This window comes from Arthrobacter sp. NPDC080073, assembly GCF_040686575.1.
In the GTDB taxonomy this organism is placed as follows: Bacteria; Actinomycetota; Actinomycetes; order Actinomycetales; family Micrococcaceae; genus Arthrobacter.
The window spans coordinates 1-115343 of sequence record NZ_JBFBKR010000001.1 but is presented as its reverse complement, the minus strand read 5'-3'; the positions used below and the strand labels follow the sequence as shown (position 1 = coordinate 115343).

The 115343-nt window shown below is 65.0% G+C and carries 109 protein-coding genes (1 of these 109 running past the window's edge); 83 read left to right on the top strand and 26 right to left on the bottom strand.

From position 1 onward, the window contains the following. Positions 1–401 carry the start of a lipase maturation factor family protein gene (locus AB0O52_RS00545; protein ID WP_364531832.1) on the bottom strand. The gene continues 1060 nt to the left of window position 1, outside the view, so the window shows 401 of its 1461 coding nt (coding positions 1–401); the start codon lies at positions 399–401; the stop codon falls past the left edge of the window. A gap of 38 nt (positions 402–439) precedes the next feature. Here AB0O52_RS00545 and dxr point away from each other — a divergent pair, with 38 nt between their 5' ends. The 5 genes from dxr to AB0O52_RS00520 all read left to right on the top strand — a co-directional run bounded on the left by dxr (position 440) and on the right by AB0O52_RS00520 (position 5396). Beyond that, positions 440–1624: a 1-deoxy-D-xylulose-5-phosphate reductoisomerase gene (gene dxr / locus AB0O52_RS00540; protein WP_364531829.1), complete on the top strand. Its 1185-nt coding sequence runs from the start codon at positions 440–442 to the stop codon at positions 1622–1624. 17 nt (positions 1625–1641) lie between these two features. Beyond that, the gene (locus AB0O52_RS00535) at positions 1642–2973 is read left to right on the top strand and encodes a site-2 protease family protein (RefSeq protein ID WP_364531826.1); all 1332 of its coding nucleotides are present in this window, start codon (positions 1642–1644) and stop codon (positions 2971–2973) included. 32 nt (positions 2974–3005) lie between these two features. Then, positions 3006–3299, top strand: a complete 294-nt coding sequence (locus AB0O52_RS00530) for a YciI family protein (protein ID WP_364531823.1) — start codon at positions 3006–3008, stop codon at positions 3297–3299. Positions 3300–3379: 80 nt separating this feature from the next. Further along, positions 3380–4546, top strand: a complete 1167-nt coding sequence (gene ispG, locus AB0O52_RS00525) for a flavodoxin-dependent (E)-4-hydroxy-3-methylbut-2-enyl-diphosphate synthase (RefSeq protein ID WP_364531820.1) — start codon at positions 3380–3382, stop codon at positions 4544–4546. Then, on the top strand, positions 4509–5396 hold the full coding sequence (locus AB0O52_RS00520; RefSeq protein ID WP_364532670.1) for a GNAT family N-acetyltransferase: 888 nt from the start codon (positions 4509–4511) through the stop codon (positions 5394–5396). Before ispG ends, AB0O52_RS00520 begins: the two co-directional genes overlap by 38 nt. Before the next feature lie 4 nt (positions 5397–5400). On the opposite strand, the gene AB0O52_RS00515 is transcribed toward AB0O52_RS00520, so the two are convergent. The 3 genes from AB0O52_RS00515 to AB0O52_RS00505 are packed head-to-tail and all read right to left on the bottom strand — an operon-like array spanning position 5401 to position 7531. Next, a complete protein-coding gene (locus AB0O52_RS00515; protein ID WP_364531818.1) occupies positions 5401–6018 on the bottom strand; it encodes a TetR family transcriptional regulator in 618 nt (205 codons plus the stop codon). Beyond that, positions 6015–6758 (bottom strand): ABC transporter permease, encoded by a 744-nt coding sequence (locus tag AB0O52_RS00510; protein ID WP_364531815.1) that lies wholly within the window; start codon positions 6756–6758, stop codon positions 6015–6017. The genes AB0O52_RS00515 and AB0O52_RS00510 overlap by 4 nt, the downstream gene beginning before the upstream one ends. Before the next feature lie 8 nt (positions 6759–6766). Beyond that, on the bottom strand, positions 6767–7531 hold the full coding sequence (locus AB0O52_RS00505; RefSeq protein ID WP_364532667.1) for an ABC transporter ATP-binding protein: 765 nt from the start codon (positions 7529–7531) through the stop codon (positions 6767–6769). 614 nt (positions 7532–8145) lie between these two features. On the opposite strand from AB0O52_RS00505, the gene AB0O52_RS00500 reads away from it, so the two are divergent. The 3 genes from AB0O52_RS00500 to AB0O52_RS00490 are packed head-to-tail and all read left to right on the top strand — an operon-like array spanning position 8146 to position 12193. Continuing rightward, on the top strand, positions 8146–9957 hold the full coding sequence (locus AB0O52_RS00500; RefSeq protein WP_364531812.1) for a proline--tRNA ligase: 1812 nt from the start codon (positions 8146–8148) through the stop codon (positions 9955–9957). After that, positions 9954–10751 (top strand): TSUP family transporter, encoded by a 798-nt coding sequence (locus AB0O52_RS00495; RefSeq protein ID WP_364531809.1) that lies wholly within the window; start codon positions 9954–9956, stop codon positions 10749–10751. The genes AB0O52_RS00500 and AB0O52_RS00495 overlap by 4 nt, the downstream gene beginning before the upstream one ends. 56 nt (positions 10752–10807) lie before the next feature. Beyond that, complete coding sequence (locus AB0O52_RS00490) at positions 10808–12193, top strand: pyridoxal-dependent decarboxylase (protein ID WP_364531806.1); 1386 nt, start codon at positions 10808–10810, stop codon at positions 12191–12193. Between the two features lie 31 nt (positions 12194–12224). Here AB0O52_RS00490 and AB0O52_RS00485 read toward each other — a convergent pair whose 3' ends face one another. Genes AB0O52_RS00485 through AB0O52_RS00475 form a run of 3 tightly spaced genes read right to left on the bottom strand, consistent with a single transcriptional unit; the run spans position 12225 to position 15130 of the window. Further along, on the bottom strand, positions 12225–13271 hold the full coding sequence (locus AB0O52_RS00485) for an aminoglycoside phosphotransferase family protein (RefSeq protein ID WP_364531804.1): 1047 nt from the start codon (positions 13269–13271) through the stop codon (positions 12225–12227). 35 nt (positions 13272–13306) lie between these two features. Next, complete coding sequence (locus AB0O52_RS00480) at positions 13307–14035, bottom strand: VIT family protein (RefSeq protein WP_364531801.1); 729 nt, start codon at positions 14033–14035, stop codon at positions 13307–13309. Positions 14036–14086: 51 nt separating this feature from the next. Continuing rightward, positions 14087–15130 (bottom strand): DUF4439 domain-containing protein, encoded by a 1044-nt coding sequence (locus tag AB0O52_RS00475; RefSeq protein ID WP_364531798.1) that lies wholly within the window; start codon positions 15128–15130, stop codon positions 14087–14089. A 125-nt stretch (positions 15131–15255) separates the two neighbouring features. Here AB0O52_RS00475 and rimP point away from each other — a divergent pair, with 125 nt between their 5' ends. The 6 genes from rimP (at position 15256) to AB0O52_RS00445 (ending at position 21817) form a co-directional block, all read left to right on the top strand. Further along, positions 15256–15879: a ribosome maturation factor RimP gene (gene rimP, locus AB0O52_RS00470; RefSeq protein ID WP_364531795.1), complete on the top strand. Its 624-nt coding sequence runs from the start codon at positions 15256–15258 to the stop codon at positions 15877–15879. Continuing rightward, complete coding sequence (gene nusA / locus AB0O52_RS00465; RefSeq protein WP_364531792.1) at positions 15879–16859, top strand: transcription termination factor NusA; 981 nt, start codon at positions 15879–15881, stop codon at positions 16857–16859. The genes rimP and nusA overlap by 1 nt, the downstream gene beginning before the upstream one ends. A gap of 224 nt (positions 16860–17083) precedes the next feature. Continuing rightward, entirely contained in the window at positions 17084–17380 is a 297-nt protein-coding gene (locus AB0O52_RS00460; protein WP_364531789.1) for a YlxR family protein, read from the top strand. A gap of 196 nt (positions 17381–17576) precedes the next feature. Beyond that, positions 17577–20417, top strand: a complete 2841-nt coding sequence (infB, locus tag AB0O52_RS00455; protein ID WP_364531786.1) for a translation initiation factor IF-2 — start codon at positions 17577–17579, stop codon at positions 20415–20417. 277 nt (positions 20418–20694) lie between these two features. Beyond that, positions 20695–21204 carry a 30S ribosome-binding factor RbfA gene (gene rbfA, locus AB0O52_RS00450; protein WP_364531783.1) on the top strand — a complete coding sequence of 170 codons (510 nt, stop codon included), beginning with the start codon at positions 20695–20697 and terminating at the stop codon, positions 21202–21204. A 127-nt stretch (positions 21205–21331) separates the two neighbouring features. Further along, complete coding sequence (locus AB0O52_RS00445; RefSeq protein ID WP_364531780.1) at positions 21332–21817, top strand: nucleoside deaminase; 486 nt, start codon at positions 21332–21334, stop codon at positions 21815–21817. Between the two features lie 45 nt (positions 21818–21862). On the opposite strand, the gene AB0O52_RS00440 is transcribed toward AB0O52_RS00445, so the two are convergent. Next, the gene (locus tag AB0O52_RS00440) at positions 21863–23017 is read right to left on the bottom strand and encodes a pyridoxal phosphate-dependent aminotransferase (protein WP_364531777.1); all 1155 of its coding nucleotides are present in this window, start codon (positions 23015–23017) and stop codon (positions 21863–21865) included. 86 nt (positions 23018–23103) lie between these two features. Between AB0O52_RS00440 and truB the strand changes: the two genes are divergently transcribed. The 9 genes from truB to AB0O52_RS00395 all read left to right on the top strand — a co-directional run bounded on the left by truB (position 23104) and on the right by AB0O52_RS00395 (position 32468). Next, complete coding sequence (gene truB, locus AB0O52_RS00435) at positions 23104–24024, top strand: tRNA pseudouridine(55) synthase TruB (RefSeq protein ID WP_364531774.1); 921 nt, start codon at positions 23104–23106, stop codon at positions 24022–24024. Between the two features lie 2 nt (positions 24025–24026). After that, positions 24027–24380, top strand: coding sequence for a hypothetical protein (locus tag AB0O52_RS00430; protein ID WP_234753100.1), 354 nt, complete (start codon positions 24027–24029; stop codon positions 24378–24380). A gap of 20 nt (positions 24381–24400) precedes the next feature. Then, positions 24401–24832 (top strand): hypothetical protein, encoded by a 432-nt coding sequence (locus AB0O52_RS00425; protein ID WP_364531771.1) that lies wholly within the window; start codon positions 24401–24403, stop codon positions 24830–24832. 116 nt (positions 24833–24948) lie between these two features. After that, positions 24949–25932: a bifunctional riboflavin kinase/FAD synthetase gene (locus tag AB0O52_RS00420; protein WP_364531768.1), complete on the top strand. Its 984-nt coding sequence runs from the start codon at positions 24949–24951 to the stop codon at positions 25930–25932. 8 nt (positions 25933–25940) lie between these two features. Further along, complete coding sequence (gene kynA / locus AB0O52_RS00415) at positions 25941–26795, top strand: tryptophan 2,3-dioxygenase (protein WP_364531765.1); 855 nt, start codon at positions 25941–25943, stop codon at positions 26793–26795. A 188-nt stretch (positions 26796–26983) separates the two neighbouring features. Continuing rightward, entirely contained in the window at positions 26984–27253 is a 270-nt protein-coding gene (rpsO, locus tag AB0O52_RS00410) for a 30S ribosomal protein S15 (RefSeq protein ID WP_028266602.1), read from the top strand. Positions 27254–27507: 254 nt separating this feature from the next. Then, positions 27508–29772, top strand: a complete 2265-nt coding sequence (locus AB0O52_RS00405) for a polyribonucleotide nucleotidyltransferase (RefSeq protein ID WP_364531761.1) — start codon at positions 27508–27510, stop codon at positions 29770–29772. A gap of 152 nt (positions 29773–29924) precedes the next feature. After that, complete coding sequence (locus AB0O52_RS00400; RefSeq protein ID WP_364531758.1) at positions 29925–31268, top strand: pitrilysin family protein; 1344 nt, start codon at positions 29925–29927, stop codon at positions 31266–31268. A 738-nt stretch (positions 31269–32006) separates the two neighbouring features. Further along, entirely contained in the window at positions 32007–32468 is a 462-nt protein-coding gene (locus tag AB0O52_RS00395; protein ID WP_364531755.1) for a DUF1579 family protein, read from the top strand. A gap of 38 nt (positions 32469–32506) precedes the next feature. On the opposite strand, the gene AB0O52_RS00390 is transcribed toward AB0O52_RS00395, so the two are convergent. The 3 genes from AB0O52_RS00390 to moaA all read right to left on the bottom strand — a co-directional run bounded on the left by AB0O52_RS00390 (position 32507) and on the right by moaA (position 34282). Beyond that, positions 32507–32800, bottom strand: a complete 294-nt coding sequence (locus AB0O52_RS00390; RefSeq protein WP_364531753.1) for a hypothetical protein — start codon at positions 32798–32800, stop codon at positions 32507–32509. An 80-nt stretch (positions 32801–32880) separates the two neighbouring features. Continuing rightward, positions 32881–33147, bottom strand: a complete 267-nt coding sequence (locus AB0O52_RS00385; RefSeq protein ID WP_234753108.1) for a MoaD/ThiS family protein — start codon at positions 33145–33147, stop codon at positions 32881–32883. A 4-nt stretch (positions 33148–33151) separates the two neighbouring features. Continuing rightward, the gene (gene moaA, locus AB0O52_RS00380; RefSeq protein ID WP_364531749.1) at positions 33152–34282 is read right to left on the bottom strand and encodes a GTP 3',8-cyclase MoaA; all 1131 of its coding nucleotides are present in this window, start codon (positions 34280–34282) and stop codon (positions 33152–33154) included. A gap of 179 nt (positions 34283–34461) precedes the next feature. Here moaA and AB0O52_RS00375 point away from each other — a divergent pair, with 179 nt between their 5' ends. From AB0O52_RS00375 to AB0O52_RS00345, 7 genes are read left to right on the top strand one after another with little or no spacing between them, the layout of a single operon-like run. Next, positions 34462–35193: a response regulator transcription factor gene (locus tag AB0O52_RS00375; RefSeq protein ID WP_364532664.1), complete on the top strand. Its 732-nt coding sequence runs from the start codon at positions 34462–34464 to the stop codon at positions 35191–35193. Next, a complete protein-coding gene (locus AB0O52_RS00370) occupies positions 35180–36448 on the top strand; it encodes a HAMP domain-containing sensor histidine kinase (protein WP_364531746.1) in 1269 nt (422 codons plus the stop codon). The genes AB0O52_RS00375 and AB0O52_RS00370 overlap by 14 nt, the downstream gene beginning before the upstream one ends. Continuing rightward, the gene (locus AB0O52_RS00365; protein ID WP_364531744.1) at positions 36445–38004 is read left to right on the top strand and encodes a molybdopterin-dependent oxidoreductase; all 1560 of its coding nucleotides are present in this window, start codon (positions 36445–36447) and stop codon (positions 38002–38004) included. Before AB0O52_RS00370 ends, AB0O52_RS00365 begins: the two co-directional genes overlap by 4 nt. A gap of 46 nt (positions 38005–38050) precedes the next feature. Continuing rightward, a complete protein-coding gene (gene glp / locus AB0O52_RS00360; RefSeq protein WP_364531741.1) occupies positions 38051–39271 on the top strand; it encodes a gephyrin-like molybdotransferase Glp in 1221 nt (406 codons plus the stop codon). Continuing rightward, positions 39259–39861 (top strand): cyclic pyranopterin monophosphate synthase MoaC, encoded by a 603-nt coding sequence (gene moaC, locus AB0O52_RS00355; protein WP_364531739.1) that lies wholly within the window; start codon positions 39259–39261, stop codon positions 39859–39861. The genes glp and moaC overlap by 13 nt, the downstream gene beginning before the upstream one ends. Beyond that, complete coding sequence (locus AB0O52_RS00350; protein ID WP_364531736.1) at positions 39858–40358, top strand: MogA/MoaB family molybdenum cofactor biosynthesis protein; 501 nt, start codon at positions 39858–39860, stop codon at positions 40356–40358. The genes moaC and AB0O52_RS00350 overlap by 4 nt, the downstream gene beginning before the upstream one ends. Next, positions 40348–40803, top strand: coding sequence for a molybdenum cofactor biosynthesis protein MoaE (locus AB0O52_RS00345; RefSeq protein ID WP_364531733.1), 456 nt, complete (start codon positions 40348–40350; stop codon positions 40801–40803). Before AB0O52_RS00350 ends, AB0O52_RS00345 begins: the two co-directional genes overlap by 11 nt. Before the next feature lie 23 nt (positions 40804–40826). On the opposite strand, the gene AB0O52_RS00340 is transcribed toward AB0O52_RS00345, so the two are convergent. Further along, positions 40827–41486, bottom strand: coding sequence for a response regulator transcription factor (locus AB0O52_RS00340; protein WP_364531730.1), 660 nt, complete (start codon positions 41484–41486; stop codon positions 40827–40829). A 243-nt stretch (positions 41487–41729) separates the two neighbouring features. Between AB0O52_RS00340 and AB0O52_RS00335 the strand changes: the two genes are divergently transcribed. The 14 genes from AB0O52_RS00335 (at position 41730) to AB0O52_RS00270 (ending at position 55850) form a co-directional block, all read left to right on the top strand. Then, complete coding sequence (locus tag AB0O52_RS00335) at positions 41730–42908, top strand: histidine kinase (RefSeq protein ID WP_364531727.1); 1179 nt, start codon at positions 41730–41732, stop codon at positions 42906–42908. 61 nt (positions 42909–42969) lie between these two features. Beyond that, on the top strand, positions 42970–43461 hold the full coding sequence (locus AB0O52_RS00330) for a PH domain-containing protein (protein ID WP_364531724.1): 492 nt from the start codon (positions 42970–42972) through the stop codon (positions 43459–43461). Continuing rightward, positions 43451–44920 (top strand): PH domain-containing protein, encoded by a 1470-nt coding sequence (locus tag AB0O52_RS00325; protein ID WP_364531721.1) that lies wholly within the window; start codon positions 43451–43453, stop codon positions 44918–44920. Before AB0O52_RS00330 ends, AB0O52_RS00325 begins: the two co-directional genes overlap by 11 nt. Further along, complete coding sequence (locus AB0O52_RS00320; protein ID WP_364531718.1) at positions 44917–45816, top strand: ATP-binding cassette domain-containing protein; 900 nt, start codon at positions 44917–44919, stop codon at positions 45814–45816. Before AB0O52_RS00325 ends, AB0O52_RS00320 begins: the two co-directional genes overlap by 4 nt. A 2-nt stretch (positions 45817–45818) precedes the next feature. Continuing rightward, entirely contained in the window at positions 45819–46604 is a 786-nt protein-coding gene (locus AB0O52_RS00315; RefSeq protein WP_364531715.1) for a hypothetical protein, read from the top strand. Positions 46605–46717: 113 nt separating this feature from the next. Continuing rightward, a complete protein-coding gene (dapB, locus tag AB0O52_RS00310; protein WP_364531712.1) occupies positions 46718–47476 on the top strand; it encodes a 4-hydroxy-tetrahydrodipicolinate reductase in 759 nt (252 codons plus the stop codon). A 4-nt stretch (positions 47477–47480) separates the two neighbouring features. Further along, positions 47481–47969: a hypothetical protein gene (locus AB0O52_RS00305; protein WP_364531709.1), complete on the top strand. Its 489-nt coding sequence runs from the start codon at positions 47481–47483 to the stop codon at positions 47967–47969. A gap of 60 nt (positions 47970–48029) precedes the next feature. Then, positions 48030–48392: a hypothetical protein gene (locus tag AB0O52_RS00300; RefSeq protein WP_364531706.1), complete on the top strand. Its 363-nt coding sequence runs from the start codon at positions 48030–48032 to the stop codon at positions 48390–48392. Positions 48393–48478: 86 nt separating this feature from the next. Next, positions 48479–49390, top strand: coding sequence for a 4-hydroxy-tetrahydrodipicolinate synthase (gene dapA / locus AB0O52_RS00295; protein ID WP_364531703.1), 912 nt, complete (start codon positions 48479–48481; stop codon positions 49388–49390). 27 nt (positions 49391–49417) lie between these two features. Beyond that, a complete protein-coding gene (locus AB0O52_RS00290; RefSeq protein ID WP_364531700.1) occupies positions 49418–51109 on the top strand; it encodes a ribonuclease J in 1692 nt (563 codons plus the stop codon). 194 nt (positions 51110–51303) lie between these two features. Continuing rightward, complete coding sequence (locus AB0O52_RS00285; protein ID WP_364531697.1) at positions 51304–54153, top strand: DNA translocase FtsK; 2850 nt, start codon at positions 51304–51306, stop codon at positions 54151–54153. A gap of 9 nt (positions 54154–54162) precedes the next feature. After that, positions 54163–54765 (top strand): CDP-diacylglycerol--glycerol-3-phosphate 3-phosphatidyltransferase, encoded by a 603-nt coding sequence (gene pgsA, locus AB0O52_RS00280; protein WP_364531694.1) that lies wholly within the window; start codon positions 54163–54165, stop codon positions 54763–54765. Beyond that, on the top strand, positions 54762–55265 hold the full coding sequence (locus AB0O52_RS00275) for a CinA family protein (RefSeq protein ID WP_364531691.1): 504 nt from the start codon (positions 54762–54764) through the stop codon (positions 55263–55265). The genes pgsA and AB0O52_RS00275 overlap by 4 nt, the downstream gene beginning before the upstream one ends. 132 nt (positions 55266–55397) lie before the next feature. Further along, complete coding sequence (locus tag AB0O52_RS00270) at positions 55398–55850, top strand: helix-turn-helix transcriptional regulator (protein WP_078105673.1); 453 nt, start codon at positions 55398–55400, stop codon at positions 55848–55850. Between the two features lie 180 nt (positions 55851–56030). Here the strand turns inward: AB0O52_RS00270 and AB0O52_RS00265 are convergent, their stop codons facing one another. After that, positions 56031–56528 (bottom strand): MarR family transcriptional regulator, encoded by a 498-nt coding sequence (locus AB0O52_RS00265; RefSeq protein WP_364531688.1) that lies wholly within the window; start codon positions 56526–56528, stop codon positions 56031–56033. Positions 56529–56569: 41 nt separating this feature from the next. On the opposite strand from AB0O52_RS00265, the gene AB0O52_RS00260 reads away from it, so the two are divergent. The 7 genes from AB0O52_RS00260 (at position 56570) to dapF (ending at position 63632) form a co-directional block, all read left to right on the top strand. Further along, positions 56570–56809, top strand: coding sequence for a DUF3046 domain-containing protein (locus tag AB0O52_RS00260; RefSeq protein WP_306863265.1), 240 nt, complete (start codon positions 56570–56572; stop codon positions 56807–56809). 239 nt (positions 56810–57048) lie between these two features. Then, on the top strand, positions 57049–58098 hold the full coding sequence (recA, locus tag AB0O52_RS00255) for a recombinase RecA (protein WP_364531684.1): 1050 nt from the start codon (positions 57049–57051) through the stop codon (positions 58096–58098). A gap of 46 nt (positions 58099–58144) precedes the next feature. Continuing rightward, complete coding sequence (locus tag AB0O52_RS00250; protein WP_364531681.1) at positions 58145–58705, top strand: regulatory protein RecX; 561 nt, start codon at positions 58145–58147, stop codon at positions 58703–58705. Between the two features lie 128 nt (positions 58706–58833). After that, the gene (locus AB0O52_RS00245; protein WP_364531678.1) at positions 58834–60087 is read left to right on the top strand and encodes a lytic transglycosylase domain-containing protein; all 1254 of its coding nucleotides are present in this window, start codon (positions 58834–58836) and stop codon (positions 60085–60087) included. Further along, entirely contained in the window at positions 60062–61684 is a 1623-nt protein-coding gene (gene miaB, locus AB0O52_RS00240) for a tRNA (N6-isopentenyl adenosine(37)-C2)-methylthiotransferase MiaB (RefSeq protein WP_364531675.1), read from the top strand. The genes AB0O52_RS00245 and miaB overlap by 26 nt, the downstream gene beginning before the upstream one ends. 6 nt (positions 61685–61690) lie before the next feature. Beyond that, the gene (gene miaA / locus AB0O52_RS00235; protein ID WP_364531672.1) at positions 61691–62632 is read left to right on the top strand and encodes a tRNA (adenosine(37)-N6)-dimethylallyltransferase MiaA; all 942 of its coding nucleotides are present in this window, start codon (positions 61691–61693) and stop codon (positions 62630–62632) included. Positions 62633–62663: 31 nt separating this feature from the next. Continuing rightward, complete coding sequence (gene dapF / locus AB0O52_RS00230; protein ID WP_364531669.1) at positions 62664–63632, top strand: diaminopimelate epimerase; 969 nt, start codon at positions 62664–62666, stop codon at positions 63630–63632. On the opposite strand, the gene AB0O52_RS00225 is transcribed toward dapF, so the two are convergent. After that, positions 63613–64227 carry a methyltransferase gene (locus tag AB0O52_RS00225; protein ID WP_364531666.1) on the bottom strand — a complete coding sequence of 205 codons (615 nt, stop codon included), beginning with the start codon at positions 64225–64227 and terminating at the stop codon, positions 63613–63615. The genes dapF and AB0O52_RS00225 overlap by 20 nt on opposite strands. Positions 64228–64632: 405 nt before the next feature. Here AB0O52_RS00225 and hflX point away from each other — a divergent pair, with 405 nt between their 5' ends. Both hflX and AB0O52_RS00215 read left to right on the top strand, forming a co-directional pair. Further along, positions 64633–66195, top strand: a complete 1563-nt coding sequence (hflX, locus tag AB0O52_RS00220) for a GTPase HflX (protein ID WP_364531664.1) — start codon at positions 64633–64635, stop codon at positions 66193–66195. Then, complete coding sequence (locus tag AB0O52_RS00215) at positions 66188–68245, top strand: ATP-dependent DNA helicase (RefSeq protein ID WP_364531661.1); 2058 nt, start codon at positions 66188–66190, stop codon at positions 68243–68245. The genes hflX and AB0O52_RS00215 overlap by 8 nt, the downstream gene beginning before the upstream one ends. 120 nt (positions 68246–68365) lie before the next feature. On the opposite strand, the gene AB0O52_RS00210 is transcribed toward AB0O52_RS00215, so the two are convergent. Then, positions 68366–69238, bottom strand: a complete 873-nt coding sequence (locus AB0O52_RS00210) for a pentapeptide repeat-containing protein (protein WP_364531658.1) — start codon at positions 69236–69238, stop codon at positions 68366–68368. A 281-nt stretch (positions 69239–69519) separates the two neighbouring features. Beyond that, positions 69520–70269, bottom strand: a complete 750-nt coding sequence (lexA, locus tag AB0O52_RS00205; protein ID WP_364531655.1) for a transcriptional repressor LexA — start codon at positions 70267–70269, stop codon at positions 69520–69522. A gap of 366 nt (positions 70270–70635) precedes the next feature. Here lexA and AB0O52_RS00200 point away from each other — a divergent pair, with 366 nt between their 5' ends. The 8 genes from AB0O52_RS00200 to AB0O52_RS00165 all read left to right on the top strand — a co-directional run bounded on the left by AB0O52_RS00200 (position 70636) and on the right by AB0O52_RS00165 (position 76872). Beyond that, positions 70636–70995 carry a LysM peptidoglycan-binding domain-containing protein gene (locus AB0O52_RS00200; RefSeq protein WP_364531652.1) on the top strand — a complete coding sequence of 120 codons (360 nt, stop codon included), beginning with the start codon at positions 70636–70638 and terminating at the stop codon, positions 70993–70995. Positions 70996–71087: 92 nt separating this feature from the next. Then, positions 71088–72206: a histidinol-phosphate transaminase gene (locus AB0O52_RS00195; RefSeq protein WP_284983914.1), complete on the top strand. Its 1119-nt coding sequence runs from the start codon at positions 71088–71090 to the stop codon at positions 72204–72206. A gap of 42 nt (positions 72207–72248) precedes the next feature. Further along, positions 72249–72875, top strand: coding sequence for an imidazoleglycerol-phosphate dehydratase HisB (hisB, locus tag AB0O52_RS00190; protein ID WP_364531648.1), 627 nt, complete (start codon positions 72249–72251; stop codon positions 72873–72875). Further along, positions 72872–73627: an imidazole glycerol phosphate synthase subunit HisH gene (hisH, locus tag AB0O52_RS00185; RefSeq protein ID WP_364531645.1), complete on the top strand. Its 756-nt coding sequence runs from the start codon at positions 72872–72874 to the stop codon at positions 73625–73627. Before hisB ends, hisH begins: the two co-directional genes overlap by 4 nt. A 1-nt stretch (position 73628) precedes the next feature. After that, positions 73629–73787 carry a hypothetical protein gene (locus AB0O52_RS00180; protein ID WP_364531642.1) on the top strand — a complete coding sequence of 53 codons (159 nt, stop codon included), beginning with the start codon at positions 73629–73631 and terminating at the stop codon, positions 73785–73787. A gap of 46 nt (positions 73788–73833) precedes the next feature. Then, on the top strand, positions 73834–74580 hold the full coding sequence (gene priA, locus AB0O52_RS00175; protein WP_364531639.1) for a bifunctional 1-(5-phosphoribosyl)-5-((5-phosphoribosylamino)methylideneamino)imidazole-4-carboxamide isomerase/phosphoribosylanthranilate isomerase PriA: 747 nt from the start codon (positions 73834–73836) through the stop codon (positions 74578–74580). After that, complete coding sequence (locus tag AB0O52_RS00170; protein WP_364531637.1) at positions 74580–75479, top strand: SseB family protein; 900 nt, start codon at positions 74580–74582, stop codon at positions 75477–75479. Before priA ends, AB0O52_RS00170 begins: the two co-directional genes overlap by 1 nt. 58 nt (positions 75480–75537) lie before the next feature. After that, positions 75538–76872, top strand: a complete 1335-nt coding sequence (locus tag AB0O52_RS00165; protein ID WP_364531634.1) for an MFS transporter — start codon at positions 75538–75540, stop codon at positions 76870–76872. A gap of 84 nt (positions 76873–76956) precedes the next feature. Here AB0O52_RS00165 and AB0O52_RS00160 read toward each other — a convergent pair whose 3' ends face one another. Next, on the bottom strand, positions 76957–77343 hold the full coding sequence (locus tag AB0O52_RS00160) for a DUF1844 domain-containing protein (RefSeq protein ID WP_364531631.1): 387 nt from the start codon (positions 77341–77343) through the stop codon (positions 76957–76959). 265 nt (positions 77344–77608) lie between these two features. Here AB0O52_RS00160 and infC point away from each other — a divergent pair, with 265 nt between their 5' ends. The 5 genes from infC (at position 77609) to AB0O52_RS00135 (ending at position 81661) form a co-directional block, all read left to right on the top strand. Continuing rightward, on the top strand, positions 77609–78715 hold the full coding sequence (gene infC, locus AB0O52_RS00155) for a translation initiation factor IF-3 (RefSeq protein ID WP_364532661.1): 1107 nt from the start codon (positions 77609–77611) through the stop codon (positions 78713–78715). A gap of 117 nt (positions 78716–78832) precedes the next feature. Continuing rightward, positions 78833–79027, top strand: a complete 195-nt coding sequence (gene rpmI, locus AB0O52_RS00150) for a 50S ribosomal protein L35 (RefSeq protein ID WP_028266640.1) — start codon at positions 78833–78835, stop codon at positions 79025–79027. Between the two features lie 117 nt (positions 79028–79144). Further along, positions 79145–79675, top strand: coding sequence for a 50S ribosomal protein L20 (rplT, locus tag AB0O52_RS00145; RefSeq protein ID WP_364531628.1), 531 nt, complete (start codon positions 79145–79147; stop codon positions 79673–79675). A gap of 53 nt (positions 79676–79728) precedes the next feature. Further along, the gene (locus AB0O52_RS00140; protein ID WP_364531625.1) at positions 79729–80625 is read left to right on the top strand and encodes an RNA methyltransferase; all 897 of its coding nucleotides are present in this window, start codon (positions 79729–79731) and stop codon (positions 80623–80625) included. 118 nt (positions 80626–80743) lie between these two features. Then, positions 80744–81661 carry a cation diffusion facilitator family transporter gene (locus AB0O52_RS00135; protein ID WP_364531622.1) on the top strand — a complete coding sequence of 306 codons (918 nt, stop codon included), beginning with the start codon at positions 80744–80746 and terminating at the stop codon, positions 81659–81661. 122 nt (positions 81662–81783) lie between these two features. Here AB0O52_RS00135 and AB0O52_RS00130 read toward each other — a convergent pair whose 3' ends face one another. Then, positions 81784–82992, bottom strand: a complete 1209-nt coding sequence (locus AB0O52_RS00130) for an MFS transporter (RefSeq protein WP_364531620.1) — start codon at positions 82990–82992, stop codon at positions 81784–81786. Positions 82993–83138: 146 nt separating this feature from the next. On the opposite strand from AB0O52_RS00130, the gene AB0O52_RS00125 reads away from it, so the two are divergent. Further along, entirely contained in the window at positions 83139–83579 is a 441-nt protein-coding gene (locus AB0O52_RS00125) for a (deoxy)nucleoside triphosphate pyrophosphohydrolase (protein WP_364531617.1), read from the top strand. Positions 83580–83588: 9 nt separating this feature from the next. On the opposite strand, the gene AB0O52_RS00120 is transcribed toward AB0O52_RS00125, so the two are convergent. Continuing rightward, positions 83589–84683 (bottom strand): Rv2578c family radical SAM protein, encoded by a 1095-nt coding sequence (locus tag AB0O52_RS00120; protein ID WP_364531614.1) that lies wholly within the window; start codon positions 84681–84683, stop codon positions 83589–83591. Between the two features lie 112 nt (positions 84684–84795). On the opposite strand from AB0O52_RS00120, the gene pcp reads away from it, so the two are divergent. Beyond that, positions 84796–85443: a pyroglutamyl-peptidase I gene (pcp, locus tag AB0O52_RS00115; protein ID WP_364531611.1), complete on the top strand. Its 648-nt coding sequence runs from the start codon at positions 84796–84798 to the stop codon at positions 85441–85443. On the opposite strand, the gene AB0O52_RS00110 is transcribed toward pcp, so the two are convergent. After that, positions 85440–86096 (bottom strand): SIMPL domain-containing protein, encoded by a 657-nt coding sequence (locus AB0O52_RS00110; protein WP_364531608.1) that lies wholly within the window; start codon positions 86094–86096, stop codon positions 85440–85442. The genes pcp and AB0O52_RS00110 overlap by 4 nt on opposite strands. A 186-nt stretch (positions 86097–86282) precedes the next feature. Between AB0O52_RS00110 and pheS the strand changes: the two genes are divergently transcribed. The 3 genes from pheS to AB0O52_RS00095 all read left to right on the top strand — a co-directional run bounded on the left by pheS (position 86283) and on the right by AB0O52_RS00095 (position 90588). Further along, positions 86283–87344, top strand: a complete 1062-nt coding sequence (gene pheS, locus AB0O52_RS00105) for a phenylalanine--tRNA ligase subunit alpha (protein WP_078105647.1) — start codon at positions 86283–86285, stop codon at positions 87342–87344. Between the two features lie 2 nt (positions 87345–87346). Next, positions 87347–89896, top strand: coding sequence for a phenylalanine--tRNA ligase subunit beta (gene pheT / locus AB0O52_RS00100; protein WP_364531605.1), 2550 nt, complete (start codon positions 87347–87349; stop codon positions 89894–89896). Between the two features lie 80 nt (positions 89897–89976). Continuing rightward, positions 89977–90588, top strand: coding sequence for a 4'-phosphopantetheinyl transferase superfamily protein (locus AB0O52_RS00095; protein WP_364531602.1), 612 nt, complete (start codon positions 89977–89979; stop codon positions 90586–90588). Positions 90589–90597: 9 nt separating this feature from the next. On the opposite strand, the gene AB0O52_RS00090 is transcribed toward AB0O52_RS00095, so the two are convergent. From AB0O52_RS00090 to AB0O52_RS00075, 4 genes are all read right to left on the bottom strand, one after another. Next, positions 90598–91977 carry a M1 family metallopeptidase gene (locus AB0O52_RS00090; RefSeq protein ID WP_364531599.1) on the bottom strand — a complete coding sequence of 460 codons (1380 nt, stop codon included), beginning with the start codon at positions 91975–91977 and terminating at the stop codon, positions 90598–90600. Between the two features lie 81 nt (positions 91978–92058). Next, a complete protein-coding gene (locus tag AB0O52_RS00085) occupies positions 92059–95889 on the bottom strand; it encodes a Pls/PosA family non-ribosomal peptide synthetase (RefSeq protein WP_364532658.1) in 3831 nt (1276 codons plus the stop codon). Between the two features lie 165 nt (positions 95890–96054). Continuing rightward, complete coding sequence (locus AB0O52_RS00080) at positions 96055–97020, bottom strand: quinone oxidoreductase (RefSeq protein WP_364531596.1); 966 nt, start codon at positions 97018–97020, stop codon at positions 96055–96057. 135 nt (positions 97021–97155) lie between these two features. After that, on the bottom strand, positions 97156–98244 hold the full coding sequence (locus tag AB0O52_RS00075) for an acyl-CoA desaturase (protein ID WP_364531594.1): 1089 nt from the start codon (positions 98242–98244) through the stop codon (positions 97156–97158). Positions 98245–98432: 188 nt separating this feature from the next. Here AB0O52_RS00075 and argC point away from each other — a divergent pair, with 188 nt between their 5' ends. The 9 genes from argC (at position 98433) to AB0O52_RS00030 (ending at position 108136) form a co-directional block, all read left to right on the top strand. Further along, entirely contained in the window at positions 98433–99464 is a 1032-nt protein-coding gene (argC, locus tag AB0O52_RS00070) for an N-acetyl-gamma-glutamyl-phosphate reductase (protein ID WP_364531591.1), read from the top strand. Further along, on the top strand, positions 99461–100627 hold the full coding sequence (argJ, locus tag AB0O52_RS00065) for a bifunctional glutamate N-acetyltransferase/amino-acid acetyltransferase ArgJ (RefSeq protein ID WP_364531588.1): 1167 nt from the start codon (positions 99461–99463) through the stop codon (positions 100625–100627). The genes argC and argJ overlap by 4 nt, the downstream gene beginning before the upstream one ends. A gap of 12 nt (positions 100628–100639) precedes the next feature. Continuing rightward, a complete protein-coding gene (gene argB / locus AB0O52_RS00060) occupies positions 100640–101584 on the top strand; it encodes an acetylglutamate kinase (protein ID WP_364531585.1) in 945 nt (314 codons plus the stop codon). 107 nt (positions 101585–101691) lie between these two features. Beyond that, the gene (locus tag AB0O52_RS00055) at positions 101692–102978 is read left to right on the top strand and encodes an acetylornithine transaminase (RefSeq protein WP_364532655.1); all 1287 of its coding nucleotides are present in this window, start codon (positions 101692–101694) and stop codon (positions 102976–102978) included. After that, the gene (gene argF / locus AB0O52_RS00050; protein WP_364531582.1) at positions 102975–103976 is read left to right on the top strand and encodes an ornithine carbamoyltransferase; all 1002 of its coding nucleotides are present in this window, start codon (positions 102975–102977) and stop codon (positions 103974–103976) included. Before AB0O52_RS00055 ends, argF begins: the two co-directional genes overlap by 4 nt. Continuing rightward, on the top strand, positions 103976–104512 hold the full coding sequence (locus AB0O52_RS00045) for an arginine repressor (protein WP_364531579.1): 537 nt from the start codon (positions 103976–103978) through the stop codon (positions 104510–104512). The genes argF and AB0O52_RS00045 overlap by 1 nt, the downstream gene beginning before the upstream one ends. A gap of 76 nt (positions 104513–104588) precedes the next feature. Next, complete coding sequence (locus tag AB0O52_RS00040) at positions 104589–105794, top strand: argininosuccinate synthase (RefSeq protein WP_364531576.1); 1206 nt, start codon at positions 104589–104591, stop codon at positions 105792–105794. Positions 105795–105799: 5 nt separating this feature from the next. After that, positions 105800–107227, top strand: a complete 1428-nt coding sequence (gene argH, locus AB0O52_RS00035; protein ID WP_364531573.1) for an argininosuccinate lyase — start codon at positions 105800–105802, stop codon at positions 107225–107227. 171 nt (positions 107228–107398) lie between these two features. Continuing rightward, on the top strand, positions 107399–108136 hold the full coding sequence (locus AB0O52_RS00030) for a maleylpyruvate isomerase family mycothiol-dependent enzyme (protein ID WP_364531570.1): 738 nt from the start codon (positions 107399–107401) through the stop codon (positions 108134–108136). Here the strand turns inward: AB0O52_RS00030 and AB0O52_RS00025 are convergent. After that, complete coding sequence (locus AB0O52_RS00025) at positions 108042–109607, bottom strand: AlkA N-terminal domain-containing protein (RefSeq protein ID WP_364531567.1); 1566 nt, start codon at positions 109605–109607, stop codon at positions 108042–108044. The genes AB0O52_RS00030 and AB0O52_RS00025 overlap by 95 nt on opposite strands. A 93-nt stretch (positions 109608–109700) precedes the next feature. Here AB0O52_RS00025 and AB0O52_RS00020 point away from each other — a divergent pair, with 93 nt between their 5' ends. Beyond that, positions 109701–110363, top strand: coding sequence for a DNA-3-methyladenine glycosylase (locus AB0O52_RS00020; protein WP_364531564.1), 663 nt, complete (start codon positions 109701–109703; stop codon positions 110361–110363). 42 nt (positions 110364–110405) lie between these two features. Here AB0O52_RS00020 and AB0O52_RS00015 read toward each other — a convergent pair whose 3' ends face one another. Next, entirely contained in the window at positions 110406–111041 is a 636-nt protein-coding gene (locus tag AB0O52_RS00015) for a GNAT family protein (protein WP_364531561.1), read from the bottom strand. Positions 111042–111199: 158 nt separating this feature from the next. Here AB0O52_RS00015 and AB0O52_RS00010 point away from each other — a divergent pair, with 158 nt between their 5' ends. Together AB0O52_RS00010 and tyrS are read left to right on the top strand one after the other, a co-directional pair. Then, positions 111200–113428 carry an AAA family ATPase gene (locus AB0O52_RS00010; protein ID WP_364531558.1) on the top strand — a complete coding sequence of 743 codons (2229 nt, stop codon included), beginning with the start codon at positions 111200–111202 and terminating at the stop codon, positions 113426–113428. Between the two features lie 44 nt (positions 113429–113472). Continuing rightward, positions 113473–114783, top strand: a complete 1311-nt coding sequence (gene tyrS / locus AB0O52_RS00005; RefSeq protein WP_364531555.1) for a tyrosine--tRNA ligase — start codon at positions 113473–113475, stop codon at positions 114781–114783. Positions 114784–115343 lie beyond the last annotated feature (560 nt).

Below are 115343 nucleotides of genomic sequence, written 5' to 3'. Positions count from 1 at the left end.
TCCAGCAGCAGCATCTCCCAGCCGAAGCTGTAGAAGGTCTGGCCGACGTTGACGATGGACATGTAGAGCAACCAGAGCGCCAAGTACGCCAGCATCGGGACCCATGGCGGGCCCAGCTGCGGCAGCCCGCCCACGAGCGCAAGGGAAATGGCAAGCCCGGCAGCGCAAACGGCGCGGAGCAACGTGTCCGAATACTTCCAGCGGAACAGGCTGGGCCTGCGCAACGCCCTGGGGCCGTCCACGTACCTCGCGACAGGCAGGAGCCCGTGTTCGCCAAGGAGCGCGGGAAACTGGTTGAGGCTGGAGAGGAACGCGATGAAATAGAGCGCGGCCGTGCCACGCTGCAGCACCTGCCGGGCGAATTCATAGTCCGGCGCCTCGAACCACGAGACCCAGTCCACAAACCAACGCTACGCCTGGGGTGCGGGATACTTAAGCAATGCAGCCGCGCAAAATCATCCTCCTCGGATCCACTGGTTCCATCGGCACACAGGCGATTGACGTCGTCGACGCCGCTCCCCACCGGTTCGAGGTCGTGGCACTGAGCGCGGGCGGCGGGAATCTGGAACTCCTCGCCCGGCAGGCCGTCCACACCAAGGCCCAGGCAGTCGGCATCGCCTACGGCGACGCCCACGAACTCCAGAAGCTCATCGGCGCCGCCGCCTCTGCCGCCGGTCTCCGGAACTACGATCCGGCGATCATCACGGGACCGGATGCGTCCACCAAGATCGCCGCGATCGAAGCGGACGTCGTGCTCAACGGCATCACGGGGTCGATCGGCCTGGCCCCGACGCTCGCGGCATTGAAGTCCGGCGCCATCCTGGCCTTGGCGAACAAGGAATCCCTGATCGTGGGCGGTGCGCTGGTGAAGGCCGCCGCGGCCGTTGACCAGATCGTGCCTGTTGATTCCGAGCATTCGGCCATTGCCCAATGCCTTCGCGCGGGAACCGACAATGAGGTTGAGAAGCTTATCCTGACGGCTTCCGGCGGACCTTTCCGGGGCCGCAGCCGGGAGCAACTCCGCGACGTCACTCCGGCCGAGGCACTGGCGCACCCCACGTGGGACATGGGCCTGATGGTCACCACCAACTCGGCCAGCCTGGTCAACAAGGGCCTGGAGGTCATCGAAGCGCATCTGCTCTTCGACGTCCCGCTGGACAGGATCGACGTCGTGGTCCATCCGCAATCCGTGGTGCACTCCATGGTGGAGTTCGTGGACGGCTCCATCATTGCCCAGGCTTCTCCGCCGGACATGCGGCTGCCCATCGCGCTGGGACTCGGTTGGCCGGACCGCGTGCCCCGCGCCGCCAAGGCCTGCGACTGGAGCCAGGCCACCAGTTGGACGTTCGAGCCCCTTGACTCGGCGGCTTTCCCGGCCGTGGAGCTGGCCAAGGACGCCGCGAAGCAGGGGAGCACCTTTCCGGCAGTCTTCAACGCGGCCAACGAAGAAGCCGTTGAGGCCTTCCATGCCGGCCGGATCCGCTTCACCGACATCGTGGACACAGTGGAGTCCGTCCTCAGCGAACATTCAGGATCCTTGGAGCTGACAGTGGACTCTGTGTTGGATGCTGAGAGGTGGGCACGCACGCGCACCCACGATCGTTTAGCCAACAGCACCCTTTAGGAAGCAGTACTTAAGGCATGAATCCCGTCATTCTGTTCATTCTCGGAGTCGTCTTCGTCGCGATCGGCGTGGCCGTCTCCATTGCACTGCACGAGGTGGGGCACTTGCTTCCCGCCAAGCTGTTCAAAGTGCGCGTCACGAAATACATGATCGGGTTCGGCCCTACCCTTTGGTCCACGCGGAAAGGCGAGACCGAATACGGCGTCAAGGCCATCCCGCTGGGCGGCTACGTCGCCATGATCGGAATGTACCCGCCCAACAAGGAAGACGGCAGCGTCAGGCCGTCCAGCACCGGCATGTTCCAGACCCTCGCCACCGAGGCCCGGTCCGCTGCGCACGAGGAAGTGGGCCCGGGCGATGAGAACAGGGTCTTCTACAGGCTGCCGGTCTGGAAGAAGGTCATCATCATGCTGGGTGGACCGGCCATGAACCTGCTCATCGGCCTGGTGTTGACCGCGGTGCTGCTCATGGGTTTCGGCGTGTCCACGGCCACCACCACCATTGCCGAGGTGTCCAAGTGCCAGGTCAAGGCCGGCGAAACCGTCGATCCGAACTCGCCGAACTGCCAACTGACCCCGGCCGCAGTGGCCAAGCTCCAGCCCAACGACGTCGTCACCAGCTTTGACGGAAAGCCCGTGACGAGCTGGGCCGAAATGAGCGGCTGGATCCGGGCGTCCGCCGGCAAGGCCGTCCAGATCACCGTGGACCGCGGCGGCAAGATCGTCACCACGCAAGTAACCCCCGTGCTGTCCGCGCGCCCCGTCATCGGCGACAACGGCCTGCAGGCCAAGGGCGCGGACGGCAAGCCGTTGTACGAGGAAGTCGGGTTCCTCGGCATCGGTGCGCAGACCGCCATGGTGCCCCAACCGGCGTCGACCGTTCTTCCGATGGCCGGTGAGAACATCAAGCAGATCGCAGGAGTCATCCTCAACCTTCCCGCCAGGGTGGTCGGCGTGGCGCAAGCGGCTTTCGGCTCCGGACCGCGCGATCCCAACGGGCCCATCAGCGTGGTGGGCGTCGGCCGGGTGGCCGGTGAAGTGGCTGCCATGGATCAGGTTCCGCTGCAATCGCGCCTCAGCGCCCTCGTGGGGCTCCTCGCCGGACTGAATTTCGCCCTCGCCGTGTTCAACCTGGTTCCGCTCCTGCCGCTCGACGGCGGACACGTGGCGGGCGCGCTCTACGAGGGAGCCCGGCGTCGAATCGCCAAGCTGTTCGGCAAGCCGGATCCCGGCGCCTTCGACATCGCCAAGCTCCTGCCGCTCACCTATGTTGTGGCGAGTGTCCTCATGGCCATGAGCGCCTTGCTGATCTATGCGGACATCGTCAAGCCTGTCAACCTTTTCGGCTGATCCGGATTGGGCTGGGGGGATAGGCTATCCATATGACTGTTTTCGCTGTTGAGTACGTGTACGACGCCGAGTCCGCCGAGGTGCGCGACGCGAACCGCCCTGCCCACCGCGCCTGGCTCGCCAGCCTTGCCGAGCAGGGAACCCTGCTGGCGAGCGGCCCTTACACCGACGGCGCGGGTGCGCTGCTGTTGCTCAAGGCCGCCGACGAGTCCGAGCTGAACGCCACGCTGAAGGAGGATCCGTTCGCCGCCGTCCAGGGGATTGCAGGCATCCGGACGTCGGAGTGGAACCCCATTATCGGAATGCTCTCCGCCCACGCCTCCTAGCCCACGCTTCCTAGCAGCGTGACCGGCCGGGGTCCTGACCCCGGCCCTTCGATCCACCCATTTCAACCCAAGGAGTCCATGTGACCTCGGTCAGCCTGGGAATGCCGTCAGCCCCGCCCCCCGTTCTCGCGCCCCGCCGCAAGACCCGCCAGATCAAGGTGGGTTCGGTCGGCGTCGGCTCCGATTCACCCATCAGCGTGCAATCGATGACCACCACGCCCACCACGGACATCAACGCCACCCTGCAGCAGATCGCGGAGCTGACGGCGTCCGGCTGCGACATCGTGCGTGTCGCTTGCCCTTCAGCTGACGACGCCGAGGCGCTGCCGATCATCGCCCGTAAGTCCCAGATTCCCGTCATTGCAGACATCCACTTCCAGCCGAAGTATGTCTTCGCCGCGATCGAGGCCGGTTGCGCCGGGGTGCGCGTCAATCCGGGCAACATCCGCAAGTTCGACGACCAGGTGAAGGAAATCGCCAAGGCCGCCAAGGACCACGGCACCTCCATCAGGATCGGCGTCAACGCAGGCTCCCTGGAGCCCGGCATCCTGAAGAAGTACGGCAAGGCCACGCCGGAAGCGCTCGTCGAGTCGGCTGTGTGGGAAGCTTCGCTGTTCGAGGAACACGGCTTCCACGATTTCAAGATCTCCGTCAAGCACAACGACCCGGTCATCATGGTGGCCGCCTACGAGATGCTTGCAGAAAAGGGCGACTGGCCCCTGCACCTTGGCGTGACCGAGGCCGGACCCGCCTTCCAGGGCACCATCAAGTCCGCAACGGCCTTCGGCGCGCTGCTGTCCCGGGGCATCGGTGACACCATCCGCGTGTCCCTCTCTGCGCCGCCCGTTGAGGAAATCAAGGTCGGCAACCAGATCCTGCAGTCCCTCAACCTGCGCCCCCGCAAGCTCGAAATCGTCTCCTGCCCTTCATGCGGACGCGCCCAGGTGGACGTCTATACGCTCGCCGAGCAGGTCACGGCCGGGCTTGAAGGAATGGAGATCCCGTTGCGCGTCGCCGTCATGGGTTGCGTCGTGAACGGCCCGGGCGAGGCACGTGAAGCCGATCTCGGTGTAGCCTCCGGAAACGGCAAGGGGCAGATCTTCGTGAAGGGCGAAGTCATTAAGACTGTCCCCGAGAGCCAGATTGTTGAGACACTGATCGAAGAGGCCATGCGTATCGCCGAAGAGATGGGGGAGGCCGATGGCGAAGATGCTGTCAAGGGTAGCCCCGTGGTTAGCGTCTCGTAACGAGACTGGCGCCGATGGGATTTCCGTCCGGGTGCTCGGCGCTGCCGATACCCGGGCCCTTCGCGTGCTCGCGATGGAAGACCCGGTAGCGAACGTCTTCATTCTGGCGCACCTCGATTCGTCGGGGAGCGCCGCACCCACTTCCGGGGGCGCGAGCGTCTTTGGAGTATTCGACGGCGACGCGCTGGTAGGTGCCTGCTGGGCCGGCGCCAACCTGGTTCCGGTGCAATTGGACCCCGTACTGGCTTCCCGCGTTGCGGCGGTTGCACACCGGGCCGGACGGCGCTACGCCTCGATCTTCGGGCCCGCGGAGACCGTGCTGGCGCTCCATTCCCGTTTGGAGCAATTGGGGCATTTCGCCCACGAGGTACGGGCCGACCAGCCACTTCTGGCGATCTCGGGGCCACCCGCCGTCGAACCCAATCCGCAGCTCGGCTTCGGAAACATCGCGGATTTCGACCGGATCCTGCCCGCTTGTGCAGCCATGTTCGAAGAGGAAGTGGGTTATTCGCCCTTTCTCGGGAGCGAGGACTTCTACAGCCGCAGGGTGGCCGGACTGATCCGGCAAGGCCATTCCTTGGTGCACATCGACGCAGGCGGGACCGTGAAGTTCAAAGCCGAACTCGGGGCCGTGACGGCGCAGGCCACCCAGGTGCAGGGGGTCTGGATGAACCCGGAGTTCCGCGGCCAGGGCCTCAGCGCCGGGTACATGGCGGGAGTAGTTGTCCTCGCCCAGAAGTTCGCGCCCATCACGAGCCTTTACGTCAACGAATACAACACCAGGGCGCGGGCCACCTACGAGCGGGTCGGCTTCCAACGCCTCGGAACCTTCGCTACTGTTCTGTACTGACCAGTCAGTTGGGCGGAGTGAGTTCGCCCGTGAGGTAGCGCTGGACGTTCGGTGCGACGAGCCGCACTACCTCATCCTGGGAGGCCGAAGCCAGGGGCTCGAGCCGGACCACGTAGCGCATCAGCATGAGCCCCACCATCTGCGTCGCAACAAGGTTGGCGCGCATTTTCGCTTCCTCAGGGGAGCCCGGAAGTCCTGCCGTGATCCGCGAGAGGATGGTCCTCGCCACCATCTCGCGCAGCAGGGCGGTCTTGGCCTTGGAACCGATCGTTCCCCTGACGAACGCGACAAGCCCGTGTTGCGCCGGGCTTTCCCACAGACGGACGACGGCGCGGACGATCGCCTCAGAGCGTTGCGACGGATCCAACGATTCGACGCCGGCAAGGACCTCGTTGGGATCCGCCGGGAGTTCTATGCTCTGGGCGAAGAGTTCGTCCTTGCCCTTGAAGAAGTGGTGGACCATGGCCGGGTCCACTTCGGCTTCGCGCGCCACTTGCCGCAGGCTCGTGCCGTCGAAACCGTGCTCTGCGAAGAGCCGGCGAGCTGTGGCCAGGATCAGTTCGCGGGAGTCACTCCCGCCGCTGCGGCGTCCCCGCCGCAGGGGAGGCAAGGCCCCGGTCATGAGGTCCGCCGGCGGAGTGTGAACGAGGCAAGGACCAATACTCCGACCACGATCGCCGCCATGACCCCGGCATCCTGCCACATGGCCTGCGTCGCCTCGGTGTTGTCGGCGATCTGTTGGAGCGCATCGACCGAAAACGTCAGCGGCAGCACATTGGAAATGCTCTCCAGGAGGCTGTTCATGTGGTCCCGGGCCACGAAGAGTCCGCACAACAGGATCTGCGGAATGACCACTACCGGCATGAACTGCACCGCCTGGAATTCGGTCCGCGCGAAGGCTGAGCACAAGAGGCCGAGCGCGACACCCAGCACCGCGTTGATGACGGCGATCATCACGACGTAACCCGGGCCACCCTTGATATCCAGATTGAAGATCCAGTAGGCCACGGCCGTGGCTACAAGCGATTGCACGGCCGCCATGATCGAGAACGCCAACGCGTAGCCGAAGAGGAGATCCGCTTTGTGGATGGGCGTTGTCAGGAGCCGTTCCAGCGTCCCCGAAGTCCGTTCGCGCAACATCGTGATCGACGTGACCAGGAACATCACCACAAACGGGAAAATGGCCAGCATCATGAGTCCCACTCGGTCAAAGGTGCGCGGGAATCCGGGAGGCAGGGTTTCGTTCTCGAACAGATAGTAGACGCCAGTGAGCAGCAGGGCGGGAACGACCATGATGAGCGCGACGCTGCGGTGGTCGTGCCGCAGTTGTTCCAAAACCCGCCTGGTGGTCGCAATCATCATCCTTGGATTCATGACGCCACCTGGCTCTCATTGGCACCCCTGCGGTTCGAAGTAACGCTCGTTTCCTGGATGATGTGCAGGAAGGCCTGTTCCAAGTCGTGGCTGTGTCCCCGCTCGCTGAGTTCCGCCGGACTGAGCTGCGCCACCAGCAGGCCGTCGCGGAGCAGGAGCAACGAGGAACAATGCGAGGCCTCTTCCATGACGTGGCTGGACACCAGCAGGGTGGTGCCCGAATCGGCCATCGCGGCAAACCGTTCCCACAGCTCGGCACGCAGTACCGGATCCAAGCCGACCGTCGGTTCGTCGAGGACCAGGAGCTTCGGATGCGAGACGAGCGCGCAGGCCAGCGAAACCCGGCTGAATTCACCGCCGGAAAGGTCTGCCGTCTTCCGCCGCGCCAGCGATTCGAGCCCGACGGCGGCAATTGCCTCAGCGGTGTCGGCCGCCGAGACGCCGTGCATGGCTCCGAAATACCTGACGTTCGCCTCGACACTGAGGTCCGTGTAGACGCTCGGTGCCTGGGTGACGTATCCGACGTCGTGCCGCAATGACGGCGTGCCCGCCGGACGGCCCAATACCTCCACGCTGCCGGCTGTAAGGCGCTGGACTCCTACGATGCAGCGCATGAGGGTCGTCTTGCCGCTCCCGGAGGGTCCAAGCAGGCCAGTGATGCGCCCGGGATCCACGGCGAAGTCCAAGCCGCGCAGGATCTTCTTGTGGCCGCGCGTGACGTGCAGGCCCGCCACTGTGACCGCCGGGGGCGCAGGGGACATACCTGCTGCGGGACTTCCCGCTGGGCTGTGGGACATCGCGGCCTCCGATTTATTCATCAGGTGATGAATAAAAGGTAAGTCCGATATGCAGGCCCGTCAACTGTGGGCTTCGGGGACGGATCTGGCCCCTTCGTTCTGCAACGCGGGGTCACTTACGGCCCATGTCGGACCTTCGGATGGGCGCTAAGTGACCCCGCGTTGTTCGTTGCCCATGCACCAACAAAATTTGATAAGTCCAAGCCCTTGAAAAAAGTGTCCACCATCACATAAATTCAGAACCAGCCGTGTCGCTGGGGCGCGGGCGGTTTCAGGGAGGAAACACAAACCAAATGGCTGTAAGCGTTGATCCTTCGAAGGCGTTCGACAGGTCTGACTAAGCCTCCAGGACAGCGCCCGCGGCCGGCCGGCCGCTGAGCCACGCCATGGCAGGATGACCAGCCGCCCAGCGGCCAGGGGCTTCTTCGCACCATGGCGTGGCTCATCTTCGTTTGGTGATGTGACTGCTTTGGGGAGGAACGCGGGGGACGGGCCCCGGCAGGTTCCCCGGCCACAAGCCGGTAGATTGGTACACAGTAGTTTTTGCCAGCTCTTGCCATAGAAACGGATTCTGACCCGTGGTCCTTCGCCTCTCCCAGCTGTTCCTGCGCACCCTGCGTGAAGATCCCGTCGACGCCGAAGTCGCAAGCCACCGACTCCTGGTCCGTGCGGGCTATATCCGCCGTGCCGCCCCGGGCATCTACACGTGGCTGCCTTTGGGTTTGAGCGTCCTGCGCAAGGTCGAGCAGATCATCCGCGAGGAAATGGCCGCCATCGGCGCCCAGGAAGTCCATTTCCCGGCTCTGCTGCCCCGGGAACCCTACGAGGCCACCAACCGCTGGACCGAATACGGCGAGGGGCTGTTCCGCCTCCAGGACCGCAAGGGTGCCGATTACCTTCTCGCACCCACGCACGAGGAAATGTTCACCCTACTGGTCAAGGACCTGTACTCCTCGTACAAGGACCTGCCCGTAAGCCTCTACCAGATCCAGAACAAGTACCGCGACGAAGCACGCCCCCGGGCAGGCCTCCTCCGCGGCCGCGAGTTCATCATGAAGGATTCCTACTCGTTCGATGTCGACGACGCCGGCCTGGACGCGAGCTACGCGGCCCACCGCGCCGCGTACCTGAAAATCTTCGAGCGCCTTGGCCTTGAGGTCATCCCCGTAGCTGCCACGGCAGGCGCCATGGGCGGATCCAAGAGCGAGGAATTCCTGCACCCCACCGAGATCGGCGAGGACACCTTCGTGCGCTCGCCAGGCGGCTACGCGGCCAACGTCGAAGCCGTGACCACCGTGGTCCCGGCCGAGATCGACTTCAGCAACGCCCCTCCCGCACGCGTCCTGGACACCCCGGACACGCCCACCATCGAAACCCTCGTGGCGGCTGCCAACCAGCTCGCTCCCCGCGGCGATTCCGACGGCGGCGCCTGGACGGCCGCCGACACCCTCAAGAATGTGGTCCTCGCCGTCACCCTGCCCACCGGCGAGCGCCAGATCGTGGTCATCGGCGTTCCCGGTGACCGCGCGGTGGACCTCAAGCGCGTCGAAGCAAACATCGGTGCCTTCCTGCCCATTGCCGGGGAGATCGGGCTGGAAGCGGCCAACGAGGAAGACCTCAAGAAGATCCCGGAGCTCGTCAAGGGCTACATCGGCCCCGGCCTGGACCTTGGCGAAGCCGTTCTCGGGCTCGAAGGCACGTCCAAGTTGCTTTTCCTTGTTGACCCCCGGGTTGTTTCGGGTACCAGCTGGGTCACCGGAGCGAACGAAGACGGCAAGCACGTCTTCGGTCTCGTGGCCGGACGCGATTTCGCCTGGGATGGCGTCATTGAATGCACCGAGGTCCGCGCGGGAGACGAATCCCCGGACGGGTCCGGTCCCCTGGAGACAGCCCGCGGCATCGAAATGGGCCACATCTTCCAGCTCGGCCGCAAGTACGCCGAGGCCCTCGACCTGAAGGTCCTTGACCAGAACGGCAAGCAGGTCGTGGTCACCATGGGCTCGTACGGCGTCGGCGTGACCCGTGCCGTGGCCGCCCTGGCCGAGGCCAACAACGACGAGCGCGGCTTGATCTGGCCGCGCTCCGTGGCCCCCGCGGACGTCCACGTGGTCGCCGTCGGACGTGGGGAGGAAATCTTCGCGGCAGCCGAGAAGCTTTCCGCCGAACTCGAGGCCGCCGGCCTCGACGTGATTTACGACGACCGCCCCAAGGTTTCCCCGGGCGTGAAGTTCGGTGACGCCGAGCTCGTGGGCGTCCCCACCATCGTGGCGGTCGGCCGAGGCTTGGTAGACGGCGTTGTGGAGATCAAGGACCGTCGCACCGGTGAGGCCGAAAACGTTGCGGTCGAGAAGGCTGCCGACTTCGTGGTCAACGCCGTACGACAGAAGTGATCTCCGGCTTCGAGTCGGTCCAGCTCACCACGCTCATCATGATCGTGGTGGCTGGATTCGCTGCCGGCTGGATAGACGCTGTGGTGGGCGGCGGGGGACTGATCCAGCTCCCCGCCTTGCTCCTGGTTCCGGGGATCACCCCGGTCCAGGCGCTGGCCACCAACAAAATGGGCTCCATCTTCGGGACAACCACCAGTGCCACCACCTATTACCGCCGGGTCGGCCCTGACCTCAGGACGGCCGTGCCCATGGCCGTGATTGCCCTCGCGGGCAGCTTCGGCGGAGCCGTGCTGGCCGCCAACCTTCCCGCGAGCGTTTTCAAACCCATCATCGTCGTGGCGCTCATCGCCGTCGCGCTCTTCACCGCACTGCGGCCCAATGCGGGCGAGTTGACCGCCTTGCGCCACGACGGCCACACGCACTATGTGGTGGCCTGTGCCATCGGTGCCGTGATCGGGTTCTACGACGGCCTGATAGGTCCCGGCACAGGCTCGTTCCTGGTGATCGCCCTCGTCTCCGCCATGGGCTATGCCTTCCTTGAGGCCAGCGCCAAGGCCAAGATCGTCAACATGGCCACGAACGCCGGTGCCCTGTTGTTCTTCCTGCCGCACGGATCACTGCTGTGGGGCGTCGGCGCCGTGCTCGGCCTGTCCAACATGGCCGGCGGCTACCTGGGCGCGCGGACCGCCGTGAAACAGGGCAGCGGCTTTGTACGGATCGTGTTCCTGATCGTGGTTGCCGCGTTGATCATCAAACTCGGCCTGGACGTCTGGAACGACTACTTCGCCAAGTAGTGTTCCGGTTGTTGCCAGCGATGGCCGGGGGGATCCCGCGGGCGTAGCATGCACTCATGTGGGTCGATTCCGGCGACTATGAGCAGGCACTCGAACGAGCTTGGGAACACACCCGCGACTGGTTGAGGGCCTTGCCTGGGCGGCCGGTACGGCCCAGTACTGCGGCCGATGACATCACGGCGGTCTTCGGCGGCCCCCTCCCGGCCACCGGACTGGACCCGGCCGCAGTCATTGATTTCCTCGCCGAGCACGCCGAGCCCGGGCTGATGGCCATGCAATCGGGGCGTTTCTTCGGCTGGGTCATCGGCGGGACGGTGCCGGCAGGCATGGCCGCGGACTGGATGGTTTCCGCGTGGGACCAGAACTCGGGCCTGCGCTTCGCCACACCGGCAACTGCAGGGATCGAAGAGGCTGCCGGTCGATGGCTCCTTGAGCTTCTCGGCCTGCCTGCCGGCTCCGACGTCGGATTCGCGACCGGCGCCAGCATGGCCAACTTCACGGCCCTCGCGGCGGCCCGATGGCGCCAGCTGGAAAGCGTCGGCTGGGATGTCAACGCCGGGGGACTCCAAGGCGCCCCGGAACTGCGTGTCCTCGTCGGAGCCGAGCGGCACGAGAGCCTTGACATGGCACTGCGTTTCCTGGGGTTCGGGGCACCCGAAGTTGTGGGGGCGGACAAACAAGGCAGGATCGATCCAGCCGCGCTGCGGGCCGCGTTGGAAGCCGGCTCCGGTCCGGCAATCGTGTGTCTCCAGGCCGGGAACCTGCATTCCGGAGCTTTCGATCCGTTCCTCGAGGCGATTCCGGCCGCAAAGGATCACGGCGCGTGGGTCCACGTTGACGGAGCCTTCGGCCTATGGACAGCGGCCGTGCCGGGACTGCGGCATCTGGTCGAAGGCGTCGAGTTGGCCGATTCGTGGGGAACCGATGCCCACAAGACCCTCAACGTTCCGTACGACGCCGGAATCGTGGTGGTACGCGACGTTGCCGCCCTGCGGTCCGCCATCGGCATGCACGCCGAATACTTGATGCAGGATGACCACGGCCCCGGCGACCCTATGGAAAAGGTGCCGGAGTTGTCCCGCCGTGCCAGGGGAGTACCGGTGTGGGCGGCCTTGCGTTCCTTGGGTGGCGACGGCGTGCGGGAGCTCGTCGCAGGACGTGCGGAGTGTGCCGCGGAATTGGCCAGACGGCTTGCCGGAGTGCCCGGCGTCGAGGTCCTCAACGACGTAGTGTTCACGCAGTTGTCCCTGGCCTTCGGTTCAGACGAGAGGACCCGCGCCGTCACGGACTTCATCATGGCCGACGGGAGGGTCTGGATGCCCGGTTCGCGCTGGCAGGGCAGGGACATCCTGCGTGTTTCGGTGACCAACTGGTCAACGGATTCGGCCGACCTGGACATCGCGGTTCAGGCCGTCAAAGACGCTCTGGAGGCCACCGGCTAAGCCGGCGCCTGGACGCCCCGGCGCCACGGAGCTAAGTCGAGGCGGCCAGTCCCGGTTCGGGTAGGTCGTGCGCGGCGGGCAGCCCGTCCAGGGGCCGTCCTGCGAGGGTGCTCGCAACCCACAAGGAGCGTGCCAGATCGCCCTCATGCCGTGGTTTTCCGGCATACCACAGGGCGTTTTCGACCTCGCGGACCAGGCTCCATTCCCGGGCCGCTTCGCCGTCCAGGCCGGCAGCGCTGCTGAAATCCGCGCAGCGCTCCAGGAGCGCAACTTCCGGAGCCGTCGTGGAGAGATCGCGGATGCGGTTCCACAGGATCGGGGCGACGGCGAATTCCGCTTCACCGATCATCGGTTGCGGATCGATCGCCACATATCCGCGTTGTCCGATGGCCTGGGCGCCGTTGCGAGGGCCACGGAGGGCGCCATTGAGGTGGGGGAGGATATTCATGAAATGCAGGTCGCAATGCACCAGGACATCCCTGCCCGCCCGGCGCCCGACAGCGCCCCGCGTTTGGCATACCTCCAACGCGGCTTCGAGGAGCCAGCGGGGGAAAGGGCGGCCAAGTCGCTCCCAGTCGGCAGGCAGTTCATCGCTCCAGCGCTCGGCACGGGCCGCTATGTGCTCGAACTCCTTCCATTCCGGCCGATCGTCCGGCTCGATGCTGAGTTCCCTCATGAGCGATCCCCAGACGTCGCGGGCGTCGTCCATCGGGGCGCTCTGCAGCCAGCTGACGGCGTCGAGCCGCTCCAGGAGCATCGCGCAGGAGGCCGCATCGGCGTCGAGCAGCTTGACGGCCCCGGTACCGCCCCACAGGGCCAGCGCATGCCGTTCGACGAGGGCCTCCCCGTGCGGGAACGCAATCTTGAGTACCGCACGGGCGCCCTTGTGGAGGACCGGAATGACGATCCCGCCGTGGCCGTTCCATGGTTCCGCGCCAGGTTCCAGGTCCACGGACAGCTGCCAGCGTTCCAAGCTGGCGTCGATCAGCCCGGGCAGCCCTGAGAGCCACGCCCGCCCCTCCGCTGTGCGGGAGTAGCGTGCCTGGAGGTCGCCAGGGATGGAAACGAAGGTAGTCATCACTGTCAGCCTACCCAAGCCGGTCCGGGAGCGGTTCAGACCACTCCGGAGGAGCCCAGGAGGCTTCCGATGAAGAACGTCGCGGCAAGCGCAAGGGCTCCGCCGATGACGACGCGCAGGGCGGCCCGGGTCTTCGAGCTGCCGCCGATCCATGCTCCTATCGCTCCGGTGATTGCCAGCGCGAGCAGCACGGAAATGAAGGTCAGCGGTACACGCAGCCCCGGGGGCGGGAGCAGGATCGCGAGCATCGGCAGCACCGCGCCGAGGGTGAAGGCAATGGCGGAGGCGAAGGCCGCATGCCACGGGCTGACGATGTCGTCCTCGTCAATGTTCAATTCGGCGGAAAGGTGTGCGGCCAGGGCGTCGTGCTCGGTCAGCTCCGCGGCCACTTTCCGCGCGGTTTCAGGCCGCAGGCCCTTGGCCTCGTAGATCGCAGTCAATTCGGCCAGCTCTTCTTCGGGTTCCTCGGCAAGCTCCCGGCGTTCCTTCTCGATGAGCGCCTTCTGGCTATCGCTTTGGCTGCTGACGGATACGTACTCGCCGAGTGCCATGGACACCGCGCCGCCCACGAGTCCCGCTGCTCCAGCAGCGAGGATGGCGCCGGTGTTCGTCGTGGCGCCGGCGACGCCCACCACGATGGCGGCAACGGAAACGATTCCGTCATTGGCGCCAAGGACCCCGGCCCGGAGCCAGTTGAGCCTGTGGGCGAGGTCGTTGGCGTGTGGTTCGTTCTCGTGCAGGGCTGCAGTTTCGATGGAAGCCATGCTACAAGCCAAGCACTTGGAAACTGCTGTCGCCAGCAAAGAAAGGCTTTCCTATGGAGCCGGGGTAGCGGTCGGCAGCGGGGGCAGCGCCGTGTTGTCGATTGAAAGTCCGGCGAAGGGGCCAACGGGAGTTCCCCAAGCCTGGGTGCGTTTGGCGGTGTCGACAAGCCCGTCAATCGCCCATTGGCGCGTGCCGCCCTCCGATAACGCCACGAGGTCGGCGTAGGCAGTCAGCGAGCTGGCCTCCATGCTTCCCAGCGCCAGTCCGGGTTTGGCGGCGAAAGTGGCAGGCAGGCGATAGCCGGCCTCCAGAGGAGGCGTGGCGATGCAGTGCAGCCGGCCTTGCGCCTCCGCTCCCCGGAGCAGCTCCTGATGGCGCGCCAACCAGGTGGCCGCCGTCACCGATGCCTTCGGGTCCAGCTTGGTCAGGGCCACTTGGTAGGCATAGATCGCCTCTTGTTCGGAGCTGACGACGGCGGCAAGGGCTGCGGGCAGATCGGCCTTGGTGGGTGCCGTTCCGGGTGCCGGTGCCGTCGGCGTGCCCGCAGAGGCAGGGCAGCCCGGCGGTGGTGTCGGGGCCGTACTCGCCTCAGCCGGAGTCGCCGGCAGCGGCAAGCCCCAGGCCGCGGCCAGCCGCGATGACTCAAGCAGTTGGGCGGTCCCGACGGCGGCAAGCAGCCGTGCCATGCCGCCGTCGGCGTTCGCGGCGTCCGCCAAGCGACGGGAAGCGCTCGAGGCGAGCGCGGAGACAAAGCCGGCCCGCGTCGGCCGGTCCCGGGTGGCGCCGGGACCCGGGGAAGCGGTAGGGGTATTCGAAGCCGAAGGGCTGGAAGGTTGCAGCAGCGCCCGTGCCTGGCTTGTCAGCAACATCACAGTGTCCGTGCTCTCCAGGAGGGATGCGCTGGCGAGGAGTGTCTCGGTCGAGGAGAGCGCTTCGGAACGCGCAGTTTCGGAAAACGGCACCGCCGGGGGCCTTCCGGCGTCCCGCGGGACAAGCACGGCGCCGACGCCGAGGACGAGTACTGCGAGGAAAGCCAGCAGGAGGGCCTTCATCCAGCCATGGCTCCGTGGTTTCTCAACAGTCTCGTGGTTCACAACAGACTATGGTGTCACGCTCACGGACAAGTTGCGTTCCCGCGGAGGGGGCCCTGTGCACCACGCCGCCGCAAATGTCGTTAAGCTAGTAGTCACAACATCATCTATCGGGAGGCGGCTGGCCAGTGAGTCATTCGGAAGCCACGACTTCAACAGACCAGGCTGGAACGGATCCGACGAGTCCAGCACAACACGAGGTCCGCAACCCCGAGGAAAGCAGGCTGAAGGCGCTTCTGGAGCCCGCGGTCCTGGCGAGCCGGCTCTATCTCGAGGATGTTGCTATCCACGTTGCCGGTTCGCACCGGGTAGTCCACGTGGTCATCGACCTGCCCCAGGAGGAAACCGGCGGCGTCAGCCTGGACGTCATCGCGGAAATCTCCCGCGCTCTCTCGGACATCCTGGATAACGATCCAGGCACCGACGGCCGCCCCTACGACCTTGAGGTCTCCTCGCCCGGAGTCGGCCGGCCCCTCACGGAGCCCCGCCACTGGCACCGGGCCCGCGGACGCATGGTCAAGGTCAACGTGATCCAGGGAGAGAACCTGACGGGCCGTATCCAGTCCGTCGACGACGACGGCGTCACACTGGTTCCCGAGCAAGAGGTCAAGAAGGGCATGAAGCCCAAGCAGGGCGAACCCGTGAAAATTCCTTTCGACAGGATCCGCCAAGGAAAAGTCGAGATAGAGTTCAGCCACCTCAACGAGGCCGCGCTGGAAGACGAGTACAACGGACCTTCCGAGGAGGCCTAATGGATATTGACATGAGTGCGCTGAGACTCCTGGAGCGTGAGCGTGAAATCCCGCTGGACCTCCTGATTCCCACCATCGAGCAGGCGCTCCTGGTGGCCTACCACAAGACGCCGGGCGCTTTCGAAAAGGCCCGTGCCGAGCTGGACCGCAAGAGCGGGCACGTGACCATCTGGGCTACGGAAATCGACGACGACGGCGAAGCCATCGGCGAGTTCGAGGACACTCCTGCGGGATTCGGCCGTATCGCGGCGAGCACCGCACGGCAGATCATCCTGCAGCGCCTGCGCGACGTCGAGGACGACAACGTCCTTGGCGAATTCAAGGGCCGTGAAGGTGAACTCGTTGCCGGCCTGATCCAGCAGGGAAACAACCCGCACATGATCCAGGTGAACCTCGGTTCCGTGGAAGCCCTGCTGCCGCCGCCCGAGCAGGTGCCGGGGGAGAAGTACACCCACGGCAACCGCCTGCGCGCGTTCGTGGTGGACGTCCACCGCGGCGCCAAGGGACCCTCCATCACGCTGTCGCGTTCACACCCGGGCCTCGTCCGGAAGCTTTTCGAACTGGAGGTCCCGGAGATCGCGGACCGTTCCGTCGAGATCGTGGCACTGGCACGCGAGGCCGGTCACCGCACCAAGATGGCCGTCAAGGCCAACACTCCCGGCATCAACGCCAAGGGTGCCTGCATTGGTGAAATGGGCTCCCGCGTCCGCGCAGTCATGACCGAACTCAACGACGAAAAGATCGACATTGTCGACTTCAGCGAAGATCCGGCGACCTTCATCGCCAACTCCCTGTCGCCGTCGCGCGTGAATTCGGTCACTATCACCGACGAAGCCACGCGCTCCGCCCGGGTGGTTGTTCCCGATTACCAGCTGTCCCTCGCCATCGGCAAGGAAGGCCAGAACGCGCGCCTCGCAGCCAAGCTGACCGGCTGGCGGATCGACATCGTCTCCGACGCCACTCCGCCCAAGGGCAACTGAACACACCAAACCGTGCCGGGCCCCGGATCCTTGCGCATTGTGGATTCGGTGGCCGGGCCCTCGGGGGCTTAGAATAGATGGAACCGGGCCTATGCCCGGTATCCGTGCGCTTTGGCGTGCTTGCGGCTTGTGGGGCAACAAACTCCAACAAGGCAAGGGCGCGCGCCGAGCAAAGCAGAACCGCAGAAGACAGGTAAAGACACTGAGGCAGGTTGATACACCCAGTGACTGAACTGCTTCACACCAGGCACCAGCCTGTGCGCACCTGCATCGGATGCCGGAAACAAGGCAAGCGGAGCGAGTTGATCCGGCTTGTCGCCGAAGGCGGCGGGTCACCCGTCGTCCTGGTGGATGAACGACGCCGGATGGCTGGCCGGGGTGCGTGGCTGCACCCCAGCACCACATGCCTGATGCTGGCAAGCAAACGGCGTGCTTTCGCAAGGGCCCTAGCGGGCGCAAGTGAAATCACCGCCGTCGAAAGCTACCTGGCGGCAGTCATGCCCCCTGCGGACACCCCGTGAAAGCAGGAAAACCGTCCAAACCTGAAAGCGGGTCAGAAAACTGATGGAAACCCGATGAGTTCCCAGCGATGAGTGCGCAACGATGACAACTTTGTTGCGCTCTGCACAGGGCCTATCCGCCGCATTCGCGGCAGGGGCCCGCAGTAAGAATTAGACGGTTCGTGCCTGGCTCGGTGCGGACCGAGACAGGAGAAATGTGGCCAAGGTCCGCGTACATGAGCTCGCCAAAGAGCTCGGTATTACTTCCAAAGATGCAGTGACAAAACTGCAGGAATTGGGCGAATTCGTTCGCTCCGCCTCATCAACAATCGAGGCACCGGTCGTGAAGAAGCTTCGCGACGCCTACCCGGGTGCCGGCGCTGCAAAGGCGGCTGCCCCGGCAGCACCTCGCATGACAGCCCCCGCGGCACCCGCCGCACCCGCAGCATCCCGCCCGGCTCCGGGCCCCGCTGCGCCCAAGGCTCCGGTTCCCGCCCCCAAGGCTGAGACCCCCGCCCCGGCAGCGCCTGCGGCTCCCGCGGCTGCAGCAAGTCCTGTTTTCGCCAAGCCGGGCGCCCGTCCGGCACCCAAGGCCGAAGCCCCTGCCCCGGCACGTCCGGGCAGCCAGGCACCGCGGCCCGGCGGCCCCCGTCCGGGCAACAACCCGTTCGCGACCTCGCAGGGCATGCCCCGCGGCCGTGGCGACGGCGAGCGTCCTCCCCGTCCGGGCAACAACCCCTTCGCAACATCGCAGGGCATGCCCCGTTCCGGTGGCCGCACTGATGGCGAACGTCCCGGCGGTCCGCGTCCCGCGGCCGGCGCAGGCGGTCCCCGTCCCGCAGCCGGTTCCGGTGGTCCGCGTCCGGGTGCCCCGCGCCCCGGTGCTCCCCGTCCGGGTGCTCCGCGCCCCGCAGGTGGTGCCGCAGGAAACCGTCCCAGCCCCGGCATGATGCCCAACCGCACCGAGCGTCCCGCTCCCGCCGGCGCAGGCCGTCCGGGTGGCGCTGGCCGTCCCGGTGGTGGCGGCCCCGGCCGTCCGGGTGGCGCTCCTGGCGCAGGCACCGGTGGCGGAGCTCCCGCCGGCGGTGGCTTCGGCAAGGGTGGCCGCGGACGCGGCGGTACCCAGGGTGCCTTCGGCAAGGGTGGCGCAGGACGCGGCAAGCAGCGCAAGTCGAAGCGTGCAAAGCGTCAGGAACTGGAGCAGATGAGTGCTCCGTCGCTGGGCGGCGTATCCGTACCCCGCGGCGACGGCAACACCGTGGTCCGGCTCCGTCGTGGCTCGTCCATCACGGACTTCGCCGACAAGATCGAGGCGAACCCCGCCGCACTGGTCACCGTTCTGTTCCACCTCGGTGAAATGGCAACGGCTACGCAGTCGCTGGACGAAGACACCTTCGGCCTGCTGGGTGTTGAACTCGGTTACCAGATCCAGGTAGTTTCGCCGGAAGACGAAGAGCGCGAGCTCCTCGACTCCTTCGACATCGACCTTGATGCCGAACTGGAAGCCGAAGGCGACGACGTCCTCGAACCGCGTCCCCCGGTTGTCACTGTCATGGGTCACGTTGACCACGGTAAGACCCGACTGCTCGACGCCATCCGGAAGACCAATGTGGTTGCCGGCGAACACGGCGGCATCACGCAGCACATCGGTGCCTACCAGATCAGCCACATCCACGAAGGCGTTCCGCGCGACATCACCTTCATTGACACCCCCGGTCACGAGGCGTTCACCGCCATGCGTGCACGTGGTGCCAAGGTCACCGACATCGCCATCCTGGTTGTCGCAGCCGACGACGGTGTCATGCCGCAGACGGTGGAAGCACTCAACCACGCACAGGCGGCCAACGTGCCGATCGTCGTCGCGGTCAACAAGATCGACAAGGAAGGTGCGAACCCGGACAAGGTCAAGGGCCAGCTCACCGAGTACGGTCTGGTTCCCGAAGAATACGGTGGCGACACCATGTTCGTTGAGGTCTCTGCCCGCCAGAACATCAACATCGATGAACTGATCGACGCCGTCCTGCTGACCGCAGACGCCGCTTTGGACCTGCGCGCCAACCCGGACAAGGACGCTCGAGGCATTGCCATCGAAGCGAACCTGGACAAGGGCCGCGGTTCCGTGGCCACCGTCCTGGTCCAGTCCGGTACCCTGGCCGTTGGTGACACGATCGTGGCCGGTACGGCCCACGGCCGCGTCCGTGCCATGTTCGACGAAGACGGCAACGCCCTCGACGTCGCGCTTCCGTCCCGTCCGGTCCAGGTCCTGGGTCTGTCCAACGTGCCGCGTGCAGGTGACACCTTCCTGGTGACCTCCGACGAGCGTACGGCCCGCCAGATCGCTGAAAAGCGTGAAGCAGCCGACCGCAACGCGGCACTGGCCAAGCGTCGCAAGCGCATCAGCCTGGAAGACTTCGACCAGGCAGTTGCCGCGGGCAAGATCGACACCCTCAACCTCATCCTCAAGGGTGACGTTTCCGGTGCCGTCGAAGCCCTCGAAGACGCACTGCTCAAGATCGACGTCGGCGACGAAGACGTTCAGCTGCGGGTCATCCACCGCGGTGTGGGTGCCATCACGCAGAACGACGTCAACCTCGCCACGGTGGACAACGCCATCATCATCGGCTTCAACGTCAAGCCCGCCGAGCGCGTGGCCGACCTTGCCGATCGTGAAGGCGTGGACATGCGCTTCTACTCCGTCATCTACTCGGCAATCGATGACATCGAGCTGGCCCTCAAGGGCATGCTCAAGCCGGAGTACGAGGAAGTCCAGCTCGGTACCGCCGAGGTCCGCGAAGTCTTCCGTTCTTCCAAGTTCGGAAACATCGCCGGTTCCATCGTGCGCTCGGGCGTCATCCGCCGTAACACGAAGGCACGCGTCAGCCGCGATGGCAAGGTTATCGGCGACAACCTCACCGTTGAGACGCTCAAGCGCTTCAAGGACGACGCCACCGAGGTCCGCACGGACTTCGAGTGTGGTATCGGTCTTGGCTCGTACAACGACATCAACGAAGGTGACATCATCGAGACCTTCGAGATGCGCGAAAAGCCGCGCGTCTAAGGACGAAAAATAGAGGGCGGGGCCGTTGGATATTGTCCGGCGGCTCCGGCCCGTTCCGCCGATATGGGGGCCCCGCCCCTTCGCTGGGTGGCAAAGGATCTGCGATCCTTTGCCACCCAGCTTCGGCAGGCCCGATGCCACTCCCGGGCCCCCATATCGGCTCCACGGGCCTCGGTTGGGACCTCGCCTCAGCTTCGGGTCTTTCGCGAGTGGCATTTGTTGAACTTAAGTACGCAAGTTGCTAACGCGCCGTCGTACGCAAATTTTAGGAGTTGTCATGGCTGATCCGGCACGTGCTGCCAAGTTGGCGCAGCGGATTAAGGTTGTTGTTGCTGAGGCACTGGGCCGGCGGATCAAGGATCCGCGGGTTGAGGGCATCACTATTACGGATGCCCGCGTCACCAATGATCTTCAGCACGCCACCGTGTACTACACCGTCTTCGGTGACGAAGCCGCTCATTCGGATGCTGCCCGGGCGTTGGAAAAGGCCAAGGGTGTTTTGCGTCAGGAAGTGGGCCGCAACATCACGGTGCGGCTGACTCCTACCTTGGAATTCGTTGCAGACCTTATTCCGGTCAATGCCTCGAACCTTGAGGAGCTGTTGCGCACCGCCAAGCAGCGCGACGCCGAGGTGGCCGCGCTGGCCGCCGGCGCCAAGCACGCCGGCGATGCAGACCCGTACAAGAGCGATGCCGTGCAAGACGCGGACATCGACGAAGACGACTTTGACGAAGAAGACATCGACCTGCGTGCCGATGAAGCCATCGACGAAGACGGTGGCAAGTAGTCCAGCGCTTCCCGGACGGGACCGGATCAGCAGCCCTTAGGGCTGCAGGATCCGGTCCTTCCTGTTTAAACCCTGTTTAACCGTGAAAAGCCGCGCCAAATTGACGGGCCGTCGCTAAGATCGGAGCATGTCGGCGCACGATGCAGCTCAGAGTCCCGAAGACTACCTCGAACACGCGCTGCGGCTCGCGGTGCAGAACGTCGCCGACGGCGGCGGCCCTTTCGGCGCCGTCGTGGTCACCCCGGACGGACGGCTCCATGACGGCGTCAACCGGGTCACCCGCGACAACGACCCCACAGCGCACGCCGAAGTGGTGGCCATCAGGCGGGCTGCGTCGGAACTTGGAAGCTTCAATCTCAGCGGCTCGGTGCTCTACTCAAGCTGCGAGCCGTGCCCTTTGTGCCTCTCGGCAGCCCTATGGGGCCGCGTGAGCCGGGTCTACTTTGCCGCGGATCGGCATGGGGCTGCAGCCGCCGGCTTCGACGATGCAGTGTTCTACGAATATTTCGACGGCAACAGGCCTGAACTGCTGCCCGTCCAACATACGGAGGTCGCCGCGTCGGAGGCTCCATTCGATGCCTGGCGCGGGCACAAAAACCGGACCAACTACTGAAACCGGCCGCCGCCAGCCAAAACGCCGCCAGCCAAGCGCCGGCCGCTACACGCGTTCCGGAAGCCGCCCCACGCCGTCGAGCAGCTGCTGGTGATCACCGCACAACGCGATCCTGATCCACCCCTCGCCGATGGAACCGAATGCGGTGCCCGGCGCGACGGCCACCCCGGAATCCTTGAGGTACCGGTGCACCCAGCCACGCACGTCCCCGCCGCTCACATGCGAGACGTCCGCCCAGAGATAGAAAGCTCCCTGCGCGCCGAGGAAGGGAATGCCCTTCTCCGCAAGCACCGCCGAGGCGGCGTCGCGGTTGGAACGGTAATGCTCCCGTGCGGTGTCCACATAGTCCTGCGGGCCGGTCAGCGCAGCGACCGCAGCGTATTGGGAAGGCGAAGCCACGCAGGAAACGATCGCTTCCATGACGTTGTTCATCGTCCGTTCCAGGCCGGGCGGGCAAATGAGCGCGCCGATCCGCAGCCCAGTGAGCCCGTACGTTTTGGACAGGGTCAGGGACGTGAAGACGCGTGCCTCTCCGGGAACAGTGCTGTCGAAGCGGGCGGGGCTCGTGTGTGGAACGTCGAAGGTGAATGCTTCGTAGCATTCATCCGAAATGATCCACAGATCGTGTTTGACGGCCAATTCCACGAGCTGGCGCGTCGTTTCCTCGCAGATCACCGCGCCCAAGGGATTGGACGGCGAATTCAGGACCAACACTTTCGTGCGGGGCGTGATCAGCGCCTCGATGTCCTCGATGCGGGGTTGGAACTCGTGCTCGGGATAGAGCGGATACCGCACCGGGACGGCGTTCAGCAAATGGCTCGTCATCGCAAAAGTAGGGTAGCCAGGGTTGGGAATCAGGATCTCGTCCCCGGGGGAAAGGAGCAGGCTCATCGCGAAGTGCAACCCCTGCTGGGCTCCGTCCACGACGTACACGCGCTCCGCCCCTAGATCCACTTTGTTGTGGGCACGGAACCGATCGGCGAAGGCTTCACGCAGCGCCGGGATCCCGGCATTGGGGGTGTAGTTCGTCTCGTCCCTGTCCAGGCATGCAATCCCCGCGTCCAGGATGTGCCGGGGCAGCGCGAAGCCGGGCTCGCCGATGCTGAGGACAATCGCCCCCGGGGTGGCCCACGCGGCCTCGGTGATCTCGCGGATCTGGTTGACGGGCACTTCGCGGACGTGTGCGGCAAGCTCAGGCATGGGAGCCATCTTAGCCGCGGTCCCGGACCGCTCAGGGAAGGGCCGGGCCGCAGGATGCATGCCCCGGCGCGGATATACTGGGAGGCGTGCTTTCTGGACTGGTAATCGTTGACAAGCCGCAAGGATGGACCAGCCACGATGTGGTTGGACGGATGCGGCGACTGGCCGGTACCCGGAAAGTGGGCCATGCGGGGACCCTGGACCCCATGGCCACCGGCGTGCTCGTGCTTGGCATCAACAAGGCGACTCGACTGTTGACGTACATTGTCGGCACCTCCAAGACGTATTCGGCCACCATCCGGCTGGGCGAATCAACCATCACGGACGATGCCGAAGGCGACATCACCGAAAGCCGCAGCGCCGCCGAAGTCACCGAAGAGGCCATCAGGGCCGGCGTCGCGCAGCTCAGCGGCGAGATCCAGCAGGTTCCGAGCAGCGTCAGCGCCATCAAGGTCAACGGCGAACGGTCCTACGCGCGCGTCCGTTCGGGGCAAGAGGTCAAGCTCGCCGCCCGGCCCGTGACCATCCACCGTTTCGAGATCCACGCCATCCGGAGAATCGACGACGGCAGGGTGGTGGACATCGACGTGACCGTCGAGTGCTCCTCAGGCACCTACATCCGCGCGCTGGCACGCGACCTCGGCGAGGCTCTCGGCGTCGGCGGCCATCTCACGGCGCTTCGCCGCACCCAGGTGGGGCCGTATTCGCTGGAGCAGGCCCGCACCCTCGAACAGCTTGCCGAGGAACTCGAAGTCCTCGACATGTCCGCCGCCGCCCGCGCGCTCATGCCCAACCGGGAGTTGAGCGACGCCGAAACCACCGAGATCTCCTTTGGCCGCAGGATCGCCGCGGGGCCCGCTGCCGGCACGGCCGACGCGGCCACCGCCGAGAACCCGGCGGCCGCGTTCTCGCCGGCAGGGGAGCTGGTGGCGTTGTTGGCCGACGCGGGGAGTTTCGCCAAGCCTGTCCTGGTGTTCGCCCCCGACAACGAAAAGCAGGCCAACTAGCCATGGACGGATACTTTTACGCTGTCCTGGTAGTGGGCCTGCTGTCCACGATCATTTGCGTCGTGGCGGGCATCATGAAGAAGGCCCCCAACGACGTCACCATACTGTCCGTCGCCGCCGTCGAACTCGTCCTGCTGGTCTACCTGGTGGGATCGATCATCCGTGTCGCGATGGGTGAAAAGATCGCGGGGGAGCCCTGGGAATTCTGGGGCTACATCATTACGGCACTGATCCTCCCCGTCGTCGCGGTCTACTGGTCCATCCTGGAACGGACCCGTTGGAGCAATTTCGTCATGGGTGCCGTGGGCGTCACCGCGTTGGTCATGGCGGCCCGCATGAACCAGATCTGGTACTGACATTGGAAGAAGCACAAGAAGTGACTGTTGAAACCACCGGCAAGAAGAACCGGGACACCCGCAACACCGGGCCCGGGAGGCTGCTGATTGCGGTCTACGCGGTGTTCGCGATCTCTGCCACGGCCCGTGCCGGCTACCAGATCCTGACCAAGTTCGCGGATGCTCCCTTGGCCCACATCCTCTCGGCCTTCGCCGCCGTGGTGTACATCGTGGCCACAGTTTCCCTCGCGAAGCCGGGCCGCACATGGTTCAAGGTATCGCTCGCGGCGGTCCTCGTGGAGATGGTCGGAGTGGTGGTGGTTGGTGCCATCAGCCTTTTCGATCCTGTGGCTTTCCCGCACGACACCGTGTGGTCCTTGTTCGGACGCGGATACGGCTTTGTGCCGTTGATCCTGCCGGTCCTGGGCCTGTTGTGGCTCTATCGCCGGCGCCCGGCACGGCTCCCGCACTAGGAATCAGGGCCCTCCCGTCCTGGCATGCCAGCCCCGGGATAGCGGGTAACCTTAGAGAATTCCGGCGCCGGACCAGGTCGCCGGGCAGCGAATACCAGCAGTAAAAGGCGAGGTTGATGGTCCACATCTGGAACGATCCCACCGAGGTCCCCGAGGATTTCGGTCCCAGCGTCGTTACCATCGGCAACTTTGACGGCGTCCACCGCGGACACCAGCAGGTGCTGACGCAGTTGTTGCGCACGGCAGGGCAGCACGGTGCGCGGTCCGTCGTCGTGACTTTCGATCCCCACCCGGCCCTGGTCCACCGGCCCGACTCCGCACCGGAGCTCCTCATGGGGCTCCAGGACAAGCTCGATGCCCTGGCCGGCACGGGCGTGGACGCCGTCCTCGTCATGAAATACAACCTCACGCTGGCGGCCATGACACCTGAGGAATTCGTCGTCAACGTCCTGCTGGAAGGGCTTCACGCGGCACACGTTGTGGTGGGCCACGATCTCCGTTTCGGGGTGGGAAATTCCGGCGACGTCGGCACCATGCAGGAATTGGGTGAGAAACTCGGATTCGGCGTCCACGTGGTCAATGAGTTCGGCGCGCAAGGCTTTCCAGTCCACGACGACGGCGGCACGGACCGCCGCTGTTCCTCCACCTGGGTGCGCGAGGCCCTTGCCGAAGGCGACGTCGAGACTGCGGCTGCCGTCCTCGGCCGCCCGCACAGGATGCGCGGCGAAGTGGTCCACGGCGCTGCGCGCGGACGCGCCCTGGGCTTTCCCACGGCGAACCTGGACCACGGCGCAACGGGCTACGTCCCCGCGGATGGAATCTACGCCGGCTGGCTCATCGACGAATCCGGAACCCGCTGGCCCGCCGCAATTTCGGTCGGTTCCAACCCCACGTTCGACGGCGTGAGCCGCCAGGTGGAAGCGCATGTGATCGACCGCCCGGAGGAAGCGGTGGAGGACTTCAACCTCTATGGCCAGACTGTCGTTGTGGAATTTACCGCGCGGCTGCGGGGCATGGTGGCCTACCGCGGGCCCGAGGCCCTGGTGGAGCAGATGCGTCTTGACGTCGTCCAGGCCCACGGTCTCCTGCTGGACAAGTAGCCCCCACCGTGAGCGTTGAGAAGAACACCCGGCCACTGGACGAAGGCATCGTCAAGGATTTCAGCTCGCGCATGAGCTACGGCTCCTACCTTCAGCTGCCCTTGCTGCTCAGCGCCCAGCAACCTGTCAGCCAGCCGGAGCACCATGACGAGCTTTTATTCATCATCCAGCACCAAACCACCGAGCTCTGGCTGAAGCTGGTCCTGCACGAGCTCCGCAGCGCGGCCGCGTGGCTGCGCGAGGGCGATCTTGGTTCCGCGCTCAAAGCCATCGCACGCGTCAAGCACATCCAGAAGACGCTCACCGAGCAATGGTCGGTGCTCGCGACGCTCACCCCTACGGAGTATTCCCAGTTCCGCGGCTTCCTGGGCAATGCCTCCGGGTTCCAGTCGGCCCAGTACCGCGCGGTCGAGTTCATCCTCGGCAACAAGAACGCCAAGATGTTGCCGGTGTTCGACTCGGATCCGGAGTCCAGGTCCATGCTCGAGGAGCTCCTGAACGCCCCGAGCATCTACGACGAATTCCTGGCCTACCTGGCCCGGCACGGCTACGACGTTCCACGGTCGGTCCTGGACCGGGAGGTGACCCGTGCCCACGAGTTTGACCCCGGGCTCTTGCCGCTTTTCAAGCACATCTATGAACATGCCGCAGACAACTGGGCGGCCTACGAAGCCTGCGAAGAACTGGTGGACCTGGAAGACAACTTCCAATTGTGGCGCTTCCGGCACCTCCGCACCGTCCAGCGGACCATCGGCATGAAGACGGGAACCGGAGGCTCAAGCGGTGTTTCCTTCCTGCAGAAGGCGCTTGACTTGACGTTCTTCCCGGAACTTTTCGCGGTCCGGACCGAGATCGGGCAGTGAGCGGCGCTCCTCTTTGAGGAGGGTCACACCGCAGCTTTCGACAAGATTGCCGGGCTGCCGGTAAACTGAGGGATGGATCCGGCTGCAGTCCGTGGCGGCTGGACCTGTTTTGTGTGCGGTCATTGGCACAACACAACCCGGCAGCGAGGCGCTGAATCGGGACGCACGGCACAACTCTAGGAGTTCACGTGGCACTTGAAGCCGCTGTTAAGCAGTCCATCATCGAGGCATACGCAACGTCCAAGGGCGACACTGGTTCGCCTGAGGTCCAGATTGCAGTCCTGACTCAGCGGATCAAGGATCTGACTGAGCACATGAAGGAGCACAAGCACGACTTCCACACCCAGCGCGGTCTGCTGGCTATGGTTGGTCGTCGCAAGCGCATGCTGGGCTACCTCAAGAAGACTGACATTGCCCGCTACCGTGCGCTCATCGAGCGCCTCGGCCTGCGCCGCTAGTTTGACTTCGGGCGGCCCGATCCTCCGTGGACCGGGCCGCCTTTTCTCCATAACTAAATCCAACACTTAACAGGAGTTCAACCGCATCGCGCATTCGCGGTCCTCGGTAGTGATCCCCGGGAACAGTCTTCTGTGATGAAGGCGCAGCCCGTGGGTCTCGATCGATGACCGGGTGTCGTACAGGCCAGGAACAGACGCTGGCCTGGGTCGATGCGGGAGGACTTCCGCTAAACAAGAAACGGAGGTGACTCTCAATGGAGGGTCCCGAAATCCAGTTCTCAGAAGCCATCATCGACAACGGCCGCTTCGGCAAGCGTGTTATCCGCTTCGAAACCGGCCGCCTCGCCAAGCAGGCAGCCGGCGCCGCGATGGTCTACATCGACGAAGACACTGCACTGCTGTCCGCAACCACCGCAGGCAAGTCCCCGCGTGAAGGCTTCGACTTCTTCCCTCTGACTGTCGACGTCGAAGAGCGCATGTACGCCGCCGGCCGCATCCCGGGCTCGTTCTTCCGCCGTGAAGGCCGCCCGTCCACCGAAGCCATCCTGGCTTGCCGCCTCATGGACCGCCCCCTGCGCCCTGCGTTCGTCAAGGGCCTGCGCAACGAGGTCCAGATCGTCGTCACCGTATTGGCGATCAACCCGGACGAGCTCTACGACGTCGTGGCCATCAACGCCTCGTCCATGTCCACCCAGCTCTCCGGACTCCCGTTCTCCGGCCCGATCGGTGGCGTCCGCGTCGCCCTCATCGCCGACGAACAGGGCACCGAATGGGTTGCTTTCCCGAAGCACTCCCAGCTTGAGAACGCCGTCTTCAACATGGTTGTTGCCGGCCGGGTTGTGTCGGGTTCCGACGGTGACGACGTCGCCATCATGATGGTCGAAGCCGAAGCCACGGACAACTCCTGGAACCTCATCAAGGAACAGGGCGCCACCGCTCCCACCGAAGAGGTCGTTTCCGAAGGTCTCGAGGCCGCCAAGCCGTTCATCAAGGCCCTCTGCGAGGCCCAGGCCGACCTGGCCGCCCGCGCTGCCAAGCCGACAGTTGAGTTCCCGGTCTTCCTGGACTACCAGGACGATGTTTACGCCGCTGTTGAAGCTGCCGCTGCGGAGAAGCTTGCTGCTGTCTTCCAGATCGCCGACAAGCAGGACCGCGACAACGCCTCCGACGAGCTCAAGGACGAGGTCCTTGGCGCCCTCGCCGGCGAGTTCGAGGGCCGCGAGAAGGAACTCTCCGCAGCCTTCCGCTCCCTGACCAAGCAGGTTGTCCGCCAGCGTATCCTCAAGGACCAGATCCGCATCGACGGCCGTGGCCTGACGGACATCCGCCAGTTGACTGCCGAGGTAGAGGTCCTGCCGCGCGTTCACGGTTCCGCCATCTTCGAGCGCGGCGAAACCCAGATCATGGGTGTCACCACGCTGAACATGCTCAAGATGGAACAGCAGATCGACTCGCTGTCTCCCGTCACGCGCAAGCGGTACATGCACAACTACAACTTCCCGCCGTACTCCACCGGCGAGACCGGCCGCGTCGGTTCCCCGAAGCGCCGCGAGATCGGCCACGGTGCACTCGCCGAGCGCGCCCTGGTTCCGGTCCTGCCGTCCCGCGAGGAATTCCCGTACGCCATCCGCCAGGTGTCCGAGGCCCTCGGTTCCAACGGTTCGACGTCGATGGGTTCCGTCTGCGCCTCCACGCTGTCCCTGCTCAACGCAGGTGTGCCGCTGAAGGCCGCTGTTGCCGGTATCGCCATGGGCCTGGTTTCCGACCAGGTTGACGGCCAGACCCGCTACGCCGCCCTGACCGACATCCTCGGCGCCGAAGACGCTTTCGGCGACATGGACTTCAAGGTTGCCGGTACTTCCGAGTTCGTCACCGCCATCCAGCTCGACACCAAGCTCGACGGCATCCCGGCGTCGGTCCTGGCTGCAGCCCTGAAGCAGGCCCGCGAAGCCCGCCTGCACATCCTGGACGTCATCAACGCCGCCATCGACACTCCGGACGAGCTCTCCGAGTTCGCACCGCGCGTGATCGCCGTCAACATCCCCGTTGACAAGATTGGTGAAGTCATTGGCCCTAAGGGCAAGATGATCAACCAGATCCAGGAAGACACCGGCGCCGACATCTCCATCGAGGACGACGGCACCGTCTACATCGGCGCTACCAACGGTCCGTCTGCAGAAGCAGCCCGCGCCGCGATCAACGCCATCGCCAACCCGCAGATCCCGGAAATCGGTGAGCGTTACCTGGGCACGGTCGTCAAGACCACCACCTTCGGCGCGTTCGTTTCCCTGACCCCGGGCAAGGACGGCCTGCTGCACATCTCCGAGCTGCGCAAACTCGCCAGCGGCAAGCGCGTGGACAACGTCGACGACGTCGTTTCCGTGGGCCAGAAGATCCAGGTCGAGATCACCAAGATCGATGACCGCGGCAAGCTCTCCCTCTCCCCGGTTGTGGCCGAGGAAGAAGGCGCCGCCTCTGAAGAAGCTCCCGCCGAAGAGGCTGAAGTTTCCGCCGAGTAGCCTGAACCGGCAAACACACGGCAGGACCGGTGGACATGTCCACCGGTCCTGCCCGGTTTAACAACTAATTCCCGTCCCAGGGGCGATGCGCCCGCTGGTACGATTGCAGCCAGATTTGGCCCCATGATTTCCCGCAGAACTGAAAGGTCTTGATGACTGTCGTACCCCTCCCATTGGCGCAGACCGTGCCCGGCGGCGAATTGATCCATGGTGCCGAGGGCGGCCCCGTTGTCCGGCGTTCAGTGCTTCCGGGAGGCGTCCGGGTGCTGACCGAAGCCATGCCCGGGCAGCGTTCGGCAACCATCGGATTCTGGGTGGGAGTCGGCTCCCGCGACGAGGCGGACGGCCAGCACGGCTCCACCCATTTCCTCGAGCACCTCTTGTTCAAAGGCACCAAGAAGCGCACCGCCCTGGAAATCGCGTCTGCTTTCGACGAGGTCGGCGGTGAATCGAATGCGGCCACCGCGAAGGAAAGCACATGCTACTTTGCGCGGGTGCTGGACACGGACCTCCCGATGGCCATCGACGTCATTGCCGACATGATCACCGGCGCCGTCCTGGATCCTGCCGAACTTGAACAGGAACGGGACGTGATCCTTGAGGAAATCGCCATGGACAGCGATGACCCCACCGACGTCGCACATGAAAAGTTCGTGGCCGCCGTACTTGGCGTGCATCCGCTGGGACGCCCGATCGGCGGCACCCCTGCCGCCATCAAGGCGGTGTCCCGGGATTCCGTGTGGGCACACTACCAGCGCTACTACCGGCCGGACGAAATCGTCATCACCGCCGCGGGCGGCCTGGACCACGACGTCGTTTGCCGCCTCGTGCTCGATGCCCTGCGGACGGCCGGGTGGGAGCTGAAGGACACCGCAGCCCCCGTCGAGCGCCGCTCCACCGAACGGGCAGATATCACAGGTACTGCAGGGCTGCATGTGATCAAGCGTCCCGTGGAGCAGGCCAACATCATCATGGGTTGCCCCTCGATCGTGGCTACCGACGATCGTCGCTTCGTGATGAGCGTCCTGAACGCGGTCCTTGGCGGTGGCATGTCTTCACGCCTCTTCCAGGAGATCCGCGAAAAGCGGGGCCTCGTCTACTCCACCTATTCCTTTGCCTCCGCCTATGCGGACGCAGGCTACTTCGGCATGTACGCCGGCTGTACGCCGTCGAAGGTCAAACAGGTTCTCGAACTTTTAGGCGCCGAACTAGACAAGCTCGCTGCCGACGGAATCACGGAGGAGGAACTGCGCAAGGCCGTGGGCCAATTGCGCGGAGGAATCGTCCTGGCCCTTGAAGATACCGGATCCCGGATGTCCCGCCTTGGACGCGCCGAACTCGTTTCCGGCGAATTCCAGGACATCGACGAAACGCTGGCCCGCATCACGGCCGTCACCGCCGGACAAGTCCAGGAACTCGCCCGGGTGCTCGCCGAAGCCCCGCGCACCGTGACCGTCGTCGGGCCCTTCGAAGAAACAGAGACGTTCGGCCTCTAGGGGACATGCCCCCCGTTGGGGTCTGGGAGTGGACATAACCCTGATATGTCCATTCGTGGGTTGGACCAGGGGGCATGTCCGGTGGGGGCGTTGGATTCACCAATGGGACATGCCCTGCGTTTGAGCCTGGGAGTGGACATAACCCTGATATGTCCATTCGTGGGTTGGACCAGGGGGCATGTCCGGCGGTGGGTGTCGGATACAGCAGCGGGACATGCCCCGCGTTGGATACAGCAGTGGGACATGCCCCCCGTTGGAGCCTAGGAGTGGACATAACCCTGATATGTCCATTCGTGGGTTGGGCCAGGGGGCATGTCCGGCGGTGGGTGTTGGATTCACCAGTGGGACATGCCCCCCCTCTGAGCCTGGGAGTGGACATAACCCTGATATGTCCATTCGTGGGTTGGCCCAGGGGGCATGTCCGGTGGGGGCGTTGGATTCACCAATGGGACATGCCCCGCGTTGGATACAGCAGTGGGACATGCCCCCCGTTGGAGCCTAGGAGTGGACATAACCCTGATATGTCCATTCGTGGGTTGGACCAGGGGGGCATGTCCGGCGGTGGGTGTTGGATTCACCAGTGGGACATGCCCTGCGTTTGAGCCTAGGAGTGGACATAACCCTGATATGTCCGTTCGTGGGTTGGAACAGGGGGCATGTCCGGTGGGGAAGGCTGGACGCGCCTGCTCGATCGGGAACATGATGGTGACGTATCCATCGTCTTGCGCAGGAGTCGCCATGAACGAGCCATTGAAGAGTCATGCAAACACTGCGCTCGAGGCGTTCCTGGGGCATTGGCGGGGGAGCACCGAACTCGCTGCCTCGCCGTGGGGACCTGCCCGGACCGCCGACGCCGAGGTCACTTTCTCGCGCGCGGCAGGAGGTTACGCCTTGGTGCAGAGCTACCGGCACATTGAGCCCGACGGCACCCACTTCGAGGGGCACGGTGTCTTTACCGTTGACCCGGACCACGGGGACACCCTGTGGTACTACGTGGACAGCATGGGCCGGCCACCGGAAGCCCCGGCCCGGGGACATTGGCAGGACGGCACACTCAGGCTTGAGAGGCATAGCCCCCGCGGGACCGCGAGGCACACTTTCAAAGTGGACGGCGGCGTACTGACCCACATGGCTGAACTAAGGCTTGGAGATGCCGCGACGTTCAGCCCGTTCATGATCTCCGTCTGCAGGCGCGTCTAACTGCAGGCGCCTGAGGCTCACATCCGGCAGGCGGAAATTCAGAGGGTCCTGGCCTCCATCGACTCAACGATCCGCGCATCGGGCATGCCTTCGAGCGAGGCCGGCCGTCCAGGTCCAGTCCACACCCTTGTCCGCAAGGTGTTCAGCATTGAATCAGCTTGCTCGCGCCCGGCGAAATCAAGCTCGATCAGGACGCGCCCAGAATCGTCCACAGGCCTGGAGACCCTGTAGGAGACGACGCCGGAGCCGGCGCGATCTGCCGGGTCCGAGTCGAACGACCGCTTCCATGCGTCGAAGTCGTTCACAGCGTGTTCGATCAGGAGGGTGTACATGGCTGTTCCTTTGCTGTTGCGCGGATAGGCACAGCGTAGGCCTCTTGGGTCCGGCGAACCACCCTTCGGCTGTGGCCGGCTCAGCCCCCGGCAAACGGCGGGAGGACGTCGACGACGTCGTCCGCACCGAGAGCGGCCGAACGGTCGCGGACTGCCACCTCATTGCGCAGGAAGCTGCTGCGCGAAATGATCCGGGCCAGGGGCGGCGTGCCAGCCGGTGGTTCCGGACGTTCGACGGCGAGCACGGCCGCGATCAGTCCGTCCAGGCCGGTTCCTTCCGGAAGATCGTGGTGTTCCTCTTCGACTCCTGCGGCGGCGCGTGCGGCAGCGAAGTATCTTACGAGCAACGTCTCAGCCTCCGATTGCGCTCATGCTGCGGTCCGGCTGGACGAAGTCGGGTGCGCCGAGCCCGGTGTGGTCCATGCCGTGCGCCTTGGGTTTGATCCACATGGCGTCCTGCCAGCGCTGCGCGAGTTCCTCATCAGACGCTCCGGAGCGAAGTAGTCCCAACAGGTCGAATTCTTCGCGGGAAAACAAGCAGCTCATGATCTTGCCTTCGGCGGTGATCCTTGTGCGCCGGCAATCGGAACAGAACGGTTCGGTGACGGAGGCGATGATGCCGACCGTGCCCAGCAGCGGACCCGCGGCGTCGGCAGATGCCGGGTCCCGGCGTCGTACGTCGAATCGCTCGGCCGGTGCGCCGTCGCGTTCTCGCGGGTCCGGGCTGAGCACGAAGTCCCGGGAGAGCAGTTCGCGGATCTCGGCTGCGGTGATCATCTCCCGCCGGGTCCAGCCGTGATCGGCGTCCAGCGGCATTTGCTCGATAAAGCGCAGTTCATAGCCGCGGTCCAAAGCCCAGGCCAGGAGCTCGGGGGACTCCACGTCGTTGATTCCGCGCATGAGGACCGCGTTGATCTTGACCGGACCCAGGCCTGCAGCCCACGCGGCATCGACGCCGGCCAACACCTTGCCCAGGAAGGGCCGCCTGGTCAGCTTCGTGAACGTTTCTTCGTGCAGGGAGTCGAGGGACACGTTGATGCGCGTGAGACCGGCTTCCTTGAGCGCTGCAGCTATTTTGTCGAGTCCTACGCCGTTGGTGGTCATGGAGATCGGCAGCTCGGGATGCGCATCGCGGAGGGCCGAGATGATTTCCACGAGGTCGGCACGGACCAAGGGCTCGCCTCCCGTGAGGCGGAGTTCGCGGACCCCGAGTTGTTCGACGCCGATCCGCACCAGGCGGACAATCTCGGCGGCGGTCATGACGGCCTGTTTGGACAACCACTCGAGGCCCTCGGCCGGCATGCAATAGGTGCAGCGCAGATTGCATTTGTCGGTCAGGGACAAGCGCATATCGGTGGCCCGGCGTCCGTAACGGTCGAACAGGCCTGGGGGAGTGCCGGCAGGGCGCGGCGGGGGCGCAGACACGCCGTCTCCCGTCGCGTCGCCCGAGGGGGGCAACGGCATGCCTAGCTGAACACTCATGGATTCAGGTTACGCCAGGGAGGGCCAGAGCGTGATATCGCCCACCGGTCATGTTCGTCCGCCGCTCGCCGTGGAAAAAGACGCAAGCCCTGACTTCTTACGGAATGCATACGGTTGGCCCGGCAGTGCCAGGAACACATACCGCGGGCATCATGCGAATCTATGCTGAAGGTGTGAACATGCAGCCCGCCCCGCACGCTGCCGAAGTCGGCAACCGCCGCATTCTGCTGGTCGAAGACGAACAGACCATCGCCGACGTCGTCCGGGACTACCTCGTCCAGGCAGGCTTCCAGGTGGATCTCGCGGGCGACGGCTTCACGGCGCTGAGCCTCGCGGCCGCCAGGCGGCCCGACCTTGTCATCCTGGACCGGATGCTGCCCGGACTCGACGGTGTGGAAGTGTGCCGCAGGCTGCGCCTGGCCATGAGCGTTCCCATCATCATGGTCACCGCCCTTGGCACGGAGGACGACCGGATCCTGGGCCTGGAAACCGGAGCGGACGACTACGTCACCAAGCCCTTCTCGCCCCGCGAGCTGGTCCTCCGGGTGAAGTCCGTGTTGCGCCGGAGCATCCGGGAATTCAGCCCGGAACCTCCCGTGGAGCTCGCCGGGTTCGCACTGGATCCGGCCTCGCGCACGGTGCTCCAGGACGGCAGGCCCCTGACGCTTACGGTGCGTGAGTTCGATCTGCTGGCGTTCCTGCTCCGACGGCCCAACCAAGTTTTCAGCCGCGAGGACCTCATCAAAGCAGTATGGGGCTGGGACTTCGGGGATTTGTCCACCGTGACCGTCCACGTCCGTCGCTTGCGCGAAAAGATCGAGGACAACCCCACCACCCCGGTGCTGCTCAAGACGGTCTGGGGAGTCGGTTATCGCCTTGACGCGAAGGAAGGTGGACATGCAGCCGGCTGAAATGTTCACGATCCTGGGCTGGATGCTGCTGTGGGCCGTCCTCATCGGCGCCTTGACCCTCGCCTTGCTGCGTTTCCTGCGCGGCGCGTCGATCCTCGTGCAGATTTGCCTCGTGGTGGTGGCCACCGTTGCTGTCCTCGTGGCGGGGATGGTGAGCGCCTTCAACGCGATGTTCATTTCCGCCCTGGACCTCGAAGTCATGTGGTACATCCTCGGGGTGGCCTCGGCCGTGGCGATCGCGATTTCCCTGGTCCTCGGGGCCGGGGTGTCCCGCAACGCCATCCGTCTCGTGGCAGCAACGCGACGCCTTGGCAGCGGAGAAGCCCTCGATGGCTCGTTCCTGCCACAATCAGCATCGCGGCGGGCCGTACCGGCGATGAACTCCGAGCTTGCCCAGCTCGCCCAGGAACTCGAAGCGAGCAGTATCAAACTGGAGGAATCCCGGCGGCGGGAGGCTGCCGTCGAGACTGCCCGCCGCGAACTGGTCTCCTGGATCTCGCACGACCTCCGGACCCCCTTGGCCAGCATGCGGGCCATGGCCGAAGCGCTGGAAGACGGCATGGCCTCCGACGTCCCCGCGTACTATCGCAAGATCATCGCCCAGACGGACCAGATGGCAGTCATGGTCAACGACCTCCTGGAATTGTCCAAAATCCAGGCCGGAACGCTCCGGCTGAGCGCAGAATCCCTGGACCTCTACGACCTCGTGAGCGACGCCATCGCGGATCTCGCGCCGCTCGCCGCGCAGCGCGGCATCCGGCTCGACGGCGGCGGCGACCGTGAGTGCATGGCCGTCGCTGACGGCCCGAGCCTGGGAAGGGCCGTCCGGAACGTGCTCCTCAATGCGATTATCTACAGCCGGCCCGACGGCGGGGTGCTGGTTCGCGTCGGACGCGACGGAAGCGACGCCGTCGTCGACGTCGTGGACAGCTGCGGCGGCATCGACGACGAGGACCTCGCCCACGTCTTCGAGACCGGTTGGCAAAAGGACCGTTCCCGGGGAGCGGGAAGCACGGTGGAAGGGGGTCCGCCGCGATATAGCGGCGCAGGCGTGGGACTCAGCATGGTGGCGGGCATCGTGAAGGCGCATGGCGGCACTGTCACGGTGGCGAACACGGGGGAGGGCTGCCGTTTCACGCTCCGTCTCCCCTCGGGTGCAGAGTCAATGCCGTCCCGCAACGAGGCATTTCCGATCCAGAGAGTTCCCGCGGACACCGTTCCGGCGGAGAGCACCAAACAGGCAGGCACATCATGAGCAGCACCACTTCGAAGAAGGCCACTACCAGGACGGCGGCCCGATGGGCGGCGGCGTGCGGAGTGGTGGCCATCGGACTCGGGGTGGCGGCCGGCGAGTTGCTGGCCGGGTTCCTGAGCCCGACCGTCTCGCCGGTCACCGCACTGGGCGGTGTGGTGATCGACGCCGTGCCGGGGTGGGCCAAGGAACTGGCCGTCAACCTCTTCGGCACCGCCGACAAACTTGCCCTGATCGTCAGTATCGCCCTCGTGACCCTGGTCCTCGCCGCGGTCGCCGGCGTCCTGGAGTATCGGCGAAAGGGCGCGGGCCTGGCGCTCGCCTTGCTCGCCGGAGCGGCAGGGCTGGCTGCCGTGCTGACCCGCGCACAAGCCGCGCCTACTGCGGCAATCGCCCCCGTCGTGGCCACCATTATCACCATGCTTTTCCTCCGCCTCCTGATCCAGCGGCTCGAAACCTGGCGTCCCGTGCCCGAGGCGGCCGACATGCCACTGGCCCGCCGAAGCTTTATGCAGTTGCTGGGTGGAAGCGCGATCGCAGCCGTCGTCGTAGGGATCGTGACGACGGTGGTGGGCAGGGCCGGAACAGTGGCATCCGATTTCCGCCGCGGGGTGGCCCTTCCCGCCCCGGTGGGACCTCCGCAAAAAGTTCCCGACGGCGCTGCGCTCAGTTTGGCGGGTCTGCAGCCGCTCGTCACGCCGAACCCCGACTTTTACCGGATCGACACGGCGCTCATCCCGCCAGCCGTGAATCCGCCGGACTGGACCCTCAAGGTGACTGGGCTGGTGGAACGCGAAGTCCAGTTGGATTTCGCCACGCTGCTGACCAAGCCGATGATCGAGCGCTACGTGACGATCGCTTGCGTGTCCAACGAAGTCGGCGGAGACCTGATCGGCAACGCCCTCTGGCTGGGCTGGCCGGTCCGCGAACTCCTCGCCATGGCCGGGCCGAAGCCAGGGGCGGACATGGTGCTGTCCCGCAGCACCGACGGCTGGACAGCCGGAACCCCCCTCGAAGCGCTCACCGACAATCGCGACGCGATCCTCGCCGTCGGAATGAACGGCGAACCGCTGCCGCTGGAGCACGGCTTCCCCGTCCGGATGGTCGTCCCGGGCCTCTATGGATATGTTTCGGCCACCAAATGGCTGACGGAACTGAAGGTCACCCGTTTCGCTGACGACCAGGGCTACTGGGTTCCGCGCGGCTGGAGCGACCACGGTCCCATCAAGACGCAGTCCCGCATCGACGTGCCGCGGGACGGCCGCTCGGTCAAAGCCGGAACGGTCCAGTTCGGTGGTGTCGCCTGGGCTCAACACCGCGGCGTTTCCCGCGTGGAGTTGCGGGTCGACCGCGGCAATTGGCAGGAAGCCAAGCTCGCACCGGGGATCTCCTCGGACACGTGGTACCAATGGCAGCTGGGCCTCGAGTTGGGCTCAGGGAACCATGAAATCCAGGTCCGTGCCACCGACGCCACGGGCACCCCGCAGCCCGAAGCCCGAACTCCTGTAGCACCGGACGGCGCCACGGGGTTCCACACCATCCACGTCTCCGCCAACTGACATTAGGCTGTGTAGGTCTGAGCGAAACAACCCGGGAGGAACCCTCGTGGCAAGATCCGTCGCAGCCCACCGCCAAGCCGTCCAGGAGCTGCTGTCCGGCCTTGCACGCAGAGAGGGCACCGAAGAGCTGCCGTTGATGGGGGCGCTCGGCCGGGTACTCGGCGCCGACGTCCTGGCCCCGCTGAGCCTGCCGCCCTTTGCGAATTCGCAGATGGACGGCTTTGCCGTCCGCGCAGCGGACCTGGCCCCCCACGCAGGAAGCGACGCCGGTGCGGAGCTGACGGTGGTGGATCCCGTCCCGGCCGGCGCGGCACCGGTCCGGCTCATGCCCGGCACAGCGGCCCCGATCATGACCGGCGCCATGATGCCCGAGGGTGCCGACGCCGTCGTCCCTATCGAACAGGCAGTGCCCGATGTCTTTCCCGCCCCCGGTGTGGCAGCAACCGTCCGTCTTCCCACCACCGAGCCGGGCACGTTCGTCCGCGACGCCGGGAGCGACATCACCGCGGGAACCGTTGCCTTGCGCGCTGGGACGACGCTCGGTCCCGGGCAATTGGGGCTGCTCGCCGCCTTGGGGATGACCGCCGTCGCGGTCCGGACGCCCGTGCGCGTGCTTCTGGTGACCACCGGCGATGAGGTCGTGGAACCCGGAACCGTGCTGCCGCAAGGCAAGATCTACGATTCCAACGGAACCCTGCTCGAAGCCGCCATGCTGCAGTCCGGCCTCCACGTCACGCGGACGGGAATCAGTGGCGACGATCCCGCCGATCTGCTGGCGCTCCTCCGCAGCCGGAGCGGAACGATCGACCTCATCGTGAGCACCGGTGGCGTCAGCAAGGGCGCCTACGAAGTGGTCCGGCAGGCCATGAACGGCCAGCCGGTCGAATTCGTGTCGGTGGCCATGCAACCCGGCGGCCCCCAGGGGATCGGAACCTTCGACGGACTGCCTTTCCTGGGATTCCCGGGCAATCCGGTGAGCTGCCTCGTGTCCTTCGAAATGTTCCTTCGCCCGGCGCTCGCCGCCGTCGTGGGAAGCCCTGCATTGCGGCCGAGCCTGCAAGCGCGCCTTGCAGAGCCCCTGACCTCGCCCGCCGGCAAGCACCAGGTCCGCCGGGGCACGCTGCTTCCGGGGGGAACGGTCAGGCTTGAGGGAGGCCCAGGATCCCATCTGATCCATGCGCTCGCCAACTCGAACGTGCTGGTCCAGGTGCCTGCAGCCGTCACGGAACTCGACGCCGGGGCGGAAGTGGAAGTATGGATGTTGTGAATGACACTCCAGACCCCGCAGGCGTCGGCGGCGCTACCCACTCGCGCCAGGACGGCGGCGCGCTCACGCATTTGCGCCAGGATGGTACAGCCCAGATGGTCGATGTTTCCAAGAAGGCCGTGACCACTCGGGAAGCGACCGCCACCGCCACCGTCCACAGCACGTCCGAGGTGCTCACCCTGCTCGGCGCCGGTGAGCTACCGAAAGGCGATGCCCTCGCAGTGGCCCGCGTTGCCGGCATCATGGCAGCAAAGAAGACGCCAGAACTCATCCCGCTGTGCCATCCGCTGCCGATCTCGAAGGTCACGGTGGACTTCGAACTCGGCCAGGACACGGTATTTGTCCTGGCAACGGTGAAGACCAAGGGCGTCACGGGCGTGGAGATGGAAGCTTTGACTGCCGCCTCCGTGGCTGCCTTGAGCGTCTACGACATGATCAAGGCAGTGGATAAGCACGCCGTCATCAGCGACATCCAGGTGCTGGCCAAGAGCGGCGGCAAGAGCGGCGACTGGGTCCTTCCCGCGTCGTCCGGCGTGCCCGGCTCGGATGCGCCCGGCTCTGATGTGCCCGGCGACGGAGCGCGGGCATGAACGCGTGCGAACCCCGCCGTGGCCCGCGGAAGGCCGGCGTCGTCATCGCGTCCAACCGCGCCGCGGCAGGAATCTACGAGGACAAGAGCGGCCCCGTGATCCTGGACTGGTTGGTCGAACACGGCTACGAGACCTTCCCCGTCATGGTGGTCCCGGATGGCGAGCCCGTCGGTGCCGCCATCCGTGCGCTGTTGACCCAGGAACCCGCCGTCGTCATTACCAGCGGCGGTACCGGGCTGAGCCCCGATGACCGCACTCCCGAAGTCACCCTGCCTTTGCTGGATCGCGAAATACCAGGGCTCATGGAAGGTATCCGCCGCGCCGGAGCGGCCAAGACCCCCATGGCGATGCTGAGCCGGGGGCATGCCGGTACGGCCGGCAAGACGTTCATTGTGAACCTGCCGGGTTCGCCGAAGGGCGTGATGGACGGCCTTGCCGTCCTTGATCCCGTCATCGCCCACCTTTGCGATCAATTGGAGGGAAACCATGACCACTGAAACCGACTTCGAAGTCGTCAGCGCGATCCTCAGCGCGGAGCCGATTTCCGTGGACCAGGCCATAGCAGCCGTGGAATCGGACACCGCGGGAGCCGTGGTGAGCTTCAGCGGTGTGGTCCGGAACCACGACGGCGGCAAACCGGTCGACAGGCTCAGCTACAGCGCCCACCCCACGGCACACCAGGTCATGGCCGACGTGGTTGCGACGCTCGTGGCGGAGCACTCGGGGGAGGCCGCGCAACCTGTCCGTATCTGGGCCGCCCACAGGATCGGCATGCTTGAGGTTGGCGACCCTGCGCTCGTGTGCGCCGTTGCCGCTGCACACCGCGGGCAAGCCTTCGCGGTGTGCTCGGAGCTTGTGGACAGGATCAAAGCCCAGGTGCCCATCTGGAAGGAACAGTTCTTCAGCGACGGCACGGTCGAGTGGGTCGGGGCCGGGGAGTAGCTGAGCGCATCGAATCGCGGGGGCTATAACGTCACGAGATTCATGCGCACAGCATGGATCAGTACTTGGACGCGGTCGCGCACGTCCCATTTGTTCATGATGCGGCCGAGGTTCGACTTGACCGTCGCCTCTGAGAGGTGGAGAGCCTGTGCTATCTCGGCGTTTGACATGCCCTGCGCGAGAAACTCCACAATCGACAGTTCGCGTTCCGTAAGCGCTTGGGCGGGGGAGAGCGAAACGTGACCATGGGGTTTGGCCGTGTCACGGACGGATGCGATGAGTCCACGGGTTATGCGCGGCGAGAGCACTGACATGTCGGCGTGCACGTCCAAGATGGCCCTGACGATCTCGTCCGGATGTGTGTCCTTCACGAGATAACCGGAGGCTCCGGCCCTGAGCGCGGAGATGACGTGGCTTTCGGAGGAGAAGGTGGTCACCGCAAGCACCCGGGCGTCCGGGTTTTCGGCCGTGATCATCTCTGTCGCCTCAATGCCGTTCATCACCGGCATCTGGATGTCCATCAGCACGACGTCGGGTTGCAACCTGCGGTACTGCCCGACGGCTTCCGTTCCATTAACGGCTTCTCCTGCCACAACTGTGGCCGGCGCCGACTCCAGGAAGATGCGCAGTGCGTGGCGCACGAGGGCTTCGTCATCGACGATCAGAACACGCACGCCTCCCATTCCTACAGTTTAGGCGGCGGGAGTCGACTCTCAGATCAGACGAAAGTCGCGCAGGGAGTCGACCTTCGTCGGTAGACCTTGCGCCTGCAGGCTGCGACGATCAGGTTGTTGCTACTTTCAGGCAGAAGGGGACTTGATCATGTTCGTAGCGAGCGCAGCGGGCGGCCTCGGGTTCCGTCCGGAACCCGCCCTCTCCGGCTGGCCTGCCTGAGCGTCGGAGCGCTTCATCTGGATAATTGGGGGATGAAGCGAAGCGGTCCGCCAGTGGCTACCCGCAATGCCCACGGGTTTTCCGGTTTGCGTGGCTTCTGGGCGTTCACTGCCTTGCCGACCGGCGCTCGTCTCGCATTGGCGGCGGTTGTCGCGGTGCTGCTGCTCGTGGATGGTGTGCTGGCGTTGCTTGCCCGGACGCCGATGCCCACCTCGATCGTTTACGTCGGCGCGCTGATCGCAATCGGTGCTTTCGCGTGGCGGCCTCCCGTGGCGGCGACGGTGCTCGTGGCATGCGGCCTCGTCGCGACGTTGCTTGGTGCGGGAGGGCCTTACTCCCTGGCTCTTGCCGTCTCGGCCGGCTTGGTCACGAGTACGTGCGGTCAGTGGCTGAGCATCTCATACTGCGTCGTCACAGTGGCCTTGGCGATGGTTGCCGAAGGTGTTGGCCAAGGGCTTGTCCAAGGCGGTGGGGTCGGGAGCGTTGCCCTTGGCCTCGCTTCAGGACTGATCGGTTGTGGGTTCCGCGAAGGTCGGGCGAGGGAACATCAGCTTTCTGCTCACATTGATCGGCTCAGAAGAGAATCGGCGGCCGCCGTACAAATGGAGCGGGATCGAATCGCCGACGAGCTGCACAACGTCATTGCCCACGACATTACAACCGTTGTTATGCAGGCCCGGGCCCTCGAACTGGTGGACGACCCCCTGACGAGAGATACATCGAGGCGTGCGATCACCGATGCCGCCACACAAGCGCTCACAGACATCCGTCGGATGCTGCGTTTGGTCCAGGGGACGGACGAAACCGTCGGAGGAGCAGGTGCCGCGTCCTTGGCAGCAACGTTGGAATCCTTACGGCTTGGACTCGGCTCGACGGGAGCCTCGGTGGAGCTCTCCTTCCCCGGCAATGAGATTTCAATGTCGAACAGCATCGAGACCACCCTGGTGCACATCGCACGCGAGGCAGCCACCAACGTGATGAAGCACGCTCGCCGGACCCCGTCGATTCGTTTGGCGGTCACCTCTGATCGTGAATGCATCACCTTACAGGTTTGGAATGCCCCGTCCACCGGCAAGTCGGACGGGACCGCTGATGCGACGGGGTACGGGCTGAAGCGGATGAATGATCGCGTGATGTTACTGGGCGGAACGTTCGAGGCGGGCGGTGATGAAAAGGGGTGGACCGTGACGGCGACCCTGCCCAGGTTCTAGAGGACCAGTCATACGAAAGCAGCTATGCCGACCCGCAATGATCGTGAGGGGGATGGTAAAGGTGACGGAAGCAGATGATGCTGGCGGGACGTTTTCGGCAGCCGTGAGTCGTCACGCGGTGACAGTGTGGAACATCGCCTCCGTCTGCACCGGATTGATCGCTTGCTTCGTGCTGTTCGGCTTGCGCCTGGTGTTTCAAGAAGGCTGGCTTGCGATCAGCCTCGTTGTCTTGGTGGGGCTAACCGTTGTCTCGACGGCCGCTGAGTGCCTGATCGTCAATGCTCGACGAGCCCTTGCCTTCCGTTATGGAGTGGAGCCGCTGGGCCTGACGATCGGTCAGGGCCGGTGGATTCGACGTGAGACGTTCGTGCCGAGGGCGCAGATTCTCTATGTCCGGATTCGACGCGGTCCCGTGCTGCGCAATTTTCGACTTGCAAGTGTGCACGTAGGCGTACTCGGCAGGGAGTTCATGGTTCCCTGTCTCGACGACCAGGATGCTGAGCGGCTGCGGAGTGCGTTGAAAAACGTCGATAGGGGGCCGAATGATGCGTAACTCACCACTGTTGATGCTTGGCAGATTGCTGAAGACGCTGCCCCAATCCGTGCTCATCGTCATCGGGCTCGTCGTTGCGATCTCCGCTTTCCAAGGCGGGATTGCCGTGGCGTTGTGGGTGCTCCTTGCATACTTCGTCTACACGCGCATCTATCTGATCATCTACGATTATTTGGCGACCACGTGGGATGTCCGGCCAGAGGGCTTCCACTATCGACGAGGCCTCTTCTCGCGGGAGACCTTGACCATAGCTCGCGGTGATATCACTGGAGTCCATCTCTCGCAGGGCGGCCTGGACCGGTTGTGGAAGCTGTTCGAAGTGCGGGTGCAGAGTACTGCGGGAGGACGCGCCAGCCCGGTTCTCCACGCGGTCACACGTGACCAAGTCGATGAGATCGCGCGCGTCTACGGTGTTCGTCCGACCCTGAAGGCAAAGGATGTCCATACTGCCGCAGGATCCGCGCGGCAAGGCGCATCTGCGGACGGCGTTATCGAAACGTCCTCCGGGGTGGCGAACGCGGTTTCGCTTCGGAACGCGGACTGTTGGCTTATCTCCGTCACCTACGGCAAGTATCTACTTCTTGTTCCGGTGCTTTGGTCGTTGATCACCCGGATCACGGGCAACAGCGGCTTTGCTCAGCTCGAGTGGGTTGTAGACCAGTGGCGAGCGCATCCGGCCCTTGTGCTGGCTGCGATGCCCTTGCTGCTCGCCGCGAGCGTCGCTTACGGGGCCTTCGTGGCTTATCTGAAATACGCGAAGATGCTTGTGCGCGTCGAACCCGACTCCGACGGCACGCTGAAGATGAGGGTAGCGCACGGGCTGATATCGACCACCGACCAATCCATTCGCGTCGACCGAATCGACGCACTCGAAATGCGGCAGAACGTGGTGATGCGGGTGTTCGGGCGGCACTCGCTGAGAGTAATCCTTCGGGCGCAGGGGGCCGGCAGCGCGAGCCGTACAGTTGTGATCCCGATAGCACGCCAGTCAGACATCGACGGATTCCTCGCACAATACCTTCCGCGATTCCGGATCGTCAACGGCGATGAGGTCGCCGGTGTCAGCCCGGTCCTGGGATGGTGCGCAGGTTTGATTGCGGGCAGCGTCGCGGCGGGCACGCTTGCGGCTTTGCTCTCAGCGCCGGTTGTCGTCGCGATCACAGCGTCCGCGCTGATCGCCATCGCGGTGGCGCAGCTGGTGGTTAAGCGCGCTGACTTCTCGCGAGACAGCCGGCTGTGGCGAGTGAAATCGGGAGTGCTCGGCACTAGGACGTGGGTACTCCCATCAACCAGCCCTACCTTCAGAACCATCGTCGGCAACGGGTCAGGATGGCGGTTTTGCGTGCTCGCGTTCCGTGTCGGCGGCACCATGCCGTGGACGATCAGAGCATTCCTCCGGCGCCCGGGTCACGCGACTCTGACGGAGGCGTTCTCAGGTGTCCAGGTGCACGTGCCATGATCGAAGTGATCGGACTCACGAAGTCATACGGTGGACGGACAAGGGTGGATGACGTCACGTTCAGCGTCGGGGACGGCCGCATCGTCGGCTTCATCGGGCCTAACGGCGCTGGCAAGACCACCACCATGCGAACCTCCCTCGGCCTTGAGAAGCCCGATTCGGGACAGGCGTTGTTCGATGGACGCGTGTATGGAGAGCTTCCCATGCCTCGCCAGAGCGTTGGAGCGGTCCTCGACGCCGGGGCCCTGATCCCTGAGTTACGGGCAATCGAGCTCCTCCGGTACTGCGCACGGGTTCAGGGGGTCGACAACGCGCGGGCCGAAAAGGTGCTGGACATGGTCGACCTTGGTGGGGCCCGCAGACGGCGGGTGCGCGAGCTCTCCCTCGGCATGCGGCAGCGCCTTGCACTCGCCGCAGCCATCTTGGGCAACCCGGGCAACTACGTCCTTGATGAGCCGCTCAACGGTCTCGACCCGTCGGGGATCCAGTGGCTGCGTCACCTACTCATCCAACTTCGTGATGATGGAGCCGCGATTCTCCTTTCGTCGCACATCATCACCGAGCTCGAACTTGTGGCCGACGACGTCGTACTGATCTGCAACGGAGTGCTCAAACTCCGAAGCAGCCTTGCCGACCTCGCACGAGGGGCCGGGGCACACGTCCACGTCGTCAGCGAGGACGTCACCACTCTCATCGCGCTCGCAAAGGAAAACGGCGCCACCATCGTCGAGGCAGACGGTCGCGCCGCCGTCGTCGCAGACCTCGCCGCGCGTGAGGTGTTTTCCCTTGCAGCTGCGCATGGGCTTGTCCTGGATGAGCTTCGCACCGAGAGAGTCTCTCTTGACGACGTGTATCGACGGATCATGGACACGAAGGCAGAAGGTGAAGCTCGTTGAGGATGCCGCGCCCACCCATCCGAATCGCCTACCGCCACGACACGCAACGGCCGGCCGACCTCGTGTACGCGGAGATGGCCCGGATCATCCGGACCCGTGCCTCCCTTGTCGTCCTGATCCTGGGAGCAGCCGTACCGCTCGTGCTCGGCGTGGGACAAGCGATCTATCGAAAGGTGTCTTCACCGGCATCGGACCCGACGGGATTCGCGACGGCCGGGGTCGACATCTTCGCGTTCGTGGCAGCTCTGGCTGCGGCCATCGGCGTTGGCCGGGACTACCAGACGGGGGCGATCGCTTTCCGGATGTTGCTCGTTCCGCGCCACGGACGGCTGCTTGCTGCAAGTGCACTCGGGTACAGCGGGGTTGCCGCCGCACTCGCGTTGCTCGCCATGTTCGTGGGCGGCGTGTTCGCTGCCGTGTTGGGCGGGACACTCGCGCCCTTCTCTGTTGACTCCGTCGCCGCGGTAGTGCGTTCGATCGCTGCGGTGGTGCTCGCCTCCTGCTTCGGCGCAGGGCTCGGGTACGCGGTGCGCTCAGCCACTATCGCCGCGATCGTCATCATCACCGTTTTTTGGCTTGCGCCGATCACGCTCCTCATCGCCGGACTGAGCGGAGTCGCCGGCGCTGCGGCAATTGCGAACATCACCATCGGGATATTGGTTGGGCAGGCGATCAGCGGCACCCCCGAGCCCGGGGACAACCTTGGGCCCTGGGGAGCGCTCCTTCTACTTACGATCTGGTCCGCCGGAGTGCTTCTCCTGGCTGCTCTGCGATTGAAAGGAAAATAATCCTTCCCGTCGAAATCGCTGGAACGGTGCCGGTTCGCCGGAGCGTTCGGGCGAACCGGCACCGTTCCGGCGACCCCGCGTTGGGGCAGCCGCCAACCGGTAGGGTTAAGGGCATGACCGAACAACTTGCTGTCGCCGTGCTGGGCGCCCAGGGGCGCATGGGTATCGAAGCCGTCAAAGCGGTGGACGCAGCCTCCGATATGAAGCTCGTTGCGGCGCTCGGCCGCGGCGACTCCCTTGATACCCTGCTCGACGCCGGCGCCAAGTATGTCGTTGACCTGACCGTTCCGGACAGCACCGAAGCAAACGTCCGTTTCGCCGTCGAACACGGGATGCATGCTGTTGTCGGGACCACCGGCTGGGACGCCGCGCGGCTTGACGCGTTGCGCGGCCTGCTTGCGGCGAACCCGGAGTCAGGCGTCCTCATCGCCCCCAACTTCGCCCTCGGTTCCGTCCTCGCCTCCGCCTTCGCGGCCAAAGCCGCCAAGTATTTCGAATCCGTGGAAATCATCGAACTGCACCACCCGAACAAAGTGGACGCGCCTTCGGGCACGGCCGTCCGCACGGCCCAGCTCATTGCCGCAGCCCGCGAAGAAGCCGGCGTCCCGGCAAGCCCGGACGCCACGAACAGCGGCCTTGAGGGTGCCCGCGGTTGTGAGGTGGACGGCGTCCGCGTCCACAGCGTCCGCCTGCGCGGACTCGTGGCACATCAGGAAGTGCTCCTCGGCGGCCCGGGAGAGCAACTGACCATCCGCCACGATTCCTTCGACCGGGCATCCTTCATGCCCGGAGTGTTGCTGGGACTGCGCAATGTGGCGTCCCGCCCCGGGCTGACAGTCGGCCTGGACGGCTATCTGGATTTGGGGCTGTAGGCGCGTGGGTCTGCTCTGGAACGCATTCAAGGAGAACCGCACCAAGATCTGGGTGGGTGCCGTCACCCTGTTGTTGGTTCTCTACCTCGTGGTCACCTTCGAACGCTCGATCCTGCTGCTCAGTGACGCGAACCTGATCGCCAAGGGAATCGGCGCTGCCTACCTGGTGCTTCCCGTCATCGGAGCGTGGGCATTGATCCGCGAGCTTGTGTTCGGTGCACGCACCGAGAAGATGGCAAAGGTGCTCGAAGCCGAGGGCGGGCTACCCGTGGACAACTTGCCGCGCACACCGGGAGGGCGCATCGTGCGTGCCGCCGCGGACGCCGAGTTTGAGAAGTATCGCGTGGAGGCCGAGGCCGCCCCCGAAGACTGGCGTTCCTGGTTCCGGCTCAGCTGCGCGTACGACGCCGCCGGCGACCGCAAGCGCGCGAGGGAATCCATGCGCGACGCGGTGCGCCTCTTCCGCGCTGAGCCCACCGCAGCGCAGCGGTAGCGGCTGCCGCCTCGAAGGGAACTCCTTGTATTCGAATATATGTTCGAATAACATGGCTGCATGAACGAACCTTCGAAGCGGCCGGACGGCTATCCCCAAGGTCTGGACGGGCCCATGAAGGCGATGAGCCCGGGCGTCGTCGATTTCCTCTTCCGGCGGCTAGTGGCGGGCGAGCCTCCGGAAGACGTGCAGTGGCGGCGCGAGGGAACCGTTCTGGCCGAACAGCAGCCGGGCGCCGAACTCGCCAGGCGGCTCGCGGAGACTGACCTTGAATCGTTGACCCCCGTTGAATTGTTCGACTATGTGCGGGCAGCCCAGCGACTCGGGGCGTGGGCGGACCGCTTGCGGGAGTCTGCGGTTGCCCGGTATTGCTCGCCGGAGACGCCAGCGAAGCCCGGACGCCATAGCGACGCTTCAGCCTGAGGCCTTGCTCTCATTTCGCTGAATTTGACGACAATCACGCGGGCCCCATTCTCCTAACCCGGAGCTGACAGGGTAACGTTTTTCATATGTCTGACTCTCGTGCGAACGTTCCTGCTCTCGGTACCCTTCTGACCGCCATGGTCACCCCGTTCACCAAGGACGGCGAAGTCGACTACAAGCAGGCAGCGGAACTGGCAGTCAAACTTGTTGATGACGGCTGCGATGGTTTGGTCGTCACCGGAACCACCGGCGAGACGTCCACCCTCACCGATGAGGAAAACCTCGGCATGTTCCGCGCCGTAAAGGAAGCCGTGGGCGATCGCGCGGCAATCATCGCTGGAACCGGGACGAATGACACCGCGCACTCGGTGCACCTCTCCCAGGAAGCCGCGAAGCTCGGCGTCGACGGACTCCTGATTGTCACCCCGTACTACAACAAGCCGAGCCAGGCCGGAGTTCGGGCCCACTTCGAGGCCATTGCGTCCGCCACCGATCTCCCTGTCATGCTCTATGACATTCCCGGACGCTCCTCCATTCAGATCGCGCCGGAGACCATGATCGGCCTCGCCGCCCACCCCAACATCGTCGCGGTCAAGGACGCCAAAGCCGACTTCGCCGCGGCCACCAGGGTCATGGCGGAAACCGACCTCCTTTTCTACTCGGGGGACGACGGCCTCACCCTCCAGTGGATGGCCATGGGTGCGGTGGGTCTGATTGGTGTCACCACCCACGTCGTCACCCGCCGTTTCCGTGAGCTGATCGACGCCATCAACGCGAACGACCTTGGCACGGCACGCAAGATCAACTTCGATCTCGAGCCCGTGATCCGTGCAACCATGACCCGGGTCCAGGGCGCCGTCGCCGCCAAACAAATTCTTAAATGGCAGGGAGTCCTGCCCAACTCGGTTGTCCGTTTGCCCCTCGTGGAGCCGGACGCCGCCGAGATCGCAATCATCCGCGAGGACTTGGCGGAAGCTGGAATGGACTTCACTGTCTAGAAGGATTCCGCCGGAAAGTAGCGCATTATGACCCAAACCGCCCTTCCCGGACTTGTCACCCCGCCCAAACTTCCGCAGGGAACACTCCGGATTGTGCCCCTGGGCGGCCTGGGGGAGATCGGCCGCAACATGGCCGTTTTCGAAATCAACGGCAAACTGCTGGTGGTTGACTGCGGCGTGCTCTTCCCTGAAGAGACCCAGCCGGGCGTCGACTTGATCCTGCCCGATTTCTCGTACATCGAGGACAGGCTGGACGACGTCGTTGCCATCGTCCTGACGCATGGCCACGAAGACCACATCGGCGCTGTGCCGTACCTGCTGCGCCTGCGTCAGGACCTGCCGTTGGTCGGTTCCCAGCTGACGCTTGCCCTCATTGAGGCCAAGCTCCAGGAACACCGGATCAAGCCGTACACGCTCACGGTCACCGAAGGACAAGTGGAGCAGTTCGGCCCCTTCGAATGCGAATTCGTTGCCGTCAACCACTCCATTCCGGACGCCTTGGCCGTCTTCATCCGCACCGCCGGCGGCAACGTGCTGCACACCGGCGACTTCAAGATGGACCAGTTGCCCCTCGACGGCCGCATCACGGACCTGCGCCACTTCGCCCGCCTGGGCGAAGAAGGGGTGGACCTGTTCATGGCCGACTCCACCAACGCGGATGTCCCCGGCTTCACCACGGCGGAGAAGGAAATCGGTCCCACCCTGGACCGCTTGTTCAGCCAGGCCAGGAAACGGATCATCGTTGCGTCCTTCTCCTCGCACGTGCACCGGGTCCAGCAGGTGCTCGACGCCGCAGCCAAGCATGGCCGCAATGTCGCCTTCGTGGGCCGTTCCATGGTGCGCAATATGGCTATCGCCGCGAAACTGGGCTACCTTGACGTCCCGCCGGGAATCCTGGTGGACATCAAGAACATCGAGAACCTTCCGGACCACCGCGTGGTCCTGATGTCCACGGGGTCCCAGGGTGAACCCATGGCGGCTCTGTCGCGGATGGCCAACGGAGACCACCGCGTGGTGGTCGGCCAGGGCGATACCGTCATTCTGGCCTCGAGCCTCATCCCGGGCAACGAGAACGCGGTCTACCGGATCATCAACGGGCTGCTCAAGCTCGGCGCCGACGTCGTCCACAAGGGCAACGCCAAAGTGCACGTGTCCGGCCATGCTGCTGCCGGCGAATTGCTCTACTGCTACAACATCCTCAAGCCCCTGAACGCCATGCCCGTGCACGGCGAAACCCGGCACCTGATCGCCAATGGCAATCTGGCGGAAGAGTCCGGCGTGCCCTCGGACCGCGTTATCCTCAGCGATAACGGCACTGTCATTGACGTCAGGGACCATAAAGCCAATGTGGTGGGCCAGGTGGAAGTGGGCTTCGTCTATGTGGACGGCTCCAGCGTGGGTGAAATCACCGACGCCGACCTCAAGGACCGCAGGATCCTCGGCGACGAGGGCTTCATCTCCGTCATCACGGTGATCAACCGGACTACCGGCAAGATCGTCTCGGGTCCGGAAATCCACGCCCGCGGCGTGGCAGAAGACGATTCCGTCTTTGACGAGATCATCCCCAAGATCAACGCGGCCCTGGAAGACGCAGTGCTCCACCACTCGGACCACACCAACCACCAGCTCCAGCAAGTGGTGCGTCGCGTGATCGGCACGTGGGTCAACCGCAAGCTTCGCCGGCGCCCCATGATCATCCCGTTGGTCTTGGAAGCTTAATCCCGGAGGCCTGACTTCCGCAGGCATGGCCAGTCAGGCTCCGAACGGCCCGGTTCAAGCGAACCGGGCCGTTCGCGTTTCCGGACCGGCCCGCCGCAAAACAAGGTCCGCAGATTGTTCAACAGGGGCAACATGGTTCCTCGGCGCCCCTGAAATCCGCGGGTTTCCGGACGGGTTGGGGTAGCGTGGCCGATATGGCGACTCGTACTACCTCCGCGCCTAGAGGCAGCTCCAATGGCAAATCCGGCGGCTCGGGCAGCGGCCGGACCCCGGCCAGGACCGGCCGGAGCGGCACGGGCACGGCCCGCGGCAAGGCCGCCGTCGTCGAACCCCAACAGCCGTGGATCCTGCGGGCGCTTGCCGGCGTCTGGCTGGGAATCGGGCACGTGGTGGGTGCGGGCATCCGCCGGATCGGCCACGACGTCAGTGACCTTGATCCCCTGGACCGCCGGGACGGCGCCGCGCTTTTCAACCTGGCGCTCGGTGTCTTCATAGCCACCTTCGCCTGGTGGGGCTTCAAAGGCTGGTTCCCGGATGTTGTCTTCAGCATCGTGAATGGAACTTTCGGCTGGGTATCCCTGCTTCTTCCGATCATGCTTTTCGTCTGCGCCGTCCGGCTCTTCCGGCAGCCGTGGGACAGCCGTGGCAACAACCGTGTGGGCATCGGCTTCCTGGTGATGACGTTCGCCGGGACCGGCTTGGCCCACATTATCGGGGGCCAGCCGACTGTCGCAGATGGCTTCGAGGGCCTCCGGCGCGCGGGCGGGATGCTCGGTTTCCTCGCGGCGTCGCCTCTTGCCGCCATCCACCCCGTGGTCCCCGTCCTGGTCTACGGTGCCTTGGCGTTCGTCTCCCTCCTGATTCTCACGGCCACGCCCTTCGGCGCGATTCCCCGGCGTATCCGTGGCGCCTACGAGCACCTCATGGGCGTCGACCTGGTGGATGCCGACGCGCAACGCGGCGATTCCCATGACCGCAGCTACCTCTACGAAAACGAGGTGGCTGTTGAACCGAAGAAGAAGCGCCGCAAACGCTTCTTCGGCAAGGACCACGACGAGGACCCCACGCTCGAAGGCTATGTCGGCGACGAGGCGTTCGAGCACGCAATCGTCGACGACGATGCCCCTCCCGCAAAGGGCGGGCCGTCCGTGCCGCCAGGGGTACGCCGACCGACCCAGGCCGAAATCGCCGTCGAGAAGATCAAGGCCGCGCAGGGACTCGGAAGCCCGAAGGCGGCTGCGGAAAACGCCACCGAAGCGATCCCTCTGGTCGCGTCGGCCGCCGCCGTCCCCCCTGTCATTGTGCCTTCGGCACCGGTCGGCCCACCCCCTCCCCCGACGCCGATCCCGCAGCGCACCGAGCAGCTTTCGCTTGCCGGCGACGTCACCTACACGCTGCCGTCCTCGGACAACCTGACCCCGGGTTCCATTCCGAAGGAGCGCACGGAAGCGAACGACGCCGTCGTCGCCGCCCTCACGGACACCCTGCAACAGTTCAACGTGGACGCCACCGTCACCGGCTTCAGCCGGGGCCCCACCGTGACCCGCTACGAGATCGAACTTGCTTCCGGCACCAAGGTGGAGCGCGTCACAGCGTTGTCCAAGAACATCTCCTACGCCGTGGCGTCGAGCGACGTACGTATCCTTAGCCCCATCCCCGGCAAGTCGGCCATCGGCATCGAGATCCCCAACACGGACCGCGAGACCGTTTCCCTTGGCGATGTCCTGCGCAGCCAGAACGCGCGGCGGACCGACCACCCCATGGTGATGGGCGTCGGCAAGGACGTCGAGGGCGGCTACGTCGTCGCGAACCTCGCCAAGATGCCGCACTTGCTCGTGGCCGGTGCTACGGGTGCCGGTAAGTCGTCGTTCGTGAACTCGATGATCACGTCGATCCTGATGCGCGCGACCCCCGATGAGGTCCGCATGGTCATGGTGGACCCCAAGCGCGTCGAGCTGACCGCGTACGAGGGTGTTCCGCACCTCATCACGCCCATCATCACCAACCCCAAGAAGGCGGCCGAAGCCCTCCAGTGGGTGGTGCGTGAAATGGACGCCCGCTACGACGACCTCGCCAACTATGGCTTCAAGCACATCGACGACTTCAACAAGGCGGTCCGCGCCGGCAAGGTTGTTCCGCCGGTTGACTCCAAGCGCGTCATCAAGCCCTACCCTTATTTGCTGGTGATCGTGGACGAGCTCGCCGACCTCATGATGGTGGCCCCGCGCGATGTCGAAGACTCGATTGTCCGGATCACCCAGCTCGCCCGTGCTGCCGGCATCCACCTGGTCCTGGCCACCCAGCGTCCCTCTGTTGACGTCGTCACCGGCCTGATCAAGGCGAATGTCCCCTCGCGCATGGCGTTCGCCACATCCTCTGTCACCGACTCCCGCGTGGTCCTTGACCAACCCGGCGCGGAAAAACTCATTGGTCAGGGTGACGCGCTCTTCCTGCCGATGGGTGCCTCCAAGGCGATGCGCGTGCAGGGCGCCTGGGTCAGCGAGTCTGAAATCCACCGCGTAGTGGAGCACGTCAAGGGCCAACTCAAGGCCGTCTACCGGGACGATGTGGCGCCCGAGGCGCAGAAGAAGCAGATCGACGACGACATCGGAGACGATCTCGAGGTCCTACTTCAGGCGACCGAACTCGTGGTCACCACCCAGTTCGGCTCCACGTCGATGCTGCAGCGCAAGCTCCGCGTCGGCTTCGCCAAGGCCGGCCGCCTCATGGACCTGCTGGAGTCGCGCGGCGTCGTGGGTCCGTCCGAGGGCTCCAAGGCCCGCGATGTCCTGGTCAAGCCCGACGACCTCGCTCCCGTACTGGCGGCAATGAAGGGCCAGGAGGCTCCGGCTGCGCCCGACGCGCACACGGCGGCCCTGAGCGAGAACGCGAACGCGAACATCGCCGTCGGAGGCTACGCAGAGGACCTCGTGGCCGCCGATCTCGAACGCCGCAAGCAGGTCACGGAATACCACGACGGAGCAGATGGGATCGATGACGAGGACGAGGGCGGCGAAGACGCCTGGTCATTGACCGGACGGTAGCCTAGAGGGGTGACTACATCCGACGGCAGCAAAGCCGGTTCCAGCAGCTCCGATATCTGGAACCTGCCCAACATCCTGACGATGCTTCGAATTGTCCTGGTCCCGTTCTTCGTGTGGTTCCTTCTGGAGGACAACAGCCGGCACGGCATCTGGCGCTGGGCCGCCGTCGTGGCCTTCGCCGTGGCGATCTATACGGACAAGCTCGACGGCGACATCGCCCGGAGCCGCAACCTCGTCACCAACTTCGGCAAGATCGCAGACCCCATTGCCGACAAGTTGCTGATCGGATCGGCACTCGTTCTCCTGTCGGCGCTGGGGGAGCTGCCGTGGTGGATCACCATCCTCATCCTCGTGCGCGAATGGGGCATCACCGCCTTGCGCTTCTTTGTCATCCGCTATGGGGTGATGCCGGCGTCGCGTGGCGGCAAGCTCAAGACCGCCGTCCAGACCGTGGCGATCTTCCTCTACATCCTGCCGCTGAATTCCTTCGCGCCGTGGCTCGTCAGCGTGGCCTTCTGGGTCATGATCGCCGCTCTCGTCATCACAGTGTGGACCGGCGTCGAATACGTGATTGAAGCCGCAAAGCTTCGCTCGGCCGGAAAGCGCGCATGAGCCCCACGGCTGATGAGGTGGCCGCTTCCGCCGTCGCCCTCGCCATCGAGCGGGGCGTCACAGTGGCTACCGCGGAATCCCTGACAGCCGGGATGGTTGCGGCCACGCTCGCTGATACTCCCGGGGCGTCAGGCATGCTCCAGGGCGGGGTCGTCGCCTACCAGAATGCGGTCAAGGCCGGAATCCTGGGGGTCTCCGAGGAACTGCTTTCCGCGGTCGGATCCGTCGACGCCGAGGTGGCAGCGGCTATGGCCGACGGCGCGAGGCGCGCGTGCGGGGCCGACGTCGGGGTCTCCACCACAGGGGTGGCGGGGCCGTTGCCGCACGACGGGAAGCCGGTTGGCACCGTCTACATTGGCGTCGCCACGTCGGACGGAGCCGCGGCGCATGCCTACTCCTTTCGGGGAGATCGGCCGAGTATCCGTGCGCAAGCAACGAGGGCCGCGCTGGAGCGCTTGTTTGAGTGCCTTGTCCATGCCGACCTACCGCACGTAAAGTAGCCGGGAACAAAAACTGCGGCCCAATAGTTGTTACATTGTGTCGCCCCGGAATGGCCGGGGCGCCTAGGATGTAGAAAACAACCGGTGCACCTGCAAGGTGAACCGGACTCACGAGGGAGCAAGGCGATACACATGGTTAAGCAGCCCGTATCCGTAAACGGCGTTGTCCGCTGGAAGGATGTGGGCTTGGCCGAGAAGGCACCGAGCGAACAGAAGGAGCGCAAAATGGTTGTACTGCGTCACGAAATCGGTGATGTCCTGCGCGATGTCCGCCAACGCCAGGGCCGTACGCTCCGCGAAGTCTCGCACAGCGCCCGTGTTTCCCTTGGCTACCTGAGCGAAGTTGAGCGCGGCCAGAAGGAAGCATCCTCAGAGCTGCTGTCCTCGATCTGCTCGGCGCTGGACGTTCCGTTGTCCGGCATGCTCCGCGAGGTCAGTGACCGGGTTGCCGTCGCCGAAGGCGTCGCTGTTCCGGACACCGTCCCGCAGGAATTTGCGCAGCGATACGGCCGCGATCTCGACCGCGAGCTCAGCGCCGAACTGAACGACGACTTCACCCAGGGCATGCTCTCCGGAGCCCGCTAAACGGACCTGGCTCCGGTACTCAGTTGCCGGAGTGTGATCGAGCACGTCGCTTCCGGGGTCCGTTGCGCCGAAACGTCGCTGCCTGGCTTCGTTGCGCCGAAACAACGGCACATACTTGAAGCAAGAAGGAGGGCCTCCAGATGGAGGCCCTCCTTCTTGGGTCTTTTGTGGCTTGCGCGGTCAATCCTTGCCGCTTCCTTCGCCGTAGGCCGCATTGAGCCGTTCAATGTAGTCAGCCAGCGTCTGGATTTCCTCCAGCGGCCACTCGCCCAGGCGTTCCCGGAATACCTGCCGGCGTGCGTCCTGGACCTGGTGCATCTTTTCTTCGCCCTTGGGGGTAAGCCGGATCGATTGTGCGCGGCCATCCTGGGGGTCGGCTTCCTTGTAGACCATGCCGATGCTCTCAAGGAACGCGATCTGCCGGCTCACCGAGGGCTTCCCGACGCCGATGCACGAGGCGAGGTCCGTCAGGCGGATCGGACCCTCCTTGCGGATGATCGACAGCAGTCCGTAAGCGGCTGGTTCCATGTCGGGATGGACCTGGCGTGATAACTGGTGGGACAGCGATCGGGCGCGTCGCCAGAACATGCTCAGCTGGTGTTCCACCTGCTGGAGGGCGGCATCGACGTTGTCGTCTACCTCCACCATCTCTGGCGCGTCGTCGGGAGTGTTGCTCATGACAACCATTCTAGAGTCCGCTCCCATGAGAGACTCTATTGGTGCGGATCAGTGACTTCTGGCGGCTGATGGACGATGAATTCGGGGCTGGCTACTCCCGGGTCCTCAGCAGCTCCCTTGTATTGGCCGGCGTCGGCGGCCGCACGGCAGACGACGCCTTGGCAGCGGGCTACAACCCCCGCGACGTCTGGCTTGCCCTGTGCGACGTCCAGGACGTTCCTCCGGAGCGACGGCTCGGCAGGGACATCAAGCCCTCGGACAAAGGTTCCGGAACGTTCTGACTTCCGGCTTCCGGTGACACGCCCGCAGATTTGTTCGAATATCTGTTCGGATGAGGCTATGCTCCTTTCAGAGGAAAATTGACCCTAGCGGACCATTTTTCGCATCATTCGGATCCTGTGGTTTTCCACATAGACGAAGTCGCACACAAAATTGTCAGCGGCTCGTACTAGCGTCGGGTGAGATAGGAAAGCGGCCGTTCAGGCCAGTCCACAGCGAGAAAGCATCAGAGGTGTGAACCATGGCGGCAAACCAGGATCGTGAGAAGGCGCTCGAGGCAGCGCTTGCCCAGATCGACAAGCAATTCGGCAAGGGCTCCATCATGCGCTTGGGTGACGACATCCGTGCGCCGATCGAAGTCATTCCCACCGGTTCCATCGCGCTGGACGTCGCTCTTGGGATCGGCGGCCTGCCGCGCGGCCGTATCGTCGAGATCTACGGTCCGGAATCCTCCGGTAAGACCACCGTCGCGCTTCACGCTGTAGCCAACGCCCAGCGCCAAGGCGGCATCGCTGCCTTCATCGACGCCGAGCACGCCCTCGACCCCGAGTACGCGGCGAAACTGGGCGTCGACACCGACGCACTGTTGGTTTCGCAGCCTGATACCGGCGAGCAGGCATTGGAAATCATGGACATGCTGATCGGCTCCGGCTCCTTGGATATCGTCGTGATTGACTCGGTCGCCGCCTTGGTTCCGCGCGCTGAAATCGAAGGCGAAATGGGCGACTCCCACGTCGGCCTCCAGGCCCGTCTCATGAGCCAGGCCCTGCGCAAGATCACGGGCCGGTTGAGCCAGACCAAGACGACCGCTATCTTCATCAACCAGCTCCGCGAGAAGATCGGCGTCTTCTTCGGTTCCCCGGAGACCACAACCGGTGGCAAGGCCCTGAAGTTCTATGCCTCCATCCGCATCGACGTCCGCCGCATCCAGACGCTGAAGGAAGGCGCGGATTCGGTAGGTAACCGCACCAAGGCCAAGATCGTCAAGAACAAGATGGCTCCGCCCTTCAAGATCGCGGAGTTCGACATCATCTACGGCCAGGGCATTTCCCGTGAGGGCGGCATCATCGACATGGGCGTCGAGCACGGCATCATCAAGAAGTCCGGTTCATGGTTCACCTACGACGGTGACCAGCTGGGACAGGGCATGGAGAACTCCCGCCGCTTCCTGCGGGACAACCCGGAGCTGGCCGCGGAACTTGAGCGGCTCATCAAGGAAAAGCTTGGTGTCGGAGTAGTCAAGCCTGCCGAAGCCGAGAAATCTCCGAAGCTGAAGGCCGTTGACGGCTAAGCGCGAGGGCCGCTCCCGGTCCTGGGGTCCGTCTGCGGATTCGTCCGTGGCAGCGGATCCTGAAGCCAATCCGGAGGCGGTTGCCCGGGCCATTGTGCTCCGCCAGCTGACCAATTCCCCTAAGAGCAGGCTTCAGCTCGCGCGCAAGCTGGCTGAGCGGAGCGTCCCGGAGGACGTGGCCGAAGCCGTGTTGGACCGCTTCGAGGAAGTCCGGCTCATCGATGACGCCGATTTCGCCGAGATGTGGGTCCGCAGCCGCGCGCAGTCGAGGAAACTCGCCCGGGGTGCCTTGAGGCGCGAACTGGCCGACAAAGGCATCGACGCTGAAACGGCCGAGAAGGCCCTCGCCCAGGTGAGCGATGACGACGAGCGGACCGCGGCCAGGGATCTGGTCGCGCGCCGCCTGAGGGCCGGAACGGACCTCTCCGACAGGACCGAGCGAGACAAGCAAACGCGGCGGCTCGCGTCGATGCTTGCCCGCAAGGGCTATCAACCGTCGGCGGCGTTCCGGATTGTCGGGGAGGTCCTGGACGAAGCCTTGGCCGGGGAGCCGGAGTCGCACGGTGCCGTGGCGCACGGCGGTCCTTACCTGGAGGAGATCGGCTAGTCGGCGTACCCGGCAAACTGAGAGTTGCCTGTGAGTATTGTCCCGGGCGGCGGGGTTGGGTGGCTTCTTGGCGGCCGTCGGCTAAGGTTCTGGACTAGTGTTCCGAGTCGGGAGGCAAGTCAGATCCAATGAATGCGTTGTCCCTGCGGCTTTCGGCAATTATTGTGCCCTTGCTTGTCGCGTCGCTTCTCCAGGCAGGCCCGGCTTCCGCGGACGACGATGCCCCGCCGTCGGGCTATCCGAGCTGGGCGGAGGTACAGCAGGCCCAGGGGAACGAAGCTGCCGCTAGTGCCGAAGTGGACCGCATCAACCAGTTATTGGCCGGCCTTCAACAGAAGTCCGGCGAGCTAGGCGCGGCAGCCATCAAGGCGGGAACTGAGTACGCGAAGGCCCATGACGCGCTGCAGCATCAGCAGGCAGTCACCCAGAAACTGGCTGAAGCGTCCCGACAGGCCAAGTCAAAAGCGGATTCATTGAAGAAGGCCACCTCGTCCCTGGTTGTCAAGGCATACGAGTCAGGCGGTTTCGATCCCGGACCATGGTCCCTCGCGAATGCCGCCATCGCACCGGACAACATTCAAAATTTCGCTTTGCTGAACAGGGTCCTCGATCGTACGGCGAAGCTGCACGATGATGCCCTGAGCGCTTCCCAGGCATCCGCCGCCGCAACCGCGCAGGAACAAGCCGCCCGCGATGTCCTGGCGCAATTGGACAGTGACGCCGCGGCAAAGGCCCAGGCCGCAGAGTCTGCCAGGCGCTCCGCCGAAGACAGCGTTGCCGCCACGGACGGCCAGCGAAAGACTATGGTCGCTCAGCTCGCGTCCTTGACCTCCACTTCTGCCGCGGTTGCGCAGAAGTACCAGGAAGGCCAGGTGGCGCTTGCCGCCTATCAGGCTGCACAGGAAGCAAAGAGGGAGGCAGCGCAGCGCCAAGCGGAAGCCGACGCCGCGGCGGCAGCCAATAGAGCCCAGCAAGCCCAACAAGCCCAACAGGCCCAGCAACCCGTCCAGGCGCCCATCAGCAGCGGCGGAGGCGGGGGCTTCGGAGGCGGGGGAGGCGGAGGAAACGTCGTCAACGACCCCGCAGGTGCACGGCAATACGCGTCCTCCCGGCTTGGCGCCTACGGCTGGGGCGGGGACCAAATGCAGTGTCTGTCCCTGTTATGGACCCAGGAATCAAGCTGGATGACGGACGCCACCAATCCCAGTAGCGGCGCCTACGGTGTTGCGCAGGCGTTGCCGCCGGACAAGTACTATTCGGCGGGCAGCGATTGGCTCAGCAACTACCGGACCCAGATCGATTGGGGCCTGGGCTATATCCGCGACCGTTACGGTTCCCCCTGCAACGCCTGGCAGCATGAGATGGGCTTCAACTGGTACTAGTCCGAGGGGCTACCCTAGATTGGTGAGTTCCCCTTCCGCAGCACCAGCACCAGCCCCCGTTCAGCAGCCCGTTCCGGCCCCGGTCAGCGAGCCTGCACCCGAGCACGGGGTGAAGCGCACCTACCAGGTGCGCACTTTCGGTTGCCAAATGAATGTCCACGACTCCGAGCGCATGGCAGGACTCCTGGAGGATGCAGGATACGTGCCCTTCGACGGCGGGGTCGCCGACGTCGTGGTCTTCAACACCTGCGCCGTCCGTGAGAACGCCGACAACAAGCTTTACGGCAACCTCGGCGAGCTCAAGCAGGTCAAGGCCGCCCATCCGGGCATGCAGATCGCGGTGGGCGGATGCCTGGCCCAGAAGGACCGCGAAACCATCGTGCGCAAGGCGCCCTGGGTGGACGCCGTGTTCGGTACCCACAATGTGGGCGCGCTCCCGGCTTTGCTGGACAGGGCCCGCCACAACAACGAGGCCCAGTTGGAGATCCTGGAATCGTTGGACGTCTTCCCATCCACCCTGCCGACCAAACGCGACTCCGTGTACTCAGGCTGGGTTTCCATCTCCGTCGGTTGCAACAACACCTGCACCTTCTGCATCGTGCCGTCGCTCCGCGGGAAGGAGAAGGACCGCCGTCCGGGCGAGATCCTGGCCGAAATCCAGGCGTTGGTGGACGACGGCGCCGTCGAAGTCACCCTGCTCGGCCAGAACGTGAACTCCTACGGCGTGGAATTCGGCGACCGCCTGGCTTTCTCCAAACTTCTCCGCGCCTGCGGTGACATCGAGGGCCTTGAGCGTGTCCGCTTCACGAGCCCGCACCCGGCCGCCTTCACCGACGACGTCATCGACGCGATGGCCGAGACCCCCAACGTCATGCCGCAGTTGCACATGCCCCTCCAGTCCGGCTCGGACAAGGTGCTCAAAGACATGCGTCGCTCGTACCGCTCTGCGAAGTTCCTGGGGATCCTGGACAAGGTCCGTGACAAGATTCCGCATGCTGCGATCACCACCGACATCATCGTGGGCTTCCCCGGCGAGACGGAAGAGGACTTCCAAGCAACGCTCGACGTCGTCGAGAAGTCACGCTTTGCTTCCGCCTTCACGTTCCAGTACTCCAAGCGCCCAGGCACCCCCGCCGCGGACCTTCCGGAACAGCTCCCCAAAGTCGTTGTCCAGGAACGCTACGAACGGCTGACCGCCCTCCAGGACCGCATCGCAGCCGAGGAAAACGCGAAACAGCTCGGACGCCGGGTTGAACTCCTGGTCACGGCCCAGTCCGGACGCAAAGCCGAGGAAACGCATCGTTTGTCCGGCCGCTCCCAGGACCAGAGGCTGGTCCACTTCTCCGTGCCCGAAGGCGCAGAGACCCCACGGCCTGGCGACTTCGTCACCGTAACAATCACCGAGGCTGCTGCCTTCCACCTCGTCTCGGATCCGGCGACGACCGCGGACTACAGCCTGAGGCGCTCCCGTGCCGGCGACGCTTGGGACCGCTCGCAGGCCGACTCCTGTGGCGCTCCGGCACCGGGTGCCGGCGGGGCCACAGGTCAAAAGGGCGTCTCCCTCGGCATGCCGTCGCTGCCCGCCCGGCGCGGCTAGTCCGACATGACAGCAGTACCGGCCGGATCAGCGGATCCGAATCCGCCCGTAATCGCCGTCGTCGGGCCTACCGGATCCGGTAAGTCCGATCTCGCCGTCCATCTCGCCCTCGCGATCGACGGCGAGGTCATCAACGCCGATGCTATGCAGTTCTACCGCGGAATGGACATCGGCACGGCCAAGATCAGCGTCGCCGAACGCAGGGGAGTGCCCCACCACCTGCTGGACACGATGGATGTCACCGAGGAAGCCAGCGTCTCCGCATTCCAGGCCGACTGCCGCGCCGCCATCCGTGATATTCATGGTCGCGGCAAGCGCGCCATCCTGGTGGGCGGCTCCGGCCTTTACGTCCGGGCAGCGTTGGACGTCCTGGAATTTCCCGGCACGGACCCCGGCGTACGGCAACGGCTGGAGCAGGAGCACGAAACAGCCGGTCTTCGGAGCCTCCAGGAACGCCTGCAGCACGTCGACCCCGTTTCTGCCGGAAGGCTCGGTGACGCCCGCCGCGTGATCCGCGCGCTGGAAGTCTTCGAGCTCACGGGGCGTCCGTTCAGCTCCTTCATGCCGAAACGCGAGTACTTCCAGCCGGCCGTGCAGATCGGGCTCGACGTCGACCGCGGAGTACTGCGCGAGCGATTGGCCGCGCGCGTCCTGGGGATGGTCGACGCGGGTCTCCTTGACGAGGTCGCGCGGCTCGACGCCGCCGGACTGCGACAAGGGAAGACCGCATCGCGGGCGCTGGGATATGCCCAATTCCTGCGGGTCCTCGACGGCGAGTCCGACACCGCTACCGCGGCCGAAGAAACCATCGTGGCCACCCGGCAATTCGCGCGCCGCCAGCTCACCTGGTTCCGGGCAGACCCCCGGATCCACTGGCTTGACTGGCAGGATCCGGATTTGGTGGCCAAAGCCGCAGAAATCTGCTCGAGCCCGGCGTCGGTGATTTAGGCGCGGCCCCTACTGCAGGTAGCCTTGAGCCATGGATGAAACCCTTGCATTTTCCGCCCCGCAGCCTGCCGCTGCCGGCGGTGCCGTACCCGCCTCCGGTCTTCACGGACTGGCCTTCTCCAAGGGGCACGGCACGGGCAACGACTTCGTCCTCATCGCGGACCCCGAAGACGCGCACCAGATTTCTCCGGACCAGGTCGCAGCACTGTGCGACCGCCACCTGGGCATCGGCGGGGACGGTCTCATCCGGGCAGTCCCTTCGCGCTTCCTGCCCGAAGGCCTCCAGTTGCTCGAAGCGGACTCCGATGCCGAATGGTTCATGGATTACCGAAACGGCGACGGTTCGTTGTCCGAGATGTGCGGCAACGGCGTCCGGGTCTTCGTCCAATTCCTGATCGAGCAGGGTCTTGTCGTGCTCAACACCGGTGAATCCCTGACCATCGGGACGCGCGGCGGCATCAAGAAGATCGTGAGGACTTCCGAGGGCTATGCAGTGGACATGGGACCGTGGGAGTTCATTTTCCCCAAGGACGCCACCAGCAAGGCCATGGACTCCCTCGTCAGCGCCGACGGACTGGAAGTCGCCCGGCCAGCCCTTTCCGTCAGCATGGGCAACCCGCACACGGTCGTGGCATTGGCCGAACTTTCAGAGCTCAAGTCCACGCAGCTCTTCAAGGCGCCCGTCGTCGATCCCAAGCCGGCCAACGGCACCAACGTCGAGTTCGTGGTTCCCGCGGAGCCCCTCGTTCACGACGGTGTAGGCAACATCACTATGCGGGTCCACGAACGCGGCGTCGGTGAGACCCAATCGTGCGGCACCGGTGCCTGCGCGGCCGCCGTTGCCATCCGCCACTGGGCCGGGGAAGGCGCTCCCGACACGTGGCGCGTCAAGGTGCCGGGCGGCGTCGTCGGCGTGCGCTTCTTCCCGGGAGAAAGCGGCCGTGAACATGTTGAGCTCAGCGGGCCGGCCGTGATAGTCGCTAGCGGGACGCTTTCCTGATTCGCAGCACGCGGAAGGATTTCGACGTACTTTCCCGGGATACCGAGAACGAAGCGTCGAGGGTATCGGCCAGCCAACGCTGAAGCGAGTCCGCTCCAAGGTTTTTCTGCACCACAAGCCAGGCGTTTCCACCCGGAGCGAGCCGCGGCAGCCACCTGAGCAGCAGGTTGTGGAGTTCGTCCTTGCCGATGCGGATGGGCGGATTTGACCAGATGGTGTCGAACGTCAAGTCGGGGTCGACGTCGTCGGGCAGGCTCGCTGTGACATTCCCGAGCTCCAGCAGGGCGGCATTCTCGTTCGTCAAGGTGACGCAGCGCTCGTTGACATCGACGGCGTGGACGCGGGCGTGCGGAGCCATGAGCCCCATCGTCAACGCTATGGGACCCCAGCCGCAGCCGATGTCCAGCAGATTTCCCTGCGGGGCCGGAGGTGGAACTTCGGAGAGCAGGATCGCTGTTCCTTTGTCGATCCCGTCGGGGCTGAAGATACCGCCCGATGTCTGGAGCCGGCGGGTCGCGCCGGCCAGTTCCACCGTGAGGGACTTGCGGGTGAACGGCCCCGCGGGCTGTGCGCTGAAATAGTGAGCAGACTCCATAGCTTGCCAGATTAGTGGCCAGCAGCGGGCAAGGGAAACCGCGCACGCCTCCGTTCCCGCTCAACACGGGCTTGACGGGGTCTGATAGTCTGATCCGCATGTTCTTGATCTTTGAGTAGCCGGCAATTTGTAAGTAGCCGGCAGTGCCCGCGACGCAGGCCTGCTTGATTTGCAGCGCCATTCCGCCTTGGCATGTCCGGTCCAGACGTTGCTTCTTGACGCCTGGACACTCAGCAGATCGTCCCCTCCCGTCCTTGGAACTGAGCAGCCAATCGCGCAGTCCGTTCCGGATGGAGGTCCCGGACCGTCGGCAGAGCCTTGCCAGGCATCAGCCCTGCGCGAATTCCGCGCCATAAGAGACGAATCGGCACTATTCTGGAAATGCCGAACCCCCTAAAGGAGACCATGACCACGCAGAAGAACACCGGACCCGATTCCGACGCCCAGGACCTGAGTCCTGAAGAAATCCAGGCTGTCATCGACCGGATTCTCTCCAAGGACGCACCTGCCATAGTTCAGGACCGCGACGAACCCCGGGGCGTGTTTGGCAAGGCCCAGGCAATCTCCCGCCTGGACGAAGAGCACAGCATCTACGACGGCGATCAAGAGGATCTGGCCGAACGGCGGGCCCTGCGCCGAACGGCGGGCCTGTCCACGGAACTTGAAGATGTCACCGAGGTTGAATACCGGCAGTTGCGCCTTGAGCGCGTAGTGCTGGCCGGCCTCTGGACCGAAGGCACCCTTGCCGACGCCGAGAATTCCCTGCGGGAACTTGCCGCCCTGGCCGAAACGGCCGGCTCGGAAGTCCTGGACGGGATTGTCCAGCGCCGCATGAAGCCGGACCCCGGCACGTTCCTTGGCTCGGGCAAAGCCCTCGAGCTCAAGGACATTGTGATGGCCACCGGCGCGGACACCGTGGTGGTCGACGCCGAATTGGCACCGTCCCAGCGGCGCGGCCTTGAGGATATCGTCAAGGTCAAGGTGGTGGACCGCACCACGTTGATCCTGGACATCTTTGCGCAGCATGCCAAGAGCCGCGAAGGCAAGGCCCAGGTTGAGCTGGCACAGCTGGAATACCTGTTGCCGCGCCTGCGTGGTTGGGGCGATTCCATGTCCCGCCAGGCCGGTGGCCAGGTGGGTGGTGCCGGCGCCGGCATGGGTTCGCGTGGTCCTGGTGAAACCAAGATCGAACTTGACCGCCGTCGGATCCGCACACGCATGGCCAAGCTGCGGCGTGAAATCGCCGCGATGAAGCCATCGCGCGAGACCAAGCGGGCCAACCGCCGTCGTAATGCCGTTCCTTCGGTCGCCATCGCCGGTTACACGAACGCCGGAAAGTCGTCACTGCTCAACCGCCTGACGGATGCCGGTGTCCTCGTCGAGAACGCGCTGTTCGCCACCCTGGATCCCACGGTCCGGAAGGCCCAGACCCCTGACGGGATCGGCTACACGCTCTCGGACACCGTCGGCTTCGTGCGCTCGCTGCCCACCCAGCTCGTGGAGGCTTTCCGATCCACGCTGGAAGAGGTGGCCGACGCCGATCTGATCCTCCACGTGGTGGACGTTTCGCATCCCGATCCGGAAGGCCAGATCGCGGCCGTCCGCACGGTGTTCAGCGAGGTTGATGCCCGGAAGATCCCGGAAATCATTGTCCTGAACAAGGCAGACGCTGCGGATCCGTTTGTCGTGGAACGGCTCAAGCAGAAAGAGCCACGCAACGTCGTCGTGTCCACCCGCACCGGACAGGGCATTGCCGAGCTCCTTGGAGCCATCAGCGAGGCCATCCCGCGTCCTGGTGTGCGCCTTGAGGTTCTGATTCCGTACAACCGGGGTGAGCTCATCAACAAGCTGCACAACACAGACGCCGAAATCCTCAGCCTTGAACATGAGGAGGAAGGTACCCGCGTGGTGGCCATGGTCCATGAAAACCTGGCAGCCGAGTTGGAGTCGTTCGTCAGCAATGGTTGACCCAGAGGCGGGGGAGCGCGGCGGGACCGTGGGGGAACGGACCGCCCTCGAACTCCTGGACAAAGCGGTCGCGGGCATGGGCGGCCAGAACCGCGTTGGCCAACACGAAATGGCCAGGCAGGTGGCGCGGGCGATCGAGACCGGGGAACACCTCCTGGTCCAGGCGGGCACGGGCACGGGCAAGTCCCTTGCGTACTTGATTCCGCTGATTGCGCACGCGATGGAGAGCAACAAGCCTGCGCTCGTGTCCACGGCCACGCTCGCCCTGCAGACGCAGATCGTGGGCCGGGATTTGCCCCGTCTCCTGGAGACGATCAATCCGGAGCTGGAGCGCCCGGTAAGCATCGCGCTGGTCAAGGGCCGGGCCAACTATGTCTGCCGGCACAAGCTGGAGGGCGGTTTCCCCAGCGAGGAGCCCGCTGAAGGGCAGTTGTTCTCCCTCGGCGAGGACACGAGCGTTCCGCATCTCGCCGCAGCCATCGGCGGGCCCGCCTCGCAGCTCGGCAAGGAGGTCCTGCGGCTGCGTGAGTGGGCCGCGAAGACCGCCACGGGGGACCGGGACGAACTCATGCCGGGCGTGACGGACCGGGCGTGGCGCCAGGTATCAGTCACGTCGATGGAATGCCTCGGGGCGCAGAAGTGTCCGATGGCGGAGGAATGCTTCAGCGAGCTGGCTCGCCACCGTGCCGCGGAGTCCGACGTCGTAGTCACCAATCACGCGATGCTCGCGGTCAGCGCCTTCGAAGGCCTGGCCGTGCTGCCCGAATACGACGTGGTCGTGGTGGACGAGGCCCACGAGCTGCAGGACCGCGTGACCGGTGCCGTGTCCGGGCAGCTGTCCGTGGCGATGATCCATGCCGCGGCCTCGAGCGCCCGCAAACACACTGCGATCACGGTGGACGCGCTGAACGCCGCTGCGGACCGCTTGGAACTTGCGATCATCGGAGCGCCCTCCGGCCTGCTGCCCAACGGGCTCAATGACGAACAACTTGATTGCGTGGACCAGCTGCGGGAAGCCTGCCGTGCAGCGCTTTCCGATTCGAAGGGCGACTCGTCCAACGCGGTCGACGGCGGCCGCCAGCTCGCGCGCTCACGGCTGATGTTGATCCTCGAGCTGTGCGAACGGTTGCTCTCGGCCCGGGAAAACCGGGAAGTCGTGTGGCTCTCCCGGAACAGCACCTTCGATCCGCAGCAGGGCTATACGGCGCCCGACGAGGATTCGCCTGCGCTCATCAATATCGCGCCGCTCAGCGTTGCCGGACGCCTGCGGGAGGGGCTCTTCGCGGGCCATACCGTGGTGTTGACCTCTGCCACCTTGGCTATCGGCTCCGCGTTCGAGGCCACGGCCGGAGGGCTGGGACTGACAGGACAAGGGGCCCCCAGCTGGACCGGCGTGGATGTAGGCTCGCCCTTCGACTACCCGAAGCAGGGCATGCTGTACGTCGCCAAGCACTTGCCCAAGCCGGGGCGCGGCACCTCGCCCGAAGCGCTGGACGAACTTGAAGAGCTCATCAAGGCCTCGCACGGCGGAGCATTGTGCCTGTTTTCTTCCCGCCGTGCAGCGGAGGACGCGGCGGAAGCGATGCGCTCACGCCTGGACGTGGATATCTTGTGCCAGGGTGAATCGACCATGGCCGCACTGGTCAGGCAGTTTGCCGAGGAAAAGGACACGTGCCTGTTCGGCACCATGTCCCTTTGGCAGGGCGTTGACGTGCCCGGCGGTTCATGCAGGCTGGTAGTGATTGACCGGATCCCGTTCCCTCGTCCGGACGATCCCCTGATGACGGCACGGTCCCGCGCCGTGGCCCAGGCCGGCGGCAACGGTTTCATGGCAGTTTCGGCGACGCACGCCGCCATCCGGCTAGCCCAAGGGGCCGGCCGGCTCATCCGCTCAACGGGGGACAAGGGAGTCGTGGCCGTGCTGGATTCACGGCTTTCGACGGAGCGCTACGGCAATTTCCTCCGGGCAGCGTTGCCGCCCTTCTGGCCCACCACGGACCGTTCGGTGGTGCGCGGTGCGCTCGAACGGCTCTACGCCGAGTCGGCTTAACAGGACCGCACCAGCAAGCAGCGGCCTCAGGCCCGCGGAAACGGGCGCTTGTTTCCGATCCCGGAGCCTGTAGGTGGGGAGCCGGAAACAAGCCCCGGTCCTGGTGCCCGGGTAGTGGGGTCATCCGTCGTGCCAGTGCGAGGGCATTTCCAGATCCGAGGGTAGAAGAGTCGCGCGACTGCCTCTGGCGGCATTGAGCTGCGGCTGGGTTAGATATATGGCCTTGGATAGGTCAGTGCGGTCAAACCTTGCATCCCTGACGTCTGCGCCGAGCAGATCCACACCCGATAAATCACTGTCCCGCAGATCCGCGCCAATCAGGTGGGCCCCTCTGAGGTTTGCCCCGCACAACCGGCGGGATCTGAGATTCTTGCCCATCAGATCAGCTCCCGGTTTTAGCGTGGAATCCAGATGGTCGCCTCCGGCGGCAAAGTAGGAGGCCCGTATTTCTTCGCTGACGCCGACTAGCGTTGACCTCACCTGGGAGTGAAGTTCTTGAATATCCAGTGCGAGCAGGTCCGTCAGCTCGCCGCCGACTGCCTGTTTGATCGTATTCCGGAGCTTTACCGCACGGTTTGAGGAGTCGGGATCGAAAGTTCGTGCCCCTGCCTCGGCCAGGTACCAGAGCATCTCATGAAGCTGTCGGGCGGTTTTGAACGCGGAAAACATCTCGTCTTTGGTATCGGGGTGCGTAAGCCAGCTCTTTCCGGCGAAGAACCCTTGCGACACGTTTTGGCCAGCCCCGAAGCAGTCAAAGACCGTGCAGCCACGAAAGCCTCTTGGGCGCAGTCTGTCGTGGATGGTGCAGGAGAAGTCAGGTGCAAGGTTTTGGCAGGGAGAGCCTGCGGGTTTGTCGAGGGCAAAATCTGCAGAGCGGGAGAACCCGAACGCTGTGCAGCACAGGGCAAAGCAATTCCCACAGTCCGGGCGCAGGGATTGCCGGTCGAGGGCAGGTGAAAAGGGCTCGGTAGAGTTCGCCGATGATGTTTGCATGTGATCGTCCAGAGGTGAGTTCGGTGTTGGGCGTTGAGCAGGGGAACTCCACGTATGGAGTTCCCCTCGCGGGCGCACGGAATCACTGCTCGCTAAGGAGCGGCCTGGAATCGTTCAAAGGCCTGTGGATCACAGAGAAAAATGAAATATCACTGGCATCAGAATACCTGACTACCAGGCGGAGCGGGTCCGCGGGGACGCCCGGCTCCACGGCGGCGGTCGACCCGGCACGAGCAAGCCGTAGGTCCTAAGTGCGGGCCTCATGCCGTCAAAGCAACGGACTAAAGTGAGCGCAGGACCGAGACGACCTTGCCCATGATCGTGGCATGGTCTCCCAGGATGGGCTCGTACTGCGTGTTCTGGGGGAGCAGCCACGTATGGCCGTCGCGCTGCCGGAAGGTCTTGACGGTGGCTTCGTCGTCCAGGAGTGCGGCCACGATGTCGCCGTTGAGTGCGTCGTTTTGACGCCGTACCACCACCCAGTCCCCATCGCAGATAGCCGCGTCGATCATGGAATCGCCGGCGACCTTCAGCATGAAGAGTTCGCCATGGCCTACCAGCTGGCGGGGCAACGGCAGGACGTCTTCAACCGTCTGGTCCGCCAGGATGGGTCCGCCGGCAGCAATGCGCCCGACGAGGGGAACCATGGCCGTATCACTGGCACTCGCAAGTTCCGTGACAGCCAGGCCGCCGGCGCTGCGGAGTTTCGCCGGCGCTTCAACGCCGGGTATGGCCGAGCCGGCGTCCAGGGTCAACGGCATGAGGACTTCCATTGCACGCGGGCGCTTGGGATCGCGCCGAAGATAGCCAAGCTTCTCAAGCTGTGACAACTGGTGCGTGACGCTGGACAAGCTGGCCAAGCCAACAGTGTCCCCGATTTCACGCATCGACGGCGGATAGCCATGATCGTTCACCGAACGTTGGATGGTCTCCAGGATTTTCTTCTGGCGGACGGTCAGGCTCTTGGGTGTCTTCTGCGGCTGCTGGCTCCGCGCTGAAGCCGACCCGCTGCCAGTGGCTTTCGCTGCCATGTTCGCCAACGCCCTTCCGTTCCGCCCGTACGGCGCTGAGGCCTTGCCGGGACTGTCGGCCTGAAATGTCAGACCCTCCTGTTGCACTGATTCAGTGCTCGTTCCTTCACTCAAACGTAGGGCAGGCACAGGCGTTTATCAAACATTTGTTCTAGCGAGTCTCGACATCATTCGTTGATAAGTGCTAAAAATGTCCTAGCAAGGTTCGAATATGTGTTCTATAAAAGTGATGCAGGATCCGGGTTTTCGTTCGAATCGTTCGAACGGATCGACGAACAGCCGTCCTGCAAGCACTGACTGAAGGCAAGAATTGGCAGCCGCAACCAGAGATTCCGGAACGCGGCATTGTTCAGAAGGGCTCAGCTCATGTCCGCAATTACCATCACCCACAGGTCCGGCCGCAGCACGGCACCGGGCCGGCTTCGCCTGACCCGCCGGGGACGCATGGTCTTCTTCGGCGTCCCGGCAATGCTCTTGGTCGCAGCGCTCCTCAGCCTGGCGGGATTCCTGAATTCGCCGGCCAAGGCTGCTGATTCCACCGCCGAGCTGCAGCCCACCTCCAGCACGAGCGTCACGGTGCAAGTGGGCCAGTCCTTGTGGGGAATTGCGGGAACTGCCGCGCCTTCCCGGGATCCACGGGACGTCGTTGCCGAGATCATCCAGCTGAACAACCTTCAGGACGGCCGCATCGTGCCGGGCCAGCAGCTGTTCATTCCTTCCACCTAAAGGGCAATCCTGACCGGGCCGGCAGCCCGCCTGGAGGGGCGCCGGGCCGTCACAGTTTCAGTGCATCCACCGCGGCGCCTTAAACTGTCATGGTGAGTGACCAGCTTGAGCGACTTGACCGACTTCCCCTCCGGACCAACCTCCGCGGCCTGAGCCCGTATGGCGCGCCGCAGCTTGATGTTCCGATTTTGCTCAACGTCAACGAAAACACGCATGGCGTGCCAGCCGATGTCCAGGCGGCCATCACCGAGGCGGTAGCGGAAGCCGCCGTCGGGCTGAACCGCTACCCGGACCGCGAGTTCACCGAACTACGCGAGGCCCTTGCCGAATACCTCGGCCACGACCTTGCGGCCGAAAACATCTGGGCGGCCAACGGCTCCAATGAAGTGCTGCAGCAGATCCTCCAGGTTTTTGGTGGTCCGGGCCGGTCCGCGCTCGGTTTCCCGCCCACGTACTCGATGTACCCCCTGCTGGCCAGCGGAACCGACACGGCATACATCGCGGGTGTTCGTGCTGAAGACTATGGACTCGATGCAGCCTCGGCCGCCGCGCAGGTCCGCGAACTCAAGCCGAATGTCGTGTTCCTCTGCTCCCCGAACAACCCCACCGGCACGGGACTTGGCCTGGACGTCGTCGAGGCCGTATACGAAGCCGGCGAGGCGAGCCAGACGGTAGTGATCGTCGACGAGGCCTACCACGAGTTCGCCCACGACAACACGCCGAGTGCGTTGACGCTCCTCCCTGGCCGGGAGCGCCTCATTGTCTCCCGGACCATGAGCAAGGCTTTCGCCCTCGCCGGTGCACGCATCGGCTACATGGCAGCTGCCCCCGAGGTCGCCGATGCGATCCGCTTGGTCCGCCTCCCGTATCACCTCTCCGCCATCACGCAGGCAACCGCGCTGGCAGCCCTCCGGCACCGCGAAGCCCTCATGGCCGACGTCGAGGACATCAAGGTCCAACGCGACCGCATTGTCAGCGAGCTGACCCGCATGGGCTTCAAGCCAGCCGCTTCGGATTCGAACTATGTGTTCTTCGGCGGAATCGAAAACCCCCATGCCCTGTGGCAAGGCCTCCTGGAGCGCGGAGTCCTGATCCGCGACGTCGGCATACCGGGCCACCTCCGCGTCACCGCCGGTACGGAGCCTGAGACCACGGCCTTCCTTGAGGCGCTCGAAGCCTTGCTGGACGGCCAGGTCTCCGCACCGGCCTAGACTTGAACAAGTCCCACCACTCCTTCCTCCTAAGGACCATCAATGAGCGAAAACGGCGCCAGCACGGCGGCCGCCCGGACAGCACGCATGGAACGCACCACCAGCGAGTCCTCCGTCCTGGTTGAAATCAACCTCGACGGCACGGGAGTCTCGGATATCAGTACGTCGGTGCCGTTCTATGACCACATGCTGACGGCGCTCTGCAAGCATTCGCTCATCGACATGACTGTCAAGGCGACCGGAGACACCCACATCGACGCCCACCACACCGTGGAGGATGTTGCGATCACCTTCGGTGAGGTCCTCCGCAGCGCCTTGGGCAACAAGGCGGGCATCCGTCGCTTCGGCGAGGCCACGGTCCCGTTGGATGAAGCGCTGGCCCACGCCGTCGTGGACGTCTCCGGACGCCCGTACCTCGTCCACGGCGGGGAGCCGGCCGGCCAGGAATACCACCTGATCGGTGGGCACTTCACCGGTTCGCTTACCCGCCACGTCTTTGAGGCCATCACCCTGCACGCCGGCATCTGCCTTCACATGAATGTCCTGGCCGGCCGCGATCCGCACCACATCGTGGAGGCCCAGTTCAAGGCGTTCGCCCGTGCGCTCCGTTCCGCCGTTGAGTCCGACCCCCGAGTCGAGGGCATTCCGTCCACGAAGGGCGCCTTGTGAGTACGCACATCCTCAAGGATGGCGCCGTCGTGGATCCGAAGGCTGCCAGCCGCATTGTCTCGCCTGAAGGAAAACCGACCGTAACGGTTCTTGACTACGGCTCGGGCAATGTCCGCTCGGCAGTCCGGGCGCTTGAGCGTGCCGGAGCAGCAGTCACGTTGAGCGCCAAGCCCGACGACGTCCTGAACGCCGATGGGCTCGTGGTTCCCGGCGTCGGCGCCTTCGAAACAGTGATGCGCGAACTCAAGGCAGTCGACGCCATCCGGATGATCGGCCGCCGTGTGGCCGGGGGCCGGCCCGTCCTGGGTATCTGCGTCGGTCTCCAGGTGTTGTTCGAGGCCGGAGTGGAGCACGGTACCGAGGCAGAAGGCATGGGCGAGTGGCCAGGCAAGGTGGAACTCCTCCCAGCGCCCGTTGTCCCGCACATGGGCTGGAACACCGTGGACGTGCCCGAAGGCTCAAAGCTGTTCGCCGGCGTCGAGCACGAACGTTTCTATTTCGTACACTCGTACGGCGTGCAGAAGTGGGAATTCGACGTCGTCCAGCCCCGCATGGCCCCGCCGAAGGTGACCTGGTCCGAGCACGGCGCCCCCTTCATCGCCGCCGTGGAGAACGGTCCGTTGTGCGCCACGCAATTCCACCCCGAGAAGTCTGGCGACGCCGGAGCCCGGCTCCTGCGGAACTGGGTTGAGGGCTTGCGCCCACAAGCAAAAGTCCAGCCGCAGGCGACCGAGGCCGGAGGCACTGCCTAGTATGTGGTCCGTTATTTTCATGGGCGCGGCCGGGCTGCTGGTTGGCGGCGGAATCTCCTTCCACCAGCAGAAACGTCCCGCCTGGGTCTCGGTTTCGTTCTACGTCCTGGCCGGCCTGGCACTGCTCGCGGCCTACCTCTTCACCCTGCCCGCCAAATGATCCTTCCGGGCAACCGACGCCCGTCTCCACAACACCGAGGACTTCAATGACCACCGCCTCCGAACTGCCTGTTCTGGAACTCCTGCCCGCCGTCGACATCGTGGACGGCCAGGCTGTCCGTCTCCTTCAGGGAGAGGCCGGCTCCGAGACCAGCTACGGCACCCCGCTGGAAGCTGCACTGAACTGGCAGAACGCCGGAGCCGAATGGGTACACATGGTGGACCTTGATGCCGCCTTCGGCCGCGGCAACAATGCCGGCCTCATCAGCGAGGTCGTCTCGCAGCTGAGCGTCAAGGTGGAGCTTTCCGGCGGGCTGCGCGACGACGATTCCCTTGAGCGCGCACTTGAGCTCGGCGTCGCCCGCGTGAACCTCGGAACCGCAGCGTTGGAGAACCCTGAGTGGACCCGCCGGGCCATCGACCGCTTCGGTGACAAGATCGCCGTCGGGCTCGACGTCCGCGGCACAACGCTCGCGGGCCGTGGCTGGACCAAGGAGGGCGGGGATCTCTGGGAGGTTTTGGCCCGCCTTGAGGACGCCGGTTGTGCCCGCTACGTGGTCACCGACGTCACGAAGGACGGAACGTTGCAGGGTCCCAACGTGGAGCTGTTGCGCCAGATGGTCGAAAAGACCGGCAAACCCGTCGTTGCGTCGGGCGGCATTTCAAGCCTCGAGGACCTGCGCGTCCTGCGCGAACTCGTACCGCTCGGGGTCGAAGGAGCGATCGTCGGTAAGGCGCTGTACGCCGGCGCCTTCACGCTTCCGGAAGCCCTGGACGTCGCCGGCCGCCGCTGATGTCGCAGGATCCACAGCCCACTGCTGACAAGGCTTCAGCTCCGGCACCCCGGCAGTTGCCCGGGCACATCGCCGCGGCCCTGGCCGGTGCCGGGGGAACCGGCGATTCCGCCGGCCAGCCCTGGGCGGGCCGGGACCTGGCCGGTGACGCCGCCAAGATCCATAATTTCGAAGACGACGACGGAACGGCCGACGCCGGCTACCTCGCCGCCGTCGCGGCCTTGCTCGCCGGTACCGGAAGCGAAGCTGCGGTGGTGGCTTCGTTGGCAACCGCCAGGGTCTTTGTCCCGGTGGTGGCCCAGCTCGCTGCGGAAGCCGAAGGCGTGGACGGCCTCCATGCCGACAAGCAGGCCGACATGGCGCTCGTGACCCTGAAAGCGCCGGATGGGCGCACGGCCATGCCCGTGTTCACCTCCGCTGCCGCCCTTGAAGCATGGCACCCGCAGGCCCGACCCGTCGCCGTTTATGCAGCCCGGGCGGCGTTGTCCGCCGTGTCGGAGGGAGCCCAGCTGCTCGTCCTGGATCCCGGTTCCGATGTCACCTTCGTGGTGCGCCGGCCGGCCATGTGGTCATTGGCGCAGCAGCGCGACTGGACGCCGTCGTACCTTGATGATGAACTGGAGGCTGCTCTCAATTCCTTGGCGGGGACGTACCCGGCCGTGCGGCGCCTGGAGATGCGGCCAGGATCGGGGATGGCTTCGCGCACGGCTGATGGATCGGCCATGGCCGGCGGGGGCCCCGGGCCTGAATTGCGCGTGGTGCTGTACCTCGAGGACGGCCTGGACGCCGCCGCGGTGCAGGATCTCGTCTCCGGGCTGAACGGACGTTGGGTGCAGAACGAATTGTTCGCCGAGCGGGTTGACTCTATCGAAGTCAGCTTGCAGCGGGCGGCACAGTAGCCGAAGGCACAGGGGGAACGTCCTTGTCCTGCCCTCGGCAGAACAGAGGATGTATCTCGTGAATTTCTCTCTCTACCGGGAGATGCTTTCCATCACGTCCGTGCGGCGTCTCCTGCTGGTGGGCATGGTCGCCCGCATACCGCACTCGGCGGCGGGAGTTCTGCTTACCCTGCACATCGTGCTGACCTTGGGCAAGGGATACGCCGCCGCCGGTGCTGCGGCCGCGGTATTCACCATCGGAATCGCGATCGGCGCTCCGTGGCGAGGGCGGCGTGTGGACACTGTCGGCCTGCGCAAGGCGCTTGTTCCCTCGGTGGTGTCTGAGCTGGTGATTTGGTCCGTCGTTCCGCACGTCAGCTACGAATGGATCCTTCCCCTCGTCTTCGTCGGAGGCCTGTTGACGCTGCCGATCTTCAGCGTCATCCGGCAGTCCCTCGGTGTGCTGGTTGATGGCGAGCAACGGCGTTCGGCCTACGCCCTGGATTCGATCGGCACCGAAGTGGTCTTCATGATCGGCCCCGCAGTGGGCGCAGTTGTGGCTACCAGCGGTTTCACGGTCCTCGGCCTGACCATCGTGGGCGTGTGCACCTCGGCGGCCGGCCTCTTCCTGCTGTGGTTCAACCCGCCCACCCGCAGCGAGGGCGTCCTGGATGCAGGCCAGACGGCCGACCGGGATGCCGATGAGCTCCATGCGGCCGAAGCCGCGGTGGTGGCTTCGGCGCCGGCCCATCTCCAGGAAGCCGCATCGGAGATGGCTCCGACGGTCCCGCAACCTTCCGGGCTCCGCGGAAAGATGGCCCGGAACTTCACATGGTTCACCGCGGCGGTGGCCGCCGTGTTCGCCGTCGCCGCAGGATCCGGCATGGTACTAAGCGGCACCGACGTCGGAATCGTCGCAGTGTTGCAGCGCGGCGGGCACGAGAGCGAGATCGGAATTGTCTTCTTCTTCTGGTGTGCCTCTTCGGTAGTCGGCGGCCTCATCTACGGCGCCATGCACCGGCCTGTCTCACCGATCCTGCTCCTGCTGGGCATGGCGGCCCTGACCATTCCGATGGGCTTCGCCGGGGACACCTGGACCCTTGCTTTGTTGTCCCTGCTCCCCGGCCTGCTCTGCGCGCCGGTGTTGTCCGCGGCTTCGGAAAAGGTCGCCGAGATCGTGGATGAGGACCGGCGCGGCGAGGCAATGGGCTGGTATGGCTCGGCTCTTACAGCAGGCGTGGCTTTCGGTTCGCCGGTCGCGGGGCTCTTTATCGACGGCGTCGGGCCGTGGGCCGGCTTCGTCGCCGTCGGGACGGCGGGAGTGGTGCTGTGCCTTGCCGGACTGTTCCTCCAGCTGCGTCGGCGCCGGATCATGACCACCACCCAGGCCGGTGCGGGGGATCCGGCCACCTGAGTTGCGCCGAAACCGCCAGGATACGACGACGGCGGGCCGGCCAAAGGGGCCAGCCCGCCGTCGCGGTGGTACGGGTGCTCCGGGTCAGTTGACCGGGCCGGTGAACTTTTCGCCCGGGCCCTTGCCCGGCTCGTCCGGGATGAGGGAAGCTTCGCGGAACGCAAGCTGCAGGGAACGGAGGCCATCGCGCAAGGGACCGGCATGCTGCGAGCCGATTTCCGGTGCTGCGGCGGTGACCAGGCCGGCCAAAGCGGTGATCAGTTTGCGGGCTTCGTCCAGGTCCTTGAGCTCCCCGGCCTCGGGGTCGTCGGCCAAACCCACCTTGACGGCCGCAGCGCTCATGAGGTGAACGGCGCCGGTGGTGATGACCTCAACAGCCGGAACTTCCGAAATGTCGCGGATCTGCTGGCCTACTCCGGCGTCGGTGCCGGCGGGCTCGTGGTCGAGGGAATTGCTGTCTGAAGTGCTCATGCTGGTAAGCTTGTCACAGACCGACTGGAAGTTGCCATTTTCCGTGGCACACGCAGCGCTCGGCCCCCATCCTTAATGTGCGGTTGGTTGCCGATTTCTGTAGAATTGATTTTCAGTTTGCAAGCGGAGTTCTCTCCCACCCGCGTCAGCCGTTTCCCTCCGGGGATATAAGTTGCCGGGTACCTGGTCGGACGCCGTTCAAGGTCAGCCTTGGATGGTGCGAACGCCCCTCCAAGGGGCCGTTTCCGATCTTCGAGGCCTTCGATTGCGCCAGCAATTGGGGGCCTTCTCTATTTGCCGGTGGAATACTCATCACAACAACAGGAGCTTTGACATTAGCGAGCCAAGAATCAATGAGCGTATCCGCGTCCCCGAGGTGCGTTTGGTCGGCCCTGCCGGCGAACAGGTTGGAATCGTCCGTATTGAGGACGCCCTGCGTCTGGCTGCCGAGGCTGACCTGGATCTCGTTGAAGTTGCACCGCAGGCGAAGCCTCCGGTGTGCAAGCTGATGGACTTCGGCAAGTACAAGTACGAAGCCGCTGTTAAAGCCCGTGAGGCCCGCAAGAACCAGACCAACACGGTTCTTAAGGAAATCCGCTTCCGCCTGAAGATCGACACCCACGACTACGAGACCAAGCGCGGCCACGCGCTTCGCTTCCTTGGTGCCGGTGACAAGGTGAAAGCCATGATCCAGTTCCGCGGACGTGAGCAGCAGCGCCCCGAAATGGGCATCCGCCTGTTGCAGCGCTTCGCTGAGGACGTTGCCGAAGTTGGCGTGATTGAGTCCAGCCCGCGCATCGATGGCCGCAACATGGTCATGGTGATCGGTCCGTTGAAGAACAAGGCCGAGGCCAAGGCCGAGGCCCGCCGCGCGGCGCAGCGTGCAGAAGCCAAAGCCCAGAATGAAGCCAAGGCCGCAGGCCGCATTGACGTTTCAGGCGAGGATGCTCCCTTGACCCAGTCACTCGCGGACTTGCTCCCGGCGGAACTCTTGACCCAGACCGGGGAAACCCAGGCCGAGGAAACCCAGGCCGAGGAAACCCAGGCCGAGGAAACCGTTCCCGACGTCGTTGAGGCGGAGGCTGCCGAAGTCGAGGAGGCTCCGGTCGCTGAGGAATCGGTTGTCGAAGAGGCCCCTGTGGTTGAAGCGGCTCCGGTTGTCGAAAAGGCTCCCGTGGCTGAAGCAGCACCGGCACCGGCGCCCGCAAAGGCTCCTGAGCAGGCAGCTTCCAAGCCTGTTGTTCCGGCCGCCCCCAAGCCTGCCGCTACACCAGTACCGAAACCGATGGCGAAGCCCGCGGTTCCGAAGCCTGCAGCTCGACCGGCAGCCCCCAAGGCCGCTCCGAAGCCCGCGGCACGCAAGACCAACTAGTCACGCCGCAGGAGGCATCCCCTCCGCCCGGCACGAAAGCAGCAGCTGCCCCGTATGGGGAGGCTGCACGAAAGAACTGCAGACCCAGTCTGCGGACACGTAAGGAGATCGGTTCCCATGCCGAAGATGAAGACCCACAGTGGTGCTAAGAAGCGCTTCAAGCTGACCGGTACCGGCAAGCTGAAGCGCCAGCAGGCTAACCGCCGCCACTACCTGGAGCACAAGTCCTCCACGCTGACCCGTCGCCTTGCCGGCGACAGGATCGTCTTCAAGGGCGATGCCAAGGTCATCAAGAAGATGCTCGGCGTCTAAGTTCCAAGTTTTCTGGTTGCTGCCATCCGGTAGCTGCCGACTACACCAAAGCCTTCTCAGGCCGGCCGGGTTTCCGGCAGTAGCAGCTTGGGATAAGAATTTTGAAGGAGTACGCACGTGGCACGTGTGAAGCGGGCGGTAAACGCCCACAAGAAGCGTCGGGTTGTCCTTGAACGGGCCAAGGGTTACCGCGGTCAGCGGTCTCGCCTGTACCGCAAGGCAAAAGAGCAGCTGCTGCACTCGTTTGTGTACAGCTACGGCGACCGCCGCAAGAAGAAGGGTGACTTCCGTCGCCTCTGGATCCAGCGCATCAACGCTGCATCCCGCGCCAACGGCCTGACCTACAACCGTCTGATCCAGGGCCTGAAGGCCGCTGAGGTCGAGGTTGACCGCCGCATGCTGGCAGAGCTGGCCGTCTCCGACGCCAACGCTTTCGCCGCTCTGGTCAAGGTTGCCAAGGACTCCCTGCCTGCCGACACTTCCGCTCCGGCCGCCAAGGCCGAGGCCGCTCCGAAGGCTGCCGCCAAGACCGCCCCGGCTGCTAAGGCTGCTTCCGGCGTGAAGGCCTCCGTTTCCGAGGAAGAGCCCGCTGCCAAGGCACCCAAGGCCAAGGCTGCGAAGAAGCCTGCCGCTGAAGCTGCTGAGTAGCACGCGTAGCCTCAGTTCATGGGACAGTGGCAACTGCCACTAAAGTTCTATATATGAACGAAACCGGGCGCCCGCAAGAACTTCCGATGTCCAACCCCCGAGCCGATCGGGTCAGGGATGTCGCGAAGCTTGCAGGGCGCCCGGCCCGTTTAAAGCGCGGCCGGTTCCTCGCGGAAGGCCCCCAGGCCGTTCGCGAAGCGCTGGTCCTGCACCGGGAGCGGACCGCGGCGGGGGAGCCCGGCGTCGTACACGAAGTCTTCGCGAGCGAAAGCTGCCTGGAGCGGCTCCCTGAACTGGCCGAGCTCGCCGACGGCGTTGCCTTGCGGCTCGCGAACGACGATGTCCTGGCCGCCATGGCGGACACCGTCAATCCCCAGGGGATTGTGGCCGTCTGCGGTTTTGTGGACGTCAGCCTTGAATCAGTGCTCGACGCCGGGGCGCGGCTGATCGCCGTCATGTGCCAAGTGCGGGATCCCGGCAACGCCGGAACGGTGCTTCGGGCCGCTGATGCGGCCGGGGCGGATGCGGTGGTCTTGACGGCCTCCAGCGTTGACATTTACAACCCGAAAGCTGTGCGGTCCACGGCAGGTTCGCTCTTCCACCTGCCGGTGGTCCTCGGTGCGGACGTCGAAGAGCTTGTGGCCCTCTGCAAGGAGCGTGGCATCGGGATTCTCGCAGCCGACGGCTACGGCACCCTCAACCTGGACAAACTCCAGGACGAGAACGCGGCACGCCGCCTGGGTGCGTCGGCAGCGCCTTCCGCCTACGCACTCGAGGCCCCGACGGCCTGGCTGTTCGGCAACGAGGCGCAAGGACTTTCAGACTTCGAGCTGGCCCTTGCGGACCATCGTGTCGCAGTGCCCGTCTATGGTTCGGCGGAAAGCCTGAACCTCGGCACGGCCGCCACTGTCTGTCTGTACGCCAGCGCACGCTCCCAGCACGCCGCCTGAGAATTTCCCAACAGGTACGGTATTACTTGCAGGGATGCAGCCCCGCGGTCCGTTCCTGCCGATTCACTCACATCCCCTGAACTCACATCCCCTGAACCGAAGAAGAGGTGGAGCCTTCGTGGCTGCAAATGGCGGTACCAAGGCAATCGTGGCGGCATTGAGTGCCAACCTGGCGATCGCTGTGCTCAAATTCGTCGCATTCGTCCTGACGATGTCGTCATCCATGCTGGCCGAGGCGATCCACTCCGTAGCCGACTCCGGCAACCAATTGCTCCTGCTGCTCGGCGGGAAGCGGGCGCAACGGGCCGCAAGTCCCGAACACCCGTTCGGCTACGGCCGGGAGCGCTACATCTACGCCTTCATCGTCTCGATCGTGCTGTTCAGCGTGGGCGGCCTCTTCGCGCTCTACGAAGCCTGGGAGAAATTCCAGCACCCCCATGGCATTGAAGGGGATTTCTGGTGGGTGCCGCTCGCCGTGCTGTTCGGAGCCATTGCGGCGGAGTCCTTCTCCTTCCGCACCGCAATCCACGAATCCAACCCCTTGCGCGGCAAACAGAGCTGGATCAAATTCATCCGCAACGCCAAGCAACCGGAACTGCCCGTGATCCTCCTGGAGGATTTCGGAGCCCTCCTGGGCCTCGTTTTCGCGCTGTTCGGCGTGAGCCTGACACTGATCACGGGCGATGGCTTGTGGGACGCCGCCGGCACAGGAATGATCGGCCTGCTTCTCGTGGGCATCGCCGTCGTGCTCGCGGTGGAAACCAAGTCGTTGCTGCTCGGCGAATCAGCCACCAAAGAGGACAATGCGCGGATCACGGAAGCCATTGAGTCCGATGGCACGCGCATCATCCACCTCAAGACCATGCACCTGGGCCCGGAGGAGTTGCTTGTCGCTGCGAAGATCAGCGTTGGCGCGGCAGATACGGGACAGGCGATCGCCAAAGCGATCGACGCCGCCGAACTCAGGATCCGCACTGCAGTACCGATCGCCCGGGTCATCTACCTGGAGCCCGACGTCGAGCGGGTCCAGGTCTAAGCAGCCCCGAGGCAGCGTAGCGGCGGGGGCGCGTTATCCGGCAGCATGCGTCTAAGCGACGAAGGAGCGAGCATGCAGAGGATGATGCGCTTTCGTCGCGTAACCAAGCATGCTGGGCAACACTAAGCCGCCAGCGGCCGCGTGCGCTCCAACCAGCCGCTGATGCCCGCGACGCCGAGGCCCAGGACTGCCAGGACAGCTCCAACGAGGGCAGGGGCGACGTATCCCCAGCCCCAGGCGATGACCACGCCGCCGAGGAACGCGCCAAGGGCGTTGGCGATGTTCAGGGCCGAGTGGTTGAGCGAAGAGGCCAAGGACGGGGCGTCCGGCGAAGCGTCGAGGAGGCGCGTCTGCAGGGGCGGAATAAGCATGGAGCCGATACCGCCCACGATGAAGACCATGATGAAGGCCGACCACGCCCAGTGGGCTGCGACGGCGTAGGCCACCAGCGCCAAGGCGATGAGGGGAAGGACCCGGTAGATGGTTCCCATGACCGACTTGTCGGCGATGCGGCCGCCCACGATATTGCCTGCCACCATGCCGAGTCCGTAGAGGGCGACTACGAGGGGGATCAGCGCCTCCGGGATCCCGGCAACGGACGTCATGGTGTGGGAGATGTATGTGTAGGTGGCAAAGAAGCCGCCGAAACCGATGATTCCGATCAGCAGTGCCAGCCACACCTGGATGCGTTTGAGAGCACCAAGTTCCCGGCGGATGCTTGCCTCGGGGTGGGCAGGCTCAAAGGGGACAAACTTCCACAGCAACACACTGGTGGCCAGGCCGATGATGCCCACCACGACGAAGAGCAGGCGCCACCCGAATGTCTGGCCGAGCCACGTAGCCGCAGGAACGCCGATCACGTTGGCGACGGTAAGTCCGCCCATGACCATCGAAATCGCCCAACCTCGCTTGGTGGGAGCAACCAGGCTCGCTGCGATGACCGCGGCGATCCCGAAGAAGGCGCCATGGGGCAGTCCCGAGGCAAACCTCGTGATCACCATGGTTCCGTAGTCCGGTGCAATGAAGGACGTCAGGTTCGCTATGGAAAGGAACAGCATGAGTCCCAAGGCGAGTTGCTTGCGGGGGAGCCGGGCGCCCAGCGCCGCGAAGACCGGCGCCCCCACCACGACCCCCAAGGCGTAGGCGGAAATCAGGTTCCCGGCCTCGGGAGTGCTGATATTGAGTCCCTGCTCGATCTCCTTGAGCAAGCCCATCATGGTGAACTCCGTGGTTCCGATGGCGAATCCGCCCATGGCAAGGGCGAAGATCGCCAGCGACACGTGACGGCTTCCGGTCTTTTGGGAGGTCTTAGTGACAGCGGTAGTGGTCATCGTCCTGTTTCTTGGGGGCGAGCGGGATGCCACTCGAAGGGAATAAAGCCGACTTTTAACCTTAGTGCGAGTCGCCGCCGAATGTCCCCGAATGTGACAACTTCCATAGGCAGGGGTGATGAGCTGACGGCCAATAGACTGTTGCGGTGACTGGACTGATAAGCGTGGCGGGCGCCGCCGTCGTCGATTCCCTTGAAAGCCCGAAGCGGCTGCTTGCCGCAAGACGCAGCGCCCCGCCGCAATTCGCGGGAATGTGGGAGTTCCCGGGCGGCAAGCTGGAGGCGGGGGAGTCCTTCGAAAACGCGCTGCACCGCGAGCTGCTCGAGGAACTCGGGATCACTGTCCGGCTCGGGGCCGAAGTGGAACCGGACGCAGGCGACGGTTGGCCCCTGAACGAACGGGCCGTCATGAGGGTATGGTTCGCCGAACTGCTTGACGGCGAACCGCGTCCGCTCCAAGACCACGATGAACTCCGGTGGGTTCGGCTTGGCAACGGAGACGAAGCGTTCACGTTGCCGTGGATTCCTGCTGACCTGCCGATTGTCCGTGCACTGCTGGAACGGGTGGCCTCGGGGCTGCTCGGCTAAAAAACCCGGCTAGAAGAGAGTCGACTGGCCGGTTGCGGGAAAGGAAGCCGCTGGAAGTGAAGCCGGCGTCTCCTTGCCCGCTGTCGCGTTCCTGTGGCTGAAACCGCTGCTCCCGGAAAAGCCGTGACGGGCCTTGAAGTAGTTGATGCGGCCACTCAGCCAGGTCCTGTATTCCTTCGAAGCGTACGAGCCTTGGCCGTAAAGGCGCCGGTACTTGCCGACGAGGCCGGGGTGATGTGCCGCCAGCCATTGCATGAACCATTCCCGCGTGCCCGGCTTCAGGTACAACGCCCCGGCCGTCACGCCAGTGGCACCGGCCCCGGACAGGGCGGTAAAGAGCGACTCCAGGGCGTCATCGCTGTCCGTCAGCCACGGCAGGATGGGCATGGCCATGACACCACAAGGCAGCCCGGCCTCCCGCAGCCGGCGGATGAGCTTGAGCCTGGCTCGCGGCGCGGGCGTGCCCGGTTCCACTGCCGAGGCCAGGGTTTCGTCAGTCATGGCCAGCGAGATACCCAGATCCACGGACACTTGGCTGGAGGCGTGCTTGAGGAGGGGAACGTCGCGGCCCAGGAGGGTTCCCTTGGTGAGGATGGAAAACGGAGTGCCGGAATCGGCCAGGGCCCGGATGATCCCCGGCATCAACTGGTAGCGGCCCTCTGCCCGCTGGTACGGATCTGTGTTGGTGCCAAGGGCCACATGATGGTGGCCCCACGAGGGTTTGGACAGTTCCTTGCGCAGCACTTCCGCCGCGTTGATCTTCACTATGACTTGGGAATCGAAATCGTGTCCGGCGTCGAACTCCAGGTAGGTGTGGCTCTTGCGTGCCAAGCAGTAGACGCAGGCGTGGCTGCACCCGCGGTAGGGGTTGACCGTCCATTCGAAAGGCATCTGGGAACCGGACGCCACCTTGTTGAGCACCGATTTGGCGGTGACCTCATGAAAGGTGACTCCGGAGAATTCGGGGGTTGAGACGGAACGCACAAGCCCGGCCAGCGGCAGCAGTGCGTCCGTTGCTGGGGCGGCTCCGGACAGAATGCTGTCGCTGTTGTCTCCGGGTGCCGGACCACGTTGTGGTGAAAGTGCTTGTGCGTCCCATCTCATGGCCTCCATTCGAATATATGTTCGAACACTTGTCAAGGCCCGATGAAAGAACGCCCATGGAAGATCGAACGATGACCCTGGAAGCCGGGCCAGCTCTTGATAGGGTGGGTTCATGATTCTGCTGACGGGTTTCGAGCCGTTTGGCGGCGATTCCGACAACCCCTCGTGGGCTGCCGTCCTCGAAGCGCAGGAAGTTTTGCGCGCCGAAGGGCATGAGGTGGAAGCGCTCGAGCTACCGTGCGTTTTCGGTGAATCCGCTGCCGTCCTGCGCGAGGCCATGGGGAGGCTGCGCCCGGAGCTGGTCGTGTGCGCCGGGCTCGCCGGCGGCCGGGACCGGCTCTCCTTGGAGCGCGTGGCTATTAACTGCGATGACGCCAGAATCCCGGACAACGCTGGAAACAGGCCCATCGACAAGCCTGTGGTGCCGGAAGGGCCCGCGGCGTACTTCAGCACACTGCCGGTGAAGTCCGCGCTCAGAGCGCTGCAGATCGCCGGAATCCGCGCCGAAGTCTCGCAGACTGCCGGGACCTACGTCTGCAACCACGTGTTCTACGCCCTGATGCACGAGCTCGCCGGGGGTGTTGCACCCCGCGCGCGGGGCGGCTTCGTCCACGTTCCCTATGACGAGGCCCGACTGCCGAAGGGCAGTGCCGCGCCTGGGATGGCGACGCGCGACATGGGACGGGGGATCGCCGTCGTCGTGCGGACTGCGCTTGAGACTCCGGTGGACGTGAAGCTATCCGCGGGCGCTGTCCACTAGCCGCCGTTACTCCCCGGTGAGTCGAGCTCCCACTGCACCACAACGCTCGCCGTAACCGCCACCGATCCCGCTTCGATGGGCACGCTTTCGCTCGCTGCGGCGCGCTTCATACCGCCCATCATCGGCACCGGCGACCCATGCTCCAGGCGCTGGTCTATGGATAGCACTTGCCCCAGCCGGCCGCCGGCAAGTGCGGCAAACCGGGCCGCGTTTGCTTCGGCCTCCCGCCATGCCGCCTCTTGCGCCCGCGCGGCAACGGCGGAGGAATCCGTGAATCCTTGTTCGATCCCGTTGATGCGAAGGCTGTCACCGCCTGCAGCCACCGCGGCGGATATGGCCGCCGGAGCCGCTGACGGCGGGCTGACCCGGGCAACCAAGGTCGTGGATGCAACATAACCAGTAACCTTTTGCCCTTGGTTTTCGGCCCAGACGAGTTCGGCACGGAGATTGAGGCCACTGGTGCGCAGGTCAAGACCGGCCACACCGCGCCCGCGCAACGCCTCCCTCACCGCCGAGGCGATCGCGCCGGCGTCGCAGTAGGCAGCTTCGGCCGCATCGCGCCTGACCTCGACGGCGAGCGTGAACGTGAGCAGGTCAGGAACGGCTTCGGCGGTTCCTTCCCCGGTGACAGTGATGGTGCGGGCCGGTGTCATGAGGCCATGCTAGCCCCGGGCGCTCGCGGACGCCGTCCGAAGGGTGTCACGGGTTAAAGCCCCACCGAACCCTTCTACTAGACTGGGTGTTAGTGCCCGCCGGACGTGTCCAGCGAGCATCGCTCCTGCTTTTGCCATGGCCTCGCCTGGTGAAGACCATTTCCGACTCGTAGCTAAGAACAGTAGATGACTGACACTTTGCCGGGCGCTGCCATCCCGAACCCTCTGGATGAAGCCGCCATCACCGCTGCCGTTGAGGAAGCCGTCGCCGCGATTGCCGCTGCATCCTCCCTCGAAGAACTCAAAGCCGTCCGCTTGGCGCACACCGGCGAGAAGTCGCCTTTGAGCCTTGCCAACCGTGAGATCGGTGGCCTGCCCAAGGAGCAGAAGGCCGCCGCAGGCAAGCTCATGGGTTCCTCCCGTGGCCGCGTCAACCAGGCGCTCGCAGCACGGACCGCCGTGCTCGAAGCCGAAAACGACGCCCGCATCCTTGTCGAGGAAACCGTCGACGTCACGGCGGCGCCGCGGCGGCGCCGTGCCGGTGCCCGCCATCCCCTGTCCACGCTGCAGGACCGCGTGGCGGACATCTTCGTCGGCATGGGTTGGGAAATCGCCGAAGGACCCGAGGTCGAGTCCGAGTGGTTCAACTTCGACGCCCTCAACTTCAAGCCCGACCACCCGGCCCGCGAAATGCAGGACACCTTCTTCGTGGAGCCTCCCGAGGCGCACCTCCTCATGCGCACGCACACTTCCCCCGTGCAGGTCCGTTCCATGCTGGAGCGCGAAGTGCCCATCTATGTGCTGTGCCCGGGCAAGGTATTCCGCACCGATGAACTCGATGCCACCCACACGCCCGTGTTCCACCAGTTCGAGGGCCTTGCCATCGACAAGAAGCTGAGCATGGCCGACCTGCGCGGCACCTTGGAGCACTTCGCCCGGCAGATGTTCGGTGACGAGGCACAGATCCGGCTGCGTCCCAACTACTTCCCGTTCACCGAGCCCTCCGCAGAGCTGGACATCTGGCACCCCGGTGCCAAGGGCGGCCCTCGCTGGATCGAATGGGGCGGCTGCGGCATGGTCAATCCCAACGTCCTGCGCGCTGCCGGCATCGACCCGGACGAGTATTCAGGTTTTGCCTTCGGCATGGGCATCGAGCGCACGCTCATGTTCCGCAACGAGGTCGGCGACATGCGCGACATGATCGAAGGCGATGTACGTTTCAGCGAGCACTTCGGGATGGAGATCTAACAGTGCGTATCCCACTTTCATGGCTGCGTGAATTCGCGCAGGTTCCGGCCGAGGCAACGGCCGAAGACGTCATGGCGGAACTCGTCAAGGTCGGTTTTGAAGAGGAAGCCGTCCACCGCCCCACGGACGAACTCAGGGGCCCCATCGTGGTGGGCCAGGTCCTGAGCCTCGTCAAGGAACCGCAGAGCAACGGCAAGACCATCAACTGGTGCCAGGTCCGCGTGGTTCCCGAAGGCCAGGAGCAGACACTGACCGGCAAGGGCATCGACCCCTCCGGCGTGCAGGGCATCATTTGCGGTGCCCACAACTTCGTCGAGGGAGACAAGGTTGTGGTGACCCTCCCGGGCGCCGTGCTCCCGGGTGATTTCCACATTTCCGCGCGCAAGACGTACGGGCACCTGTCAGCAGGCATGATCGCCTCGGTCCGTGAACTCGGCATCGGCGAGGACCACGACGGCATCCTGGTGCTTTCCCGCATCGGCCTGGATCCCGAAATCGGAACCGACGCCATGTCCCTCCTCGGCCTCTATGACGAAGCCGCCGAAATCAACGTCACTCCGGACCGCGGCTACGCGTTCTCGATCCGTGGTGTCGCACGCGAATACGCCCACGCCACCGGAACCGTCTTCACGGACCCTGCCGCCAAGGTCAACGCCCCTGCGGCACTCTCCGGAGGCTACGGCGTCAAGCTCAACGACGACGCTCCGATCTACGGCAAGCCCGGTTGCGACCGCTTCGTGGCCCGCACGGTCCGCGGCGTGGACGCCAGCCGACCCACCCCGCCATGGATGGTCTCCCGGCTGCGCCTGGCCGGCATCCGCTCCATTTCGCTGCCCGTCGACATTTCCAACTACGTGATGCTCGAACTCGGCCAGCCAAACCACTGCTACGACCTCGACAAGCTTTCAGGCGATATCGTGGTCCGTCGCGCTGTGGCAGGGGAGAAGATCACCACCCTCGATGACAAAGTGCGTGCGCTCGACGTCGAAGACCTCCTCATCACCGACGACTCCGGCGCCATCGGCATCGCCGGCGTCATGGGCGGAGCCAACACCGAAGTTTCGGATTCGACCACCAACATCCTGGTCGAGGCAGCGCACTTCGACGAGGTCTCGATCGCGCGGTCCCGCCGCAGGCACAAGCTGCCGTCGGAGGCGTCCAAGCGCTTCGAACGCGGAGTGGATTGGCAGGTTGCCAACGTTGCTGCCCAACGCGTCGTCGACCTCCTGGTTGAACTGGCCGGGGGGACGGCAGACGAAGCCGGTACCGACGTCGGGACGGCGCCCGATGCCGTGACCATCGAGCTGCCGGCCAACTACGCGGCCTCCCGGATCGGCATCGACTTCACGGAAGAACAGATCACCGGTTCCCTGAGGGACCTGGGCGCCATTGTCCTGATGGGCGAAGAGAACGGCTCTTATCTGGTCACGGCTCCGAGCTGGCGCAATGACCTGGAAACCAAGGAAGACCTCTCCGAGGAAATCGCTAGGCTGGTGGGCTACGACAACATCCCGGCCACCCTGCCCGTGGCCCCTCCAGGCCGCGGCTTGACCCGGACCCAGCAGCAAAAACGCCGCGTGGTCCAGGCCCTTGCCGACGCGGGGCTCACCGAGGTCCTCTCGTACCCCTTCGTCTCCAAGTCATCGAACGACATCTTCGGCGTGGCGGAGGCGGGCGCGACACGCACCGCCCTCAAACTGGCCAACCCGATCAGCGAAGAACACGGTTACCTGCGTACCTCCGTACTTCCCGGCCTGATCGAGGTTGCCCGGCGCAACCACTCCCGCGGGTTCCGCGACCTCGCGCTCTTCGAGGCAGGCTCGGTGTTCCTTCCCGCCGGGCAGTTGGGCACGGCGTCGATCCCTCCGCTGGGCGTCAAGCCTTCCGAGGAGGTCCTTGACGGGCTGTACGACGGCGTCCCGGACCAGCCGCTGCACATCGCCGCTGTTTTGACCGGCCATGATTCCCCGGCCGCCGCGGCCCACACTCCGCGTGCCTGGGACTGGGCCGACGCCCTGGACGTTGCCCGGCTCGTGGGCGATGTCCTCGGCGTGGAACTCGTGGTCAGCCAAGGCAGCCACCAGGCGTTCCACCCGGGCCGTGCCGCGAAGTTGGCTCTCCGTTCCGGCGACATCGTGGGCTACGCCGGCGAATTGCACCCCAAGCTGCTCGCAGCCCATGACATGCCGGCGCGCTCCGTTGCCCTCGAGCTCAATGCGGACGCACTTTTCGACGCCGCTCCGGACGTCATTGTTGCCAAGCACATCTCCGGCTTCCCGGTGGCAACCCAGGACGTTGCCCTCGTGGTGCCGCAGGACATTCCGGCGGACGCCGTACTGGCCGCCCTCCGGGAAGGCGCCGGCGAACTCCTTGAGGACGTCGCCCTGTTCGATGTCTACGCGGGCCACGGCATCGAAGACGGCAAGAAGTCGCTCGCCTTCGCGCTGCGATTCCGTGCCGCGGACCGCACCTTGACCGCCGACGAGGCATCGGAGGCACGCGAGGCCGCCGTCGCAGTCGCCGCAGAGCGATTCGGAGCAGTCCAGCGCTGACGGGAATCAACCCGGGGATCCAGGGGCTGGCTGTTCACATCCAGTCCCTGGATCCTGCCGATTCCGCCGACACCGAGAAGATGGCGGCGGAATTGCTGTCTCCGGCCGAGACCCTTCGAGCAGACGCCATGGCCCCGGTCCTCCGGCTGGAATTCCTGGCATCCCGGCTGGCGCAGCGGAACTTTGCCGCATCCCTCCTGGGTGTTCCCGCTTCGAAGCTCCAGGCGGCCTATGAGTGCCCGGAATGCGGTGCCGGGCCGGACATCTCACACGGCCGGCCCGGTTACCTGCTCGACGGCGGCCCAGCACCCGTGGTGCTCAGCGCCTCACGGTCGTCGGGCTGGGTGCTGTTTGCCGCCGTCGTGCATCCGGAACCGGGGCTCCGGGTGGGCGTGGATCTGGAAAATGCGGCGGGCACGGAGTTCGCCGGCTTCGACGACGTTGCCCTGACCGCACGCGAGCAACTCCACCTCAAGGAGCTGGAACCCGGGCACCGGGCCCAGGAGCGCTCACGATTGTGGGCGCGCAAGGAAGCCTGGTTGAAGATGACAGGCGAAGGGCTCAGGGTGGCCCCGGATACCCTCGACGTGCTTGAAAGGCCCGGACTGTGGGACTTGGAACTTCCGGCCAGCGCCGGCGGTCTGGATCTTCCGGTCGGACTGCTTGCCGCCTTGGCGGCAACCTCCCGCTGAATTTCAGGATCAACCGAAGGCGGGCAGCCGTGCTTGGTACAGCCACGGTTCCAGGACGCTGGCCGCGTCGAGCCCCGGGACGTAGGCGTTGGCTACGGCGATGAATTCCGCCGTGGACACTGAGCTGTGGCGCTTGGCTTCGGTCCAATGCCGCAACAATCCGAAGAACACTGCGTCCCCGCAGGCACGACGGACGGCGTGGAGCGCAAGGGCCCCGCGCTTGTAGACGCGGTCGTCGAACATGTGCTCGGGCCCGGGGTCGCCGATCACCAGGTCCTGGGCGCCCATGTCGAGCTTGCGCCATGCGGCCCTTGCACGGTTGGCGAGGGACATGACGCCGGCTTCCTCGGACCAGATCCACTCGGCGTAGCAGGCGAAACCCTCATGCAACCAGATGTCCCGCCAACTGCTCACAGTGAGCGAGTTGCCGAACCACTGGTGGGACAGCTCGTGGGCGATGAGGCGCTGCGCCTCCCATGATTGCTCCATGTGGTTCCGGCCGAAGATCGAGAGGGTCTGGGCTTCGAGGGGAATTTCCAATTCGTCCTCGGTCACGACGGCCGTGTATTCCGCAAAGGGATATGGACCGAAACAGTCCACAAAGGTGCGCATCATGTCGGCCTGCCGTGCCAGGCCTTCGCGGGCTTCGGTCAACAAACCGGGGGAGACGGCAACGAACTGGGGCACCGGGGCCTGCCGCAGGGCCTCGGCATGATGGGCCGTCCCTGTGCGGGTTCCCGCGAGGGCGGGGCTGAGCTGATGAAGCCGGTACCGCCCGATTTGCACGGTGGCCAGATAGCTTGCCATCGGCTCGCCCTGTTCGTAGACCCAGGTTTCGCGGCTTGATTTCCTGCTGTGGGAGACGAGGCGGCCGTTGCAGATGGCGCGGTAGTTGTTGTCGGTGGTGATACTGATCAAGTAGCTGGACTTGTGCCGGGGATGGTCGTTGCACGGGAACCAGGACGCGGCGCCGTTCGGCTGCCCGGCCACCAGGACGCCGTCGTCGAGCTCTTCCCAGCCGACTTCGCCCCACAGGCCCCGGCGCGGCTGAGGATTGCCGTCGTAGCGGAGCTCAATGGTGAAATGCTGGCCTGTCCGCAACCGGTCCTTCGCCGTGATCACGAGGTGCTCGCCGCGGGTGCTGAACTTCGGCACTTTCTTGCCGTCCATCAGGATTTTGGAAGCCTTCAGGCCCACCAGATCCAGGATCACCGAGTCCGTGTCTTCGAGGGCTATGCAGCGAAGCATTGCACGGCCGTTGAGCCGGTTGCTGCCCAGACTGTAGTCCAGGTCCAGCTCATACCTCAGCACTTGGAATGCCAGGCTCCCGTGATGCAGCGTGTAGGGATCGGCGGCAGTTGTGGTGATTCCTGGTTCGCTAGGGCTCATGTGCGCTGGCTGCCTCCGTGTAGCTTGTTGTGTTGCCGTTGTCCTGGGCTCGTATTTCATAGGCCCTCTTGCCAATCTACGCTACGGTCCGGACCACGGGCTGACCGGGTTGCCCATCCAGTATGTGCCAGCGGGGACAGTCTCACCGCGCATGACCAGCGACGCCGGTCCCACCGTTCCGCCCGCTCCGATGCTCGCGCGCGGCAGGATGACTCCGTGCGGGCCCATCGTGGCGCCGTCCCCTAGGACCACAGTGTCTATGCTCATGATGCGGTCATGGAAGAGGTGTGTCTGGACCACGCAGCCGCGGTTGACGGTGGAGCTTTCGCCGAGCGTGACGAGGTCGGCTTCGGGCAGCCAGTAGCTCTCGCACCAGGTACCCTGGCCGATTTTCGCGCCGAGCGCCCGGAGCCACCACACCAGCGCCGGCGTGCCGGACGCCGAACGCGCGAACCAGGGAGCGCTGACCATTTCGATGAAAGTGTCCACCACTTCGTTGCGCCAGATGAACGAACTCCACAGGGGATGCACGCCCTCTTTGATGCGGCCCACCAGTATCCACTTGGCCGCGACCGAACTCGCCCCGGCCGCGGCACCTGCTGCGAGGACCACGACGCCCCCAAGGACGGCCGCGAGCCAGTAAGAGGATTCGGTGGCGATCCAGTCCAGGACCAACATGATGCCGACGGCGATCCCCACCGTCAGGATGACCGGCACCAGCCGGCACAGTTCCCACAGGGCCCGTTTGGTCTTGAGGGCCAACGGCGGGTTGAAGGTGAGGCTCTGGTCCGCATTGACCGCGGTCCGGCGCAGCCTGACGGGTGGACTGCCCAGCCAGGACGTGCCCGATTTGGCCTTTGCCGGCGTGGCCGATAGCACTGCGACGAGTGAGTTCTTGGGTACGCTTCGGCCTGCGGCGGTCATTCCGGAATTGCCGAGGAACGAGCGTCTGCCGATCTTGGCCGGCGCGATCTTCATCCAGCCGCCGCCCAGCTCGTACGAGGCCACCATGGTGTCGTCGGCGAGGAACGCGCCTTCGCCGATGGTGGTCATACGGGGCAGGAGCAGCACCGTGGAAGCCTCCACGTTACGGCCCACTTTGGCACCCAGCAGGCGCAGCCACACGGGGGTGAAGAGGCTCGCGTAGATGGGGAAGAGCAGGTCCCGCGCCATGTCGAGCACGCGTTCAGTGGCCCAAACCTGCCAGCCGACGCGGCTGCGGACCCGATAGTACCCTTCCTTGAGACCAACGCCGAGCATCCGGGTGGTCCCCAGGATCAGCAGGAGATTGCACAGGAACCAGGCCAATGCCGCCAAGGGAATGGCAAGGAGGAGTTCCGGGAAGGCATCCTGCAGGGAACTCCGGCCTTGGATGAAGGCCAGAATGACGATCGCGCCGACGAATGCCGAGATGTAGGGGATCAAGGCCAGCAGCGCCGAGGCCGCAGCGAATGCCGCGAACCAGAGCCGGCCGATCAGATGGTGTGACGACGGGGTCTCCGGCCAGCCATTCTTGGCTTTGCCACGGCGTTCGGCGGGGGAGCCGGCAACAAGGTGCCCGGCCTTGACCTTGCCCAACACCGCGGAACCGGGCTCCACGCGCGCACCTGCGCCGATGCTGGCTCCCGGCATGAGCGTGCTGCGGGAGCCCACTGTGGCGCCGGCACCTACATGGACGGCGCCGATGTGGACGTAGTCACCGTCGATCCACCACGCGGAGAGATCCACTTCGGGTTCGATGTTGCAGCCGCTGCCCAGTGACAGCAGTCCTGTGACTGGCGGCAGGGAGTGCAAATGGACGTTGTTCCCGATCTTCGCACCCAGTGCCCTGGCGTAGTAGGGAACCCAGGGTGCGGTGGCGAGGCTGATGGCGCCCGAAAGATCCTGGATCTGTTCAGCCAGCCACAGCTTCAAATGGACTTTGCCTGAGCGCGGGTAGGTTCCGGGCCGGACACCCCGCAAGAGTATTCGCGCGGCGAGGATCGAAACGGCCATGCGTCCCGGCGGGCTGACGAACACCAGCCAAGACGCCAGGATCCACCACCAAGACACCACGGGAGCGGCTGTGAAACCGGCGAAGTCGGCCAGCAAATGGTTCGCGGCCATGAGGTAGGTGAGCCAACGCATGCCCACCAGGATGTTGAGGGGAATACCCATCAGCGTCTGGAAGATCTGGGATTTCCGGGAGGTGGGCCGAACCGTGCGTTCGGCCGCCGGCCCTTGGATGCCGCCTTCCGGCAGTGACTGCCGTGCGGCGTCGATCAAGGCGCCGACGCGGGGTGTTGCGTAGATTTCGGCCACCGTGATGACGGGGTAGCGCACGCGCAGCGCCGAGACGAGCTGGGCCGCGGCGAGGGAGCCCCCGCCATAGGCGAAGAAGTCGGCGTCGAGCGAGGTGACGGCTGAGCCGAGAACGCTTTCCCACTGCTCAACCACCCATTGGGCGTCCTCTGGCAGGTTGAGTGGTGCCTTGTCTGCATCCGCGGCGCCCGCGCCCGCCAACGGCCACGGAAGGGAATGCCGGTCCACTTTGCCGCTGGTCTTCGTCGGAAGCGAATCCACCACCGTCAGCAGGGGGATCAGCGCGGCGGGAAGGCTTTCCGTGAGCAGCTCGCGGGAAGCTGCGAGGTCGATGTCCTGCGGTCCGGCCGGAGCCAGGTAACCGACCAGTATCTGGTTCCCTGCCGCCGTCGTACGCACTGCAGCGGCGGCACCCGCGACTCCCGGAAGGGCCTGCAGGGCGGCATCGATTTCACCGAGTTCGATGCGCCGGCCACCAAGTTTGACCTGCTCATCCGCGCGGCCTTGGAAGATGAGGCCTGCTTCCTCATAGCGGACGAGGTCGCCGGAGCGGTACGCGCGCTCCCACCCGAGGGACGGCATGGGGGCGTACTTTTCGGCGTCTTTGGCCGGATCGAGGTAGCGGGCAAGTCCGACGCCGCCGATGATGAGTTCGCCCGTCCCGCCTTCCGCGACGGGGACACCGGAGGCATCGACGACGGCGAGGTCCCAGCCGTCCAGCGGCAATCCGATCCGCACGGGGCCATCCGCGCCCAGGGGAGCCGCGCAGGCCACGACGGTTGCTTCGGTGGGGCCATACGTGTTCCACACTTCGCGGCCGTCCACCGCGAGGCGCTCGGCGAGTTCGGGAGGGCAGGCTTCGCCGCCGAAAATGAGCAGGCGCACGTTCTCGAGGGCTTCTGCCGGCCAGAGAGCCGCGAGCGTGGGAACTGTGGACACCACTGTGATGCCGTGGTTGATGAGCCATGGGCCAAGGTCCATGCCGGAACGTACGAGGGCGCGCGGGGCCGGGACCAGGCAGGCACCATGCCGCCACGCCAGCCACATCTCCTCGCAGGAAGCGTCGAAGGCGACCGAAAGGCCGGCGAGGACCCGGTCCTGCGGACCTATGGGATCCTGCTGGAGGAAGAGCCGGGCTTCGGCGTCAACAAAGGCGGCGGACGAACGGTGCTGCACCGCCACACCCTTGGGCGTGCCGGTGGAGCCCGAGGTGAAGATGACCCAGGAGTCGTCGTCCAGCTTGGGTGCACGCGGAGCCGGATGAGGTGTCGGGCGCTCCCCGGACACTTCGATCCTGCGGCCCTTTGTGACGACGGCAGACACTTTGGCTTCGCCGAAAACCAGCCGTGCCCGTTCCTCGGGATCGTCCGCGTCCACGGGTACATAGGCGGCCGCAATCGAGATGATCGCCAGAATGGCGATGTACAGATCGTTGGAGCCGGAGGGGACCCGCACTCCGATCCTGTCTCCGGGGCCCAGCCCGGCCGCGTTGAGCGTGGCGGCAAAGCCTCGCACCTGCGCCATGAGCTCGGAGTAACTCATCGACTTTTGCCCGTCATCGAGGGCAGAGGCCTCCGGAAATGCCAGGGCAGTGTCCTGGAGGATCTCCATGAGCGTGCGCGGCGGGGGCGCTGCTGCCGAGCCTTGCAGCTGGGGCAGATGCACCCTGTGGACTTCCAGGCTGTCCGCCGGGATTTCATGTTCCTGGGTCACGTTCGAAGCTTCTCGCACTGAGGTGAACAAAAAGTGTCAGCGGTCGCGTGGCCGTTGCTGCGGTTATGGGACCAACAGCAGCTTGCCCGTCGTCTTGCGCGCTTCCAGGTCGCGATGGGACTGGGCGGCTTCGGCGAGCGGGTACGCTGCGCCAATCCGGACTTTGAGCGCCCCGCTCGCGGCAGCGCCGAAGACTTCGGCCGATCGCCAGCGCCGCTCCTGCGGGTTCTGCAGGAAGTGGCCAAGCGTCGGGCGTGTCAGGGACAACGATCCGCCCGCGTTCAGGCGCTGGGGGTCAAACGGGGGCACCGGTCCGGATGCTGCCCCGAAAAGGACGAGCGAGCCGCGGATGCGCAGGCTCGCAAGGGAACCGTCGAAGGTGTCCTTGCCGACGCCGTCGTACACCACGTTGACGCCTTCGCCGTCGGTGAGCTCGCGGACCTTGTCCGCAAATCCGGTGTAGCGCAGGACCTCGTCCGCACCGGCTTCCCGCGCAAGGGCTTCCTTCTCGTCCGAGGAAACTGTGGTGATGACGCGGGCGCCCCGGGCCTTGAGCAGCTGCGTCAGGATGAGGCCAACGCCGCCGGCGCCGGCATGCGTCAGGACGGTATGGCCCGGTTCCACGCGGAAGGAAGAGTTGATCAGGTAGTGCGCAGTCATTCCCTGCAACGGGAGGGCTGCTGCCGTGTGGTCGTCGACGCCGTCCGGCACCGGAAGCGCCTTGTCGGCGTCGACGAGGGTGTACCCGGCATAGCTGCGGGATCCTTCAGCGGTGGCGACCCTGTCCCCGACGGCGAAGTCCTCGACGCCTGCGCCAATGGCCTCCACGGTGCCTGCCGACTCGGAGCCGGGGATGAACGGATACTCGACCTTATAGAGGCCGCTGCGCTGGTAAGTGTCAATGAAATTCACCCCCGCGGCTGCGACTTTGACGAGGAGCTGGCGCGGACCCGGGGCCGGAACTTCGGCCTCGGAGAGTTCGAGGACTTCGGGTCCTCCGGCTTGCCGGGCAATGATCGCTTGCGTCATGGGTCTCCTTCTCCGTCGAGGCACTTTCGTGCCCGCATTCACACACCCATCCTAGGGAGCGGAGTCCGTCGAGTGTCCAGTCAGCGGCTTGGGGCCGTGGTTCGCCGTAATGTGTCCCGGCGGTCTTCGGGCGTGTCAGCCCCTGCCGTGCGCGGAAGCAACAGGGCAGTCAAAGCCGCGGCCGGCGGCGAGCCCTACCTCATTGAGGTAGCGTACGACGATGGCGTACGACTGCATCAACGTGGTTTCGGTGTAGGCAATGGAGTGCTTTTCGCAGTAGCTTCGAACGATCTCCGAGGCGCGGCGCAAGTGGGGACGGGCCATGTCTGGGAAGAGGTGGTGTTCCGCCTGGTGGTTGAGGCCGCCCAGGAGGATGTTCATGAAGGGTCCGCCGGAGATGTTCCTGGCAGTCAGAATCTGGCGACGCAGGAAATCCACTCGCGAGTCGGTGGGCAGAACCGGCATGCCCTTGTGGTTCGGGGCGAAGGAAGCGCCCATGTAGAAGCCGAACACCATGATCTGGACGCCGAGGAAGGCAAATGCCATGCCAAGCGGCAGGAAGGTGAAGGCAAGGACCGGAAGAGCGAGAAGCCGTGCCAGAAGGATGGGCGTCTCCACCCAGCGGTGCTTGATGGCTCCGGGCCGCAGGATGTACATCAAGGACTCCCACTGCAGGCTGATGCCCAGCAGCATGAGGAGCGGGAAGAAGAACCAGCCTTGCCTGCGCGTGAGGAACGCGAAGCGTCCCTGCCTGCCCGCGGCGGCTTCAACGTGGAAGGCCAAGGCTCCGGTCTTGATGTCCGGGTCCTTGGAAATGACGTTCGGGTTGTTGTGGTGCGCGCCGTGCTTCTGTTCCCACCAGGAGTAGCTGATACCGGCAACCGAAGTGGCCAGGAGGCGCGCGGACCAGTCATTGGCCCTGCGGGAGGCAAAAATCTGGCGGTGGCCTGCCTCATGGGCCAGGAAGCTCAACTGGGTACAAAGGACGCCCAGGGCCGCGGCGATGAGAAGCTGGTACCAGCTGGGGCCGATCAGCGCGAAGCCGAACCAGGTTCCGGTCAGCAAGAGGACCAAGGACGCAAAAACGCTGATATAGAAGCCGACGCGGCGCTTCAAAAGCCCTTCCGCCCGGACAGTCTTGAGCAGTTCGGAATAGCTGAGCACGACGGCGTTCGGTTGCCGGACGCCCTTATGAGGACGTTCCGTGGTGGAGGTCAGTGACATATGCAGTTGCCCCGTAATAAATAACGGGCAACGCTGCAACCGACGATCGGCTGCACGGTCTAGATCACCCTCTATTCAGCATACGCCCTCTGGTCGGCTCTGCCGAGACGAGGGGACCTCGGCCGGGCATCGAAAAAGGCATGCATAAATATCGGCAACCATGAATAGTTTTGCTGTATAGTCTTGCCATGACTATTTCTGTTGCCGTCTCCGGTGCCAGCGGCTACGCCGGGGGAGAGGTGCTGCGCCTCCTGGCAGGGCATCCGGACGTCACCATAGGTGCCATCACAGCGCACAGCAACGCCGGTTCCAGACTAGGGGAGTTGCAGCCGCATCTCCATGGTTTGGCCAGCCGGATTCTCGAGGACACCAGCGTGGAAAATCTCGCCGGCCATGACGTGGTGTTCCTGGCGCTCCCGCACGGAGCCTCGGCTGGGATCGCAGCACAGTTGCCGGAAGGCACGCTGGTGATCGACGCCGGCGCGGACCACCGCCTCGAAGACCCCGCTGCGTGGGAAAAGTTCTACGGCTCCGCCCATGCCGGGACCTGGCCTTACGGGTTGCCGGAACTCCCCGGCCAGCGCGACGCGCTCAAGGGTGCGAAGCGGATTGCCGTTCCCGGCTGCTACCCGACGTCGGCCCTCCTCGCCCTCACGCCCGGCTTCGCCCACAAGCTCCTCCAGCCGGAGGACGTCGTGATCGTTTCCGCTTCCGGAACCTCGGGCGCGGGCAAGGCGGCCAAGGTGAACCTCATCGGTTCCGAGGTCATGGGCTCCATGAGTCCTTACGGCGTGGGCGGCGGACACCGCCACACCCCCGAGATCGAACAAGGACTTTCCAACGCCGCCGGTGAACCCGTCACCGTGTCTTTCACTCCCACCCTCGCGCCCATGAGCCGCGGCATCCTGAGCACGGCGACAGCCAAGGTCAAGGCCGGCGTCACCGCTGCCGAACTCCGCAGCGCCTGGACTGAAGCGTACGACGACGAACCGTTCGTCCATTTGTTGCCCGAAGGCCAGTGGCCCGCCACCAAATCGGTGCAGGGTTCCAACCACGCCGTCATGCAGTTGGCCTTCGACGAGCACTCCGGCCGCGTGGTTGTCACGTGCGCCATCGACAACCTGACCAAAGGGACCGCCGGCGGCGCCGTGCAGTCCATGAATATTGCCCTCGGCCTGGACGAATCCGCCGGCCTCAACGTCCAAGGAGTCGCCCCGTGACCATCACCGCCCCCCAGGGATTCCGGGCCGCCGGCGTCAAAGCCGGCATCAAGGCATCGGGCAATCCCGATCTCGCCCTAGTTGTCAACGACGGCCCCCTGAAAGCCGCAGCAGCCGTTTTCACCTCCAACCGCGTCGCCGCGGCTCCCGTGCACTGGTCCCGCCAGGTTCTCTCCGACGGGCGCGTCGACGCAGTGGTGCTCAATTCCGGCGGGGCCAACGCGTGCACCGGTCCGCAGGGATTCCAGAATACGCACGCAACCGCCGAGAAAGTGGCGTCCGTCCTCGGGATCTCTGCGTCCGACGTCGTGGTCTGCTCCACCGGACTCATCGGCGAGCAACTGCCCATGGACAAAATCATCCCGGGCATCGACGCAGCATTCGCGGAGCTTTCCGAGAACGGCGGTCCCGCCGCAGCCACGGCGATCATGACCACGGACAGCGTGGCGAAGGAAGCAGTCTTCACCGGCACCGATGCCACAGGCAACACGTTCACGGTCGGAGGCATCGCGAAGGGCGCCGGCATGCTGGCGCCGGGGCTGGCGACCATGCTGGTGGTGCTCACCACTGATGCCCAGGTCCCGGCGGAAGAGCTCGACGTTGTGCTTCGCGACGCCGCGCGCGTCACCTTCGACCGCACGGATTCGGACGGTTGCATGTCCACCAACGACACGGTTGTCCTTCTGGCCTCCGGGGCCTCCGAGGCCATCCCGTCCGCCGAACAGCTTGGCGCCGGAATCACCCAGGTGTGTGCCGAGCTTGCCCGCAAGTTGATCGGCGACGCCGAAGGCGCAAGCCACGACATCGCCATCCGTACGTTCAACGCGGCGAGCGAACGCGACGCCGAAATCGTCAGCCGCTCCGTGGCCCGCTCCAACCTCTTCAAGACCGCCATCTTCGGCAAGGACCCGAACTGGGGCCGGGTCCTGTCCGCGGTGGGTACCACGGACGCCGTCTTCGAACCGGACCAGCTCAACGTCTCGATGAACGGCATCCAGATCTGCCGCAACGGCAGCATCGGCGACGACCGCAGCCTGGTTGATCTCGAGCCCCGCGAGGTTCTCGTGGAAATCGACCTGCAGGCCGGCGACGCCGAGGCCACCATCTGGACCAACGATCTCACGCACGAGTACGTGCATGAGAACAGCGCCTACTCGAGCTAGGCGGGGATGAGCATGACTGCGCACACCCGCGAAAATACGTCGATGAGCGATGCCCAGGACAAGGCCGCAACCCTGATCGAGGCGCTGCCGTGGATCCAGCGCTTCGCGGGCACCACCATGGTGATCAAGTACGGCGGCAACGCCATGGTCAACGAGGAACTCCGACGCGCCTTCGCCGAGGACATCGTCTTCCTGCACCACGTGGGTATCCACCCTGTCGTAGTGCATGGGGGTGGACCGCAGATCAACTCGATGCTCGGCCGGCTAGGCATCGAATCCGAATTCAAGGGCGGCCTGCGCGTCACCACCCCCGAAGCCATGGACGTGGTCCGCATGGTGCTCACCGGACAAGTGGGCCGCGAACTCGTGGGCCTCATCAACTCCCACGGCCCCTATGCCGTGGGCATGTCCGGTGAGGACGGCGGACTCCTGCGTGCCGTGCGCACCGGCACCGTAGTGGACGGGGAAGAAGTGGACCTCGGCCTCGTTGGCGAAGTGGTGGGTGTTGATCCCACGGGTATCGAGGACATCCTCGACGCCGGCCGCATCCCTGTGATTTCCACGGTCGCCCCCGAGATCATTGACGAAGGGGACGGCACGGGCTCCACCACCGGGCAGGTCCTCAACGTCAACGCGGACACCGCTGCAGCGGCGGTTGCCTCGGCGCTGGGCGCATCCAAGCTCGTCATCCTGACCGACGTCGAGGGCCTCTACGCCAACTGGCCGGACAAGTCCTCGCTCATCTCCTCGCTGACGGCCACGGAGTTGCGGGAGATGTTGCCGCGCCTCGAGTCCGGCATGATCCCGAAAATGGCTGCCTGTTTGAAGGCCATCGACGAAGGAGTGGAGCGGGCCCACATTGTGGACGGCCGCCTCCCGCACTCCATGCTCCTGGAAACCTTTACGACCGCGGGCATCGGAACCCAGGTTGTCCCCGACGAGGAAGTGAACTCATGAACGAAACTGTTGGCCTGAGCCCGACCGGCGATAGGGGCCCCGCCCGCTCCGCGGTGCCCGACCACACCCGGGCCCCCATCGCCGGATCGGCCACCAAAGCTTCCGCCATGACAGGGGTGAGTAGCGGAGCCGACTGGCTGGCCCGCTACTCTTCTTCGCTCATGGGGGTCTTCGGCACCCCGCAGCGGGTCCTGGTCCGTGGGGCAGGGGCCCTGGTGTGGGACGCCGATGGCAAGGAATACCTGGACCTCCTGGGTGGCATTGCCGTGAACGCCCTGGGCCATGCCCACCCGTTCGTCACCTCGGTGATCGCAAGCCAGCTGGCCACCCTGGGCCACGTCTCCAATTTCTTCACGAGCCCCACGCAGATCGCGCTCGCCGAGAAACTGCTGGCCATCACCAAGGCTCCCGCCGGATCCAAGGTGTTCTTCGCCAACTCCGGCACGGAAGCCAACGAGGCCGCGTTCAAACTGGCGCGGCGCAACAGTGAATCCCCCGCCGGTGCAAAGTCAGCCAAACGCACCAAGATCATCGCCCTTGAAGGTGCCTTCCACGGCCGCACGATGGGTGCGCTCGCCTTGACCGCCAAGGAAGCGTACCGGGCGCCGTTCGAGCCGTTGCCCGGCGGCGTGGTGCACATCCCGTTCGGCGACATCGAGGCCCTCCGTGCCGCCGTCGACGAAACCACGGCCGCAGTGTTCCTCGAGCCCATCCAGGGCGAAGCCGGCGTCCGCCCGCTCAGTGTCGAGTACTTGCGGGCGGCCCGCGAAGCCACCACCGCGGCCGGGGCGCTGCTGATCCTGGACGAGGTCCAGACCGGCATCGGCCGGACCGGCAAATGGTTGGCCAGCGAAGACGCCGGAATCGTCCCCGACGCCGTGACCCTCGCGAAGGGCCTGGGCGGCGGCTTCCCGGTCGGCGCGCTCATCACCTTCGGCGAGCCGACGTCGTCCCTCCTGACCGCGGGCCAGCACGGCACCACGTTCGGCGGGAACCCGGTGGCAACGGCCGCCGCCCTCGCCACCTTGCATGCCATCGAAAACCAGGGCGTGCTCGCGAACGTGCTCGCCGTCGGCGCCCGGCTGCGGGCCGGACTGTCCGATGTCGACGCCGTCACCGAAGTGCGGGGCGAAGGCCTCCTGATCGGTTTCGACGTTGACGCCGACATCGCGCCCGCCATGGTGACCGCCGCGCTCGACGCAGGATTCATCATCAACAGCCCCGGCCCGCGTACTATCCGGCTGGCTCCGCCGCTCATCCTCACCACTGAGCAAGCCGACAGCTTCCTTGACGCGCTGCCGGGCATCATCAAGGCGGCTGCACCCGTGGCCGCTTCATCCCCGACCGCTGCATCCCCGGCCGCTGCACCCCTGACCGCTAAGGACGCACAGTGAACAGCACCACACGTCACTTCCTCAAGGACACGGATCTCACCCCGGCCGAGCAAGCCGAAGTGCTTGACCTCGCAGTCCGGATGAAGGCCGCCCCGTACAGCGTCCAACCATTCGCAGCGGACGGCAACGGGCGCAAGACCGTCGCGGTCATCTTCGACAAGACCTCCACCCGTACCCGGGTGTCCTTCGCAACCGGCATTGCCGACATGGGCGGCAACGCGCTCATCATCAATCCCGGCGAGGCGCAGATCGGGCACAAGGAATCCGTGGAAGACACCGCGAAGGTCCTCGAACGCATGGTCTCCACCATCGTGTGGCGCACCTCGGCGCACTCCGGCCTCGTAGCCATGGCCGAAAACTCCAAGGTTCCCGTCATCAACGCCCTGTGCGATGACTACCACCCCTGCCAGCTTCTGGCAGACCTCCTGGCGGTCAAAGAGCACAAAGGCGAACTCAAGGGCCTGACGATGGCTTACCTGGGCGACGCCGCGAACAACATGGCCAACTCCTACCTGCTGGCAGGCGTCACGGCGGGCATGCACGTCAGGATCTCGGGCCCGGAAGGCTACCTGCCGGCCGCCGGGATCGTTGCTGCTGCGCAGGAGCGCGCCGCCGAGACCGGCGGTTCCGTACTGATCACCACCGACGCCACGGAAGCCCTCGACGGTGCCGACGTCGTCGCGACCGATACCTGGGTGTCCATGGGCCAGGAAGCCGAAAAAGAAGCGCGCATGCAGCTCTTCCGCGAGTACTCCGTGGACGAGGCGGCCATGGCGCACGCCGCGCCGGACGCCGTCGTGCTCCACTGCCTGCCCGCCTACCGCGGCTACGAAATCTCCGCCGGCGTGATCGACGGGCCCCAGTCCATCGTCTGGGACGAGGCGGAGAACCGCTTGCACGCGCAGAAGGCGCTCATGGCGTGGCTGATGCATAAGTCGGGACTCGCCTTCGTCGACGGCCTTTCCCCCGTTGAAGGCACTGGCGAGAGCACGTTCTAGTGTCCATCCATCCTGCGTCACAAGGCGCCAGCCCCGCCACAAAGACCGCCCGGCAGGCGCGGATCACCGCGATCCTGACCGGCCAGTCGGTGCGCTCGCAAGCCGAGCTCGCAGCTTTGTTGGCGGACGACGGCGTGCAGGTCACCCAGGCGACCCTCTCCAGGGACCTGGTGGAACTCGGGGCGGTCCGCGTGCGCGGCAAGGACGGTGCCCTGGTGTACGCGGTGCCCGGCGAGGGTGGCGACCGCAATGCAAAGAGCGGTGTCACCCAGGAAATCCTGGACGCGCGCTTGTCGCGCCTCTGCGGCGAGCTACTGGTCACCGCCGAGGCTTCGGGCAACATCGTGGTGCTGCGGACGCCGCCAGGTGCCGCCAACTTCCTCGCCCTGGCAATCGACCACTCGGTGATGCCGTCTGTATTGGGTACGATCGCAGGCGACGACACCTTGCTTTTGGTTGCCAGGGATCCGGACGGCGGCGCCGAACTGGCAGCCAGATTCCTTCAGCTGGCCCAGGAAGCCGGACCGGGGAACTGATCTGTTCCACCCGGGCCTTCGGCCCGACCCAAGCATTCGACTCAAAAGAACCAAGCAACAACAAAGGAGCACTCTCGTGACTGAGCGCATTGTTCTGGCCTACTCCGGTGGCCTTGATACTTCCGTAGCCATCGGCTGGATCGGTGAAGCCACCGGTGCCGAGGTCATCGCCGTGGCCGTCGACGTCGGACAGGGCGGCGAGTCGCTGGAGACCATCCGCCAGCGTGCCCTCGGCTGCGGCGCCGTCGAGGCCTACGTGGCCGACGCCCGCGACGAATTCGCCAACGAATACGCCATGCCCACGCTGAAGGCCAACGCCCTCTACCAGGGCCACTACCCGCTGGTTTCGGCGATCTCACGCCCCGTGATCGTCAAGCACCTCGTCAAGGCCGCCCGCGAATTCGGTGCCACCACCGTTGCGCACGGTTGCACGGGCAAGGGCAACGACCAGGTCCGCTTCGAGGTCGGCATCCAGACCCTTGGCCCGGACTTGAAGTGCATCGCACCCGTCCGCGACCTCGCCCTGACCCGCGACAAGGCCATTGCCTTCGCCGAGGAAAAGGGACTGCCGATCGAGACCACCAAGAAAAACCCGTACTCGATCGACCAGAACGTCTGGGGACGCGCCGTCGAAACCGGCTACCTCGAGGACATCTGGAACGCTCCCACCAAGGACATCTACGACTACACGGCCACCCCGGAGTTCCCGCCGGCACCGGACGAAGTCACCATTACCTTCGAAGCCGGCATCCCGGTGGCCGTCGACGGGGTCAAGCGCACTCCGCTGCAGGTCATCCAGGAACTGAACCGCCGCGCCGGTGCCCAGGGCGTTGGCCGCATCGACGTCGTCGAGGACCGCCTGGTCGGCATCAAGTCCCGGGAGATCTACGAAGCTCCCGGCGCCATGGCCCTCATCACCGCTCACAAGCACCTCGAGGACGTCACCATCGAGCGCGAGCAGGCGCGCTTCAAGGCCACCGTCGGCCAGCGGTGGTCCGAGCTGGTCTACGACGGCCAGTGGTTCTCCCCGCTCAAGCGCTCCCTGGACGCTTTCATCGAGGACACCCAGAAGTACGTGTCCGGCGACATCCGCATGGTCCTTCATGGCGGCCAGGCCATCGTCAACGGCCGCCGATCCGACACCTCGCTCTACGACTTCGACCTCGCCACCTACGACACCGGCGACACCTTCGACCAGTCGCAGGCCAAGGGCTTCATTGAGCTGTGGGGAATGTCCTCCAAGGTCGCCGCAGGCCGCGACCTGCGGGTTGCGGGAAAGTAGCCCCTGTGGCTGAGCCAAAATCTGAAGCGACAAACACCGGCGCGCTGTGGGGCGGCCGGTTCGCCGGCGGCCCCGCAGATGCGCTTGCCGCGCTGAGCAAGTCCACGCACTTCGACTGGCGGCTGGCCCGCTACGACATCGCCGGTTCCAAGGCGCACGCGCGCGTGCTGCACAAGGCCGGTCTGCTCGACGACGGCGAACTCGAAGGCATGCTCGCGGCGCTCACCCTGCTGGATGACGACGTCGCGAGCGGCGCCTACCAGCCTGCCGAGAGCGACGAGGACGTGCACGGTTCCCTCGAACGCGGGCTCATTGAGCGCGCGGGAACCCAGTTGGGCGGCAAGCTCCGGGCCGGGCGTTCGCGCAACGACCAGGTGGCCACGCTGGGCCGGATGTTCCTGCGCGACCATGCCCGCATCATCGCCCGCGGCGTGCTTGCCACGATCGACGCCCTCGTTGAGCAGGCCAAGGCCCACCAGGGCGTGGCCATGCCTGGACGGACGCACCTGCAGCATGCCCAGCCTGTCCTGTTGAGCCACCACCTGCTGGCCCACGCCTGGGCATTGTTGCGCGACGTGCAGCGGTTCCAGGACTGGGACAAGCGCGCCGGTGTCTCCCCGTATGGTTCCGGTGCCTTGGCCGGTTCCTCGCTCGGCCTGGACCCTGAGGCAGTCGCCGCCGATCTCGGGTTCTTCTCGGCGGTCCACAACTCGATCGACGGCACCGCCTCGCGGGATGTCTTCGCCGAGTTCGCATGGATCTGCTCGATGATCGGCATCGACCTGTCGCGGGTCTCCGAGGAAATCATCGTGTGGGCCACCAAGGAGTTCTCCTTCGTGACGCTTCATGATTCGTACTCCACGGGGTCCTCGATCATGCCGCAGAAGAAGAACCCGGATGTCGCCGAACTCGCCCGCGGCAAGGCAGGGCGCCTCATTGGCAACCTGGCCGGCCTGTTGGCAACGCTCAAGGGCCTGCCGCTCGCGTACAACCGCGATCTGCAGGAAGACAAGGAACCGGTTTTCGACGCCGCGGACACCTTGGAAGTGCTGCTCCCGGCCGTGTCCGGCATGATTGCCACGCTCACCTTCAACACCGGGCGCATGGCATCCTTGGCACCGCAGGGCTTCGCGCTTGCCACGGACATCGCCGAGTGGCTGGTCCGCCAGGGTGTGCCGTTCCGGGAGGCGCACGAGCTCTCCGGCGCCGCGGTGAAGCTGGCTGAAGGACGCAGCGTTGAACTGTGGGACCTCACGGACGAAGAGTACGCGGGCATTTCCGCGCACCTGACCCCCGAGGTCCGCACCGTGCTCAGCACCGAAGGCTCGCTCAACAGCCGCAACTCCCAGGGCGGAACGGCCCCGGCCGCCGTCGAGCGCCAACTGCTTGCCCTCGAAGCAGAACTCGCAGCGGTACGGAAGTACGCGGCCTAGACACCAACGCTCGCTCACCTTTGGGCCGTTTCCGGCCAACGCTCGCTCACCGTTGGGCCGTTTTCCGACAACGCGCCTGCAGTAGCTGCAGGAGCGTTGGAGGTTTTCGAGCCATAGCTGAGCGAGCGTTGTCCGTTAACGGGCGTTAACCCTGTCGGATACTATGGCGCTATGACCGAGATCACTACCTCAGCGCTTCTTGCCGAGCTCCACAAAGCCGCCGGAACTGTCACCGACGTTGTCGCCAAGCTCGACGAGGCCGATGTCGCAGCTCCCTCCGAGCTGCCCGGGTGGACCCGCGGCCACGTGCTGGCCCACATTGCCGGCATCTCCAACGCCATGGCCCGCCAGCTGGAATACGCAGCCCGCGGTGAGACCATCGACCTCTACGACGGCGGCTACGAGGGCCGTACGAAGGCCATCGAGCTGGCGGCGAGCCACAGCCTCGCTGAACACCGTGCCGCTACGGAAGCTGCCCTCTCGCGGGCACTGAGGGCCTTCGACGGACTCGTGGAGTCCGGCTGGAACACCCGGATCAGCTTCCGGAATGGAACAGTGCTCGATGGCGGCCTGGCGCTCTGGCGCGAACTGGTCATCCACGTCTCGGATCTGGGAGTCGGCCGCGGCCCGGAGGTCTGGAGCCGGCAATTCTGCGAGCATCTCTTCGATTTCCTCTCGGCCCGTGTCCCGGCCGACCAGAAGCTCGTGCTTCAGCCACTGGGTCTTCCGCAGCTGGTCATCGGCTCCGGCCGGCAGTCCGTCGCCATCAACGGAATGATCACGGATATCGCAGCCTGGCTCGCCGGCCGGACGCCTAACCTGGGGAGCCTGCGGGCCTCTGCCGACGCGGACGGCGTTGACCTGCCGGAACTTCTCCCGTGGCCATCGAGCGTTCCCGCGGCCCACTAACGCCGGCGCGTTTGCTTGCCGCTGCCCGCCACAAGTGCATCGTGGCGTAGGAACGCCACGGGCTCACGTTGCGGAAGTCGGCAGGCAGGCCTTCCGAGGCCGCCAGGTTCTTGAGGCCGTTCCGGACTGCCGCATCGTTGGCGAGGAAGACGTCCGGGTCGCCGATGACCCTCATCGCCACATAGCCCACGGTCCAGGGTCCGACGCCGGGCAGCGGCAACAGTTTGTCCGCTAGCGTATGGGGGTCATCGCCGTAGCCGAAGTCGAGCTCCCCGCTGGCCATGGCTGCCGCCGCGGCCAGCACGGAATCTATGCGGCGCTGCGGACCCTTCAGCAGTTCCCGGCCCGAGCGGGCGATCTCCTCGGCCGTGGGAAAGAGGCGATCCAGGCCCGGAGCGCGTCCGCCGTGCCCTTCCGGCAGACGGGTTCCGGCGTCGGAAAGCTGGGTCAACGCCGTGCGGGCTGCGGCTACCGTGATTTGCTGGCCGATCATTGCGCGGACGAGGAGTTCCTGGGGATCCACTGCGCCCGGGACCCTGATCCCGGGCGTATCGCGGACAGACGGACCGAGCCTGGCATCGGCGGCCAACGCCTCGTCGATGGCCACGGGATCGGCGTCGAGATCGAACAATCGCCGCACCCGGCTGAGGAGTACGGGAAGATCGTGAAGATCCACCGTACTGACGGCGAGGGTCAGCGCGCCGCCGCGCGCCCCGGCGTCGTAATCCACCGTGAAGACCGCATTGCCGCGGGGCAAGCGGAGGGTTCGCGTATAACTGCTTGCGCTCGCCAGCTCGACGCCGGGAACCGCGCGGGCCGCGAGGAAATCGAAAATCCCCGTATCGAAAGGCTCCCGGTATGGCAGGTTGAGGGTCAGGGCGGTAGCCTCGCCTTGCCTGCCTTGGTGGCCCAAGGGCTTCGCGGTGGCCCGGAGCGCAGTGGGAGTCAGGGAGAAGACCTCGTTGATGGTGTCGTTGAACTGCCGGACACTGTTGAACCCGGCTGCGAACGCCACGTCCGAGAGTTTCATCGAGGTGGAGACCAAGAGCGTCCTGGCGGTCTGCGCACGGCGGGCCCGCGCCAAGGACAGCGGACCGGCGCCGAGTTCATGGCTGAGGATCCTGTTGAGCTGGCGGGAAGAGTAGCCCAGCCTGGAGGCGAGTCCTTCGACGCCGAACCGCGAGAGCGCGCCGTCGTTGATGAGCCGCATCGCCCTCCCGGCGACGTCCGAGCGCACGTTCCACGCCGGCGTGCCCGGAACCGCCTCCGGAAGACAGCGTTTGCACGCTCTGTACCCGGCCTCGTGCGCGGCGGCCGAGGTTTCGTAGAAAGTCACGTTTTCGGCCTTGGGTGTCCGGGCGGGGCACGACGGCCGGCAGTAGATGCCCGTCGAGCGGACGGCGGTGAAGAACTGGCCGTCGAACCGGGGATCCCGCGCATCGATGGCACGGTAGCGTTGCCAAAAGTCCATGGCTTCATCCTTTCAGCATCGGCAGGCCCCTCCTAGCGGAAATCGGACATTGCCGGCGGCGGATCCGGGCCGCGGATTTGCTAGGGTCTGGGCATGACAACGCAAGGCGCATCCCCGGAAGCCATCCGGGCCATTCTTTCCGGAGACCCGCGCGACGTTGCCCCTTTGCTCCTTGGCGCCGTGCTGAGCCACCGGACTCCTGAGGGCACGGTTTCCGTCCGGCTCAGTGAGGTGGAAGCGTATCTGGGTCCGCGGGGCTCGGCCCAACCCGATCCTGGATCCCATACCTTCGGCGGCCCCACCCCCCGGAACGCACCGATGTTCGGCCCGGCAGGGCACCTATACGTCTACTTCACGTATGGCATGCACTATTGCGCCAACATTGTCTGCGGTCCCGACGGCGTTGCGTCCGCGCTGCTGTTGCGGGCAGGGGAGGTGGTGGCCGGGCAGGCCCTGGCACAGTCCCGCCGTCCGGCGTCGAAGTCGCTGACCGACCTCGCCAGCGGGCCCGCCCGGCTTGCCTCCGCAATGGGGCTGACTACGGCGGACAGCGGCCGCGATGCCCTGGCTGAACCGTTCGGCCTCGAACTTCCGGTCACGCCGGCGGCCCCCTCGGCAGTCGCGAGCGGTCTCCGCGTCGGAGTATCCGGCGACGGCGGTTCCGCCGATTACCCGTGGCGGTTTTGGCTTTCCGGGGACCCCACGGTGTCCCGCTACAAGCCGGGCCGGAGCCGTGCCGTCGGGAAGCCTTTGTAGGAGCCGCTGTAGAAGCCCCTGAGGAATCCCGGGAGGATTCCCTCAGGCGGCGTGTTCGGTCCTGGTCGGTTCGGCGACGTACGCACAGTGGTTGTCGGGCACTTCGAAGGGCGCCAGGCGGCCGAGCAGCGAATCACGTACCTGGGGCCATTCGTCGCGCAGGATCGAGAAAACGGCGGTGTCGCAACGGCCGCCGTCAGGAGCGAAGCGGTGCCCGCGCAGCGTGCCCTCGTAGCTGGCCCCGAGCCGCTGGATTGCCGAGGCGCTGCGCGTATTGCGGGCATCGCAGCGGAAGGCAACCCGGTGGACGTCCAGGACATCGAAGGAGTAGGCCAGCAGCAGTTGCTTCGCGGCCGGATTGACGTGACTGCCCCAGAACGGCCGCCCGTAGAAAGTGCCGCCGATTTCCAGCCGCTGTTGGCGGGGACTGTACTCGCACAGGGAGGAGGTTCCGAGGAGTGCTCCCGTCCGTTGCTCGACGACGGCGAACGGTAAGGTTGCCGGATCTTCGAGGCGGGCCGCGAAGAGTCCGGCCAGTTCGGCGGCGCTCAAAGGCTGCTCGGCGGCCATGCCGGACCACATCCCGGAGTCCACGAAATCGAAGAGCGGACCGGCATGTGCGGGGGAGAGCGGGACAAGGCTGATGCCGTGTCGGGTCAGGGCAACGTCGTGCTGCATTGCAGCATTGAAGCACCACTGGGTACGGATGGAAAAGCTCACGAGGTTAGCGCCGGGTGAACATTGCGTGACGCACCGGCGTGGGGGCAGTTTCACGCACGTCAAGCAAAACCGCTGTAGAATGGACGGTCCGTCTTTTTCGATAGGGGAACGTTTCGATGCACGACGCTGATTTGATCCACGAGCGGGAGTACGTGGCCGGTCTCTACTCGCGCCTGGATGAGCTGCGAGAGGAAAAGCGCCAACAGCTGGCGCAGGTCCGGCGCGCCGGAGCGGTCGGCACCATGCAGAACGTTTCGGAAAGGGACGCCTTCGCGGCACTGTACGAGGACCGCCTTGCCCAGCTCGACGCCGTCGACGACCGTCTCGTGTTCGGACGGCTCGACCTGGACTCCGGAGAGGCGCAGTACATCGGCCGCATCGGACTGTCCACGGCGGATCTCCAGCGGCTGATGGTCGACTGGCGCGCCCCGGAAGCCGGCCACTTCTACCAGGCGACCGCGTTCGACCGGCAGGGCGTCCGCCGTCGTCGCCACCTGATCCTGCAAGGCCGCGAGGTCAAGGCGATCGAAGACGATGTCCTGGATGCCAGCATGCTGGCGGACAACGCCTCCCTCCAGGGTGAGGGCGCACTCCTCGCGGCCCTGAATTCCAAGCGCACCGGCCGCATGTCGGACATCGTCGGCACCATCCAGTCCGAGCAGGACCGGATCATCCGCTCGTCCATGTCGGGTGCCTTGGTTGTCCAGGGCGGTCCCGGTACCGGCAAGACGGCCGTCGCGCTCCACCGCGCCGCCTACCTGCTGTACACCCACCGTGACCGCCTGAAGTCAGCGGGCGTGCTGCTCGTTGGACCTTCGTCGTCGTTCATGCACTACATCGAGCGGGTCCTGCCGTCCCTCGGCGAGACCGGCGTCGTCATGGCGAGCCTGGGCCGCCTCATGCCCGGTATCCATGCCGTCCCTGAAGCGGATCCCGACATCGCAGCGCTCAAGGGCAAGCTGAACATGGCGGAGGTCATTGCCAATGCCGTGGCCAACCGGCAGCGGACTCCCGCAGAGGACCGCATCCTGGAGGTCGATTCCCGTAAGCTCACGCTGTCCGTGCGGCAAGTCCGGCGCGCCCGGGACAGGGCGCGCGCCACCGGCAAGCCGCACAACGAAGCGCGGGTGACGTTCGTGAAGATCCTGCTCCGCGAGCTGACGGAGCAGCTCACGGAGATCGTCGAGGAAGCGAACATCGGCAACAATGCCGACCGTTCCTACCTCGCCGAAGATGTCCGTTCGGCGCGCGATGTCAGGATCGTCCTGAACCTGTGCTGGATGCCCATGACGCCCGAGAAGCTCGTTTCCGAGCTCTTCAGCAAGCCCGCCATCCTGGAAGCCTGCACTCCGCACCTCACGCCGGCGCAGCGCGCCCTCCTGCTTCGTCCCGCGGATGCGCCGTGGACGGAAGCCGATGTTCCGCTGCTCGACGAGGCCGCTGAGCTCCTGGGCGAGCTGGATCCTGCCGCCGGCAGGGGACTGGCACAGCAAGAGCACGACCGTGCCCGCGACATCGCCAACGCCAAGCAGACCCTGGTCAACATGGAGGCCATGGGCGTCGACGTGTTGATGACGGCCGAGGAACTGGCGGACCAGAACCAGGAACGCGAAACGCGACTGACCGCGGCAGAGCGAGCCACGAGCGACCGTTCGTGGGCGTTCGGACACATCGTGGTGGACGAAGCCCAGGAACTCTCGCCCATGCAGTGGCGGCTTTTGGTCCGCCGCTGCCCGTTGAAGTCCTTCACGATCGTCGGGGACATCGCCCAGACGAGCTCCTCTGCCGGTGCGAATTCGTGGCAAAGTGCCCTCGCGCCGTCGTTCGGTGACCGCTGGCAGCTCGAAGAACTCACCGTCAACTACCGCACCCCCTCGCAGATCGCCGAAGCGGCGGTCCGCATGGCGAACCGCGCGGGGCTGGTTGTTTCGGCTCCGAAGGCCGTCCGTGAGGGCAAATGGTCGCCCATCGTGGACCGCGTGGACAAAACCGGGATAGTGGACAGGCTCGTCGAAATCCTTCCGGAAGAACTGGAAGCGATCGACGGCGGCCTCCTCGCCGTGATTGCCGACGGCGCCCTCCTGCCGCAAGCCGCAGCCGCCCTTCGTCGGGTCTATGGCCACCGCGTAGGCACCGGAGCGGGCAGCTACTCCCAGGACATCGTGGTCATCAGTCCGAAGGAAGCCAAGGGCTTGGAGTTCGATGGCGTAGTTGTTCTTGAGCCTGCTGCCATGCTGAACCACGAACACCGGAAGGTGGGCGATCTCTACGTCGCCATGACGCGTCCGACGCAGCGGCTGCGCCTCATTACCGCCGCACCGTTGCCTGCGGGCATCGAGCGCTGAGCCAAGCAAGCAAGCCCGACCGCAATCCTGCTAACTTAGAACTCGTGTCACACGTAAACAACCTCGAGTCCCAGCACAACGACCCGAGCTTTGCCAATATCTGGCAAGAGCTCAAATGGCGCGGCCTTATCCACGTTTCCACTGATGAAACGGAATTGGAAAAGCTGCTCGGCGGGGACCCGATCACGTATTACTGTGGCTTCGATCCCACGGCTCCGTCCCTGCACCTTGGCAACCTTGTCCAGCTCCTGCTCATGCGCCGCCTGCAGTTGGCCGGCCACAAGCCGCTCGGCCTGGTGGGCGGCTCCACCGGCCTGATCGGCGATCCGCGCCCGACGGCGGAACGCACCTTGAACACCAAGGACACCGTTTCGGAGTGGGTTGGCTACCTTCAGGCCCAGGTCCGCCGATTCCTCAGCTTCGAGGGTGACAATGCGGCACGCATGGTGAACAACCTTGACTGGACCGCGCCCTTGAGCGCCATCGATTTCCTGCGCGAAATCGGCAAGCACTTCCGCGTGGGCACCATGCTCCGCAAGGATGCCGTTGCCTCCCGCCTCAGCTCCGATGAGGGCATCAGCTACACCGAGTTCAGCTACCAGATCCTGCAGGGCATGGATTACCTCCAGCTCAACCGCGACTACGATTGCGTGCTGCAGACCGGCGGTTCGGACCAGTGGGGCAACCTCACGAGCGGCACGGAACTCATCCGCAAGGTCGATGGGAAGGTTGTCCACGCCCTCGGCACGCCCCTCATCACCAACTCGGACGGAACGAAGTTCGGTAAGAGCGAAGGCAACGCCATTTGGCTGGACGCCCACATGTGCAGCCCCTACGCCTTCTACCAGTTCTGGCTCAACACCGCGGATGCCGACGTCGTTGACCGCCTCAAGGTCTTCACTTTCCTGAGCCGCGCCGAGATCGAGGAACTCGGAACCGCTGTTGCCGAGCGCCCATTCGCCCGCGAGGGCCAGCGCAGGCTCGCCTACGAAGTCACCTCGCTGGTGCACGGAGTCGATGCGACGGAGAAAGTGATCGCTGCTTCGGCTGCGCTGTTCGGCAACGGCGATCTCTCGGTTCTGGACGAAGTGACCTTGGCGTCCGCAACGGCTGAGCTGCCGTCTGCCTCGATCGGCGCGGATGGCCTGGGCATCGTCGATCTCTTGGTTGCTTCCGGACTGTCCGAGAGCAAGTCTGCTGCCCGACGCACGGTGGGGGAGGGCGGCGCCTACGTGAACAACAGCAAGGTAACCGATCCGGACGCCGTGATCGACCAGGCGGAACTGCTTCACGGCCGGTACCTGTTGTTGCGCCGCGGGAAGAAGAACCTGGCCACCGTCGAAGTGACCGTCTGACCTTCTATTGCACGCTCCTCCGGGCCGACTTGCGCGGCTCCGGGGGAGCGTGTATCGTTTTCTGAGTCGCTGCCGCTGAAGCGGATAAATTGCGACAAAATCCCATGGAATGTGAATAATCCGATTCAGACCAATAGTCTGGGAATTGGATGATTTATAGACTCTGCGGGGAAATTCGATTCACTTGGGTGAATTTCCGGAGAAATTCTGGATTTGCAAAGTTGAAATGAATGAAATAAAGTAGAAGCATCGCAGCGAGGAAATACGGAACATCGAATTCAATCGAATTTGTTCCGCGAAGTACTCGGATTGTGTCTGTTGTTTGAGAACTCAATAGTGTGCCAAGTTTGTTGATACCGATTTTTTATTAAATTGGTTGTTTTGGCTGGTCCTGTGTCACCTCCGTGGTGCGGGGCTGGTTTTTTACAGCTGGTTTCAAATTTTGTGCAGCCTGGCCGTCCGTTATTTCCGGTGGTTGTGGTTGTGTCTGTTTTTGTTTTACTTCAACGGAGAGTTTGATCCTGGCTCAGGATGAACGCTGGCGGCGTGCTTAACACATG

Coding starts and splice junctions, on each gene's coding strand:
- dxr (WP_364531829.1), top strand. CDS start 440: ATGCAGCCGCGCAAAATCATCCTCCTCGGATCCACTGGTTCCATCGGC.
- AB0O52_RS00535 (WP_364531826.1), top strand. CDS start 1,642: ATGAATCCCGTCATTCTGTTCATTCTCGGAGTCGTCTTCGTCGCGATC.
- AB0O52_RS00530 (WP_364531823.1), top strand. CDS start 3,006: ATGACTGTTTTCGCTGTTGAGTACGTGTACGACGCCGAGTCCGCCGAG.
- AB0O52_RS00520 (WP_364532670.1), top strand. CDS start 4,509: ATGCTGTCAAGGGTAGCCCCGTGGTTAGCGTCTCGTAACGAGACTGGC.
- AB0O52_RS00515 (WP_364531818.1), bottom strand. CDS start 6,018: ATGACCGGGGCCTTGCCTCCCCTGCGGCGGGGACGCCGCAGCGGCGGG.
- AB0O52_RS00510 (WP_364531815.1), bottom strand. CDS start 6,758: ATGATGATTGCGACCACCAGGCGGGTTTTGGAACAACTGCGGCACGAC.
- AB0O52_RS00505 (WP_364532667.1), bottom strand. CDS start 7,531: ATGTCCCCTGCGCCCCCGGCGGTCACAGTGGCGGGCCTGCACGTCACG.
- AB0O52_RS00490 (WP_364531806.1), top strand. CDS start 10,808: ATGTGGGTCGATTCCGGCGACTATGAGCAGGCACTCGAACGAGCTTGG.
- AB0O52_RS00485 (WP_364531804.1), bottom strand. CDS start 13,271: ATGACTACCTTCGTTTCCATCCCTGGCGACCTCCAGGCACGCTACTCC.
- AB0O52_RS00480 (WP_364531801.1), bottom strand. CDS start 14,035: ATGGCTTCCATCGAAACTGCAGCCCTGCACGAGAACGAACCACACGCC.
- nusA (WP_364531792.1), top strand. CDS start 15,879: ATGGATATTGACATGAGTGCGCTGAGACTCCTGGAGCGTGAGCGTGAA.
- rbfA (WP_364531783.1), top strand. CDS start 20,695: ATGGCTGATCCGGCACGTGCTGCCAAGTTGGCGCAGCGGATTAAGGTT.
- AB0O52_RS00445 (WP_364531780.1), top strand. CDS start 21,332: ATGTCGGCGCACGATGCAGCTCAGAGTCCCGAAGACTACCTCGAACAC.
- AB0O52_RS00440 (WP_364531777.1), bottom strand. CDS start 23,017: ATGCCTGAGCTTGCCGCACACGTCCGCGAAGTGCCCGTCAACCAGATC.
- AB0O52_RS00430 (WP_234753100.1), top strand. CDS start 24,027: ATGGACGGATACTTTTACGCTGTCCTGGTAGTGGGCCTGCTGTCCACG.
- AB0O52_RS00420 (WP_364531768.1), top strand. CDS start 24,949: ATGGTCCACATCTGGAACGATCCCACCGAGGTCCCCGAGGATTTCGGT.
- AB0O52_RS00405 (WP_364531761.1), top strand. CDS start 27,508: ATGGAGGGTCCCGAAATCCAGTTCTCAGAAGCCATCATCGACAACGGC.
- AB0O52_RS00400 (WP_364531758.1), top strand. CDS start 29,925: ATGACTGTCGTACCCCTCCCATTGGCGCAGACCGTGCCCGGCGGCGAA.
- AB0O52_RS00395 (WP_364531755.1), top strand. CDS start 32,007: ATGAACGAGCCATTGAAGAGTCATGCAAACACTGCGCTCGAGGCGTTC.
- AB0O52_RS00390 (WP_364531753.1), bottom strand. CDS start 32,800: ATGTACACCCTCCTGATCGAACACGCTGTGAACGACTTCGACGCATGG.
- moaA (WP_364531749.1), bottom strand. CDS start 34,282: ATGAGTGTTCAGCTAGGCATGCCGTTGCCCCCCTCGGGCGACGCGACG.
- AB0O52_RS00375 (WP_364532664.1), top strand. CDS start 34,462: ATGCAGCCCGCCCCGCACGCTGCCGAAGTCGGCAACCGCCGCATTCTG.
- AB0O52_RS00370 (WP_364531746.1), top strand. CDS start 35,180: ATGCAGCCGGCTGAAATGTTCACGATCCTGGGCTGGATGCTGCTGTGG.
- AB0O52_RS00365 (WP_364531744.1), top strand. CDS start 36,445: ATGAGCAGCACCACTTCGAAGAAGGCCACTACCAGGACGGCGGCCCGA.
- moaC (WP_364531739.1), top strand. CDS start 39,259: ATGGATGTTGTGAATGACACTCCAGACCCCGCAGGCGTCGGCGGCGCT.
- AB0O52_RS00350 (WP_364531736.1), top strand. CDS start 39,858: ATGAACGCGTGCGAACCCCGCCGTGGCCCGCGGAAGGCCGGCGTCGTC.
- AB0O52_RS00345 (WP_364531733.1), top strand. CDS start 40,348: ATGACCACTGAAACCGACTTCGAAGTCGTCAGCGCGATCCTCAGCGCG.
- AB0O52_RS00340 (WP_364531730.1), bottom strand. CDS start 41,486: ATGGGAGGCGTGCGTGTTCTGATCGTCGATGACGAAGCCCTCGTGCGC.
- AB0O52_RS00335 (WP_364531727.1), top strand. CDS start 41,730: ATGAAGCGAAGCGGTCCGCCAGTGGCTACCCGCAATGCCCACGGGTTT.
- AB0O52_RS00325 (WP_364531721.1), top strand. CDS start 43,451: ATGATGCGTAACTCACCACTGTTGATGCTTGGCAGATTGCTGAAGACG.
- AB0O52_RS00320 (WP_364531718.1), top strand. CDS start 44,917: ATGATCGAAGTGATCGGACTCACGAAGTCATACGGTGGACGGACAAGG.
- AB0O52_RS00315 (WP_364531715.1), top strand. CDS start 45,819: ATGCCGCGCCCACCCATCCGAATCGCCTACCGCCACGACACGCAACGG.
- dapB (WP_364531712.1), top strand. CDS start 46,718: ATGACCGAACAACTTGCTGTCGCCGTGCTGGGCGCCCAGGGGCGCATG.
- AB0O52_RS00300 (WP_364531706.1), top strand. CDS start 48,030: ATGAACGAACCTTCGAAGCGGCCGGACGGCTATCCCCAAGGTCTGGAC.
- dapA (WP_364531703.1), top strand. CDS start 48,479: ATGTCTGACTCTCGTGCGAACGTTCCTGCTCTCGGTACCCTTCTGACC.
- AB0O52_RS00290 (WP_364531700.1), top strand. CDS start 49,418: ATGACCCAAACCGCCCTTCCCGGACTTGTCACCCCGCCCAAACTTCCG.
- AB0O52_RS00285 (WP_364531697.1), top strand. CDS start 51,304: ATGGCGACTCGTACTACCTCCGCGCCTAGAGGCAGCTCCAATGGCAAA.
- AB0O52_RS00275 (WP_364531691.1), top strand. CDS start 54,762: ATGAGCCCCACGGCTGATGAGGTGGCCGCTTCCGCCGTCGCCCTCGCC.
- AB0O52_RS00270 (WP_078105673.1), top strand. CDS start 55,398: ATGGTTAAGCAGCCCGTATCCGTAAACGGCGTTGTCCGCTGGAAGGAT.
- AB0O52_RS00265 (WP_364531688.1), bottom strand. CDS start 56,528: ATGAGCAACACTCCCGACGACGCGCCAGAGATGGTGGAGGTAGACGAC.
- recA (WP_364531684.1), top strand. CDS start 57,049: ATGGCGGCAAACCAGGATCGTGAGAAGGCGCTCGAGGCAGCGCTTGCC.
- AB0O52_RS00245 (WP_364531678.1), top strand. CDS start 58,834: ATGAATGCGTTGTCCCTGCGGCTTTCGGCAATTATTGTGCCCTTGCTT.
- miaB (WP_364531675.1), top strand. CDS start 60,062: ATGAGATGGGCTTCAACTGGTACTAGTCCGAGGGGCTACCCTAGATTG.
- miaA (WP_364531672.1), top strand. CDS start 61,691: ATGACAGCAGTACCGGCCGGATCAGCGGATCCGAATCCGCCCGTAATC.
- dapF (WP_364531669.1), top strand. CDS start 62,664: ATGGATGAAACCCTTGCATTTTCCGCCCCGCAGCCTGCCGCTGCCGGC.
- AB0O52_RS00225 (WP_364531666.1), bottom strand. CDS start 64,227: ATGGAGTCTGCTCACTATTTCAGCGCACAGCCCGCGGGGCCGTTCACC.
- hflX (WP_364531664.1), top strand. CDS start 64,633: ATGACCACGCAGAAGAACACCGGACCCGATTCCGACGCCCAGGACCTG.
- AB0O52_RS00215 (WP_364531661.1), top strand. CDS start 66,188: ATGGTTGACCCAGAGGCGGGGGAGCGCGGCGGGACCGTGGGGGAACGG.
- AB0O52_RS00210 (WP_364531658.1), bottom strand. CDS start 69,238: ATGCAAACATCATCGGCGAACTCTACCGAGCCCTTTTCACCTGCCCTC.
- lexA (WP_364531655.1), bottom strand. CDS start 70,269: ATGGCAGCGAAAGCCACTGGCAGCGGGTCGGCTTCAGCGCGGAGCCAG.
- AB0O52_RS00200 (WP_364531652.1), top strand. CDS start 70,636: ATGTCCGCAATTACCATCACCCACAGGTCCGGCCGCAGCACGGCACCG.
- hisB (WP_364531648.1), top strand. CDS start 72,249: ATGAGCGAAAACGGCGCCAGCACGGCGGCCGCCCGGACAGCACGCATG.
- AB0O52_RS00180 (WP_364531642.1), top strand. CDS start 73,629: ATGTGGTCCGTTATTTTCATGGGCGCGGCCGGGCTGCTGGTTGGCGGC.
- priA (WP_364531639.1), top strand. CDS start 73,834: ATGACCACCGCCTCCGAACTGCCTGTTCTGGAACTCCTGCCCGCCGTC.
- AB0O52_RS00170 (WP_364531637.1), top strand. CDS start 74,580: ATGTCGCAGGATCCACAGCCCACTGCTGACAAGGCTTCAGCTCCGGCA.
- AB0O52_RS00160 (WP_364531631.1), bottom strand. CDS start 77,343: ATGAGCACTTCAGACAGCAATTCCCTCGACCACGAGCCCGCCGGCACC.
- rpmI (WP_028266640.1), top strand. CDS start 78,833: ATGCCGAAGATGAAGACCCACAGTGGTGCTAAGAAGCGCTTCAAGCTG.
- AB0O52_RS00140 (WP_364531625.1), top strand. CDS start 79,729: ATGAACGAAACCGGGCGCCCGCAAGAACTTCCGATGTCCAACCCCCGA.
- AB0O52_RS00130 (WP_364531620.1), bottom strand. CDS start 82,992: ATGACCACTACCGCTGTCACTAAGACCTCCCAAAAGACCGGAAGCCGT.
- AB0O52_RS00120 (WP_364531614.1), bottom strand. CDS start 84,683: ATGAGATGGGACGCACAAGCACTTTCACCACAACGTGGTCCGGCACCC.
- pcp (WP_364531611.1), top strand. CDS start 84,796: ATGATTCTGCTGACGGGTTTCGAGCCGTTTGGCGGCGATTCCGACAAC.
- AB0O52_RS00110 (WP_364531608.1), bottom strand. CDS start 86,096: ATGACACCGGCCCGCACCATCACTGTCACCGGGGAAGGAACCGCCGAA.
- pheS (WP_078105647.1), top strand. CDS start 86,283: ATGACTGACACTTTGCCGGGCGCTGCCATCCCGAACCCTCTGGATGAA.
- AB0O52_RS00095 (WP_364531602.1), top strand. CDS start 89,977: ATGGCGGCGGAATTGCTGTCTCCGGCCGAGACCCTTCGAGCAGACGCC.
- AB0O52_RS00090 (WP_364531599.1), bottom strand. CDS start 91,977: ATGAGCCCTAGCGAACCAGGAATCACCACAACTGCCGCCGATCCCTAC.
- AB0O52_RS00085 (WP_364532658.1), bottom strand. CDS start 95,889: ATGGAGATCCTCCAGGACACTGCCCTGGCATTTCCGGAGGCCTCTGCC.
- AB0O52_RS00080 (WP_364531596.1), bottom strand. CDS start 97,020: ATGACGCAAGCGATCATTGCCCGGCAAGCCGGAGGACCCGAAGTCCTC.
- AB0O52_RS00075 (WP_364531594.1), bottom strand. CDS start 98,244: ATGTCACTGACCTCCACCACGGAACGTCCTCATAAGGGCGTCCGGCAA.
- argC (WP_364531591.1), top strand. CDS start 98,433: ATGACTATTTCTGTTGCCGTCTCCGGTGCCAGCGGCTACGCCGGGGGA.
- argB (WP_364531585.1), top strand. CDS start 100,640: ATGACTGCGCACACCCGCGAAAATACGTCGATGAGCGATGCCCAGGAC.
- AB0O52_RS00055 (WP_364532655.1), top strand. CDS start 101,692: ATGACAGGGGTGAGTAGCGGAGCCGACTGGCTGGCCCGCTACTCTTCT.
- AB0O52_RS00030 (WP_364531570.1), top strand. CDS start 107,399: ATGACCGAGATCACTACCTCAGCGCTTCTTGCCGAGCTCCACAAAGCC.
- AB0O52_RS00025 (WP_364531567.1), bottom strand. CDS start 109,607: ATGGACTTTTGGCAACGCTACCGTGCCATCGATGCGCGGGATCCCCGG.
- AB0O52_RS00020 (WP_364531564.1), top strand. CDS start 109,701: ATGACAACGCAAGGCGCATCCCCGGAAGCCATCCGGGCCATTCTTTCC.
- AB0O52_RS00015 (WP_364531561.1), bottom strand. CDS start 111,041: ATGCAGCACGACGTTGCCCTGACCCGACACGGCATCAGCCTTGTCCCG.
- AB0O52_RS00010 (WP_364531558.1), top strand. CDS start 111,200: ATGCACGACGCTGATTTGATCCACGAGCGGGAGTACGTGGCCGGTCTC.